Origin of the sequence: Pseudomonas sp. FP215 (genome assembly GCF_030687795.1) — a bacterium.
Taxonomy (GTDB): domain Bacteria; phylum Pseudomonadota; class Gammaproteobacteria; order Pseudomonadales; family Pseudomonadaceae; genus Aquipseudomonas; species Aquipseudomonas salmasensis.
In genome coordinates this window covers 3,499,496-3,610,883 of sequence record NZ_CP117447.1, presented here as the reverse complement: position 1 = coordinate 3,610,883, position 111,388 = coordinate 3,499,496, and the positions used below count along the sequence as shown (strand labels likewise).

General features: G+C 60.4%; 114 protein-coding genes, 2 other RNA genes and 1 pseudogene (2 of these 117 cut by a window edge). 30 read left to right on the top strand and 87 right to left on the bottom strand.

What is annotated here, in order from left to right; genetic code table 11:
* Both PSH76_RS16190 and PSH76_RS16185 read right to left on the bottom strand, forming a co-directional pair.
* Positions 1–158 carry the start of a GNAT family N-acetyltransferase gene (locus PSH76_RS16190; protein ID WP_138763205.1) on the bottom strand. The gene continues 298 nt to the left of window position 1, outside the view, so only the first 158 of its 456 coding nucleotides appear in the window; the start codon lies at positions 156–158; the stop codon falls past the left edge of the window.
* A gap of 59 nt (positions 159–217) precedes the next feature.
* Positions 218–910 carry an alpha/beta hydrolase gene (locus PSH76_RS16185; RefSeq protein WP_056784109.1) on the bottom strand — a complete coding sequence of 231 codons (693 nt, stop codon included), beginning with the start codon at positions 908–910 and terminating at the stop codon, positions 218–220.
* Positions 911–1,142: 232 nt separating this feature from the next.
* Here PSH76_RS16185 and PSH76_RS16180 point away from each other — a divergent pair, with 232 nt between their 5' ends.
* Positions 1,143–1,982 (top strand): DNA/RNA non-specific endonuclease, encoded by an 840-nt coding sequence (locus PSH76_RS16180; RefSeq protein ID WP_305492583.1) that lies wholly within the window; start codon positions 1,143–1,145, stop codon positions 1,980–1,982.
* A gap of 3 nt (positions 1,983–1,985) precedes the next feature.
* Here the strand turns inward: PSH76_RS16180 and PSH76_RS16175 are convergent, their stop codons facing one another.
* Positions 1,986–2,198: a hypothetical protein gene (locus tag PSH76_RS16175; protein ID WP_278916520.1), complete on the bottom strand. Its 213-nt coding sequence runs from the start codon at positions 2,196–2,198 to the stop codon at positions 1,986–1,988.
* Positions 2,199–2,433: 235 nt separating this feature from the next.
* Between PSH76_RS16175 and PSH76_RS16170 the strand changes: the two genes are divergently transcribed.
* Both PSH76_RS16170 and PSH76_RS16165 read left to right on the top strand, forming a co-directional pair.
* On the top strand, positions 2,434–2,877 hold the full coding sequence (locus tag PSH76_RS16170; RefSeq protein WP_305492582.1) for a DUF421 domain-containing protein: 444 nt from the start codon (positions 2,434–2,436) through the stop codon (positions 2,875–2,877).
* 136 nt (positions 2,878–3,013) lie between these two features.
* Positions 3,014–3,163, top strand: a complete 150-nt coding sequence (locus PSH76_RS16165; protein WP_003190489.1) for a hypothetical protein — start codon at positions 3,014–3,016, stop codon at positions 3,161–3,163.
* Positions 3,164–3,438: 275 nt separating this feature from the next.
* Here PSH76_RS16165 and PSH76_RS16160 read toward each other — a convergent pair whose 3' ends face one another.
* The 12 genes from PSH76_RS16160 to PSH76_RS16105 form a co-directional block, all read right to left on the bottom strand.
* Positions 3,439–5,310 carry a D-arabinono-1,4-lactone oxidase gene (locus PSH76_RS16160; RefSeq protein WP_305492581.1) on the bottom strand — a complete coding sequence of 624 codons (1,872 nt, stop codon included), beginning with the start codon at positions 5,308–5,310 and terminating at the stop codon, positions 3,439–3,441.
* A 125-nt stretch (positions 5,311–5,435) separates the two neighbouring features.
* The gene (locus PSH76_RS16155) at positions 5,436–5,762 is read right to left on the bottom strand and encodes a hypothetical protein (RefSeq protein ID WP_044272568.1); all 327 of its coding nucleotides are present in this window, start codon (positions 5,760–5,762) and stop codon (positions 5,436–5,438) included.
* Between the two features lie 467 nt (positions 5,763–6,229).
* Positions 6,230–7,570 carry a cytochrome c gene (locus PSH76_RS16150; protein ID WP_305492580.1) on the bottom strand — a complete coding sequence of 447 codons (1,341 nt, stop codon included), beginning with the start codon at positions 7,568–7,570 and terminating at the stop codon, positions 6,230–6,232.
* 16 nt (positions 7,571–7,586) lie between these two features.
* Positions 7,587–9,824, bottom strand: coding sequence for a molybdopterin cofactor-binding domain-containing protein (locus PSH76_RS16145; RefSeq protein WP_305492579.1), 2,238 nt, complete (start codon positions 9,822–9,824; stop codon positions 7,587–7,589).
* Positions 9,824–10,282: a (2Fe-2S)-binding protein gene (locus tag PSH76_RS16140; RefSeq protein WP_078467760.1), complete on the bottom strand. Its 459-nt coding sequence runs from the start codon at positions 10,280–10,282 to the stop codon at positions 9,824–9,826. The genes PSH76_RS16145 and PSH76_RS16140 overlap by 1 nt, the downstream gene beginning before the upstream one ends.
* 837 nt (positions 10,283–11,119) lie before the next feature.
* The gene (locus PSH76_RS16135) at positions 11,120–11,875 is read right to left on the bottom strand and encodes an ABC transporter ATP-binding protein (protein WP_305492578.1); all 756 of its coding nucleotides are present in this window, start codon (positions 11,873–11,875) and stop codon (positions 11,120–11,122) included.
* On the bottom strand, positions 11,869–12,903 hold the full coding sequence (locus PSH76_RS16130) for an iron ABC transporter permease (RefSeq protein ID WP_305492577.1): 1,035 nt from the start codon (positions 12,901–12,903) through the stop codon (positions 11,869–11,871). Before PSH76_RS16130 ends, PSH76_RS16135 begins: the two co-directional genes overlap by 7 nt.
* Positions 12,900–14,039, bottom strand: a complete 1,140-nt coding sequence (locus PSH76_RS16125; RefSeq protein WP_305492576.1) for an ABC transporter substrate-binding protein — start codon at positions 14,037–14,039, stop codon at positions 12,900–12,902. Before PSH76_RS16125 ends, PSH76_RS16130 begins: the two co-directional genes overlap by 4 nt.
* A 20-nt stretch (positions 14,040–14,059) precedes the next feature.
* The gene (locus PSH76_RS16120) at positions 14,060–16,423 is read right to left on the bottom strand and encodes a TonB-dependent receptor (protein ID WP_032892327.1); all 2,364 of its coding nucleotides are present in this window, start codon (positions 16,421–16,423) and stop codon (positions 14,060–14,062) included.
* Positions 16,424–16,523: 100 nt separating this feature from the next.
* On the bottom strand, positions 16,524–17,492 hold the full coding sequence (locus PSH76_RS16115) for a FecR domain-containing protein (RefSeq protein WP_305492575.1): 969 nt from the start codon (positions 17,490–17,492) through the stop codon (positions 16,524–16,526).
* Positions 17,493–18,008 carry a sigma-70 family RNA polymerase sigma factor gene (locus tag PSH76_RS16110; RefSeq protein WP_032892325.1) on the bottom strand — a complete coding sequence of 172 codons (516 nt, stop codon included), beginning with the start codon at positions 18,006–18,008 and terminating at the stop codon, positions 17,493–17,495.
* 36 nt (positions 18,009–18,044) lie between these two features.
* Positions 18,045–19,217 (bottom strand): MFS transporter, encoded by a 1,173-nt coding sequence (locus PSH76_RS16105; protein ID WP_305492574.1) that lies wholly within the window; start codon positions 19,215–19,217, stop codon positions 18,045–18,047.
* Positions 19,218–19,326: 109 nt separating this feature from the next.
* On the opposite strand from PSH76_RS16105, the gene PSH76_RS16100 reads away from it, so the two are divergent.
* Positions 19,327–21,492: a TonB-dependent siderophore receptor gene (locus tag PSH76_RS16100; RefSeq protein WP_098951963.1), complete on the top strand. Its 2,166-nt coding sequence runs from the start codon at positions 19,327–19,329 to the stop codon at positions 21,490–21,492.
* A 9-nt stretch (positions 21,493–21,501) separates the two neighbouring features.
* Here the strand turns inward: PSH76_RS16100 and PSH76_RS16095 are convergent, their stop codons facing one another.
* Complete coding sequence (locus tag PSH76_RS16095) at positions 21,502–22,431, bottom strand: LysR family transcriptional regulator (protein WP_069558535.1); 930 nt, start codon at positions 22,429–22,431, stop codon at positions 21,502–21,504.
* Positions 22,432–22,539: 108 nt separating this feature from the next.
* Here PSH76_RS16095 and PSH76_RS16090 point away from each other — a divergent pair, with 108 nt between their 5' ends.
* On the top strand, positions 22,540–24,039 hold the full coding sequence (locus tag PSH76_RS16090) for a CoA-acylating methylmalonate-semialdehyde dehydrogenase (RefSeq protein WP_305492573.1): 1,500 nt from the start codon (positions 22,540–22,542) through the stop codon (positions 24,037–24,039).
* A 175-nt stretch (positions 24,040–24,214) separates the two neighbouring features.
* Positions 24,215–24,991, top strand: a complete 777-nt coding sequence (locus PSH76_RS16085) for an ABC transporter substrate-binding protein (protein WP_014718054.1) — start codon at positions 24,215–24,217, stop codon at positions 24,989–24,991.
* 124 nt (positions 24,992–25,115) lie between these two features.
* On the opposite strand, the gene PSH76_RS16080 is transcribed toward PSH76_RS16085, so the two are convergent.
* The 25 genes from PSH76_RS16080 to PSH76_RS15960 all read right to left on the bottom strand — a co-directional run bounded on the left by PSH76_RS16080 (position 25,116) and on the right by PSH76_RS15960 (position 47,087).
* A complete protein-coding gene (locus tag PSH76_RS16080) occupies positions 25,116–25,742 on the bottom strand; it encodes a transcriptional regulator (RefSeq protein WP_305492572.1) in 627 nt (208 codons plus the stop codon).
* Complete coding sequence (locus PSH76_RS16075) at positions 25,742–26,875, bottom strand: FAD-binding oxidoreductase (RefSeq protein ID WP_138763196.1); 1,134 nt, start codon at positions 26,873–26,875, stop codon at positions 25,742–25,744. Before PSH76_RS16075 ends, PSH76_RS16080 begins: the two co-directional genes overlap by 1 nt.
* Positions 26,876–26,992: 117 nt before the next feature.
* The gene (locus PSH76_RS16070; protein ID WP_305492571.1) at positions 26,993–27,928 is read right to left on the bottom strand and encodes an ornithine cyclodeaminase family protein; all 936 of its coding nucleotides are present in this window, start codon (positions 27,926–27,928) and stop codon (positions 26,993–26,995) included.
* A gap of 204 nt (positions 27,929–28,132) precedes the next feature.
* Positions 28,133–28,441, bottom strand: a complete 309-nt coding sequence (locus PSH76_RS16065; RefSeq protein ID WP_032892317.1) for a hypothetical protein — start codon at positions 28,439–28,441, stop codon at positions 28,133–28,135.
* A gap of 522 nt (positions 28,442–28,963) precedes the next feature.
* On the bottom strand, positions 28,964–29,407 hold the full coding sequence (locus PSH76_RS16060; RefSeq protein WP_305492570.1) for a tail fiber assembly protein: 444 nt from the start codon (positions 29,405–29,407) through the stop codon (positions 28,964–28,966).
* Positions 29,407–30,855, bottom strand: a complete 1,449-nt coding sequence (locus tag PSH76_RS16055; RefSeq protein WP_305492569.1) for a hypothetical protein — start codon at positions 30,853–30,855, stop codon at positions 29,407–29,409. Before PSH76_RS16055 ends, PSH76_RS16060 begins: the two co-directional genes overlap by 1 nt.
* Positions 30,855–31,430 carry a YmfQ family protein gene (locus tag PSH76_RS16050; protein WP_305492568.1) on the bottom strand — a complete coding sequence of 192 codons (576 nt, stop codon included), beginning with the start codon at positions 31,428–31,430 and terminating at the stop codon, positions 30,855–30,857. The genes PSH76_RS16055 and PSH76_RS16050 overlap by 1 nt, the downstream gene beginning before the upstream one ends.
* Entirely contained in the window at positions 31,427–32,497 is a 1,071-nt protein-coding gene (locus tag PSH76_RS16045; RefSeq protein WP_305492567.1) for a baseplate J/gp47 family protein, read from the bottom strand. The genes PSH76_RS16050 and PSH76_RS16045 overlap by 4 nt, the downstream gene beginning before the upstream one ends.
* 1 nt (position 32,498) lies before the next feature.
* Positions 32,499–32,849 carry a phage GP46 family protein gene (locus tag PSH76_RS16040; RefSeq protein ID WP_305492566.1) on the bottom strand — a complete coding sequence of 117 codons (351 nt, stop codon included), beginning with the start codon at positions 32,847–32,849 and terminating at the stop codon, positions 32,499–32,501.
* Positions 32,850–32,925: 76 nt separating this feature from the next.
* Positions 32,926–33,468 (bottom strand): phage baseplate assembly protein, encoded by a 543-nt coding sequence (locus PSH76_RS16035; protein WP_305492565.1) that lies wholly within the window; start codon positions 33,466–33,468, stop codon positions 32,926–32,928.
* Positions 33,469–34,608 (bottom strand): phage baseplate assembly protein, encoded by a 1,140-nt coding sequence (locus PSH76_RS16030; protein WP_305492564.1) that lies wholly within the window; start codon positions 34,606–34,608, stop codon positions 33,469–33,471. It abuts the gene before it with no gap.
* On the bottom strand, positions 34,592–35,962 hold the full coding sequence (locus PSH76_RS16025; RefSeq protein ID WP_124406575.1) for a DNA circularization protein: 1,371 nt from the start codon (positions 35,960–35,962) through the stop codon (positions 34,592–34,594). Before PSH76_RS16025 ends, PSH76_RS16030 begins: the two co-directional genes overlap by 17 nt.
* On the bottom strand, positions 35,959–38,373 hold the full coding sequence (locus PSH76_RS16020) for a phage tail tape measure protein (RefSeq protein ID WP_305492563.1): 2,415 nt from the start codon (positions 38,371–38,373) through the stop codon (positions 35,959–35,961). Before PSH76_RS16020 ends, PSH76_RS16025 begins: the two co-directional genes overlap by 4 nt.
* A gap of 176 nt (positions 38,374–38,549) precedes the next feature.
* Positions 38,550–38,939, bottom strand: coding sequence for a hypothetical protein (locus PSH76_RS16015; protein ID WP_305492562.1), 390 nt, complete (start codon positions 38,937–38,939; stop codon positions 38,550–38,552).
* 1 nt (position 38,940) lies between these two features.
* The gene (locus tag PSH76_RS16010) at positions 38,941–39,312 is read right to left on the bottom strand and encodes a phage tail protein (RefSeq protein WP_124406572.1); all 372 of its coding nucleotides are present in this window, start codon (positions 39,310–39,312) and stop codon (positions 38,941–38,943) included.
* Between the two features lie 13 nt (positions 39,313–39,325).
* On the bottom strand, positions 39,326–40,426 hold the full coding sequence (locus tag PSH76_RS16005; protein ID WP_305492561.1) for a phage tail sheath C-terminal domain-containing protein: 1,101 nt from the start codon (positions 40,424–40,426) through the stop codon (positions 39,326–39,328).
* Positions 40,423–40,614 (bottom strand): hypothetical protein, encoded by a 192-nt coding sequence (locus PSH76_RS16000; RefSeq protein ID WP_169912306.1) that lies wholly within the window; start codon positions 40,612–40,614, stop codon positions 40,423–40,425. The genes PSH76_RS16005 and PSH76_RS16000 overlap by 4 nt, the downstream gene beginning before the upstream one ends.
* The gene (locus tag PSH76_RS15995) at positions 40,614–41,180 is read right to left on the bottom strand and encodes a phage protein Gp37 (RefSeq protein WP_305492560.1); all 567 of its coding nucleotides are present in this window, start codon (positions 41,178–41,180) and stop codon (positions 40,614–40,616) included. The genes PSH76_RS16000 and PSH76_RS15995 overlap by 1 nt, the downstream gene beginning before the upstream one ends.
* The gene (locus PSH76_RS15990; protein ID WP_305492559.1) at positions 41,180–41,671 is read right to left on the bottom strand and encodes a phage protein Gp36 family protein; all 492 of its coding nucleotides are present in this window, start codon (positions 41,669–41,671) and stop codon (positions 41,180–41,182) included. The genes PSH76_RS15995 and PSH76_RS15990 overlap by 1 nt, the downstream gene beginning before the upstream one ends.
* A complete protein-coding gene (locus tag PSH76_RS15985) occupies positions 41,668–42,153 on the bottom strand; it encodes an HI1506-related protein (protein WP_305492558.1) in 486 nt (161 codons plus the stop codon). The genes PSH76_RS15990 and PSH76_RS15985 overlap by 4 nt, the downstream gene beginning before the upstream one ends.
* Positions 42,154–42,162: 9 nt before the next feature.
* Entirely contained in the window at positions 42,163–43,056 is an 894-nt protein-coding gene (locus tag PSH76_RS15980) for a Mu-like prophage major head subunit gpT family protein (protein ID WP_124406566.1), read from the bottom strand.
* Positions 43,057–43,082: 26 nt separating this feature from the next.
* Complete coding sequence (locus PSH76_RS15975) at positions 43,083–44,051, bottom strand: phage protease (protein ID WP_305492557.1); 969 nt, start codon at positions 44,049–44,051, stop codon at positions 43,083–43,085.
* Between the two features lie 78 nt (positions 44,052–44,129).
* The gene (locus PSH76_RS15970) at positions 44,130–45,164 is read right to left on the bottom strand and encodes a DUF4062 domain-containing protein (RefSeq protein WP_124406565.1); all 1,035 of its coding nucleotides are present in this window, start codon (positions 45,162–45,164) and stop codon (positions 44,130–44,132) included.
* 153 nt (positions 45,165–45,317) lie between these two features.
* Positions 45,318–45,800 carry a phage virion morphogenesis protein gene (locus PSH76_RS15965; RefSeq protein ID WP_305492556.1) on the bottom strand — a complete coding sequence of 161 codons (483 nt, stop codon included), beginning with the start codon at positions 45,798–45,800 and terminating at the stop codon, positions 45,318–45,320.
* A gap of 9 nt (positions 45,801–45,809) precedes the next feature.
* Complete coding sequence (locus tag PSH76_RS15960) at positions 45,810–47,087, bottom strand: PBECR2 nuclease fold domain-containing protein (protein WP_370874582.1); 1,278 nt, start codon at positions 47,085–47,087, stop codon at positions 45,810–45,812.
* A gap of 57 nt (positions 47,088–47,144) precedes the next feature.
* On the opposite strand from PSH76_RS15960, the gene PSH76_RS15955 reads away from it, so the two are divergent.
* Positions 47,145–47,426, top strand: coding sequence for a hypothetical protein (locus PSH76_RS15955; RefSeq protein ID WP_305492554.1), 282 nt, complete (start codon positions 47,145–47,147; stop codon positions 47,424–47,426).
* On the opposite strand, the gene PSH76_RS15950 is transcribed toward PSH76_RS15955, so the two are convergent.
* The 26 genes from PSH76_RS15950 to PSH76_RS15825 all read right to left on the bottom strand — a co-directional run bounded on the left by PSH76_RS15950 (position 47,427) and on the right by PSH76_RS15825 (position 62,831).
* A complete protein-coding gene (locus PSH76_RS15950; RefSeq protein WP_305492553.1) occupies positions 47,427–48,983 on the bottom strand; it encodes a DUF935 domain-containing protein in 1,557 nt (518 codons plus the stop codon). It abuts the gene before it with no gap.
* Positions 48,983–50,536, bottom strand: a complete 1,554-nt coding sequence (locus tag PSH76_RS15945; protein WP_305492552.1) for a hypothetical protein — start codon at positions 50,534–50,536, stop codon at positions 48,983–48,985. The genes PSH76_RS15950 and PSH76_RS15945 overlap by 1 nt, the downstream gene beginning before the upstream one ends.
* Positions 50,533–51,045, bottom strand: coding sequence for a DUF3486 family protein (locus PSH76_RS15940; protein ID WP_305492551.1), 513 nt, complete (start codon positions 51,043–51,045; stop codon positions 50,533–50,535). The genes PSH76_RS15945 and PSH76_RS15940 overlap by 4 nt, the downstream gene beginning before the upstream one ends.
* A 4-nt stretch (positions 51,046–51,049) precedes the next feature.
* A complete protein-coding gene (locus tag PSH76_RS15935; protein WP_305492550.1) occupies positions 51,050–51,361 on the bottom strand; it encodes a hypothetical protein in 312 nt (103 codons plus the stop codon).
* Entirely contained in the window at positions 51,358–51,669 is a 312-nt protein-coding gene (locus tag PSH76_RS15930) for a hypothetical protein (protein ID WP_124406557.1), read from the bottom strand. The genes PSH76_RS15935 and PSH76_RS15930 overlap by 4 nt, the downstream gene beginning before the upstream one ends.
* Before the next feature lie 204 nt (positions 51,670–51,873).
* Positions 51,874–52,494 (bottom strand): DNA-packaging protein, encoded by a 621-nt coding sequence (locus PSH76_RS15925; RefSeq protein WP_305492549.1) that lies wholly within the window; start codon positions 52,492–52,494, stop codon positions 51,874–51,876.
* Entirely contained in the window at positions 52,491–53,087 is a 597-nt protein-coding gene (locus PSH76_RS15920) for a transglycosylase SLT domain-containing protein (RefSeq protein ID WP_305492548.1), read from the bottom strand. Before PSH76_RS15920 ends, PSH76_RS15925 begins: the two co-directional genes overlap by 4 nt.
* Positions 53,088–53,130: 43 nt before the next feature.
* Positions 53,131–53,424 carry a putative holin gene (locus PSH76_RS15915; protein WP_305492547.1) on the bottom strand — a complete coding sequence of 98 codons (294 nt, stop codon included), beginning with the start codon at positions 53,422–53,424 and terminating at the stop codon, positions 53,131–53,133.
* 461 nt (positions 53,425–53,885) lie between these two features.
* Positions 53,886–54,356 carry a hypothetical protein gene (locus PSH76_RS15910; protein ID WP_096144732.1) on the bottom strand — a complete coding sequence of 157 codons (471 nt, stop codon included), beginning with the start codon at positions 54,354–54,356 and terminating at the stop codon, positions 53,886–53,888.
* Entirely contained in the window at positions 54,356–54,793 is a 438-nt protein-coding gene (locus tag PSH76_RS15905) for a Mor transcription activator family protein (protein WP_305492546.1), read from the bottom strand. The genes PSH76_RS15910 and PSH76_RS15905 overlap by 1 nt, the downstream gene beginning before the upstream one ends.
* The gene (locus PSH76_RS15900) at positions 54,790–55,206 is read right to left on the bottom strand and encodes a gp16 family protein (protein WP_305492545.1); all 417 of its coding nucleotides are present in this window, start codon (positions 55,204–55,206) and stop codon (positions 54,790–54,792) included. Before PSH76_RS15900 ends, PSH76_RS15905 begins: the two co-directional genes overlap by 4 nt.
* Positions 55,203–55,481 (bottom strand): hypothetical protein, encoded by a 279-nt coding sequence (locus PSH76_RS15895; protein ID WP_305492544.1) that lies wholly within the window; start codon positions 55,479–55,481, stop codon positions 55,203–55,205. The genes PSH76_RS15900 and PSH76_RS15895 overlap by 4 nt, the downstream gene beginning before the upstream one ends.
* An RNA gene (locus PSH76_RS15890) (hammerhead ribozyme type II) lies at positions 55,482–55,552 on the bottom strand.
* Positions 55,551–56,222 (bottom strand): DUF2786 domain-containing protein, encoded by a 672-nt coding sequence (locus PSH76_RS15885; RefSeq protein ID WP_305492543.1) that lies wholly within the window; start codon positions 56,220–56,222, stop codon positions 55,551–55,553. Before PSH76_RS15885 ends, PSH76_RS15890 begins: the two co-directional genes overlap by 2 nt.
* A gap of 4 nt (positions 56,223–56,226) precedes the next feature.
* Positions 56,227–56,643 carry a hypothetical protein gene (locus tag PSH76_RS15880; RefSeq protein WP_305492542.1) on the bottom strand — a complete coding sequence of 139 codons (417 nt, stop codon included), beginning with the start codon at positions 56,641–56,643 and terminating at the stop codon, positions 56,227–56,229.
* 5 nt (positions 56,644–56,648) lie between these two features.
* Positions 56,649–56,719, bottom strand: an RNA gene (locus tag PSH76_RS15875) — hammerhead ribozyme type II.
* On the bottom strand, positions 56,718–56,939 hold the full coding sequence (locus PSH76_RS15870; protein WP_124406550.1) for a hypothetical protein: 222 nt from the start codon (positions 56,937–56,939) through the stop codon (positions 56,718–56,720). Before PSH76_RS15870 ends, PSH76_RS15875 begins: the two co-directional genes overlap by 2 nt.
* Before the next feature lie 8 nt (positions 56,940–56,947).
* Entirely contained in the window at positions 56,948–57,307 is a 360-nt protein-coding gene (locus PSH76_RS15865; protein WP_305492541.1) for a hypothetical protein, read from the bottom strand.
* 41 nt (positions 57,308–57,348) lie between these two features.
* Positions 57,349–57,969 carry a DUF3164 family protein gene (locus PSH76_RS15860; RefSeq protein WP_124406548.1) on the bottom strand — a complete coding sequence of 207 codons (621 nt, stop codon included), beginning with the start codon at positions 57,967–57,969 and terminating at the stop codon, positions 57,349–57,351.
* Between the two features lie 11 nt (positions 57,970–57,980).
* Positions 57,981–58,304, bottom strand: coding sequence for a hypothetical protein (locus PSH76_RS15855; RefSeq protein WP_153475646.1), 324 nt, complete (start codon positions 58,302–58,304; stop codon positions 57,981–57,983).
* Entirely contained in the window at positions 58,288–58,668 is a 381-nt protein-coding gene (locus PSH76_RS15850) for a hypothetical protein (RefSeq protein ID WP_069557251.1), read from the bottom strand. The genes PSH76_RS15855 and PSH76_RS15850 overlap by 17 nt, the downstream gene beginning before the upstream one ends.
* Complete coding sequence (locus tag PSH76_RS15845; RefSeq protein ID WP_305492540.1) at positions 58,665–59,276, bottom strand: hypothetical protein; 612 nt, start codon at positions 59,274–59,276, stop codon at positions 58,665–58,667. Before PSH76_RS15845 ends, PSH76_RS15850 begins: the two co-directional genes overlap by 4 nt.
* Before the next feature lie 3 nt (positions 59,277–59,279).
* Positions 59,280–59,999: an AAA family ATPase gene (locus PSH76_RS15840; protein ID WP_305492539.1), complete on the bottom strand. Its 720-nt coding sequence runs from the start codon at positions 59,997–59,999 to the stop codon at positions 59,280–59,282.
* Positions 60,000–60,023: 24 nt separating this feature from the next.
* Positions 60,024–62,057: a DNA-binding protein gene (locus PSH76_RS15835; RefSeq protein ID WP_305492538.1), complete on the bottom strand. Its 2,034-nt coding sequence runs from the start codon at positions 62,055–62,057 to the stop codon at positions 60,024–60,026.
* Positions 62,050–62,490 (bottom strand): hypothetical protein, encoded by a 441-nt coding sequence (locus PSH76_RS15830; RefSeq protein WP_096144719.1) that lies wholly within the window; start codon positions 62,488–62,490, stop codon positions 62,050–62,052. The genes PSH76_RS15835 and PSH76_RS15830 overlap by 8 nt, the downstream gene beginning before the upstream one ends.
* Positions 62,491–62,492: 2 nt before the next feature.
* Positions 62,493–62,831: a helix-turn-helix domain-containing protein gene (locus tag PSH76_RS15825; protein WP_104911949.1), complete on the bottom strand. Its 339-nt coding sequence runs from the start codon at positions 62,829–62,831 to the stop codon at positions 62,493–62,495.
* Between the two features lie 241 nt (positions 62,832–63,072).
* Between PSH76_RS15825 and PSH76_RS15820 the strand changes: the two genes are divergently transcribed.
* Positions 63,073–63,729, top strand: coding sequence for a helix-turn-helix transcriptional regulator (locus tag PSH76_RS15820; RefSeq protein WP_104911950.1), 657 nt, complete (start codon positions 63,073–63,075; stop codon positions 63,727–63,729).
* Positions 63,730–64,619: 890 nt separating this feature from the next.
* Here the strand turns inward: PSH76_RS15820 and PSH76_RS15815 are convergent.
* Complete coding sequence (locus PSH76_RS15815) at positions 64,620–64,919, bottom strand: helix-turn-helix transcriptional regulator (protein WP_050516211.1); 300 nt, start codon at positions 64,917–64,919, stop codon at positions 64,620–64,622.
* A gap of 90 nt (positions 64,920–65,009) precedes the next feature.
* Here PSH76_RS15815 and PSH76_RS15810 point away from each other — a divergent pair, with 90 nt between their 5' ends.
* Both PSH76_RS15810 and PSH76_RS15805 read left to right on the top strand, forming a co-directional pair.
* Positions 65,010–66,101, top strand: coding sequence for an NADH:flavin oxidoreductase/NADH oxidase (locus PSH76_RS15810; protein ID WP_138763184.1), 1,092 nt, complete (start codon positions 65,010–65,012; stop codon positions 66,099–66,101).
* 189 nt (positions 66,102–66,290) lie between these two features.
* Positions 66,291–68,420 (top strand): TonB-dependent siderophore receptor, encoded by a 2,130-nt coding sequence (locus tag PSH76_RS15805; protein ID WP_305492537.1) that lies wholly within the window; start codon positions 66,291–66,293, stop codon positions 68,418–68,420.
* Between the two features lie 733 nt (positions 68,421–69,153).
* On the opposite strand, the gene PSH76_RS15800 is transcribed toward PSH76_RS15805, so the two are convergent.
* Positions 69,154–70,706 (bottom strand): IS3 family transposase gene (locus PSH76_RS15800; protein WP_193791350.1). Its coding sequence is split into 2 segments (ribosomal slippage): positions 69,154–70,244 and positions 70,244–70,706, totalling 1,554 coding nucleotides; the frame shifts between segments, so codons are not numbered across the junction.
* A gap of 143 nt (positions 70,707–70,849) precedes the next feature.
* Between PSH76_RS15800 and PSH76_RS15795 the strand changes: the two genes are divergently transcribed.
* Entirely contained in the window at positions 70,850–71,347 is a 498-nt protein-coding gene (locus PSH76_RS15795; RefSeq protein ID WP_305492536.1) for a hypothetical protein, read from the top strand.
* A gap of 7 nt (positions 71,348–71,354) precedes the next feature.
* On the opposite strand, the gene PSH76_RS15790 is transcribed toward PSH76_RS15795, so the two are convergent.
* Complete coding sequence (locus PSH76_RS15790) at positions 71,355–72,077, bottom strand: FadR/GntR family transcriptional regulator (protein WP_003190551.1); 723 nt, start codon at positions 72,075–72,077, stop codon at positions 71,355–71,357.
* A gap of 48 nt (positions 72,078–72,125) precedes the next feature.
* Positions 72,126–73,862, bottom strand: a complete 1,737-nt coding sequence (locus PSH76_RS15785) for an IlvD/Edd family dehydratase (protein ID WP_019817288.1) — start codon at positions 73,860–73,862, stop codon at positions 72,126–72,128.
* Positions 73,863–74,054: 192 nt separating this feature from the next.
* On the opposite strand from PSH76_RS15785, the gene PSH76_RS15780 reads away from it, so the two are divergent.
* The 7 genes from PSH76_RS15780 (at position 74,055) to araH (ending at position 82,477) form a co-directional block, all read left to right on the top strand.
* On the top strand, positions 74,055–75,377 hold the full coding sequence (locus tag PSH76_RS15780; RefSeq protein ID WP_098951935.1) for an MFS transporter: 1,323 nt from the start codon (positions 74,055–74,057) through the stop codon (positions 75,375–75,377).
* 16 nt (positions 75,378–75,393) lie between these two features.
* Positions 75,394–76,386, top strand: coding sequence for an AraD1 family protein (gene araD1, locus PSH76_RS15775; protein WP_098951934.1), 993 nt, complete (start codon positions 75,394–75,396; stop codon positions 76,384–76,386).
* Between the two features lie 10 nt (positions 76,387–76,396).
* Positions 76,397–77,977 carry an aldehyde dehydrogenase (NADP(+)) gene (locus PSH76_RS15770; RefSeq protein WP_305492535.1) on the top strand — a complete coding sequence of 527 codons (1,581 nt, stop codon included), beginning with the start codon at positions 76,397–76,399 and terminating at the stop codon, positions 77,975–77,977.
* A gap of 16 nt (positions 77,978–77,993) precedes the next feature.
* Positions 77,994–78,857, top strand: a complete 864-nt coding sequence (locus tag PSH76_RS15765; RefSeq protein ID WP_305492534.1) for an SMP-30/gluconolactonase/LRE family protein — start codon at positions 77,994–77,996, stop codon at positions 78,855–78,857.
* A 138-nt stretch (positions 78,858–78,995) separates the two neighbouring features.
* The gene (locus PSH76_RS15760; protein ID WP_161906974.1) at positions 78,996–80,000 is read left to right on the top strand and encodes a substrate-binding domain-containing protein; all 1,005 of its coding nucleotides are present in this window, start codon (positions 78,996–78,998) and stop codon (positions 79,998–80,000) included.
* Positions 79,997–81,499, top strand: coding sequence for an L-arabinose ABC transporter ATP-binding protein AraG (araG, locus tag PSH76_RS15755; RefSeq protein ID WP_305492533.1), 1,503 nt, complete (start codon positions 79,997–79,999; stop codon positions 81,497–81,499). Before PSH76_RS15760 ends, araG begins: the two co-directional genes overlap by 4 nt.
* A 9-nt stretch (positions 81,500–81,508) precedes the next feature.
* Positions 81,509–82,477 carry an L-arabinose ABC transporter permease AraH gene (araH, locus tag PSH76_RS15750; protein ID WP_032892292.1) on the top strand — a complete coding sequence of 323 codons (969 nt, stop codon included), beginning with the start codon at positions 81,509–81,511 and terminating at the stop codon, positions 82,475–82,477.
* Positions 82,478–82,592: 115 nt separating this feature from the next.
* Here araH and PSH76_RS15745 read toward each other — a convergent pair whose 3' ends face one another.
* Positions 82,593–83,741, bottom strand: a complete 1,149-nt coding sequence (locus PSH76_RS15745; RefSeq protein ID WP_056784203.1) for an aldose epimerase family protein — start codon at positions 83,739–83,741, stop codon at positions 82,593–82,595.
* Between the two features lie 138 nt (positions 83,742–83,879).
* Here PSH76_RS15745 and PSH76_RS15740 point away from each other — a divergent pair, with 138 nt between their 5' ends.
* Positions 83,880–84,647, top strand: coding sequence for an SDR family NAD(P)-dependent oxidoreductase (locus PSH76_RS15740; protein ID WP_044272356.1), 768 nt, complete (start codon positions 83,880–83,882; stop codon positions 84,645–84,647).
* 132 nt (positions 84,648–84,779) lie between these two features.
* Here the strand turns inward: PSH76_RS15740 and PSH76_RS15735 are convergent.
* Together PSH76_RS15735 and mug are read right to left on the bottom strand one after the other, a co-directional pair.
* Positions 84,780–85,001, bottom strand: a pseudogene (locus tag PSH76_RS15735) (glutathione S-transferase); the annotation flags it as partial.
* A 52-nt stretch (positions 85,002–85,053) separates the two neighbouring features.
* Positions 85,054–85,587: a G/U mismatch-specific DNA glycosylase gene (gene mug, locus PSH76_RS15730; RefSeq protein ID WP_305492532.1), complete on the bottom strand. Its 534-nt coding sequence runs from the start codon at positions 85,585–85,587 to the stop codon at positions 85,054–85,056.
* Between the two features lie 95 nt (positions 85,588–85,682).
* Between mug and yghU the strand changes: the two genes are divergently transcribed.
* Positions 85,683–86,510 (top strand): glutathione-dependent disulfide-bond oxidoreductase, encoded by an 828-nt coding sequence (yghU, locus tag PSH76_RS15725; RefSeq protein WP_305492531.1) that lies wholly within the window; start codon positions 85,683–85,685, stop codon positions 86,508–86,510.
* Positions 86,511–86,629: 119 nt separating this feature from the next.
* On the opposite strand, the gene PSH76_RS15720 is transcribed toward yghU, so the two are convergent.
* Genes PSH76_RS15720 through PSH76_RS15710 form a run of 3 tightly spaced genes read right to left on the bottom strand, consistent with a single transcriptional unit; the run spans position 86,630 to position 89,371 of the window.
* A complete protein-coding gene (locus PSH76_RS15720) occupies positions 86,630–87,556 on the bottom strand; it encodes a sugar ABC transporter substrate-binding protein (RefSeq protein WP_305492530.1) in 927 nt (308 codons plus the stop codon).
* 19 nt (positions 87,557–87,575) lie between these two features.
* Positions 87,576–88,355: a TIM barrel protein gene (locus PSH76_RS15715; protein WP_032892286.1), complete on the bottom strand. Its 780-nt coding sequence runs from the start codon at positions 88,353–88,355 to the stop codon at positions 87,576–87,578.
* Positions 88,352–89,371 carry a Gfo/Idh/MocA family oxidoreductase gene (locus PSH76_RS15710; RefSeq protein WP_305492529.1) on the bottom strand — a complete coding sequence of 340 codons (1,020 nt, stop codon included), beginning with the start codon at positions 89,369–89,371 and terminating at the stop codon, positions 88,352–88,354. Before PSH76_RS15710 ends, PSH76_RS15715 begins: the two co-directional genes overlap by 4 nt.
* 187 nt (positions 89,372–89,558) lie before the next feature.
* On the opposite strand from PSH76_RS15710, the gene PSH76_RS15705 reads away from it, so the two are divergent.
* The gene (locus tag PSH76_RS15705) at positions 89,559–91,520 is read left to right on the top strand and encodes a sigma-54-dependent Fis family transcriptional regulator (RefSeq protein ID WP_305492528.1); all 1,962 of its coding nucleotides are present in this window, start codon (positions 89,559–89,561) and stop codon (positions 91,518–91,520) included.
* 18 nt (positions 91,521–91,538) lie between these two features.
* Here PSH76_RS15705 and PSH76_RS15700 read toward each other — a convergent pair whose 3' ends face one another.
* Positions 91,539–92,588 carry a LacI family DNA-binding transcriptional regulator gene (locus tag PSH76_RS15700; protein ID WP_305492527.1) on the bottom strand — a complete coding sequence of 350 codons (1,050 nt, stop codon included), beginning with the start codon at positions 92,586–92,588 and terminating at the stop codon, positions 91,539–91,541.
* 161 nt (positions 92,589–92,749) lie between these two features.
* Between PSH76_RS15700 and PSH76_RS15695 the strand changes: the two genes are divergently transcribed.
* From PSH76_RS15695 to PSH76_RS15680, 4 genes are read left to right on the top strand one after another with little or no spacing between them, the layout of a single operon-like run.
* Positions 92,750–93,844 carry a fatty acid desaturase family protein gene (locus PSH76_RS15695; RefSeq protein WP_305492526.1) on the top strand — a complete coding sequence of 365 codons (1,095 nt, stop codon included), beginning with the start codon at positions 92,750–92,752 and terminating at the stop codon, positions 93,842–93,844.
* On the top strand, positions 93,841–94,167 hold the full coding sequence (locus PSH76_RS15690) for a MocE family 2Fe-2S type ferredoxin (RefSeq protein ID WP_305492525.1): 327 nt from the start codon (positions 93,841–93,843) through the stop codon (positions 94,165–94,167). Before PSH76_RS15695 ends, PSH76_RS15690 begins: the two co-directional genes overlap by 4 nt.
* Positions 94,164–95,363 (top strand): NAD(P)/FAD-dependent oxidoreductase, encoded by a 1,200-nt coding sequence (locus PSH76_RS15685; RefSeq protein WP_305492524.1) that lies wholly within the window; start codon positions 94,164–94,166, stop codon positions 95,361–95,363. The genes PSH76_RS15690 and PSH76_RS15685 overlap by 4 nt, the downstream gene beginning before the upstream one ends.
* Positions 95,364–95,365: 2 nt before the next feature.
* Positions 95,366–96,181: a sugar phosphate isomerase/epimerase gene (locus PSH76_RS15680; RefSeq protein ID WP_278918751.1), complete on the top strand. Its 816-nt coding sequence runs from the start codon at positions 95,366–95,368 to the stop codon at positions 96,179–96,181.
* Between the two features lie 120 nt (positions 96,182–96,301).
* Here PSH76_RS15680 and PSH76_RS15675 read toward each other — a convergent pair whose 3' ends face one another.
* Positions 96,302–97,174, bottom strand: coding sequence for an undecaprenyl-diphosphate phosphatase (locus tag PSH76_RS15675; RefSeq protein ID WP_032892275.1), 873 nt, complete (start codon positions 97,172–97,174; stop codon positions 96,302–96,304).
* A gap of 48 nt (positions 97,175–97,222) precedes the next feature.
* On the opposite strand from PSH76_RS15675, the gene PSH76_RS15670 reads away from it, so the two are divergent.
* Entirely contained in the window at positions 97,223–97,861 is a 639-nt protein-coding gene (locus PSH76_RS15670) for a GNAT family N-acetyltransferase (RefSeq protein ID WP_305492523.1), read from the top strand.
* 344 nt (positions 97,862–98,205) lie between these two features.
* On the opposite strand, the gene PSH76_RS15665 is transcribed toward PSH76_RS15670, so the two are convergent.
* Together PSH76_RS15665 and PSH76_RS15660 are read right to left on the bottom strand one after the other, a co-directional pair.
* Entirely contained in the window at positions 98,206–99,507 is a 1,302-nt protein-coding gene (locus tag PSH76_RS15665) for an IS4 family transposase (protein WP_305494468.1), read from the bottom strand.
* Positions 99,508–99,920: 413 nt separating this feature from the next.
* Positions 99,921–100,859 carry a GlxA family transcriptional regulator gene (locus tag PSH76_RS15660; protein WP_305492522.1) on the bottom strand — a complete coding sequence of 313 codons (939 nt, stop codon included), beginning with the start codon at positions 100,857–100,859 and terminating at the stop codon, positions 99,921–99,923.
* A 173-nt stretch (positions 100,860–101,032) separates the two neighbouring features.
* Between PSH76_RS15660 and PSH76_RS15655 the strand changes: the two genes are divergently transcribed.
* The 3 genes from PSH76_RS15655 (at position 101,033) to PSH76_RS15645 (ending at position 103,542) form a co-directional block, all read left to right on the top strand.
* On the top strand, positions 101,033–101,662 hold the full coding sequence (locus tag PSH76_RS15655) for a TetR/AcrR family transcriptional regulator (RefSeq protein ID WP_305492521.1): 630 nt from the start codon (positions 101,033–101,035) through the stop codon (positions 101,660–101,662).
* Positions 101,659–102,336, top strand: a complete 678-nt coding sequence (locus PSH76_RS15650) for a type 1 glutamine amidotransferase domain-containing protein (protein WP_098951893.1) — start codon at positions 101,659–101,661, stop codon at positions 102,334–102,336. Before PSH76_RS15655 ends, PSH76_RS15650 begins: the two co-directional genes overlap by 4 nt.
* 78 nt (positions 102,337–102,414) lie before the next feature.
* A complete protein-coding gene (locus PSH76_RS15645) occupies positions 102,415–103,542 on the top strand; it encodes an alkene reductase (RefSeq protein WP_138763162.1) in 1,128 nt (375 codons plus the stop codon).
* Between the two features lie 42 nt (positions 103,543–103,584).
* Here PSH76_RS15645 and PSH76_RS15640 read toward each other — a convergent pair whose 3' ends face one another.
* Entirely contained in the window at positions 103,585–104,583 is a 999-nt protein-coding gene (locus tag PSH76_RS15640) for an NAD(P)H-quinone oxidoreductase (protein WP_305492520.1), read from the bottom strand.
* A gap of 183 nt (positions 104,584–104,766) precedes the next feature.
* Here PSH76_RS15640 and PSH76_RS15635 point away from each other — a divergent pair, with 183 nt between their 5' ends.
* Positions 104,767–105,153 (top strand): DoxX family protein, encoded by a 387-nt coding sequence (locus PSH76_RS15635; protein ID WP_056784285.1) that lies wholly within the window; start codon positions 104,767–104,769, stop codon positions 105,151–105,153.
* 147 nt (positions 105,154–105,300) lie between these two features.
* Here the strand turns inward: PSH76_RS15635 and PSH76_RS15630 are convergent, their stop codons facing one another.
* The 5 genes from PSH76_RS15630 to PSH76_RS15610 all read right to left on the bottom strand — a co-directional run.
* Positions 105,301–106,119, bottom strand: a complete 819-nt coding sequence (locus PSH76_RS15630; protein ID WP_305492519.1) for an alpha/beta fold hydrolase — start codon at positions 106,117–106,119, stop codon at positions 105,301–105,303.
* A 93-nt stretch (positions 106,120–106,212) separates the two neighbouring features.
* Complete coding sequence (locus PSH76_RS15625) at positions 106,213–107,604, bottom strand: alginate export family protein (RefSeq protein ID WP_305492518.1); 1,392 nt, start codon at positions 107,602–107,604, stop codon at positions 106,213–106,215.
* Entirely contained in the window at positions 107,601–108,497 is an 897-nt protein-coding gene (locus tag PSH76_RS15620) for a VOC family protein (protein WP_305492517.1), read from the bottom strand. Before PSH76_RS15620 ends, PSH76_RS15625 begins: the two co-directional genes overlap by 4 nt.
* Before the next feature lie 563 nt (positions 108,498–109,060).
* Positions 109,061–110,613 (bottom strand): IS3 family transposase gene (locus PSH76_RS15615; protein WP_305492516.1). Its coding sequence is split into 2 segments (ribosomal slippage): positions 109,061–110,151 and positions 110,151–110,613, totalling 1,554 coding nucleotides; the frame shifts between segments, so codons are not numbered across the junction.
* A 360-nt stretch (positions 110,614–110,973) separates the two neighbouring features.
* Positions 110,974–111,388, bottom strand: the 3' portion of a protein-coding gene (locus PSH76_RS15610; RefSeq protein WP_003190613.1) for a LuxR C-terminal-related transcriptional regulator. It continues 158 nt past the right edge of the window; the window shows 415 of its 573 coding nt (coding positions 159–573); its start codon lies off the right edge, out of view; the stop codon is at positions 110,974–110,976.

Below are 111,388 nucleotides of genomic sequence, written 5' to 3'. Positions count from 1 at the left end.
AGGCATTGCTGGCGAACCACGGCGTCATAGATAAACACGCGACGGCTGGCATGCTCGGTTGCGTAGGCATCCAGTGCGACTAAGGCATGCACATCGTCGGGGGTGGCTTGGCGGATCAGCCAGTGTGGGGCCGCAGGGGGCAGAAGGTATTCAGTCATGGTCGTTGAGCATCCTCTGTTTAAACACTTCATTACCCCCCCCGAGCTTGATTACATCATCACGACAGCGAACACGCCGCCTTATCGATAAACGCAGCGACTTCTGCCGGTCTGGACGCCAGGGAGGCGTGGCTGGCATCCAGTGTGAGGGTTTCCCGAGTGCCCAGGCGTTTGGCCATGCGTGCCTGGTTGTCGGGATGGATCATGCGGTCCTGGCTCGAAATCTGGTACCAGGACGGTTTGTTCTTCCACGCCGGGTTGCTGACCACATCGCCAAAGGTGCTGGCCAGCGGGGCCTTTTGGGTAACCCCCATGACTTGGCCTTCTTGCCGGGGCAGGTCCTGGCAGAAGCTGTCGTGGAACCGTTCAGGCTTGACCCACAGATAACCGTCGCTATCAGGCGCCAGGTTAGGGGCGGCTTCGGGCAGATGTTCCTGGGTGATGCCGCCAGGGCTTTCGCCGTCATCCGGGGCGAATGCCGCGATGTACACCAGGCCTGCGACATTTGGTTCGTTGCCCGCTTGAGTGATGACGGCGCCGCCATAGGAATGCCCCACCAACAACACCGGGCCCTTGATTTGCGCAACCATCTTGCGGGTACGTTCTGCATCGTCGGCCAGCGAGGTCAGCGGCATCTCCACCGCATGCAAATCGGTATAGCCCTTGTTGTGCAGTTCGATAATCACCCGATTCCAGTGCGCCGCACCGCCCCAAAAACCATGGACCAAGACAATTGCCGGTTTCTCACTCATGTGTAAGTTCCTTGTGCATTGATAAGGTGGTGCTATCGCTCGCCTAAGGGCGGCGTTATGGATAGCACAGTTATGGCTGCGATGGCGCGCGCGGGAGTTACGTTCGTCGGCCTGGTTGCTGTCGTTGTTTAGAAATGTTTATGTGATTCAATGGTCATCTCGGCTTGCGCAGGAAGCGCATCGGCCGAGGCCATTTTGATCTTTCAAGAGATTCATCCCAAGGAGTAACACCATGCAAGGAAGCACATCGTTCAAGTACCTGGCGTTTTCGTTGATCCCGTTGATGGCCGCCTGTACCACACCCACACGCCAGTCCGTCGTCGTCCCGGCGCCACCCTTGTCGTTCGATAACTGCGCGGTTGGTTGCCCCACAGGCGGCAGCCCAGTGACGTTGAACCGCCTGGCCTACACCTTGAACAACAACGGCTCGACCAAGTTTGCCAATTGGGTCTCCTACAAAATCACCAAAGCCACGGCGGCCAGCGGGCGTTCCCGTGACTGGCGCACCGACCCGGATATTCCAGCCGGGGAAACCCTGGACCCGGTGGATTACAACGGCGCCAACGTCGCGCTCAAAATCGACCGTGGGCATCAGGCCAACCTTGCGTCAATGGCCGGGGTGGCCGACTGGCAAACGCTCAACTACCTGTCGAACATCACCCCGCAAAAGGCCGAACTCAACCAGGGGCCGTGGGCACGCCTGGAAGACCAGGAGCGCAACCTCAGCAAGGAGCCAGGCGTCGATCAGGTGTATGTGGCTACCGGCCCGTTGTATGAGCATTTTGTCGGCTCGTTGCCGGGCACGAATAAAGTGCACACCATCCCCAGCGGCTACTGGAAAATCATCGTGGTCGGCAGCTCGCCGGAAACGGGCCTGTACGCCTCGTTTGTGATGAACCAGGAAACCCCCAAAGGCGCAGACTTCTGCGATTACCAGGTCACCGTGGATCACATCGAAGAGCGCTCCGGGCTGACGTTCTGGAGCACCTTGCCGCAAGCGATGCAAGCCGCGCTGAAGGCCAGGCAGGGCCAGTTGCCGAGTCGGATCGGCTGTAACCGCACCCAAGCCTGACGCCTAGTCGGCACACACCAATGAGGGCCTTCGGCTGCTGTTCTTGCCCAGGCGCTCATGTGTGGCTGTGGCCTGTTCACGCAGTGCTTCTTCCAACGCCTGCAAATGCTTGGACAGGATCTTCACCGACCCGCTCGGGTTGGCGGGGTCAAAGGGGATCCGGCCATTGGCAATCAGCACCATGGCCAATTCCCAGGCGCGTTGTGAGTCGTTCATGACAGGGGTTTCCTTCTTCAGCGTGATCGATATAGAGGTGTGACCCGCTTCAAACACCTCTATATCAACTGGGTTGCTGTCGAAATTTCGATCACTTCAACGCTTCAGTTGCGCCGAAACCATCATCTTTTTAGATGGTGGCCGGGGCGCGTCGAAAGAATGAACCTGAGCGGTGGGGTGGTCACCTAATCCGTATGAATCGGTCGTTTCCCATTCACTGTTGCGAGGGTCAACCATGGACTCTGTACTGCGGGCTGTGGCGATTTACCTGGTGCTGCTGGTGCTGTTCAAGGTCGCCGGCAGGCGCACACTGGCCGAGCTCACCACCTTTGACCTGGTGCTGTTGATGGTCATCGGCGAAGCCACCCAACAGGCGTTGCTGGGCGAGGATTTCTCGATGACCAACGCCGTGCTGGTCATCGCCACCCTGATTGCCATCGACATCGGCTTCTCGCTGGCCAAGCAGCGTTCAGCCTGGTTCGCACGGGTGCTTGATGGGGGGCCGACCGTGCTGGTCGAGCAAGGCCAGGTGCTGCATAAACGCCTCAAGCAGGCGCGGCTGGATGAGGGCGATATCCTCGAGGCGGCCCGGTCCACCCAAGGGCTTGTCGAGCTCAAGCAGATCCGCTTCGCGATTCTTGAGCGCAACGGCAAGATTTCGGTGATCCCGTTTGAATAACTCCTGGCCCTCCATTCGTCAGTCAAGGGCCTGTTTTTTGAACGCACGGGCCTCTGTTCCAGACAGATAGATCATGGGCGGACGAATCGTGCTTTCGTCACGCGTGTATCACTCACTCGCCAATAGGTGAACGATCATGAAGAAGCTCTATATGTGCCTGGGCCTGTGCAGCGCGTTCATGCTGCACGGCTGTTTTGACAACGCAGACAACGCCACCAAAGACAACAACAGTGGCACCCAGTCGTCAGTGCAGATGCAGGAGGGCAAGGCGGACGAGAGCAAATAGAGCGGCCTGCCAGCCGCCGCCTATATCATTGATGCTCATTGCTGAATGTGGGAGCTGGCTTGCCTGCGATAGCGGTGGTTCAGTTAACGATGCAGTGACTGACACACCGCCTTCGCGGGCAAGCCCGCTCCCACAGGGGCCCTGTGCCAGGCGTTGATCCTGTGGGCACCACATAACCAATGTGGGGGCTTGCCTGCGATGCAAACACCTCGGTACATCAGACAAACCGAGTCGATGCGTTCACAGGCAAGCGCGGGGCATCTTATAGATCCCTGCTACGGAGCGTCTCCCAGCAGCGTCGCGACAAAGTGGTTGTGGAACACTCCCTCTGGGTCGCAGGCCTTGCGAAAGGCGTTGAAGGCCGCAGTTCTCTCGCTGCGGCGCTGTGCGAGGTCCTTCAGGAAGTCCGGGTTGAACGGCTCAGAGTAAGTTCCCGAGGGTTGAGCCGGGTTGTAAAAACCGAACATTTTGCCGGTGTGCGGCATGCCACCCAGGGCAACCCAGTCTCGTTCGATATCCGCAAAAAAGTGCAGGAGGCGATCCGGGTAGTCAGACGCCGCCACAGCGGGTACGTAACCGATAAGATCCAGGTTCACGAAGGTAGCGTCTGGGGTCTGCGTGTACGTCCCGGCCAATGCTGTGTCCCCGCCACGCACGAAGCGAAACTCCAGCGGGGCAACCACCAGGAAGTCGCTGGTACTCTTGATCCGTGCCTTTACGGCGTCGAGCCCTTGCCAGGCTTTACTGAGGCCTTCGTCATCCAGAGCCGGCAGCTCGATAAAGTACGACATGAAAATAACGCGTGAGGCCTTGGTCAGCCACAAGTCTGAATAAACCGCCGCGGCTTGATCAAAGAGCGTTTCGATCGTCAGGAACCCTGCGTCAATGATCGCACTCGTCGTTGTTGTGTTATTGCCATACTGGGCGGCGATGAGGGGCGGCTCGATGATGGGCTCAAACGGTATCAGGTAGGGCGCCCCGAATACATTCTCTCCCGCCAGGGCACAGGCATTCGGTACGCTTGTCTTCAGGTTGGGAACCTGGGTGGCAGGGGAAGCAACCACGTCCCACCACAAGATCAGGAAATTGTCGGTGTAGGGATTGAGGAAGGATTCGACGCGGTCATGGTCCGTAAGCAGCGCCTTGAACCGGGCGATGAAGGTTGACTCGTCAGCGCAGACAACGTTGGTGTCTTTACCTGGGTTCAAGGTGGTGGCCCATGGGCGGGGCAATACATCCAGGGTCACTGACGTGACGATGCCCAACGCACCGAGGGAGACGCGTGCAAATTGCAAAGGCGACCATCCGTCGACTGCAGGCGTCTGTGCGTCAATGGTCCGCACCTGGCCGTCCGGCCCCATGAGGGTGAACGCCGAAGCGGTTTCGGCAAAAATCGGTGCGCGGATGGTTGCGCCATGGACATCGACAGCGGTCATGCCCCCCAGGCTGAAGAAGCCACCGGCGGTCGCGGTCTTGAGCATCAAGTCATGGGCGGTCAGGAAGGCATCCAACTCATCCTCGCGCACACCCGTGTTTACGGTGATCGTATTCGGGGTGCTGCCCAGCACAATAGAGTCATCCCCGTTCGGGCCCAAGTCTGCGTAACAGGCGAGGTCGATGAGCCAGCGGTGGGGGTTTGGGGCGATGCGATTGTCTTCGGCAACCAAGGCCGGTTGCGCGTGCCGTTGGCCCGACACACGTACGGTGGCACCCGCCGCGCCGGCCTGGCGAACGATGTCTTGAAGCTCTGCGAGATGGGTTGGGGAGAAGTAGTATTGACCGTCGATTTCCAGGGTGTCGACGATGTTCTGAGCCCAGTTTTTCCATGGGAGTGGCTGGACCTTGAAATTCAAGGTTGTTCCCGTGACTTCATAGGCGGCCAGCCTGCCGTTATTGGCCGACTGAACTAAAGGTTCTCCTTGATTCTGGATGCCTGCGACGGCGGACACATAAGGCGCGACGCCAATTGCATCCGCGGGAATACCGAGCAATGCAAGTGAAGGGCTGACCTTGTACAAACCATTTTCGAAGTTGCCGCTGTTCCAATCGGAGGTATGCCATTGGCCGGCCGAATCAAGCCATTGGATCGAAAAGTTCATGACAAAAATGCCGTTGTTAAGGCAACCAATGCGTTCGACTTTTTTCATGTTGGTTTCCTGTTACGTGGTTTTTAACGTCAGGTGAGTTGAGAGTAAAAAAGAAAGCCGGCGCCAACTTCCAACGGCAAGTAACGAAAAGTGGGGGCCGGATACCCCGTGGTAAAGAACTTGATTTATTCGATCAAGTTAATCGCAAAGCCGATGAGGGTTGTTCCTACCGCATCGTAGGTCGCGATCTGGCCGTTTGCGGCAAACCCCACAAACGGCGTGCCTTGGCCTGATGACCCAGCCAGTGCATGCCCATACACCGTGACGGCCAGCGCGTCTGAAGGCACGCCGATGGTTTCCAGATTCGGCGTGGTCCGAGATTGCGCCACCGGATAGTCACCGCTACTCCATTGGGACGTGTACCACTTGCCGTCACTATTGAGCCATTGAACCTTGAAGTTAAACACGTAACCGCCTTTGTTATTGACGGTGATTTTTTGAACTTGTCTCATGGTTATCTCCTGCTGAAGCAATAATTTTATATGAGCACGCCTGCGCCTTTTTGCGTGGCGATAAGACGTGTTTATTAAGGGCGCGAATTGCACTGCTTAGAGGCAATGGGAGACGCAGAAATCAAATAGGTCGCCTCGCGCCCTATTTACTGATTACTGTCAAGTGAGTGAGCCTGTTTTCGCGCACTGACCTACAACAACGAGTAGATTGGATAATCCATTTATAACGTTCGATAACGTGGGCAGTTGGATCATATTTAGCGGGGGTTAGCCTCCGTGGCTGCTGGGTGATTCCTTTCTGATACTGAGGGGGAGGTTAGTCGCGGTACCGATTGCTCGCCAGTGGGGCAGAAAACTATTTGGCTATATGCTCCATTTCGGAAATACCAGTCGTTTCGCTGCCTGTGCTCAGAGGCAGTGCAACCCTTGGGCCTATCAACGGCCACAAGCGCTGCACTGCCTGGTCCTCAACGCATATGCAAAATAATCGGGCTGCTGCTCGCCGGGTCCGTATGCCCGCGCAACTTGCTTACGGCCTTCGCATCGACCGCGCCGCCGTGGTTACCCCAGGTACCGCGCACGTAGCTCAACACGTCGGCGATTTCCTGGTCGGACAATTGCTCACGAAATGCTGGCATGCGGTAGGCGTCCGGCATCCCGGCGGTGACCACACGTTGCGAGCCGTTGAGGGTGATGTTGATCGCGGACGCATTTTCCTTGGCCAGGGCCGAGGTGGCGCCGGCCAGGGGCGGCATCCAGTCGGGCTGGCCTTTGCCGTCGAGGCCATGGCAGGAGGCACAGCGGGTGGCGTAGGTGTGGGCGCCAGGGACATCCGAGCGCGCCGTGGCTGCCTGATACTGCCAGGGGCTGCCGTCACGCTGTGGGTCGCCGGGCAGTGACTTGAGATAGCGAGCGATCGCGGCCAGGTCATCGTCCTGCATGAACTGCGTGGAGTTGTTGAAGGCTTCGGTCATGGAGCCATAGACCACGGCATGCTGGTTGCGACCGGTCTTGAGGAACTGCACGATCTGTTCCTCACTCCAGCGGCCCAGGCCGGTGTTGTGGTCCTGGCGCAGGCTTGGGGCGTACCAGCCGTCGAGCAGGGCACCGGCCAGGAATGGCGCGCCGGATTCGTCCAGGGCTTTCTCGTTGAACGCTAGCCCGCGTGGCGTGTGGCAACTGCCGCAGTGGCCAGGGCCTTGCACGATATACGCGCCGCGGTTCCACAGCGCATCCTGGCCTGGCTTGGCAGCATAGGTCGCGGTAGGCGCAAACACGCCGTTCCACAGGGCGATGGGCCAACGCAGGTTAAGTGGCCAGGGAATGCTGCTGGGCAGGTTGGGCTCATTGGCCGGTTGCACGCCTTTCATGAAAAATGCGTACAGCGCCTGGATGTCGTCATCGCTGAGTTTGACGTAAGACGGGTAGGGCATGGCCGGGTAGAGCCGTCGCCCACCCGGTGCCACGCCGTGGCGTACCGCGCGGTCAAAATCGGCCAGGCTATAGGTGCCGATGCCATGCTCGCGGTCGGGGGTGATGTTGGTGGCGTGGATCGCCCCCAGCGGTGTGGCCATTTCCAGGCCGCCGGCGAAGGGCGTCTTGCCTGGCAGGCTGTGGCAGGCCACGCAGTCACTTACGCGGGCGACGTATTCGCCGCGGCTGACCAAGGCGGGGTCGAAACTTGTGGTTTGCTGTTGTTCAAAAGGCGAGGCGGGCTGGCGCGTGACGTACCAGGCCAGCACGCCTGCGGCGACCACACAGGGCAGCACCAGCCACCCTGCGGTTCTTGCGAATCGGCGGTTATTCATGGGCATTCCCTGTCGGTTAGCTGAAGGTGTAACGGCTCAAAGGCAGACTGCGGATGCGTTGGCCGGTCAATTGCGCCACCGCATTCGCCACGGCAGGGGCCACGGCCGGCAACGGCGGTTCGCCGATACCGCCCATTTTTTCTCCGCTTTCGACGATCTTCACGTGGACCTGCGCCATACGCGAAGGCGGCAGCACCGGATAAAGGTCGTAGTTGCGTGCCCGTGGCTTGCCATCCACGTACACCGCTTCCTCCAACAGGGTTTGCGACAGGCCCAAGGCCACGGCACCGTTGACCTGCGCCTCTACAATCGCCGGGTTGACGATGCTGCCCGGGTCAATCGCTTGCCAGATGTGATGAACCTTGACCTGGCCGTTCTCGATCGACACCTCGGCCACCACTGCCGCATGGGAGCCAAACGGCGAGGCCATGGCTACGCCGCGTGCACGGCGGGTGCCGTCTTCGGCGGTGTAAGGCCCACGCTTCCAACCGCCAGACAGCTCGGCGGCCGCTTGCAGCAGAGTGGTCAGGCGCGGGTTGTCGCGCAGCAGGTGCAGGCGCAGCTCATAGGGGTCATGGCCGCCTTTGTCGGCCAGTTCGTCCAGGAACGCTTCGTAGAAAAAGTCATTGAGCGAGTTGCCCACCGAACGCCAGTAACCGAGCATGGCCGGGCCTTTGACGTAGATCTGCGCGATGCGTTTGTTGGGTATCGCGTAGCTCTTGCCCGACAAGCCTTCCAAGGCGGTAGGGTCGATGGCGTCGCCCTGTTTGCCGGCGATGGCTTCGGTGGGGCCTTCGGTGGCGCTTACCGCTTCGATGGCCACAGGCAGGCCTTTGTCATCCAGCGCGGCGCGGAACTTGACCACGGCGACCGGGCGCAATACATCGCGCACGAACTCTTCTTCACGGCTCCAGATCAGTTTGATCGGCCTGCCCACTGCCTTGGCCAGCGCAATGGCCTGCGGGTACGGATTGGCGGAGTCATACAGGAAATGCCGGCCAAAGAAGCCGCCCAGCAGTGGTGAGTGCAGGGTGATTTGCTCAGTGCTCAGGCCGGTGCGTTTGGCGATGTCGGCGCGGAACATATCCGGTGCCTGGTTAGGCAGCCACACCTCCAGCGTGCCGTCCGGGTTAAAGCGCGCCAGGGCTGAAGGCGGCTCCAACTGGGCATGGTTGAGGTACTGGTTGTGGTAGGTGGCTTCGACGCGGGTCTTGGCGCTGGCCAGTGCGCCGGCCACATCGCCTTCGTTTTCGTCATCGCGGGCCGGGCCTTGCTGGGCGGCAAGGAAGTCGCGGTACTTGTCGCTGGAAAAGTCCGCCGGCATCGCCCGCACGGTGGAGTCGGCGGCGGCTTCAAGCCATTCCACCTGGATGGCTTCGACGGCCCGCTTGGCGTGCCACCAACGTTCGGCTACCACCGCTACGGCGCCGGGCAGGGTGTGAACCGAGTGCACGCCTTGCATGGCTTGCACCTGCGCCTGGTTGCGCAGGCTGCCCACGGTCATGCCCAGGCGCGGCGCATGCTGGACGGCCGCGTGGAGCATGCCGTCGATTTTCAGGTCGATGGTGTACAGCGCCTTGCCGGTGGATTTGTCATAGGCATCCAGGCGCTTGACCGGCTTGCCGATCCAGCGGAACTGGCTCGGGTCGCGCAGGGTAATGCTGGCCGGGTCGGGCACCGGCATATCCAGGGCGCGTCCGGCCAATTCGCCGTAGCCCAGGGAGCGGCCAGAAGCGGCGTGCACCACGCGACCGGGCTGGGTGGTCAGTTGGGCCACCGGCACACCCAGCTGCTCGGCGGCAGCTTGCATCAGCATCGCACGGGCGAGGGCGCCGAGGCGGCGCATGGTCGGGTAGCTCATGCGCACCGACATACTGCCGCCGGTGATGCGCATGCCATTTTCCATCACCACGTAGGCTTCGCCGGGCGGGGCCGCTTCGACGATGAACGTGGCCGGGTCGGCATCCAGCTCTTCACCGACGATCTGCGCCATGGCGGTGTGGGTGCCTTGGCCGCCTTCCATGAACGGGCTGAGCAAGCGCACGCTGCCGTCGGCACGAATCTCCAGGAAGGCGGGCACTTGAGTGCCGCGTTCAGCGGCGGCAGCGGTCGCGGCTTGCACACGGGAGGTGCCCAGCGGCAAGCCGAAACCGATCACCAGCGCGCCCACGGCGGTGCTGGCCAGGAAGCGGCGACGGGACAGGTTGATCGGTTCGCCCAGGGTAACGCCCGGCATGATCTCGTTAGTATTCATCAGGCGGTTTCCTTCCCAGCGGCCAAGGCGTCCATGGCGGCATGGATGGCGTTGTAGGTGCCGCAACGGCAGAGGTTGACCATCGCCGCGTCGATCTGCGCCTTGGTCGGCGCGGGGGTGTGCTTGAGCAGCGCGGTGGCCGCCATCACCTGCCCGGACTGGCAGTAACCGCATTGCGCCACTTGGTGTTCGACCCAGGCTGCAACGACACGCTTGCCCACTTCATCGGCCTCCACGGCCTCGATGGTGGTGATCTCGCGACCGACCACGCCGGCCACGGGCGTCACGCAGGCGCGCACCACATTGCCGTCCACCAGCACCGAACAGGCGCCGCACTGGGCCAGGCCGCAGCCGTATTTGGTGCCGGTCATGCCCAGGTTATCGCGGATCACCCACAACAACGGGGTGTCGGCTTCGGCATCGACCTGATAGGCCTTTTGGTTGATACGTAATTCCATGCGGGCTCACCTGCTGATCATCGGTTGGTGGTGCTTTTTCTTATCAGGGACGTGCGCGGTGGCATGCCCTGGTGTCGCTCATGGGCGACGGGTTATGGCGGCGGGGTTGAGAACCGGTTTCATCTTGGCCACGCGCGCATGGTTGGACTCTAGACCACGGCGCAAGGGGTATCTATCCCGGTAGGCGATAAGTCGGAGGATCAGGCAAGTATTCGCGAGGATTGAGCGATAGAAGCGGTGGCTGATCCGAGATTTTGGCTGATGTCCCGGCATCCCTGTGGGAGCTGGCTTGCCTGCGATGGCGGCCTGCCAGCCGACACCAATCTACCTGACACCCCGCGATCCCTCTGTGGGAGCTGGCTTGCCTGCGATGACGCCCTGACAGTCGACACCTATCTACCTGACACCCCACGATCCAACTGTGGGAGCGGGCTTGCTCGCGAAGGCGGCCTGACAGGCGACACTGTTATACCGAGTACATATCCATTCCTGCGGTAACGGCCACTTAGGGTTCCGCCTGACGGCGGGTCACTTTGGAAAAGAGCCGGAATGCCGGCCCAGCCCAAAGTAACCAAAGGGCTCTTGCCCCACCACTCGGCACCTCGCTTAGGCTCGGTGTGCCCGAACGCAGGCTTGAATCCGTGGGCCGCCGCCACGCGCCATCCATGGCGCGGGGCGGCTAACCCGGCGTCCTGCCGGGTTACCCACGAATTCAAGCCTGCGTTCGGCCAGCGTGGTTTAACGGGGCGCTTGAGATCAAGATCAAAAGCAGGTCAAGAGCAAGATCAACAGCGGCTCGCTTCGCATCGTGGATACCCATGCTTTCGCATGGCCTATTCACACCACCCCATCAATCAAAATATGCGCCTGCCCGCGGCTGCAGCGCTCGATGCGTGCCTGTACCTGGTAAACCTCGCGCAGCATCGCTTCGTTGATCACCGCATGGCTCGGCCCGCTGCCCTGGGCTGTGCCGTCGGCGATGACCAGCACCTGGTCGGCAAAGCGCAGTGCCTGGTTCAGGTCATGCAGTGCGATAAACACAATCACCTCGCGTTTGCGCGCCAGGGTGCGCATGAAATCCAGTACTTGTACTTGGCGATGCATATCGAGGGCGCTGGTGGGTTCGTCCATCAGCAGTACGTCGGGTTCGCGTACCAGCGTCTGGGCGATGGACACCAACTGTTGTTGGCCGCCGCTGAGTTCGCCCAGGTTGCGAAAGGCCAGGCCGGTGATGCCCAGGGCACTGAGCATTTCGTCGACCAAGTTCAACTCGTTGTCTTGTACCACCCACCCCGGCGTCAGTTGTTTACGCGCCAGCAGTACTGATTCGTACACCGTCAACCGGGCGCTGGCGTTCAGTCCTTGGGGCATGTAGCTGATGGCTTGTGCACCTTTTTGCGAGCCTTGCAGCAGCACCTCGCCTGGCCCGTCAATCAGCCCGGCCATGCGCTTGAACAGGGTGGATTTACCGGCAGCGTTGGGCCCGACCACCGCCACCACCTGGCCGCCGACGAAGGCTGCGGTGTTCACGTCGCGGATGATGGTGCGCTGGCCGTAGCGGGCGCCGAGGTCTTTCAACTGGAGACTTACCATGAGTTTTTCTTGCCGCCCAGGATCAGGGATATAAAGAACGGCACGCCGATCAGTGACGTAACCACGCCTATGGGGAAAATCGCCCCCGGAATCAGGGTTTTGCTGACCACCGAGCTGACCGACAGAATCAGCGCACCGGTCAGCAGCGAGGCGGGCAGGAAGAAGCGCTGGTCCTCGCCGATCAACATGCGCGCGATGTGCGGGCCCACCAGGCCGATAAAGCCGATGGTGCCGACAAAGGCGACCGGGAACGAGGCGAGCAGGCTGACCATGATCAGCGTTTGAAAGCGCAGGCTGCGCACGTTGATGCCGAAGCTGGCGGCCTTGTCGTCACCCAGGCGCAGGGCGGTGAGGGCCCAGGCGCGCTTGGCGAAAATCGGCAGGGTGATCAGGATGATCAGGCAGATCACCCCAAGCTTGGGCCAGGTGGCTTTGGTCAGGCTGCCCATGGTCCAGAACACCACGGCTGCCACGGCTTGTTCGGTGGCGAAAAACTGCACCAGCGCCAGCAGCGCGTTGAAGGTAAAGACCAGGGCTATGCCCAGCAGCACAATGGTTTCGGCCGTCACCCCACGGCGCAGGCTCAGGAAGTGGATCAGCAGCGCCGAGAGCATCGCCATGATGAACGCGTTGACCGGCACCATGTACTGCGCCGCCAGCGGAAACAACGCCACTCCAAACGCCAGGCCCATGGCCGCGCCAAAACTGGCGGCGGCAGAAATGCCCAGGGTAAAGGGGCTGGCCAGCGGGTTATTGAGGATGGTCTGCATCTGAGCGCCGGCCAGGGACAACGCCGCGCCGACAGCGACGGCCATCAGTGCGACGGGCAGGCGGATATCCCACATCACCACACGCACTTGCGGCGCGGCGTTGTTTGGCGAGAGCAGCGCGCCGAGCACTTCGCTCAGGCTATAGCGCGCCGGGCCCAGCGCCAGGTCGAGCAGCACGCTGCACAGCAACAGCAACGCCAGGGCAACCAGAATCAGGCGTTTGCGCATGACAAGGCTGCGGTAGGTCGTGGCGCTCATGGCTTGAGGCTCACGAAATAACCTGGTTCGTAAGGCACCGGCAGGAAGCGTTCGTGTAATTCACGAAACGCGGCGTCCGGGTCCAGGTCGGCAAACAGGTCGGGATGAAACCACTTGGCCAGTTGCTGGATCGCCACGAACTGATACGGGCTGTTGTAGAACTGATGCCAGATGGCGTGGAAGGCTTGCGGGCCCTGGGCCTTGATGCCGGCATAGGCGGGGCGTCGGGTGTACCACGCCAGCTTGGCTCGGGCCTGGGCCATGTCGGCACCCGGCCCCACGCCGACCCAGGGCCCACCCGGGGCAAACGCCTCCCAGTTGGCGCTGGTGACAACGACCTGGTCGGGGTTGGCCACGATCACCTGTTCGGGGTTCAACTGGCCAAAGGTGGTGGGAATAATGCCTTTGGCGATGTTGTCGCCGCCGGCCATCTGCACGAACAGGCCGAAGTTTTCATTGCCAAAACTCAGGCAGCAGTCATCGGTGTAGCCACCGATCCGCTCGATAAACACGGACGGGCGCGCCGGTTGCTGCGCGGCAATCACGTCGGTCACGCGGCGGATCTGCTGGTTGCGAAACGCAATGAAATCCTCGGCCCGCTGTTCTTTGCCGAACAACCGGCCGAACAGGCGCATGGTCGGCTCGGTGTTGGTCATCGGCTGGTTGCGAAAGTCCACGTACACCACCGGGATGCCCAAGGCATCGAGCTTCTCGATATAGCGCGCATCCTCGGTGGCATGTTGCGCCTCGATATTGAGGATGATCACGTCGGGGCGTTGCGAGATGGCCTGCTCGATATCGAAGGTGCCGTCTTCAAAACCGCCGAAGGTGGGGATCTTGGCGATGGCGGGAAACTTGCGCAGGTAAGCGTTATAGGTGTCTGGGTCGGACTGGATCAGGTCCTTGCGCCAGCCAACGATCCGTTCAATCGGGTTTTGCGTGTCCAGCGCCGCCACCAGGTACAGCTGGCGGCCCTCGCCAAGAATCACCCGCTGCACCGGCAGCTTGACCTTGACCTGGCGCCCAAGCAGATCGGTGACGGTGGTCAGCGCCGCCATGCTCGGCAGGCTAGCCCCCAACAACCCGGTGAACAGCAGCGCCGCTAGAAGGTGGCAACGTCGAACAATGCAGATCATGAATCAAGCCCTTGCAGATGTCAGAAATCGACCGTGGCCGAGAGGAGGAGGGTGCGCGGCGAGCCTTGGGAAAACGCGCCGTAGGAGGCGACGCCTGACCAGTACTCGCGGTCGAACAGGTTCTGCACCGTGGCGCGCAGGGTGGTCGGGTGCTCGCCGATACGCGTGCTGTAGCGTGCGCCGATGTCGAAGCGGGTCCACGCATCGAGCTGTTGGGTGTTGGCCTGGTTGACGTACTGGCTGCCGGTATAGATCGCGCCTGTGGTGAGTGTCAGGCCCTCGACCCATGAGGTGTCCCATTCGGCCCACAGGTTGGCTTGCACGTCGGGCACGCCCACCGGTGTGTTGCCGCTGTTGGTGGCAATCGCGGTTTTGGTCAGTTGGGCATCCAGCAGGGTCACGCCACCGAGCAGGCGCGTGCCGTGGGCGACTTCGCCCAACACATTGAACTCCAGGCCACGGTTGCGCTGTTCGCCCTGTACCGAGAAGCGCCCGGCGGCCAGTTCGCCGCTGGGCTTGTGGATCTGGAACAGCGCCAGGGTCGCCATGAAGGTGCCGTAGTCGACCTTGACCCCGAGTTCATGCTGTTTGGACACGTAAGGTGCAAACACCTCACCGGCGTTCGCCGCGTTGGAAGGCGCCACGTCACCCTTGCTCAGGCCTTCGAGGTAGTTGTAATAGAACGCCACATGCTCCCAGGGCTTGAGCACCGCGCCGAACAGCGGCGTGACCTTGGCGTCGTCGTAGGTGCTGGTGGCCACGCCGGCGCTGTTGTAGTTGCTGGACTGGATACGCTGTTGGCGCAGGCCGACGGTGACTTGCACGCGCTGGTCGAGCACCGACAACGTATCGGCGATGGCCACGCCGGACAGTTCACTGGTCGATACTGTCGGCGTGGCGGGCTTGGCAATCACAGGCTTTGGCCGGTCGACCGGGTGGTAGAGATTGGACAGCACCGGGACCCCGGAAATAATCCCCCGCGACAGCTCATCGCGATAACGGCTGACCTGCACGGTGCTGCTGTGGCTGATGGGCCCGGTCTCAAAGCGCAACCGCGCACCGGCGTCGACCGTGTAGCGCTGCACCTTGAAACGGTAATAACCGGGGATTGACGAGGTGTCACCGGCGGCGTTGATGAGGGTCGGCGTCTGGTCGGACATGCGCGCCACTGCCGACCTGCCGCCCCCGGCATGGGCGAACAGTGTGACGGCGTCGGTGAGGTCGTATTCGCCGCTGAGCAGCGCGGACTTATCTCGCGTGCGCGACCAGCCCCAGTCCTGGCTGACGTTGGTGCGGCCGTTGGCGGCGGAGGGGACGTCGACGCCGGCAGCAATCAGGAAGGGGCGCGAGGCGGCGTCGAGTTTCTCCTGTTGGGAGATCAGGTCGAGGCTGGTGCGCAGGCGTTCGCCCTGGTAGTCCAGGGACAGCGCGCCAATGCCGACATCGCGCGACTGCTGGTCGACCACCGTGTCACCGTTCTGCAGGCTAGCGTTGAGGCGTACGCCGAAGCGGCGCTCGTCGCCAAAGCGCCGGCTGATATCGAGGTGGTTGCCGACCTGCGCGTCCTGGGTGTAGCTGGCGGTGTAGCGGGTCAGGTCTTCATCCAGCGAGCGCTTGGGCACCACGTTGATCACGCCGCCTACCGCGCTGTTGGGTGACATGCCGTACAGCAGCGCACCGGGGCCTTTGACCACTTCGATACGCTCGGCGTAGTCGGTAAACACCCGGTAGTTGGAGGCCACGCCGTACACGCCATCGAACGCCAGTTCTCCCAGGTTGCCTTCACCCACCGGGAAACCGCGGATGAAGAACGAGTCGACAATCCCGCCCGTCTGCCCGGTGGAGCGCACCGAGGAATCACGCTCCAGCACATTGCCCACGGTGGCTGCCTGTTGGTCCTGGATCAGCGCGGCGGTGTAGGCGCTGACACTGAACGGGGCATCCATCACGTCGGTATTGCCCAGCATGCCCAGGCGCGCGCCGGTGGCTGCCTGGCCGCCGGCATACAGCGGGGGCAGGTCGCTGGCGCGTGGCTCGGGGGCGCTGACGGTGATGTCCGAAAGCGTGACTTGGCCCGGCACCAGGGTGTAACTGCCGTCGCTGCGTTGCACCATGTCCAGGCCGCTGCCGGCCAACAGGTGCGTGACCGCTTCCTGGGGCGAGTAACGGCCGGATAAGCCTGGGCTGGTCAGGCCCTCGGTGAGTGCCGGGAGAAATGACAGCGCAATACCGGCGTCCACGGCAAAGCTCGACAACGTGGCGCCGAGCGGGCCGGGGTCGATGTGGTAGGCGCGCACCGTCACCCTGTCCCATTGCGCCGGCACGTCCGCCAGGGCGGCACCGGCCAGGGCCAGGCTGAGCAGCGCGCTGCGAATCACAAGCATGGAGGGCAGCCCTATGGACGAAAGGGAAAAGGGGTTTGAGTGTTTGCCAGCCGAGCGCGAAAAAAGTATCAGCCGCACCGCGTTTTATTTTTGCGCCGCCTCAAGCTGGCGACAGGCTGACCCAATAGCCATTCAAATGGCCGCTGGCGCGCACCGGGTAGGTTTGCACCAGCATGTTCAAGGTGCGCTGGGTATCGGCGATGGGGAAGGCCCCGGAAATACGCAGGTTGGCAATGGCCGGGTCGTAGCGCACGAAGCCACGCCGATAGCGGGTCAGTTCCGCGACGAAGTCTGCCAGGCGCATGTTGTCGGCCATCAGCATGCCTTGGGTCCAGGCACTCACATTGCGGTCGGCGGGGGTGAGCGCGCCGAACTGTTGCGCGGAAAAGTCCGTACGTTGCCCGGCGTTGACGATCAATGGCGCGCTCTGGCTATTGTCGGCCAGCATCACTTTGACCGCGCCCTCAAGCACCGCCAGATGCGTGCGCGGGCCCAGTTCGCGCACGGTAAAGCGCGTGCCCAGCGCCTGCAGATGGCCTTGGCGGGTGCTGACCAGAAACGGGCGGGATGCGTCTTGTGCGGTCTGCACCAGGAGTTCGCCTTCGCGCAGGCTCACCAGGCGCTGCTGGGTGTCGAACCGCACGTCGATGGCGGTCTCGGTGTTGAGGGTCAGATGCGAGCCGTCGGCCAGGGTCAGTTCGCGACGCTCGCCGATGCGGGTGCTGTAGTCGGCGCTCCATTGCTGGGACTGCGCCAGCTTCCAACTGCCCCAGCCCACCGGCATTACCGCCAGCAACAAGGCCAGTTTGCCAAGGGCTTCGCGGCGCTGCGGGTTGCTGGGGTGGTCCAGCGCCGACATCGCCAGGGACGGCGGCAGGCCACCGAGCTTGCTTTGCAGCAATTGCGCGCGCGCCCAGGCACGGCCACGCTCGGGGTTGCTGACCTTCCAGCGCTCCCACTCGGCGCGTTCGCTGGCGCTCAATTCGTTCTCGCTCAGGCGCATCAGCCACTCGGCGGCTTCTTCCAGGGCGTCGGTGGGCAGCGGCGGTTCCTTGCCCAGGCTGAGCACTTATTCCACCCGCATCAGGCACTGAACGAGTGCCTGTTTCATGTAGCGCTTGATGGTGATCAGCGACACGCCCAACTGCTCGGCGATGTCCTGGTATTTGAGGCCGTTGAGCTGCGACAGCAGGAACGCACGCTTGACCAGCGGCGGCAGCGCGTCGAGCATCGCGTCGATTTCGTGCAGGGTCTCCAGCACCAGGAAGTGCGCTTCCGGCGACGGCACCTCGTGGGCCGGCACGCTGGCAAGCGCTTCCAGGTAGGCACGTTCCAGGGCCTTGCGCTGGTACCAGTTGACCAGAATGCCCTTGGCTACGCAGCTCAAGTAGGCGCGTGGCTGGTCGATCACGGTAACCTGTGAGGCCAGGATACGGGTGAAGGTGTCCTGGGCCAGGTCCGCCGCATCCATGGCATTGCCGAGTTTGCGTTTGAGCGTGGCGTACAGCCAGCTGTGATGGCCGCTGTATAGCGCCTCGATTGCGCGCAGGTGAGGGGTGTTATCGGCGGGAAGGCTTTCGCTCATGGCGCGCAACCGTGCAATTGAGAAGTATTCCCAATGCTAAGTGCAAACCCGTCGGTTGCGCAACGCGAGAATCGCAATCAGCGCCACGGCATAGGCCACACACACAAACAGGTAGGTGTACGCCAAGCCGTAGGCCTGGCTGAGCAGGCCGCCGGCGCAGATGCCCACAATCGAGGCAAATTGCGCGGTGCCTTGGGCGATCCCCAGCACATGGCCTTGCTGCGCGCTGTCGGCGGTTTTTGAAACCAGCGCCATCAGTACCGGTGTGGTCGCGCCCAGCAATACGCCCCAGACAAAATAGGCGACCACAAACACCAGCGGGTTGCGGGTGAGGCCGGCGAGGGCGGTGAGCGCGATGCAGCCGGCCACCACCCAGGTGAGGCGGCGCAAGCTGTCTGCCTGGCTGCGACCTTCGAAGTGGCGCGCCCAGGCGGTGGCCGACAGGATAAAACCCAGGGCCAGCAAGCCGTAGCACAGGCCGACCAGGGCGTTGCTGACGGTGAACGTTGTACTCACATACAGCGCGAACGAGGTCTGCGGCAGCATCCGCGCCAGCAGCAGAATGCCCATCACCGTCAGCAGCGGCAGCAAGGCCGAGGCCTGCCAGGTGCCGCCCGTTGACGGGGCTGTGGTTTTCTTCACCGGTGGCACATCCGGCAAGGTCAGCGCTGCAATCACCGTGCACACCGCACAGAGCGCCGCGGCGCTGAGGTTGATCCAGAAGAACGTCGCATGGTCGAGGATCAAGCCGCCAACCACGGCGCCGAGCAACGAGCCGACGTTGGTGGAAATCTGCAGCAGTGCGAACAGCCGTGCACGCCGTGACGGCACCTCGATACTCACGCCATACGCCTGGGCCGGGGCGATGTAGCCGGCACAGGCGCCTTGCAGAAAACGCAGCACCAGGATCGCCCAGAGGTCGCTGAACAGGGCCAGCCCCAGTTGCGTCAGGGTCAGGCCCGCCAGGGCGCGAATCATCATCAGCTTGTGGCCGTAGCGATCGCCGATACGGCCCCAGAACGCACTGGTCAACAGGATGCCGAGCATCGGCCCCACGTACACGGCGATGCTGGCGAAGCTGAACAGCGTGTCGGAGTCGGTCAGTTGGCGCAAATGCACCGGCCAGAACGGCCCGCTCATTTCCATGGCGCCCATGGACACAAGCTGGATCGTGAACAGCAGGGCAATCAGGACGCGGGTGGGTGGCATGGAGCAGTCTCGCTATACAAAAAAAGTCGCGGCAAGGGTGATACTTTTTCACGCGTCGACTGGCATCAAGCGTAATTCTCACTTCACTTGATCAAAGGGCCCTGACGTCATGCCTGTTGCCAGCCGGTTAACCCTCGCTATTCGTACCGCCCTGTTGCTGGCTGCTGCCAGCGGCAACGCCTGGGCCGCCACCGCCGAGTCAGCCGACGACAGCGCGCAGAGCCTGACCCTTGACGCGACGAACGTCAACGCCCGCTATCTGGGCCCCACCGACCTGCCCGAGGTGCTCGCTGGCGGCCAGGTGGCCCGTGGCGCGCGCCTGGGCATGCTGGGCAACAAGGACGTGATGGACACGCCGTTCAGCGTGACCAGCTACACCGCCAAGACCCTCGCCGACCTGCAGACGGTGACGGTGGCCGATGCGCTGGAGCGCGACCCTTCAGTGCGTTCTACCGGGCAGACCGGCGGTATTGTCGACTCGTTTTTCGTGCGGGGCTTTGCGATTGGCGAGGGCAACCTGGGTGAGTTGGCCTATGACGGCGTGTATGGCGTGGCGCCCAACTACCGCGCCTTCACCGAGTACGCCGAGCGTGTTGAAGTGCTCAAGGGGCCGGGGGCGCTGATGTACGGCATCTCGCCCAACAGCGGTGTGGGCGGGGTGATCAACATCGTGCCCAAGCGCCCGCTGGACCAGGACCTCACCCGCTTTACCGGCAGTTACGCCTCCGACACCCAGGTCGGCGGCCACCTGGATATCAGCCGCCGTTTCGGTGAGGAGAACCAGTTTGGCGTGCGCTTCAACGGCAGCCTGCAAGGGGGCGACACCGCCGTGGACGATCAGCATCGCGACGTGGGGGTGGGCGCCATTGCCCTGGATTATCGCGGCGAGCGCCTGCGCCTGAACCTGGACTACATCAGCCAGAAAGAAAGTTTCGAAGGCGCCTCGCGCCCGTTCACCCTGGCGCCGGGCGTGCAGGTGCCTTCGGCCCCCAATGGCCGCACCAGCCTGCCGCAGAAGTGGGGCTGGTCGGACACCAAGGAGCAATCGGCCTTGCTCGGCGGTGAATATGACCTCAGCGATTCGCTCACCGTGTTCGCCCATGCCGGCGGCGGGCGGTCGGATGTCAAGCGCCTGTCGGACCAGGTGCCGCGTATCCTCAATGATGCTGGCGACACCAGTAACATTCCGGGCTACTACAAGTTCAACGTCGACCGTTCCACCGCCGATGTGGGCCTGCGGGCGCAGTTCGCCACCGGCCCGATCACCCACACCACCACGCTGATGGCGACCCGTTACCAGGACGAGCTGTCTCGCGGCATCAACAACGGCACCGAGATCCGCTCCAACATCTATCACCCGGTAGACACGCCCAAGCAAAACCTGCGGGCGCCGAAAGTGCTGCGCATCTCCGAATCGGAGCTGTCCGGCGTGGCGCTCACCGACACCCTGGGCTTTCTGGATGAGCGCATCCAGTTGACCCTGGGCGTGCGTCGCCAGGACATCGAGTCGCGTAACTACAGCGCCGCGGGTGTGGTGAGTTCCCGCTACAAGGACGCTGCGACCACACCGTTGGTGGGCGTGGTGGTCAAGCCCTGGGATGACGTGTCGCTCTACTACAACTATGTCGAGGGGCTGAGCAAAGGCGACATCGCGCCGGGCACGGCCAGCAATGCCGGTGAAACCTTCGCGCCTTATGAATCCAAGCAGCACGAACTGGGCGTGAAGTATGAACACGGCACCTTCATGACCACCCTGGCGTTGTTCCAGATCGAAAAGCCCAGCGGCGAACTGGGTGCCGACGGTGTGTATTCAGTGCAGGCCGAGCAGCGCAACCGTGGTGTCGAGCTGAGCGTATACGGCGAAGTGGCGCCTGGCACGCGCTTGATGGGCGGCGTGACCTTGCTCGATGGCGAGCTGACCCAGTCGGCGACCGCCGCCAACCGAGGCAACAAGCCGGTCGGCGTGCCCGACATCCAGGCCAACCTGTGGGCCGAGTACGACACCCCGTGGCTGGAAGGTTTTACCCTCACCGGCGGGGCGATCTATACCGACAGCCAATACATCAACCAGGCCAACACTCAGGAGCTGGATGCCTGGACGCGCATTGATGCCGGCGTACGCTACGCGACCAAGATTGAAGGGCGGCCCACCACCTTGCGCGCCACCGTGCAGAACGTATTTGACCGCGAGTACTGGTCGGGCGTCGCGTCTTACGGCGCCTTCTCGCCGGGCTATCCACGTACTTTGCAGCTGTCGGCGACGGTGGACTTTTAACCCTGCCGCCTAGCGGAACCCACCCGAGAGCTTGTCTTTCAGGTAGCTGACCAACGCACTCACCGACTTGGGCACATGGGGCGAGTAGGGCCGTATCAGATAGATCTCATCGGCAAACGCGCCTTTGAGTGTCCAGTCCTTCAAGACCTGCACCACTTTGCCCGCGTCCAGCGCCGCCTGGGCGCTGAAGTCCGGGAGCAGGGCGATGCCCAGGTGGTTGAGTGCGGCGTCGCGCAAGGCTTCGCTGTTGTTGGTAGCAAAGCTGCCGGCGATGGGCACGGTGAGGCGCTCGAGGGGTTGGCTGCCGCGTTCGAAGGTCCAGGCGGGTTGGTCGGTGCCGCGTGGGTAAAACAGGCAGTTGTGGGCCGACAGATCGCCCGGCTCGCGAGGTTCGCCGTGGCGTTGCAGGTAATCATGGGTGGCGACCAGCACCGAGGTGGTGTCGCACAGCTTCCAGGCCACATGGGTTTCTGGCACTTGGAAGCCGTGACGCACCGCCAGGTCGTAACCCTCGGCGGCCAGTGAGCTCAAGGCATCGGAGACGTCCAGTTGGATACGCACCTGGGGGTACTGCTGCAAAAAGCCAGACAGGTGCGGCACCAGTTGTTGCCGGGCGAAGGCCACGGGAGCGGTCAGGCGCACCAGCCCGCGTATTTCCCCGACCGAGTCGCGCACCGAGGAAAAACTGCGGGCGATCTGCGCGTAGGCGCTGCGCACTTCCCGAGTCAGTGACAGCCCCGCATCGGTCAGCCGCACGCTGCGGGTGGTGCGCGTCACCAGGCGCGTGCCGGTGGCCTTTTCCAGGTCGGAAATGCGCTGGCTCACCGCCGATTTACTCACCCCCAGGCGCGCGGCGGCGGCGGTGTAGGTGCCTTGTTCCTCCAGCACCGACAGCCAGTGAATGTGGGTCCACAGCCCTTCGATCTCAGCCTTTTCCATGGGTGCATTGTTCGCCTATAAGGACAATAAGTTCTGGATTCTGCTCTGGTTCGGAACAAAGCGAAAGCCTATCGTGTGGACCAACGCTACCCACCTGGATCGACTGCCATGACTGCAACCATCGAGCACTACATCAACGACCAGCGCGTCAGCCGCGATGACCGTTATCAGGACGTCTACAACCCGGCCACCGGTGAAGTCACCGCGCGCGTGGCCCTGGCCAGCCGCCAGACGGTGGCCGAAGCCGTCGCCGCTGCCCAGGCCGCGTTTGCCGGCTGGGCCGACACCCCGCCGATCCGTCGCGCCCGCGTGTTGTTCCAATACCTGCACCTGTTGCGCGAACGCAAGGACGACCTGGCGCGCATCATCGTCGCCGAGCACGGCAAGGTGTTCACCGATGCCCAGGGCGAAGTCGACCGTGGCATCGACATTCTCGAATTCGCCTGTGGCATTCCCAACCTGCTCAAGGGCGAACACTCCGACCAGGTCTCCCGTGGCATGGACAACTGGACGATGCGCCAGCCGCTGGGCGTGGTCGCCGGCGTGACCCCGTTCAACTTCCCGGTGATGGTCCCGATGTGGATGTACCCCATTGCCATTGCGGCGGGTAACACCTTTATTCTCAAGCCCAGCCCCACTGACCCGAGCGCTTCGCTGTTCATGGCCGAGTTGCTGCGTGAAGCCGGCCTGCCCAAGGGCGTGTTCAACGTGGTGCAGGGTGATAAAGAGTCGGTGGACGCGCTGATCGAACACCCGGACGTCAAGGCCCTGAGCTTCGTGGGTTCCACGCCAATTGCCCAATACATCTACGAGAGCGGCGCCCGCAACGGCAAGCGCGTGCAAGGCCTGGGCGGGGCGAAAAACCATATGGTGGTGATGCCCGACGCCGATATCGAACGCACCGTGGACGCGCTGATGGGCGCCGCCTACGGCAGTGCCGGCGAGCGCTGTATGGCGATCTCGGTGGCGGTGCTGGTGGGTGATGTGGGTGACAAAGTCATCGCTGCCTTGACCGAGCGTGCCAAGACGTTGCGCATCACCGATGGCCGCGACTTGAAAGCCGAGATGGGCCCGATCGTGTCGCGGGCTGCGCTGGAACGCATCAGTGGCTATATCGAACAGGGTGTACACGCCGGCGCGCAGTTGCTGCTCGATGGCCGTGACTACGTGCCTACCGAGCCGGGCTTAGAAAATGGCTTCTGGTTGGGCGCGACCTTGTTCGACCACGTGACCCAGGACATGAGCATCTACCGCGAAGAAATCTTCGGCCCGGTGCTGGCCTGTGTACGGGTGAACGATTTTGCCGAGGCGGTGAAGCTGGTCAACGACCACGAGTTCGGCAACGGCGTCAGTTGCTTCACCCGCGATGGCAACATTGCCCGTGAGTTTGCGCGGCGCATCGAAGTGGGCATGGTCGGTATCAACGTGCCGATTCCGGTGCCCATGGCCTGGCACGGTTTTGGTGGCTGGAAGAAGAGCCTGTTCGGCGACATGCATGCCTATGGCACCGAGGGCGTGCGCTTCTACACCAAGCAGAAGTCGATCATGCAGCGCTGGTCGGAGAGTATCGAGCAGGGCGCGGAGTTTGCGATGCCGGTGTCCAAGTAAGGTTTAAGCTGTGCTGCAGGATCTGATGTGGGAAGGACTCAAGCCCTCCCACATTTTTTTTGCCTGTTGACGGCCAAACACATAAAAGTCCAGTATGGAATTATAAGTACAAAAAAGCCGCTGCACGTTTTTCTTCACTCTTGCCAAACCAACAACAACTTGCGAGAACCCGCTCATGAAGAAACGCCACCTCCTTCCCGCCCTGGCCCTGAGCCTGTTCGCCTCCAGCCACTTGCTGGCCGCCGAGAAAACCCTGCGTATTGGTATCGAGGCGGCTTACCCACCGTTCGCCTCCAAGACCGGCGACGGCAAGATCGTCGGTTTCGACTACGACATCGGCAACGCCCTGTGCGCGCAAATGAAGGTCAAGTGCGTGTGGATCGAAGGTGAGTTCGACGGGCTGATTCCGTCCCTCAAGGTCAAGAAGATCGACATGGCGTTGTCGTCCATGACCATCAACGAAGACCGCAAGAAGTCGGTGGATTTCACCCACAAGTACTACTTCACCTCGTCGCGCCTGGTGATGAAGGACGGCGCCGTAGTGGATGACCAGTACGCCAGCCTCAAGGGCAAGAACGTCGGGGTGCAGCGCGCCACCACCACCGACCGGTATGCCACCGAGGTGTTCGAGCCCAAGGGCATCAACGTCAAGCGCTACAGCAATAACGAAGAAATCTACATGGACCTGGCAGCGGGGCGTCTGGATGCGATCTTTGCCGACACCATCCCCCTGAGCGACTTCCTGTCGATGCCGCGCGGGCAGGGTTATGCCTTTGTCGGCCCGGAGCTCAAGGACCCGAAATACGTGGGCGAGGGCGCCGGTATTGCGGTGCGCAAGGGCAATGGCGAGTTGGTCAGCGAACTGAACGCGGCCATCGACGGCATTCGCGCCAGCGGCGAATACCAGAAGATTTCACAGCAGTACTTCAAGGCCGATATCTACGGCGACTGATCCCATCGGATGGAACTCTTGTAGGAGCGAGCTTGCTCGCGAAGAACTCTCAGGCACCGCGTTTACCCAGAATGCACGCGTTATCGTTAAAGTTCTTCGCGAGCAAGCTCGCTCCTACAACGGATCATGCCTTCAATTCTTTCAAATGCTTGTAGACCGTCGCCCGCCCCATGCCCAGCACATTGGCCACATAGTTGGAGGCGCTCTTGCCCTTGAACGCCCCCTCGGCATGCAGTGCCAGCACCAGTTCGCGTTTGTGGTCGCGGGTCAACAGGTTCAGGCTCAACTGACGCTCGCGCAGCCAGGCATGCAGGAAGGTGTTGATACGCTCCTGCCAGTCATCGCGAAACAGCGCGTCTGGCTGTGCAATCAGCTTGCTTGGCGACAGGAATAAATCCAGCGCCGCCTTGGCCGTTTCGAACAGTGAGATATTCAGGTTGATGCACAGCACAGCCAGCCGGCGGCCTTTGTGGTCGTGCAGCACGGTGCTCAGGCTGCGGATTTTTTGGCTGTCCCAGTTGAGCTTTTCATAAGGGCCTATATTCACCTCGCTGACGTCACCGTCGAGCATGTCCTCCAGCGCCGAGTCGTCACCCAGGCTGCGCTTGGACAGGTTATTGGCGATGTAATCCACGGTTTGCGTGCGCAGGTCGTGCAGCACCACTTCTGCATGGGGAAAGAACAGCGTGGCGATTGCATCGGCAATCGCGCGGAAGTTCTGCATGACCTTGTCTTGTTCAGCGGTGTTCATCAATGGGGCTCCAGGCGGACCGGGGAGAGCATACCAGCGTCCAGGCCGAACCGCGTCAGTGCCTCGGGCAGCGGTTCGCCGCGCACCAGGGCCGCGCTTGCCTGGCCCATGGCGGGTGAGGTCTGGATGCCGTAGCCACCTTGCGCCGCCACCCAGAACAGCCCCGGCACCTGCGGGTCAAAGCCCGACAGCAAATCACCGTCCTGCACAAAACTGCGCAAGCCCGCCCAGGTGCGCGTCGGGCGGCGGATGGTCAGGGTGGTGGCTTCCTCGATCTGGTAGATGCCCATGGCAATATCCAGCTCTTCGGGTTGTACATCCTGGGGTTCTACCGGGTCGGCGTTGGCCGGTGAGCCGAGGAACATGCCGGCATCGGGTTTCATGTAGAACGCTTCGTCGAGGGCTACCAGCATTGGCCAGTCGTGGCTGTCCATGCCCTCGGGGCCGGCGAAAACAAAGGCCGAGCGGCGCTTGGGCTGCAAGCCGATGGACGCCGCGCCCGCCAGCCCGCCGATATGGTCGGCCCAGGCGCCGGCGGCGTTGATGATGACCGGCGCAGTGAAGCTCGCATCCTGGGTGCGCACCTGCCACAGGCCGTCGGCGTCGCGGCTCAAGCTCAGCACATGGCTGTCGGTGCGCACGTCGCCCTGGTTGCGGCGGATACCGCGCAGGTAGCCCTGGTGCAGGGCGTCGGTGTCGATGTCGCAAGCGGTGGGGTCGTAGATAGCCCCGTGGACTTTTTCACGGCGCAGGATCGGCAAGCGTGCACAGGCTTCGTCGGCCGTCAGGCGCTGCACCTGCTCTACGGTGGCCTTGGCACTCAGGTACTGGCTGTCGAGTTCGGCCGGGTCGCCGTTGAAATCCACGGTCATTTCGCCCCGTGGTGTCAGCAATGGGTGTTCGCAGAAACCTGCGGGTGGCTGGTCGAAGAAGGCCCGGCTGGCCAAGGTCAACGCGCGTACCTGCGGGGTGCCGTACGCGGCGGTATAAAGCGCCGCCGAACGCCCGGTGGAGTGGTAGGCCGGGTGGTTTTCACGCTCCAGCACCAACACCTTGCCGTGCTGCGACAACCAGAACCCCGTGGACGCGCCGGCAATGCCGCCGCCGATAATGATGAAGTCTGCGTGGCTCATGAAGAACTCCTGAAATAAGCATTGTAGGAGCGAGCTTGCTCGCGAAAAACGTTAACGATAACGTGCCTATCCTGTGTGACCGCAGTGCCTGTGAGGTCTTCGCGAGCAAGCTCGCTCCTACAGTTTGTAGAGGGCATTGGCCAGGGCGATGTCTTCCAGGCCCAGGCCGATGGAGCGGAAAAAGACGTGGCGATCGTAGGCCGGGCGTTGGGCCATGTCGCTGAACAACTCGGGCAGGTCGCCGACAATCGTGCGTTTATCCCAGCCGTGCTGTTCGCTGGCGATCAGCATCTCACCGGCCGAATCCGGGGTGGTCTGGCGGTAGTCGCAGAACACGTGCATCTGATTGAGGCAATGTGGCGGCACTTCATGGGCACGCGGTGCGTTGGTGCTGATGGAGGTGATCAACGCGGGTTTGCTCAAGCGTGACGGGTCGATGACCGGGCCGGCGGACGAGGTGCACAGCAGGATCACATCCGCGTCTTCCAAGGCAGCCTCGCAAGTGGCGGCCAGGGTCAGGCGCGGGTCCAGGCAGGCCCACTGCGCTCGCGTTTCGGCGCTGCTCAGGTTGGGCGAATACAGGCGGATCTGCTGCCAGTCGCGCAGGTTCTGCACATAACGCAGGTGCGCCTGGGCGACCTTGCCGCTGCCGATGATCGCCAAGCGTTGCGCCGCCGCCGGGGCCAGCGCATCCACCGCCAAGGCTGTGGTGGCGGCGGTGCGGGCAGTGGTCAATTCAGCGGCATCGCACAACAGCAACGGCTGGCCGCTGTGCATCGACATCAACAGTGTCCACGCCGTCACCAACGGGCCTTGCTCGCGCACGATGTAGGGCGAAGTCTTGACCCCGTACACCCCGTCTTCGGCCAATACGCCCAAGTAGTTGATGAAATCCCCGGCGCCATGGGGAAACTCCACCAATTGTTGCGCCGGCTGCACCGCTTGCCCGGCGGCGAGGTCGCAAAACAATTTGCGCAGGATCAACGGCACGTCGACTTGAGCCAGCAAGGTACGGGCCTGGGCCTGGTCGATAACGAGGGGCGTCGTGGGCATGGGGTTCTCCGGGTAAACTAATTTGTCCATTATGGACTTTTAGTTTTTATCCGCAATAACCCGAGGGAAAAATGAGGCTTACGGGGGCTGTTCCCCCACCCATTGTAGGAGCGAGCTTGCTCGCGAAAAACCTCAACGATAACGCGTGCTTCCTGAATAAACGCAGCGCCTGTGAGTTTTTCGCGAGCAAGCTCGCTCCTACAGTCAGGCAGTGGCTTTGGTGCCGGTCAGGCACTCGATGGAGCGATCTACGGTGGTTTTTGCAATTTCCAGCAAATGCCACACCGCCAGGATCTTCGCCCGTTCAGGGCTTTGAAGCAGCTCACCGCAATCCAGCGCCGTGGCTGAAGCGCTGTCGAGCAGGCTGGCGGTGTAGAGCAGGGCGTCTTCGAAACTCAGGTCTTCGTTGACGCAGTGGAAGCCCTGGGTAGGCAGGTAGTGGTCGATGGCGCGGTTGAAAGCGGCGCGGTCTTTTGCGGGATCGATGGGTGGGTCGGGTAGGACTTTACTCATTGTTTAGCTTCCTTTTGGATTCAGGGAGCCGAACCTTTCGCGACTAAACGTAGGGTGGCGGCTGTACGCAGGTTAGTCGACCGGCCAAAAGGCAAAATCCGGCGCACCCAAGGGCGCCCTGCGCACAGCCACCATTAAAACTCATGGAGGATCATGCGCCTTTTGGAATGCCGGGCGACTAAACCCGATCACTGATTTGGCAGTGACGGACCGCAGACTAGCCACCGATTCCAGCAGGCACAAGGTGGCAAGGATTGTCTAGGAAACGTCCTGCAATTTAAAGGGACACGCCTTGCTGGCCTTTTACAAACCATGACCAAATGCCACTAACCCAAGCGCGCAATACGACCAATGTGGCTTGCCTGCGATCGCCGCTAACCACGATGCGAAGCGAGTGTAAGCGCGCGCCGGATTTGGCACCGCCTAACGCGAGATTTGGCACAGCACGTCATGCCGCCCACATAGAGAACTTCGCGGGACAATTGGCACCGCGCTGAGCCAAACCAAGCCTTACCAAAATATCTATGCGGGAACCTTGGGCCAGACCACGTCGGGGTAGCTTTGCTGGTCAAAAATACGGCTCAGGGCTACTCGGTAACTCTTCCAAGCCTTAAGCCTTTCAATGTCTCCAGGCGTGGCCTGGTCGACATCAACTGCGTCTTGGAGCGGTGCAATTGTGAAGTCGGCAAAGGACCGCAGTCGGTTGTACTCAGTTGTCGTAGCTTCAGCGAGGGTCGGCTTTATTATTTCGCGCTCGACATAGTCCGAAACCTTTGCGCCACCTTTAATCTCTGCCAAGACCTGTTCGAAGACCTCAGCCGTATCCGCCTGAGTGACATGGAAGGGGTATCCGTTGCGTGTGACGACAAAGCTACCATCTACTCTTTTCTGAATATTAGTTACCGGTACGTCTTGCTGATGCACCAGTTCCACCTCGCCGGCATGGTCCACTATCGCTTCACTCATTACTGAATTCTCCATGCAAAACCAACAGAGTTGGTATTAATTCCAACAGCAGTCCCGCCCGCTGCAACGCCTGCGTTCCCGCCCACCGCAGCACCACCACCATTGTATCCAGTGACCGAAAACGCCCAGGTGCCACCCGCAGGTAAAACTGCCGAGCCCCCCAGCGAGACAAATTGCCCTGCTACAGGTTTCATGAAGCTTGCTTCTGTATGGCACGCTGAACCATTAGCTAAAAATGCAGACGCAGCTACCGGTGCGGGAACATTGCCTACGACGGAGGCGACACTAATGCCGGACCCACCGTTCGTATGCAAAATCTGAACCCCCGATAGAGTAGATGCCATGCTGAAAGAGCAAACCCCTCCCGCATTAGCATTCACCAGGGATAGCCCGGCAGATCCTGGCCCTTGCGCCTGAGTGGAAATAACAACTGGGGATGTTAGGCCCCCACCAGAGATACCGTATCCTTGAAAATTGTCTGGTTTGTTGGTGATAGAGGAAAACGCGTGAGTATGACTCTCTAGCGCAAGTGGAATAACTGCATTGTTTGCTGAGGCTCGCATGTAAGGCAGGGCCGCGTTTCCATTTTGCAGGCCAACAGTAGATATAGAGTCACTGCCAGGTACAGCCCTCAACAAGCCATCTACTTGAGCTGCTGTGTAAACGCCTTGAATTCCATAGCCACCAAGCGTAGTCGGCTTGTCGGTTAAGCTTGCGAATGAGTGCGCGTGAGACGCCAATGCCAGCTCGACAACAGCGCCTTCGCTGCCATCTGGATTCGCAGCCCGAAAATATGGGCGGCCAGTGATCCCAGCAATAAATCCGGCTGCCAGAATCCTGTCCGCGTCGACCTTCCGGGCAAGGAAGCTATCCGTCTGACTGCTGGTATAAGCATTTGTAATTCCATAAGCCGAAAGCGTGTTGCCTTTATCAGCCTTGGTACGAGGATCAAAATTTGCGTTATGCCACAATTCACGCCAAACCCCTGCACCATTCAGATCGAGCTTTCGAACATGATATGACTCGCTGGTAATGCCAGCGAGCAGGTCAAACCCATACTTACCATCTGGAAATTTAATATGCACGCCACAGCCATAGGCCAAACCAGCAGGTTTGTCGGTCGTGTCATCTGCGGCCACGCAAAACTTAGTGACTGGAATGTCTGCCATTTTTCCGTGCACAACTTGAGGCGTAACCAGCAATCCACCGTCCTGCATACTTAAGTCAACCGCTGATTTCGCGATTAGGTTAACCGCCTCAAGCACCTGCTTATCGTTGTCACGGTTAAGAGCAATGTTCGCGCCAAGGACAAGTCCGACCAACTCCCGTTGAATGGCGTTCAACCACTGAGCCTTGAGTAATGTAGCTTCGGCGCCTGCGGCGGGGTTGCCTTCTGTGAACTCGCCAGCCGCATTCGCTGTGGTGGTGCTATCGCTAATTTTTTGCATTAGTTGTCTCCGTAACCAAATAGCAAAATGGACTCTGCGGGCTTCATCTGGCCCAGCCGACACTCAAGGGCTCTGTTCCCCCACGTGGTTAATGGGTCGCCTGCCCCAGTAGCACCAGCGCGGGCATGACTGGCTGTCACTGAGGGCGCGTTGATGCGCCAAGTGAAGTTCCAATCACCGCCATTAATGGGGTCGCCAGCCCGAGCAATTCCTGCGCGTGCTGGTCGAAATGTGGTGATGGTGATGTCGTAGCCCATGGACTTTGCCAGGGCGATGAAGAAGGGCCTGCTTTGGCCTGCACGTCCTTGCGACTTGCTGACAACAGCCTGTACGCGCTGGCCGACAGTTTGTGCCTGGCCGACTAAGCAGGGATCAGGCAGCGCAAGTACGCGCTCCCAATCTGTCAGGCCCTCACCTGAGTCAGGGAATATCGCGCTGTGGACCATGCTTGCCTGGGCGTCTGCCAGGCCGATGGCAGTAGCTTCGGCTTCGATGGTGGCCGATAGGTACGGCGCCGAGCCGTCATAGGACACGGGCGGCAGCAGCAACCGGAGTTGATCAGCGAGCGTCGTCATTCCATCAGCCCCAACGTGATGGTCCCTGGTCGAATCCAGCCAATAATTTTGGGATCATCAGACGCTCTGACGTTGCCGGTTGGCGTAGTAACAGACCGATCCAGTACGCCTGCCAGGTTGTTGATCATTGCCTCAATTTGGGATCGCTTGAGGGTATCGCCAGGCTTTAAAGCGCCCAAGAGTATGTTGTAAGCCTTCTGCGCAGCAGTCTGCACATCGGCCATGGTGAAGTCGGGGGCGAGTTCGATTTTGGCGGTGGAATCGACAGTGCGAATTGTCGGTGCGTAGACCCACACATCGACGATGACCGAACACAGGTTTTGGATATGTGCCAGGCAGGCAGCAATTACCTCGGCGGAAGGTGTGCCAGTGCTGGCTGTGATGACGACATCGACTGTTCCGCCACCACGGCGCTTAGGGATAACCTTGGCATCGGCAACACCCTCGACCTCCAGCGCCCAACGTCGGTAGTCATAATCGGCCCCGCCAGCCGGGGGCGACCGGAGAATGTCGAGGTAGCGCGCCAAGAGGGATTCGATTTTTTCCTCATCTTCGCCGCCCGTGGTCTTGCCTACGAATGTTGCCGCCGAGTCCATCCCAAGAGGCGGACTGGTGAGGACCAGAGCGCCGGTCAGGCCGTTGAGAGCTACACCGACGGTCTGAGCTTCGCTTAGTACCATTGCGGTGCCGTCGGTGCCAATCTTCGCGCTAGATTTGGCGGTGAATAGTTCGCCCGTGACAACGTGCTTCAAGGTGGCCCCGAGCAACAGCTCGACACCAGGTGCACCTTTCAACGCTGCGGTGCCGGTGGCTGCTACTGGAGCTTTGCGCAAGACACCACGAAGCCCGGCCGAGCGCACGAGTTCCTCTTCATCAGCGGTGTCCGGGAATATCTGTCGATAGAGCCAGGCCAGTTTCTGATACAGGCCCTCGATAGCCGACGCCACAGCGGCTGAGCGGACGTAGTTGTCGCTGTCCGGACCGATATCGGCCTCGGCTTGAAGGTTGCGAATATCACGCAGGATGTCCCGCAGAATCGCGTCCAAGGATCGACCGGTATAGGCCATGTCAATTCACCCTTACAGGTTGGCGAAACACCTGCGGATTGCCGGTGGCGTCGGTGATGTCGATTTGCAGGTTGAGCCAGCCGTTGTGGGACTGTTCGACGGTGATGGTGATGTCTTGGGCGCGGCCGTCATCGAGCAGCGGCTGGAGCGCCTGCTCGGCGTATTGCTTGGCGAGTTTGCCGACCCGTGGCAGGTCTTTGGAGCGTTTCAGTTCATGCAGGCGGGAGCCCACGGTGGTGTCTTTCCACCAGGTGCCGAGGGGTGTCATGAGGCGGATGTAAACGGCGTTGCCCAGCGTATTTATACGCTGGCCCGTCAAGTCGCCAGTGGTTGGGTTTATGCCTGCGTCCATAGGTTGGCATAGTGACGCGCACGCAAACGCCGTCGAGTATCAGCGGGGTTTAAGAATTCTTCAGGGCGATTTCGGTTTACTGCTGTTGACCTGGCACTGGGCCGCCACCATGGTTATGTCCGTTATAGATAAGCCGATCCGCCTGCATAGTCCGGGTATGGTCCGCGATCTCTCCCTCCGCCTTAACGTCCTTGCTCATTTCAACCAGGGGCGTTTCAAAGCGAACCTTGGTCTTGGCCTTGACCACCAGGGTGTCGGTTTCGATTTCGATCAACCGGCCGCGCTTCATATGGATGTAGTCACCTTCATCGGTATACAACGCCACCTCGCCATCTTTGACCACGACCCGATAACGCCCATCCTCGCTGGCTACGACGACCGTATGCTTGCTGTTACCGCCCACAGGGATCGCGAGAAATTCAGCGCCAGGCAACGGCCCCGAACTGAACCCATAGTGCTGCATCAGCTCACCGGAAACCGACTCGCCTGCAAGCCCTTCCATTTCAACGCCGATCAAGGTGCCATGGGTATTACGTGCCGCCGTACCGCGAAAAGCTTGGCGAACGTTGCTCATCACCCGACTGACCTGATCGCGCACCAGGCGCGCCATATTGCTCATTTAGAGCCCCTTGATCATTTCGATAAACGCCGCGTCGGGGTTGGCTTTTTTGCCCTTGCCCTTGCGTTTTTTGACGGGATTGCTGTCCAGCACCCACATTTTGTCTTCACGCAACCGCAGCTCTGTAATAGCCCCTTCACCGCGAGTCAGGCGTAAGGTGCGGGACATCAGGAAGTAAGTCGCATCCAGTCCATGGGGCTCGCTCCGCACAATGACCCGCTGACCGGGGCTCCATACCTGGCCGTTATCTGCCCGATGCCCCATGACCACGGCGCGGATCTCGAAACCCTCCAGGCGACTATCGGCCAGCAGCTTGCGCGCACGGGTGGTAGCCATGTCCTGGTTCTCGCTGGAGCTGTCGATAATCACCTTCGGCCGGAAGATCCCGCGACGGGCCAGGGTTTCGTCCTGGATGACCGAGCGCAGGTGGGCTCGCTTGCTGTCCAGGCCGTCATTATCGTACTGGCCGTGCTGGCCCAAGACAGTGATCTGGCTGTAACGGTTAGCGATAGAGCGCCGCACACTGAGGCGCTGCACGTTATTGCCGACGCCGTCCTCACGCATGATCAGCGTCCCGACTGGTGCAGCGTTGTAGTCCGGCCCGCCAATGATCAGTCGTCCATCTGGCTCGACCCACGGCCACAAGCCGTTGGCCTCGGCGACCTGGAGCAATGCCTCCCACGCGCTTTGACCAGGTTCGATTTGCACGCGGCGCCTGGTCTTGGCCTGGGCAGCGCGAATCTCTATTTGAGTGATGCCCAGCGGCTTTACGACCTGGTCCAGGATCTGCGCCAACGTGGCTTCGCGCATCGAAACGAAAGGCGCCGAACAGTCGACCAGGGGCGCAGCACGGTCCCGGCCGGTGATGCGCATAGAGATACCCTGACGGGAGATATCGTGCTCGAACTCGTCGACCTGGCCGGTTAATACGCGGTCCTTGCCCAATGTAAGCGAGCAAGGCGCGCCCTCGGCCAACACACTGGGCAAGCGGGTGGCGTCCTTGGTGTACAGCTCCAGCTCGAAACCGTCAGCGGCGGTCAGCAGGTCCGACTCAACCGACCAGCCGTCCCATTCTTCATGCGCCAGGCCACCAATGGACAGGCGTATGGACTCGTCCAGGACGTTATTTGGCGTAGGCACGCAGCACCTCTCCGGCTTGAATGTTATGCGGGGTTTTCAGGTCGGGATTCAGGCGGATCAGCTCGACAGCGCGGGTATGGTCGCCATACCAGCGGTGAGCCAAAAGGCGCAGGCTTGCCGGGGTTTCAACCACGCGCTCCAGCATCGGCGGGCTTTGCAAAATCACCTGACGGGCGCGGGCCTGAATCAATGCGGCGACATTGCGCAATGCTTCAATGATTGGTCGGGCGGTTTCCACGTCGTAGAGGTGACGTTGCAGAAGGATGGACGACTGCACCAGGGATCGCACCAGGTTAACCAGGCCCTCCAATTCCAGCGGGCTCAAGGTCGGCGTGTCGGCTTCGTCCTCGATGACGGTAGCCACCGCCTGGGCGTGGGCCAGCGCCAGTTCGGTGATGACCAGGACAACCAGAGCGAAGCCGTTAGCGATCACCGGATCGTCTGGCATTCCATCGGGCAGTAGCACCAGGACGTTCCCTGGAATAGTCGGCCCGCCCTCGATCAGTGGGCCGACAGTAGGTGCCACGCCTTGGCGCGCACCGATCAGAAAGCCCGCGCCTGCACGTGCCGCATCCGCCGTCAGGCTGGCGTTGCCTGGCAAAGTGGCGGGCACACCAGTACGAGCGAGCAGCGCCGTGGACGAACTGGGCGTGCTGCCCTGGATGGCACTTCGGATTTCAGAGGGTGTGCGCATCAGGTCGACCAGAGGATCAAACGCCCCTGACGGCCGTTTAGCCATTGACCCAACACCGGACACCACACCCAGGATTTGCGAGCGCAGTTGTTGCAGCCGCAGGCCAATGCCAGGTAAACCTAGTGCCTTTTCGATCAGGCCGACCCAGCCTCCGCCGATCCACGATTGAATCTCGCCGACCAGAGAGTCAATGCGGCCAAACAGGTCAAAGATGCCGTCCTGCCAGGTGTATTCATCCTCCAGCCCCAATACGCCGATATCGACGAATTCAAACTGGCGCTCAAAGAAAGGCGCGTCGGGCGTGTCCTCAACGAACACAATGCTGATTTCGGCATAGTCCGGCCGCTCGGCGTTGTGCTTGACCTCGCCGGTACTGCTGACGACGTTCATGCTGCCGTAGATCGGGTGGATCAGTTCGCCTGTACCTGGCGTGTTCAGGGTACGCAGGATGTTCTGGAGTTCTATTTCATAGTTGACGCCGAACACCACCACTTGCATCGGAATGCGCCGGGCACCACGGCCCAGGTCTTTGACCCGGTCACCATCCTTGAATGGCGTTCCATGTTCAGACAAGGCGCGCTGCCATTGCAGGCTTTCGCTTTCGACCAGGAGCGGGACACCACGGAAAGAGGCGTCCAGTAAGTTCTCTGCCCAGCTCATCCGCCGCGCCTCATTTGAATGTCAGTTCGCCGCTCAACCTCGGCCTGGATCATTCGCGAATCAGTACGCACTTCGATAACCAGGGGTTGGGCGAGCAATGAACGGAGGCGATCCTCGGCGGCTTGCGCGGCAGGATTGGCACCGGCCGCACCAGGTGCGGGGACGTTGCCGGCAATTCCAGGAAAGCCTGGCGTGGTTGCCGCCGATAGTGGATTAGCCAGGCGCTGCGCCTGGGAAGCTAACCAGGTCGACGGCTGGCTGGTGCCAGATTGAGACATCATGTCCCGCAGGCGTTGCTGTGCGGTGAAAGTGTCGGCACCCGCAGCCAGGGCGCGATTGGCGATACCCTGCGCCCAGGTGTTCGCATCGTTGACGGGCAGGCCCGCAGCGGTCAGGCCGGTTTCATGGTGCGCCAGGCGCTGGGCTTCGGAGGACAGCCAGTCCGATGACTGGTCGGGATTTTTGTCAGCCAGGGCCATACGGTTGCGGTAGAACGATGTTTGATAAGAGCGCTGGTCATCGTTTAGCAACTTGCTGCGCTGGGCTGCATCCAAGCGACCTTCGTCCGTGGCTGTCGCACTTGCCCCGCCGATTTGGGTGGCAGTTACACCCAAGGCCATTGGGGCCAGCCATGGGGTGATAAACCCACCGGGCTTGCCCTTGCTGGAGCTTGAGCCATTCGGCAGGTCTGGCCCACCAGCAGCGCCGAGAGCAGCACCAGCAGGCCAGTTGGTGACAAACACTGATGTAACGCCTGTGGCTTCCTCCAGGACCTTGCCTACGGCAATGCCTTTGAGGGTTTCAGGTCCGCCCATGAACCTGTTAAGCAAGGCCCCCGCGCCAGCTTTGGCACCACGCCCGGCGTAATAGCCGCCAACACCGAGAGCAGCACCGCCAGCAAGCATTTGCTCGCCGGATAAGTTCAGGTCATCCAGCAGATAGCTACCAAGGTCCGCAAAGCCCTTGTTGAGAGGTCGTGCCATTCGATCAATGGCTTGGCCGAGAGTCGCTTTCATTCGAGAGCCAACGGCAGTTGAGCTACTGAGGTTGTCAGCCAGGTCTTTTTCAATAACACCTTTTGCGTTGTTGATATCGCCGGTACTTGATGCGAATTGCTCCAGCCGATTACCTGTCATGAAAGCGTTAACACCTTTTTGGGTGTCCTGATCCATCTTTCCGAAAACCACCCCCATAAACTTTGCACGATCCCGGTCCGTTTTAAGGGCGTCGTATTTCCTTTTAAGATCCAAGAAGACATCTTGCGTATTACGGGTTTCCCCTTGCTTTCCGAAGAAGTCTACGCCCGTTGTTTTGGTGACGTTTTCCCGGTAAGTGTTGTTGGTGAATGCTCGCAAAGTAGACTGAGCAAGTGTCCCCAATCGGTCGGGTTCCAACTCAATTAAGGAAAGCGTTTCAACAAACGAAAGTGATTGGGCCAAGCTCATCCCAGCTTTCTTTGAGTCTGCCCCAACTTTAGGGAAGATGCTTGAAAGGTTTTCCAGTTCAGCATTACCGAGGCGCCCGGCAACAACCATTTTTTGCAGCAGGTCTAACGCCGCTTCTGGTTTTGCCAGGTCGATGTCAAACGCGCTGGCACCGGTAACCAGGGCTTTTGCCAATATCCCGGAGTCGGCACCTGTGACGGCTGTTGACTGAGCAATAGCCTCGGTACTGATCTTCGCTTTGTCATAGGAAAGGCCACTTGCGACCAAGGTGTCAAAACCGCTCTGAACTTGTTCGCGTTCGATGCCATAGGTTTTGGCAAGGCGCCATTGATCATCGCGCCATTCTTCACGCTGCTCACCGCTCATACCTGCGGTTTGTTGAGTTCGGATTAATTGCCGATCCAGTCGCGCACTACCAGTCACACCCGAAACCACACCGATGCCGACTCCAAGCCCCGCCAGTTGGCCCTGCATACTGCCGCCCAACCCTTTGATGCGATCAAACTCCTGACGTACACCCATGGCGATGGTTTTTAAAGTCCGCAAACTACGACCGCTGTTCTGCGCCATTCGCCGAAAGGATGTATCAGTCTTATCCACGCTCTGACGCAGTGGCTGCACACCTTGTCTATCGGCACTGATAAGCTCGGTTTTGGCATCACGCGCAGCCTTGCGAGCGGCGATGGCCATCTCTTTGAGTTCGGCAGAAGTCTTGGTGACTTCAATGCGCGTGCCGGAGCCTGCCTTCGCGGTTTCACGCATGGCGCTACGGATGGTTTTATAGCTGTTGGCGCCGACCTGGCCGACCTTGGTGATGGCCGAGGACGCCTTCCAACTCTCATCGGCCAGGGACTTGGCGCCTTCCTGACCGGCCTTGCGGAGGTCGCGGTTGATTTGCTCAATCTCCCGGCGACTGTTGCCCGCATGGGCCTGGAAACGGAGCGCAACGCGCAGATCGGAACTCATGGGTACTCCCGGAAAGGGGCTTACACGAACAGGATAGGCCCGGTGTCGAGCCTGTTACCTAGGTTTGGGCAGTGCCTTGCGTTGGCGCTGACTGACGTAGCGGGTGCCTTTCACTTTGCCGATGACCAGGTCTATACGAGCGTCTATTTCCGCTCTGGTCATCTGCCGCAGCTCATCTAGCCGGTAGCCTCGCTGGACGAAGGCATGTTCGATTCGTCGCCAGTCGGCGTTGCCGCGCTCGGCGGCGCGAGCTTTTTTTCAAGCTCCGCGTCGGCGTTGGCAATGATCGCCAAATCGCTTTCAGTCAGTTCGTTCAGGAGCAGCTCAGTTGTCAGCGCTTCATTGGGAATTTCGCCCAATGACAACAACTGGCGGCGATAGACCTCCAAGGTGACGAGCTGGAATGGTGCGCCAGGATGCAGTTCCTGAGCCGCGACCAGGTCGCCAGCAACAGGAACGCGCAAGGTGAAGGTCTTGTGGCGCAAACCGGAGTAATAGACGCCCATTCTGAGTTCGCTGGTAATGCTCAATCCTTCCCAGCGTTTGCTTGATTGTTCGGTCATCATGTTATTCCGTGTAGTAGTTGAGAGCAGCGATGGTCAGGTCTCGCGTGGCTTCGCCTTCAAGTTGGTACTTGCTGCCCAGTTCGATCAGGGAGCAGCCTGTCCAGGTTTCGCGCTTACCACCGCCGTCCTGGGCATAGATCGTCAACTTGGCATCCATCAAAGCGCGCCACTCCGGCTCGCCATTTTTGGGAATGACCACCGAGATTTTCAGCTCATGTTCTTCAATGCCCTTTGCCGTGCCGGTAGGTCGGCCGCTGCGGTTCATCGTCTTGACCACCTTGCGCCCGGTCTTGAGGCTCGGCTCAACGCTGGTCACCTCATAGTCGGTGCCGTTGATTTCCAGAACGATCTGCCCTACGTAGTTATCAGCCATCTAAAATCACCTCTTACAAAAGCAGGTCAATGCGACCGGCGAACACGTGCAGGCCGTTGACGACATCGACAGGAATGGTTGCATTGAGACGGTTTACGTCCTGGGCCGAACGCTCGACCACAAGCCCGGCCGCGTTGGCCTCGACCTCTTCGACGATCTCCAGCTCCTGAGCCTTCAGCAGCACGTCCAGCAGTTCACCGCGTACCGCTTCCGGGGTTTTCTTTGAAAGCTTGGAGCGCGGGAAGCGCAGGCGAATACGGTCACGGCAAGCCATGCGGATGTAATACAGCGTGCGGATGGTTGTCAGATCCAGGAGAGACACGTCCGTGGCGCCCGCCGCAGACTTGGTGTACGTGGTCACGGCGCGCACGATTTGGATAACATCACCGGCCGCAACCTCTAGTGGCGTGACACCGTTCGCCAGAGCGGTTTCCTGCTCGGTGCGTCCAAGGCGCTGGGTGACGGGCGGAACTTTAATCCCCGCCAGAACCAGTGTGTTCAGCGGCCGCGCCGGATCTTCTTCTGAGGCGATCATCGCGGCATAAGCAGCGGCCACCTGGTGCGCTTTCGATGCTGTGCCTGGCAACACCGCCAGACTGATCGCGCCGGAGTTCAGCGACGTAGCCAAAGTGGTGGCAGCGGACAGCGTGCTGGTCAAAGCCGCAACGCCGATAATGCCTTGCTGCTCCATCGAATTGGTGTAGACCTTGATGTGTTCGCGCAACGCGGTCAGTGCCGTTGTGCTGTTCCAGGCCGGGACCAGGATGGTAAAACCGCCCAGCGCAGTCGCGTCCAGTGCGGCCTTGATGTCCGGCTCTGCATCACCCTCAACGACCACGCCCACTGCCGAGACGGCGGCGTAGCGATAAGCCGTGATAAAGGCGTCGGCCATTTCTCCAGCGATGGTGCCGCCGAACAAGGCTTTAGCCTCCGGCGCGCTGTAGAACGGTGTCGGCACGTTAGCCTCCACGGTTGCCCCTTCGCCCAGGGGAACGATGAAGCACACGCTTTGCTTGTTGGTCGGCAGGTTCCGTTGTGCCAGGCTGGTGTTGAACTCCATGTAAACGCCAGGCTTACGGATAGACGCCGGGATCGTGTCAAATTCGATGCTCATTCAGTGGATTCCTGTGCGGGTTGTTTGGCACTGGCACGCGGTTTCTTCACGGTCAGCAGCTCCTGCGCCGCCACACGGCGCCGGTAGTAAGAGGTGTCCGGCACGTCGACTGCCTCGGCCCCTTCGATGTACGTATACGGATCGTTTTCCGTGGGCACCCGATGGCCAGGTGCAGCTTTAACGTGCATTACACGTCCCTCAATTCGATGTTGTCGGTTGCCACCGGGTCGGGGTTATCCGATGGGGTGTGGTAATCCATGGTGATGCCCAGGAAGTCGGGCAATGCCTCTATAGGTTTTTCCCAATCCAGTTCGATGTTGAATGACTGCCCCAGGACAGAAAGGTGGTCATTGGAGAACTTGCCGTTGACCAGGTTGGAAAGCTCCGTTGGTTTGATCGGCGCACGTTCCGCCCAGGGTTGCCAATCGACAAGCTGGTGCATGCAGGCTTCCCACAGCGCGTAGCTGCCAATGTCCTTATCCGAAGTCCCACGGCGGGTAGCCTTTTCACTCCGTGGGTGACGGGCTGCGATGATCAGGCGGAAGGTGATCGACACCACGTAACGGCTGTTGGATCTACGGTTGAATACGGCCTTTGGCACCATCACCAAAATTGCCGGGCAGCGCTTGAGCAAGTCCGGCAACAGATCCGGGTCGCTCAATTCGCCGCCGTAGCTTTCCACCACCAGACGCGGCAGGCGGGTTTTCAACTCGTTGAGCCGCGCCTCGATCAGATCTTCCAGCTCGCCCACCATTACAAGTCCCTCAACGTGCTACGGGTCATCAGACGAGGCTGGTGGCTGATCTGAAAACCAGACTGCCCGCCGTCTGATGCACCACGCTCCTTATCTTCCTTGGCAAGCGTCTCCAGGCGCTTGATCACGTCCTTGTAAAGCACCCGCACGGTCGAATCCTCCTTGCCCGCGTCGTCGTACAGGTGATAACGGGCGATCTCGGCCAGGTCATCCGTAACCCATGCAGGCGCATCCTCGCCTGCCGCCCGAAACCGCAGGTAAAACGAAACCTCACTACGCGCCCGTTTGACGGCATCGGCGATCCTGACCAGCGTCGCAACAGCAATGGCGATGTCCTCGGGCGGCCACTCGTCCAGGGGCGAACCATCGGCAGCCGCCAAGACCAGTGCAGGATCGATAACACGCTCGGTGTCCGGGACGGCTACTGCGGTAATATCGCGGGCGCCGAATCGGATCAGGAGCTGGCTGGCGGACGGTAGTGAGAGGTTCATTTACTGGCGTCCTTTGCCTTGCTGGTGCGGGTTTTCGCAGGCTTTTCTACGGGATCTGGAGTCGGCGTTGCAGGCGGCACAGTGTTGTCCTGGTCGTTCACGGGGCCGATAGCGCTCTCGGAAAGATCCAGGGCTGGTCCCACGAAGTCAGGTCCAGGCCCGCTGTTGTTTTGGTCGGTGAAACCGACGTCGACCACAGGAGCAACCACCGGCGTAATGACTGTTTCAGGCGCTTGCGGCTGGGCGCCTGGAATGGCATCGGGCGTTTCCGGTGGCGCGGTTTGCGAGTGGGTGTCATCGAGCACGTCCTTTACCTGGTCGAATGCTTCCCCCGCATAGGCGAGGATCAATTGAGGCTCTTTCTCAAGCGCCTCAAGTTGTTCATCCGTAAAGAAGTCGTCCGGGTAAAAAGTCGGCTTGCCTGAGTGGGCAATCCCACATCGGCGGAAGCCGTCGCGCTTTGAGGTGATAACGATGGTCATAACGCCCCCTTATCCCAGCCAGCTCGGCGCCAAAATTTCGGCGGTGCCTGCCCATTCGTTGCCGCTATTGGCATCCTTGACCAGGAGCTTGCGCGCAGCACCTTCCAGCGGGGATGGCACCACCAACAGGCCAGGATTTACGCCGAGTGGGCGACCGCCATCAGCATGGAAACCCTTCATGGCTGCACGCGCTGCGGCATAGTTTTCGGCGTTAAGAGGTGCTTTCGAGCAGAACGCGAACTGCCAGAAACCGAAACCGACGTTCGCACGGGCATCGACGCCATAGCGGTATTCGTCGCGCATGAAGACGTTTTCGTCGTCCATGCTGGTCATCGCTTTGAGGTCGTACTTGCGGCGCAGTTGGAAGATGATCGGTTTGATCGCCCGGCTGACATCGAGCAGATACCAGGCTGGGCCTTCACCGTCCTGATAGTTGCTGACGGAGATCGCCGTGCCAGTGCCGTCGGTGTTCGGGTAGACCGGGTGGTCGGTGTCGAAAAAGTTCTGGCCGTCATAGCACAGCGTGGTCAAGCCAGCTTTCAACAGACTGAACACCAACTCGTCCGGGTGCGCAGTGGAAGCCCGGCCCATCTCGGCAAACAACGGCTTATAGACGCCGATCTGGTCATCTTCGATGGCGTCACGCGGCACACCCACGGACGACTCGTACTTCTTGTTGGTGATTGAGTAGCTGTGCGCCGCCATGTTCTTGAGAACACGGTCGCCAATCCACTCGCGGAAGTTCGGGAACTGCCCCAGCCAGCCATAGGTGTTGCTGGCCGACGTCGACGGTACGGTCGTGGCAATACGCGCCCAATCGGTCGGCGTAGCTGCCTGGGCATTTTGGAACTCGGCCCGGTACGCGGTGAACAACGCGGTCAAGGTGCCAGAAGTAATGATCATGAATCGCTTCCTATATATAGAGGGAGTTACGCCTTGCCCTTGATGAAGTCCGCTTCGCTCATGTCCAACAGCTTGGCGACGTGTTGCTCTTCGGCATTGAGCGCGGTGGCGGTTTTGTCGGCCTTTCGCTCGTCCAGGTTGGAGGGCGGAGCAACGACCGGCGCCGCATCGACGAATGCCTTGAAGCGCGCCAAGCCGGTTTCGTCCTGGCAAGCTGCGCGGTGATAGTCGACTGTTGCCGGGGTGATCTTCCCGGCCTGGGTGGCTGAGGTGATCAGCGCGTCGACTTGCTTGGTGTGTTCGGTTTTCTTCTGCTCGGCCAGGGCTTGCTCGGCATTGGTGGCACGTTGCAAAACGCTGTCGTAGTCCGCCCGTGGCATGAACTGCTCAAGGTTGGGCTTTTCGGTGTTTGTCGCTTGCGCGGTTGCTTTGAGTTGAGCAGTGGCCGCAAGGGCCTGTTCTTCGGTTGCCGTTGCAGGCAAACCGAGTGCAGTCAGAAGCGCAGGTGAAAGCGTCACAGGCGTGACCTCCGTGTTTTCTTGATTGAGGGCGGTCAGCAGGAAGTTGGGTTTGTTCGTCAGGCCCGCGCTGACCAGGCGAGCAATACGGGTGGTATCTGGGTCGAAGTCGAAGACAGGGGAAAGGAAACGGTATTCGCGGTTGATGACCTGCGCAGAGGCCCGAGGGGTCCAGTCAACCAGGCCCCACAGCGCGCCGTTGCGCAGTTCCAATTGCTTGATCCAGCCCGCAGCCGGGGCGGACTCGCCTTTGCTGGCGCGGTGCTGGGTGGCGTGTTCCCAGTCAATGGGCAGGTCGATGGCTCGGCCGAGGAAGCTGGACTGGACCAGCGTCCCGGCTTGTTCGTCGAACAGCCATTGCCGACCATCGCGGCCGGTGACGTTGGGACCAGGGGGAATTAGTTCGACCCACTCCGGTGCCTTACCGTCAGAGACGGTGGCGGAAAGGTCGGTGTTGAGTGCGAGTTGAGTTTTCATGCCGCCAGTGTGGGAGGACTGGCGGAATCAGTGAGTATCAGCGGGGTTTAAGGTTTAGTAAATAGTAATGAACCCGTTTTAGACTAGGTCGTCGTATTTTCGAATAGCACGTAGCTTGGTCATCACCGTATCGCCGTAAGGAGTTAGCGTCCAATAAGTTGCAGTGTCTTTGACGCTCCGACTCTTGGTGCTCTTGGCAATATACCCGAGCGCACGCAGCTGTATTTTAATAGTCTGATAGTCCGCATCTGACACCTCGAAGTTCATAATCCTTTGCGGGCGCTCATTCGGCTCCATGCTTGTTATCATATTGCTCTCAATAGCTTCGCTTAGCGTAAATTTTAGAGACGTATCCGACGCCTCATCAATCATGAGTGGAGACAAAACTGCAAATATATAACTCCAACGAAACTCAACTTCGCCATACTCATTTTTCGACGTCCCATTACGAGCCACGGAATAATAAGTATATCTGATTCGGTATTTATCACTTCCTTGGGCTAAGTCATTAGCGCCTTCTGGCTCAGAGCTTTTAATCGTTTGATTCTCAAGCTCCAACTCATCTACACGACGACGCAAGCTTAAAATCTCTTCCGTGGCACTCTCGTCGGGCACTAAATTGCCGCGAACCCAGCCAATAGCTGGATGGCTTTTTGTAAGCTTGATCAGGCTTCGACTTACATGTCCGCCAAGTTCTGCTGGGGTCTCCCAGAGCTTACACAGCTTCTGTTTTACCAACTCATAGAAATTTGCGAGTTTTTCTTGATTCTCAGTACTGGTTTCGCTGAACTTGGCAGGCAGATCACCAATATTACGATGAATAAAGCCTAAAATGGGTTTGCCTGTTTCTAAAGCATAACGATATTCCATCTCCGTGTAGCTCTGGCCTGAAGGTCCTACGGAACCATACCTGCCTGCCAGCACTACAATGTAATAGTCGCTGTCATCAATCACCTTTTTGATAAGGCTCCATTGATCGTCATTCGTTGCAGGGAACAGCTCCATACCTGACGGCATGCAATCTTGCTCGAGCAGCGCCTGCATTACCTCTTGCCTTGCATCCTCCAGGTCCCAGAACGTAGAGCTGACAAATACCTGATAACGTTTTTCCATTTCTTGAGGCTCCTTATTTTTCTGCTCGCTCGACAAGTCGTGATAATGCGAGCGACTGGAGCCAATCTAACGCAGGTCTAACGCATCTTCGTAACAATATTTGCGCCGATGTACCGCCCAAGCAAATCGGCTCCTACAGCGCGCTTGCAGCCATCAACCTATCAGTGGCTCGTTAAGATAGTCGTGGATGATGAACAGCACCTCTGTGTCATCCTCGGCAGAGAGCCCCAGGTACTCCCTCGCTGGGATATCACCCCACGGAATAGAACTACCCTTGCCCGTTTTGCCGGACGCGCCTTTCTTCTGCCCAAACTGGTGGACAGCGCCATAGGGCCGATCTGTACCGAACGCCAGTTCTCTACTGGTGACTTGCTTGCGTAGGGTGTCTTGGAGCGTACCTTTCTCCCGCAGGATACCTGCACCTTTCTTTCTGGCTAGGGTTACAGGCGAGAGCGGCGCCCAAGGCGAGCCGTCAGGCGCGACCTTACGGCGGAAGCGCTCGTCGGTGGACTGGCGAAGGTATTCACCGATGTCATTAAGCGGTGTGGTGAAGTCGTCCAGGCGGCGGCCCAACTCTTCCAGGGCTTTGCCAACCTGGCTGCTGTCGATGACGACATCAAGCATTGCACCGGCCATGGGGTTCTCCTATTCAGGGCGGCTATATAGCAGCACGCCAAGGCGAAGTTGCTCCAGGTACTTTGCGCTGTCTGCCTCTGGCACAAAGGAACTGACTCCGGCCCAGCCGTCGTCGCCGACTTCAAACACTGCCAGGGCTGGTATCGGCTGACCCTCGACCTTGAAGCGGCGAAGGTAGCGACGACGCACTACGGCCTTGCTCTGGCCTTTCAGCCACTCCAGGCGCACCCACACTTCATCGGGGGCTTTTAAGGTGTCGGCCAGGAGAGGCAACTCACGCGCAATGCCGGAACGCTTGATAAGCAACGGCCCCGTGGGCGTGTTGCTGAACATCCCCCGGCCGACCACCACTGCATCGCCAACCACGTCCTTGAACACTGCGGGGGCTGACTCTGTCGCGCCGAACTCGCCGAGGAATTCATCCAGGTACTGCTGATCTGTTAGCCCTGCGGGTAGCACGCGGTTTGCCGGGACTGTGCGTGGCGTCGGCAGGACGTCTGGTAGGCGGCGGTTTGGGAAGCCTGCTGTCGTGGCACTGTATTTGGCACCTGGTACGGGCTGGGGCAATGGGTCGTAGGCCCGCAACGGTGGTACGGCTGGAGCCAGACGTGACTGACCTGGTGCGTATTCAAAGCCGGGATCAATGCCCTTGGGCAGCCGCACTGTGCGTGGACCATTGAGACTGTTCTTGCCGATGACCCGGTCTTCCCACTCAATAGCAGGCGCGGGACCAATCGCCAGGCCCTGGCGCTCGATGTCCCTGGCCGAAGCCATGAACTTCTTGCACTTGCAGCCCCAGCCATTTTGCGGGGTGTGGGTCGACCACCATGGATCATCTAAAGGCAGAGTGGTGCCGTTCCAGGCCAAGTGCATTGGGCGCGGGTGTGCGCTGTCGCCGTGGCGGTAGATACCATAGGGACGGCGCTTGCGTAGTTCCGGATCCGCCATCTGGGCTTCACGACCGGCGTTATAGGACTGGCGCAGGTTGGTTTCCCAAATGACATTGGTGCGCCAACCACGCTCGCCCTGGTACTGCCAGCCATGTTTGCCGACGACCTGGTCGAAGTCTTTGCGGAACTGTTCCAAGGTTGTACCGTTAGCAATGGATTTCTCTACTGCTCCCCGCAGGTCGGTTAGCAGATCCCGTTTAACTGCACCGGCCACTACGAAAGCATGGTCATGTTCAGTTGTGTAAATGTCTGTCCAAGAACGTGTCGACAGATCGACCTTGCCCCGGAAGTAGTCAATCTGCTCTTTGAACGCTAATGACCCGTGAGAGACGGCCATGTTTCAAACCTCTGACGTTAGGCTATGATGGCAATTCAGCCAAGTAAGGATGTTCATGTGACAACCAGAGAAGAAGTAAAAACCGCCAAGGAACAATGGGAACAAGCCAAGTTGAGCTATGCGCTGTCTTTAGCTGGCTGGGGGATATTGCGAGACAATAAAGGCGCAATCATCCAGAGCCTTATAGAAAAAGGTTTTACACAGGGTGCTTCTTTTGCGGCGTTCGATGCATACGATGACGACAAGCGAAAGACCTCCGAAGAGTTAAACGCATTCATGAATCAGGCAGAAAAGCATTTTTCAGATTTGGACGCTAAGTTCAGATCGCAAGATGCCTAACTAGAGTCCTCGTAAAATGTCATCGCGCCCAGCCAGGCTGGCTGCTGCCAGACCGTCTGCAATAGCATCCGCTAGTTGGCTGGTTGTCATCGCCGGATAGGTTTCAATCAACCGATCCCGAAACTCTTCCAGGCTATGAACACTGTCGAGCAGTTCCTTGATCTGCTCGACCATGTCATCCAGGTATACCCCCACAGTTCGCTCCATCGTCTGCACCTGGTTATCCACGATATCCGGCACCACTACAGGTTTCGCGGGCGTCTGCTCTCTGTTGGCCGCTTGTGCCAACACCGGAGTAACAACGGGCGCAGCAATGCCCAGCAGCCTGGCGCCAGCGGCCGGAGCTGGAATATTGAGCTTGTCGCGGATAACCGACTGTTCGACCTCCAACCCAAGCGGCACCAGCTTCTCCAGGGCCTCAATCAGGATCTTGGCATTTTCCGGCTTGGGCACGTCGAGGATCAGCCGCGGATATGGACGACCAGGTGCAAAGTTCAGATCGCACCAGGGGCGCACAAAATAACGGTTCAGCGTGTTGGATTCGGCCTTGGCATCGGCTTGCAGCAGATCCAGGCGCACCTCGTTATGGATCGTCGCTTGGGCTTGGCTAGAGCCGTCGTCAGTAGACATGGTCTGACCCACCACAGCCTTACTGACTTGTTTGTCCCACCACTCGGCCAAGCCCTTGAAGAAGTCCCCAGCGCCGGTCACGTTTGCCGCCTGGGTGAAGTCGATGCGCATACTGTCCGGGATAACCGCCGCCGCGTCACTGCCGAGGTTGGCAACTGCTGACATGAGCGTGGCGATATCGTCCTTACTGGCTCCAGGTCCGTAACGACCTACACGCATAGGCATACCGAAGATATCGGCGAAGCCCATCCAGTCCTTCCAGGTCCAGGCTTTGCACATGTAACCCACGGCAGCCAGACGCGCCAGGCCACCCCGGATAGGCAGACCTGAACGAATGCGCGGCAAATGAACGATGAACTTGTACGGTGCCAAAGGAACGCCATCGACCATGTCGGCTTCATCCAGGAGCCGCAGCTCCCGGCCGGTGTCGCGGTCGAACTGGAAGAAACGCTGGTCCCGTGGCTCAAAGCGCGAAGGGTTCCAGGTCTTGCCACTGCGGTCCCACATGATTTCGGAGACGGCATAGCCCTTGCCCATGGCGTCGGTCAGATCGGCTTGCAGCTCGCCGAATTCGGGAGAGTCGACTATTTCCTTGAGCTGGTCGGCCCGCCGCACGTCTTCGGCATCGTCGCTAGCGGCCTCGATACGAATGGCTAAGCCGGACACTGCCAGCTTGCGAGTACCTAACACCGAGGCGTAATGCAGGTCCCGTTCTTCCATTTCCTCGGCAAGGGTCAGATAGTCATGGGCGTTGCCCTCGGCAGCCGCCTGCAGGATGGCGGCAAGTCGACCAGGCGTCAGGCCGCTCGCGACCGACTGGTGCCAAACCTGGCGTATGCCGGTGGTGCGCGCTGCGGCCAACTCTTCGGTGAGTTTGTCGTACTGGATCGGACGACCGTACTGGTCGACGATTTTGGATTCAGCCATTACCAAATGCCTTTTGTGGAGCGCCAACCGGCGCCGATCTGGATCTCGCGATCATGCTGGGACGCGGGCTGGACTCGGTGATATTCGATGATCTCGACCTCCTGGCGGGACGCGTAGTCGGCCAGCACGGCGGCGATACCGGCGTCGCCGTGGCGCTTGGGGCCGGACTTTTCGCCTTTCTCGTTGGTGCGCTTTTCCGGGATGCGGGCCACGCCCTTGACCATCCGAAAGGCGCGCACGTCGCTAACAACGTCCTTGTCGGCCGGGATGTCGTAGAACGTGTCGTCTTCCAGGGATGCTTTGAACGGCGGCATGTTGTCGCGATACCAGCCCTCGGTAAGCATCACCCGCTCAATGCGGTTGAAACCGAACTCGATGGCGGTGTCTTCCGACAATTGCGAGCCGTTGCCCCTGGCGTCATCGGCGCCTTTGAGGAAGTTGGGTAAGCGACGAATGATGTAAAACTTAATCTGGAGTTGTTGCTTGAACGGAACGTTACGCAGCTCGACCACAAAGGGAGTGCGTTTGCGCAGGTTCTGCTCCTTGAGCAACGGCCAGATGACCGAGAGGTCGCCGGAGCGGGCGAAGTCCATGCCATAGAAGCTCTGAACGTCCAATGGGATGGCCGACAGCAAAGGGAGCAAATGCTCTTCGCACCACTCTAGGGACTCCGCCAGGCGCAGGTGTTCAGCGATGGTTTCGTAACCCTGCGGGTACGCCAGACGCAGCACCGGCACATCGCGGTTACTGCGTTTCTCGACCAGGGCCATGCTGAGAAAGGCGCCGCCACCCTGGGACGGCACACAATCAAGCTCTTCGTCGGCGGCGTCACCATAGAAACCGTATACGTCCTGCACCCAAGCGAGTTCTTCCTCTAGCTTGTACTCAATGCCTTTACGTAAGCAGACACGCTTGTACAGACCATCGGCCACGGCTTCGCCAAAGGAACAGCGGAACACTTCGCCATTGCGCTTACCAGCCCGGATCTCGTTGACCAGGTCGTTAAAAGGATTCTCCGTGCCGTCGTGGGTGCTGATCACATGGACCTCACCGCCCCAGATCAACAGCGCCATAGCTGCTTTCAGCAGTTCAGCCAGGTCGGCATGGAATGCAGCTTCGTCGATCACGACAACGCCCTGACGCCCCCGGAGGTTGGATGGGCGGCTAGTCAACGCGACGATGCGGTGGCCGCTGGGGAACGCAATGGTGTAAGTCTTTATGTGCTTATCGGGGTCGCTGTCGGGCCAGATGCCTTCTTCGATTTGTTCGGCGGCGTAGTTGTAAGCCCGTGCCCACATGGCGCAAGCCTGGATATATTCCACGGTCATGTCCTGGTTGTAGCCCAGGTAGTAGACGGTTTGACCACCCGCTGACTTTTCGCTGGCCGCCACGAGGACGTTGTCTGCCGCTTCGGCCCAGGTAAGACCAATACGCCGGGACTTCTCGCCGACCTTGAGTGGGGCACGGATACCAATCCACTCTTTCTGATAGTCGAGCAATACCGCTGGAGCAACCAGGGTGGCGGTGCTGTCCAGGACGAGGGGAAGGCTCACGATGCCATCCCCAGTATCTCGCGCCGAATTTCATCGGCTGTCGACTGGGACATACCACCTTTCTTAGCGATTTTCTCAACGCGGGCCGCTGCGGTCTCGACCTTTTCCCGCCACTCGGCCTGCCACTTTTTCTGCACCACCGATGCCTTGCCAAGCTCCGCCACAGCCTTTGCTACCTTGGGCAAGTCCATCTGGTCACCGTCGGTCATCAGCAGCTTGAACAAGTGTTCCTGCACCAGGCGCATCAACGCTTCGTTGACCGCGCCTTCCTCATCCGGTGCAGCCGCTACTACGGCACGCGCCTGCTCGCTCGCCATCTTCAACGCCGATAGCTTGGACTCAAAGTCTTGACCATAGCGATGCAACGCGGACTTGCTGATCGAAAAACCACGGCTCGCCAGTTCTTCGGCCAGGGCTTCATAGTCACTAAAATTGTTTTCGACCAGGGCCTTGTCGAACCAGGTTTTCACCGACTTAGGCAGACTGGAGACTTTGCTACGCGGGGGCATAGGGTCAGCTCCAGTATTTTTCTGGGCGGGCAATACCGGGATTACAGTCGATGGTGTACTCGGCCACGTCGACGCCGCAGTGGGTCAAGCCGCAGATCCATACGCCGCTAGACTGTTTCTTCAAGGTCGCCAAGCTACGGTCAGCCAGGTAATCCAGTTCGCGTCGTAGTTCCAGGGTGGTGACGTCTGGAATGATTCCCTGGATGGCCGACAGCACCAGGGCTTCGTGGGGATCAACCGGGCGCGCTGTGTTGAGAGTTAGGATGATGTACCAACGCAGCGATTCGCGGCGCACCTTGGCTGGATCAATGTTCATGGGCGTAGTCCTTTGAGTTGAGCGTTTTCTAACCTGAGCGCCAGGCCATCTAGCTTGGATTCGATAATGGATTGGTTGCGTACCCAGTCCTCGCGGCGGACATAGTGCAAAGGCATATCGCCGCGTAAGCGCTCCATGCCGATCTCGACCTGGCGCAAGCGCTCACTGTCCTTGTCCACGATGGCAAAGCGTTGGTCCAGGCGCCGTTCCATTTGCACCAGGAGCATTTTCATTACACCGACGAAAGCTCCGAGGATGGTTACGGCAATACTGATCATCTGCCACACCGGCATTTCGAATGTCGCCATCAATGCGTTCTCCTTTCGCGATGGTTTTGGCACTGCGCGCAACGTTGCACGCAGGGAATGGCCTGGCGTCGATCTTCCGGGATCGGCAGGTCACAGTCAGGCACCTGACAGAACTCAGCCGAAGGGCCGGTCAACAGTTCCACTTGTGCCAAATGAGTCGCTAAAGCACTTTCGTTGTGCAGGGCTTCCAGCACGCTGGCGTAATCACTTGCTTTCATTGCGGGTCCAATTGATCAGGTCTCTGAGCTGTGCCCGGCAGATTCCATACAGCTCGCCATTGCGTACCTGGTTGGTCAGGAGTTGTTCCTGGGTGACGCCTGAGTCGAGGTCGTCAAGGGTTCCGGGTCCGCTGGCAGGCGCAGGAGTTCGGCCGGAGCCGTTCGTGGTTGGCATTGCGGGATTGGGGGCGATACCGTTGGCGGTGTTCCACACGCGGACAAAACCATTAGTGAACACAGCAACAGGCAACGGCTCTGGCTTCGCATCCAGGGCGCGGCGATAGAGAGTGGTAACACGGGCGATTTCTCCGGAGAGTCGGTCGGTGGTTTGGCGTAGGGTTTCCTTGGCGTCGGCAAGTTGGGTCGCCAGTTCGTTGCCCTTGTCTTGCTCGGTTCGCAACTGCGCCAGTGCTGTGTCAGAGGTGCGTTTCTTTTCCAGGGCGTACTCTTGGCGAAGGACGGCAACTGCGGTTTCTCCCTCAGACTTTCCCAGTCTGTAGCCTTCGTCTTTGCCGTCCTCACGGTTCAAGTGGATGCCGTACACCACGGCGCCGATAACGGCCACGTACCAAAGCAGCGGTTTGACCAGGTCAAAAAGGCTCTTCATTGGCAGACTCCCTGGCCCCAGCCATCAGCGACGTACAGAGCTTCCCAGCGCAAAAGAATCAGGCGTGGGTATTGGCGGTTTTCCTTGAAGGCGGCGGCGGAGCGGCCGTTGTTGAACCGCTCGACAGAGTTGAACCAGGTCAGCGGGTCGGCCCCTTTAGCCGAGGCCAACTTGCGGTCTTTGATCACCCAGCCCAGGCCGCCGTTGTAGGCAGAAAGGATCAGCGCCGCCTGTTCGCAGGAACTACGCGCCCGGATGCGGCTCGCCAGCCAGCGGTCATAGGTGACAAGAGCCTGCATGGACCAAATCGGGTTATACGGTTCGACCTTGCCGAGGGCTTTGGGGAACAGCTCGGCAAGCCAAGTGGCGGTCGAGGGCATCACCTGGCCCAAGCCTTGCGCACCGACGGGCGACTTCGCGTCGAACTTCCAGCGGCTTTCCTGGTGGATCTGTGCGGCGAAGGTGGATACCGGGGCATCAAGGCCCCACTCAGCCTGGGCGATGCGAGTCAGGTCGCGGCGGTAGCGGTCGGCTTGGTCCGGAATCTCGGCCTTGGCTGGTGGGCAGGCAGCCAGCGCCACGAGCAAGCCCATGCAAGCCGCCGCTATATATAGAAGGGAGCGAGAGCGCCGCATGTCAGAGCCCTAACGTCAGGCCGAGGACGCAGCCCAGCACGACCAGGGCGCGGCGTATGCCTGCCATGGAACGCTCGCAACTGGGCACCATGTCCGGCCGGGCATAAGGGAACAGCGCCCGATCCAGCCAGTAACCCAGCACACAGCCCAGCGTCACCAGGCCACATTTATAGAGGACAACAGGCAGTTTGGTTGGGGCGACGATAGCCAGGCTGAACAGCAAGGCAAAGGTGATCAACGCCCAAAAGGTCATACGAGGCGTGCGCGGACGCCGCTTCTGTGCGGTAGAAGTCATGGGAATACTCGCGGTGATTGAAGAGTGGCACGCAGAGCGGCCAGATGATTTGCGGCCACCACGGCGTCACCGGGAATATGGACGGGCGCCCGGTATTCGGCGAAGGTTGGTGTGATGGCTCTTACAGCGGGGCGTAACTTCTCCTGTTCACGAACGTGCTGTTCTGTGCGAGCTTCGGCTTGCGAGATATGCGACTGCACCAACTCCCGCCAGTCGGCCGGAACCTTGGCCCATAACACCGCACGCGCAGCGTCATCCCCGGCAGCTTGAATGAGCTGGGCGAACTGGCGCGGCCGCTGGGGCCGAGAGACTTTTGGGGAAGCGGGAGCGGAATGCATGATGCGAACCTGCCGTTAGGGGAACGGTGCCAGCTTCGCGTATAGGGGGGAGGGGTTGAGTATCAGCGGGGTTTAAGAAAAAGCCCCGCTCGGTGGCGGGGCTAGATGTTTGCTGAACCGGATTTAAGTCGGGCCCAATAAGCCGTTGTCACGACCGGCCTGAATGGTCTTGTACGCACCGATATGGGTAAGCCCACTCTCGCTTTTGGTTGGAACTCTCAACGTCATATACATTGCAAGCACACTCCCGCAATTCCAATCAGACTTACCATCTCCAAGCGCACTATAAACAACGTCAAGTAACTCATAATGGGTGATCGGGATCTGTGCAGCGTCCAGCTTTTGGCGAGTCACGATAATCATGTTACCGATGTTTTCTGCTTCCTGACCTTTGGCAAGGTTGTTGTGGCATTGCTGAGCTGCGCGCTGAGTCATTTCAAGCAACTGCTCTTTTCTTTCTACGGTTGCTGTTACTCCGCGCTCCTGGTCTTTTTCCGCAAAGATGGTAGCGATAGAGGAAGTGGTATACGTCTGTGCGAACGCATTTGAACCAAGTGCCAGCAGGACGGCTAATGCCACTACGTTCCTTTTCATCAGTGCAAAGTCCCTTCGTCAAACCCAAAAAGATCAGGCTCGCTCTTGCGATGCAGCGCCCGTTGTCGGCGAATGATGTCATAAATGGTCTGGTTCGCAAGGTCGTACTTGCTGACCAGTTCCGGGATCTTAATGACGTTATCCTTCCAGTCCCGATAAATCATGGCATCGCGTAGCGCTCGTTTGAGTGCATCTCCGCGTGGCAAGTACACCACTCGACCACCCATCACAGAACAAATCGCAAAGACAACATGCCGGGCCAGTTCGGCGGCTTCCACACCCGGCTTGATTTCGACCAGGAGCTTGGCCTCGGCGATTTCTACCATTTCTCGTAATGAGCCCTCCCAGCGGGATATAACCGTAGGGTCTTGCATGTTTGCCAACACCTTCTTGGCGTCCAGTTGATCGATGTCATCCGGGAACAGTTCTTCGTTCATCGCTCCGGTCTCCCATGTCGGCGGGCATCGTAAGTCAATGCCGCAACCATTTTTTGCAGTTGCCCAGGGTCGAGCCATTCCACGCGTTCGACCTTGAACATTCGCAAGGCCATTCCATCGGCATACGCCCAGGAGCGTTTGGCCTCGGCGAGAAATGCCTCTATCTTGCCCACCAGCTTTTCCCGGTCTGGCGCCGCTATCGGTGCTTTTCGGCCCTGCTTTTTAACCTGTGTAGGCTCCCATCCCAACCGGGCGAACTCGGCCAGAACAGCGCCGGTCTGGCGTGGGTTGAGGTCTTTGGCCGAACGCACACCTGCCACGCGAACTAGCAAGGCGCGGTAGGTTTCGTCATCGAGACCGAGGTCTTTCTTGGCGATATGGATTTTGCTCAATTGCAGGTTTCGTGTGCTCATTGTCTCCCTCCTTTGATCAATACCTGGAACGCTGCCGGGTCGCTGCGGGACAGTGCCGCGACACCATGAATTGTCATGGTGAGCGCATGTTCTGCTTCGTCGAACTGCCCCGCAGTGCGGATCTGTTCCAGCTCGTTTTGGGTACCGCTGTAGATTTCCATCTTGAGCTTGCTGGCCCCCATAGCCAGGCGTTTGTCACTCTCACGCTTACGCTGGGCACGTTTACGCTCGCGTGCGAGGCGGGTTTTACGCTGCTGGGGTGTTTCGTCTGTCATGGGTGGCTGCTCATCAGTACCGGACAACCACGTCCGGCAGACCGCCCCAGCACGCCGGGGCGGTTTCACTTAATGCAGGGCGAGTTGTTCCTGACCGTTGACGCCGTGGTTCAGACGCACATCGCCAGCCGCAAGAACGCCGTGCATAGCGTCAGTCATGGCGCGCATACCATTGCTCTTGTTGGCATTGCGGTCGCGGCAATCAAGCTTTTCCGTTTCGGAGTGGTGCTTGAGCATGTACGCCGTTGTTGCCGGTGACGGTTCATCATTGCCAGCAAACGCCATGACCTGTCGGCGTACCGCCGACACCCAAGCGCTACAGAACACGTCGGCGCGCTTGGTCTTGGTCGCTGGCTTACAGCGCTTCAACTGGGTGCTGATGAAGTCACGGCGGGACTGGCGGACCTGGCGGAGCAGTAACGCCATGGTGTAGCTCGCCAGCTCTGCCAGCTCGCCAATGAAGCGCCATTCGCCAATGCCTGCCATGAACAAAACTTTGCAGGCGTAGGCTTGAGTGACAGCACCAACCAGGTTGGCTTCCCATTGAGGCGGCGTCATTTTCGAACCACTGCGAGCAGCGCATTCGAATACCTCAGATAGCTGGATGTCCGATTCTTCTAGGCGGTACTTTTCCATCAAGGCGCGGGCCTGGCGCATGGCTGCGGCGGCTTCGTGGGGGTTATCGCTGGCTGCCAGGCGCAGTAGCTTCTTGATTTTTTCTAGGGCTCTGTTGTGATCCATAGCGTTAGCTCTCAAGGATTCGGGTGATGCTAGTGTTGTTCGCCAGCAGGTGTTTTTTCAGGGAGTTGAAGCTTTTCCAGGACCAGTCATAAGTGATGAACTTGACCGTCTCAGCCTCGGCGGCTTTGCGCTTGCCCCATGTTTTTCGGTAGAACTCGATATCCTTTTTGGTATGAAGAGCACGAGTTACCTTGCGATAAAAACGGCGAGCTTCTTCATGCTTCGGCTCGCCGGATCTGTTGTCGCAATCCAACCAGGCCCCCTTCAAATAGCCGTTCACGTAGACCAGCGTTGACCAGCTTTTTTTGGTGCTGTCAGTTTGCTGTGATAGGTAGATCTCGAACCCATCACACTTGAGCGTCATGCCGCCCCACGGGCTTGCCATCTGCTCTTTCAATGCATCCCAGTCGGCTTGTTCCATCTTTTCCTCGGCTGCTCATCAGTACCAGGCAACCACGCCTGGCAGACCGCCCCGGTTGGCCGGGGTGGTTTCGCTCAGTGAAGGGTTGTAGTGGTGGGTTGCCAACGGCACGCAGGGACAGTGCCCAGCATCTTTTCGCTGGCGACCAGGTCAAACACCTTGTTGAAAATGCGTACGGCTTCTGACTGTTTGGGTGCACCCAGCGGGTTGGTAGGAACCCCCGTCATATCAATGGCTACTGAGGGCCTGCCGTTGTCTTCGCGGCGGTCTTCAAGGGTGAGAGTTATCTTGGCCATGTGGGCTCCTAGCGTTGCTTGTGGAAGGTGATGTGGTAGTCACGGGCGACCTGGCGAACGTACTTTTCGGTCATGTGGTGTTTACGAGCGATCCATTTGGGGGCGTTGCCCATGGCGGCGTCCGCCATGATCAATGCCGCGTGCTTGCCGACATCCAACGGACAGACGTTGGTCTCGGGGACTTCCATCGGGGCCACGGGCGCAAAAAGATGGGCATAAACCGGCGACCGCTCCGGGTTAATGGTGAACGTCGCCGGGGCGTTGCTCATCTGGTGACCGACTTGCTGGACTGCGCCGCCGTGCTTGAGAAATTCCGCGGTCAATCGGTCGAGGTTGGCGCGCTCGATGTCGTGTTGCGGTGAATGCATCGGAAGGGGATCGCGGCGGGTATCGTGATAGCGCTCCACAATTACACCCCCGCAATATCAAGGCTGATGGGCTCGTATTGGTCGGTATCCCCGACACGTTGGTAGACGCGGATGTAGGACTTGGAGCCAACTACCTGGCAGGCGTCGCCAATGGCTTGCATGGCGCGCTGCCAGCGCTCATCGGTAATTTCCATCCGGCGCAATGCCAAGACACGGGCCGTGCGGATGTCGCCTTTTTGGTCAGTCCGAAAGGCGTCATTGACCAGCGTGACCACTTCGGGCCGTGCTCCGGTGGTCCAGTCGCGTAGGCACTCGTCAATCAATGCCCGTGCAGCCTGGAGGCGCTCGTCGAAGGCGATGCTTTCCTGGACGGCGCGCATGATCTTGTAACGACCATCAAAGCTAATCAGGCTGACGTTGCCTTTCTTGCCGCCGATCTGAGCGCCGTATTGCTCGGCGCTGAGTTCTACGAATGCTTCGATGTCGCCAAATGCAGCGGCCTTGAACTTCGCCAGCACGGTGCTTGCCTCGCGTGCCTGCTTGACCAGGTCAAGCACCAGGGCATCGCGTGCCAGATCTATAGGCTTGATCAGAACCTCTGGAATCAGGCGTTTCTGCGCGTCGACCCGGTAACCTTCGGGAATGATTTGTTGTTGTGTCATTGCAAATGTCCTCAGTGGAGAGTCGGACGCGACCAGTCGGCAGGACGGGTAGCGCTGATGGGTTCGCGCCATTCCAGGGTTACGCCCTGGAACTGCACGTTGTAACGGGTGCTACCTGCCGAAACGTGGCGCATGTAGCCTTCGCGGTCGGCTTGGCCGAGAAGGCGGTTGCCGTCTTCTGGACCAATTACTAAGAGGTTGTGGGCCGGGCAAAACCCCAATATGCGGATGCCATGCGCCTGCAACTTGCGCGCAGCGGCGTTGAACACGCGCAGACGGTCGGCCAGGGTCGGGGTCAGGACTTTCAACGAGGTGCGGTTAGTGGAGGCGAGCATGGGCGTTCTCCTGGTTGCAGCAGTCGGGATTGATTGGGCAGTGTTGGCAGGCGCGCCAGTGCTGCATCGCCTGCGGGTTATGAGTAGGCGCCGGTTTTTCGCGGTAGCTTTGGCACTGATCGCTAGTGACGGTCTCGTCCAGGGCGACACATTCAATACGGCCTAGGGTTTCCATCACCCGCCGCTCGACACCAGCTGTACTGGGCGATGCATAGCGGTTGGAAAGGATCAGGCTGACGGCCGTGCGGCTCATGCCAATGCGCTGGCTGGCCTTGGTTTTATTGCTGGCGGCAACTTCGGCAGCGAGCAGGCGCACGAACAACGGCACCTCATTGCCCCAGGCGGAAAGGTTGACCTGGTTCATCGGGTCACCTCCTGGTCAGCCTTACGCCACACCACCTGATCCAAGTTCGGGTCGTAGACCTGGTCGAAGTCACGCTGGTAGATGGGGTGTTTAGGCCCGGTATAACGCGACGGCACCAGGCGAAAGCGGGTCTTAAAACCTGCTGTTCCGCCTCTGCGGGTCACGTAGCCAGCCTTTGCCAGGCCCGACAAGTAAACCTGAGCGCCGACCTCACTTATGGACACGCCGTTAACGCTGGCGGTGGCTGCGGCCTCGGCGGCGGTGAATTCACCGAGGATGCGCAATGCCCGCCAGATATTTTCCACACCGCCAGCATGGGTCGTTCGCTTACCGTGATGGTTAACCCGTGGGGCTTCGACACCCTCGTCCTTGAGTAACGTCCATTCGGAATCGCGGCGGTCGATGTTGCGGACTTTGCTCACAATCCCGGCCTTTTCCATATCTCGGAAATAGGCACGTACCGCTTGATCGTCCTGGTTCGATTTGCGTGCAACAGCGTAGGTTGTCAGTGCTTTAGGCCCGGCGTTGACAGCGCGGATAGCTTCCCAAATGTATTGGCGTGGGGACTTGCCGCCCACCATCACCAAATCGGCTCTGATTCTTGGCATCCCTCAAGCCCTCCGCGACGGCGCTTCGCCGGTGAACCAGCTATCAGAACCCCAGCCAGCAAGGTCGATACTGTCAAGGCAGCGGGCGCGGGCCTCGCCGTAGACCTTGTACAGGTTGACCGCTACACGACGCAGGCAGCCATCCACCTTCTTGCGCAAGTCCTCCAGCAAGTCATCGGCGAAGTGCAATTCGGGGTAGCTGGATTCGGCCAATGCCCGCAGATCGTCGAGCGTGGCACGTTGCGCAGGCACCCACTCAAGCACTCGGTTATGCAGGCGCTCAAGCTTTGCCAGGCTACTGGGCACACGTTCTTCGCCGATCAGAACGATGGTCCCTTCGCTGGCGTTGTAAATATCGGTCAGGACGTTGGCTACGGCCTTTTCGAGTAGGTATTGCACGTCGTCAATCAACAACGGGCGACCGCTCTTGGAAAGCTGTTCGGCGACTTGGTCGACCATTACCGACATGGTGGAGGCTGGTTGGATGCTCATCTCGCGGAGGATGGCGTGCAGAAAAGCTTTTTTGCTCCAGGTGTCGCGACACTCCACGTAGTAGGCACGGTGCTGGTTTGCGGCGAAGGCAGCACCGACGCTTTTACCCAGGCCACTTGCTCCGTACATCACCACCACGCCAGGCAATCCCTGTGGGCGGTTGTTAGTTCGTGCGATAGCGGCAGACAAGAGGCCGACATTGGTCAGGGGGACAATCTTGGGAACACTCATAATTCGACTCCTAAAGGTCTTGGGTTAAGCGCGGGCCTGCTCGGCGAACGCGAACATTTGCTGTATCGAGGTGAAGTCCGGGTGCTGCGGGTAGCGGGAATGCCATTGGGTTTCTTCTGGTGACAGCGACTCGCCGCTGGTGAGACGGGCGTCGAGCTGGTTCCAGAGTCGATAGCGGGCGGTTGGATCGGTGGGTAAGTCGAAAGCTTTAGGTTTCGGCGCTGACAGTTCGGCGAACTGGCGAGCTTCGGCCATCTGCTCAAGACTGAGCTGCGCCGATGGCGCGGTGGACGGCGCGATCATTTCCACGCGCTTGCCGGTCAAGGTTTCAAGCTTGTCTAAGGCACGCTTCATCTGGCCGCTTTCGCGCTTGTCGTAAGCCTTTTCGATCATCGCCTTCGGCATGTAATCGCTGGCATTGCCATCCACCAAAGCCTCACCGATCAGTTCGCCTTCCAGGGTCCGAACCCACACACGGGAAGCGTCACGGACGTCGTAAGCCAGGCGGATGTCATCGCCATGAAAGCTGCGCAACGCATCAAGGAAGTAGGTTTCGCCTGCCCAGGTGACTTCGCCACGACGTGTCGGCCGGACGACTTGTGGGCGCGACAGGTCGTTGAGCAGTTCGGCCGGAGCGATAATTGGCTCCCAGCCTTCGGCGCGTGCTGCTTCCCACGCTTCGTTCGGGCTCATGTGGCGCAGCTTGCCGGTCAGCGGGTCGCGGAACTTGGCGAGCCCCCTGTGCGGACTGTTGTTGTAGGTTTCAATCTCGTATTCGACACCGGCCATGAACTCGGCGAAGGTCGGAATCAAGCGGGTACGGCCAGTTTCGCGCAGCTCTTTGCGACCAATCCGATGCACTTTCGTGCCTGCATGTTTGTCCATGTCGGCGCCGATATAGCTGGTCAACTTCTTGGCTGCGTTTACCCAAATAGTCTGGTGGGAGCGCTCGATAAGACCCCGCGCCTGGCTGTTGTAAGGCAGTGCATGAGTCATGGTGCCGCCAAGCCGGTCAACTACTTCGCGGACGGTGTCGTTGGCAAAGCCTGAACCGTTATCGACGTAGAACATTGCGAACATGCCGTGTTGCATGGCGTCACGTAGGGCGTCCATCACTCCGATGGTGGACTCTGCCTCACCAATCGAAATGCCAATGGCCTTCCGTGTTGCGACATCAAGAACGGTGGTTGCTTCCGGGCGGTACGGCTTGCCGGTACGAGGGTTCAGCACCTCGGCGTCAAACTTGTGACCGTCCGCGGTGAATACGTCGCAGGGGTACATGCTCTTGGTGGAGCGGCGCTTGAACGGTTGCAGGGCTTTGAGTTCCTGCGGTGTACGACGGCCACGCTCGCGGGCTTCGGCACTCAGCTTATTAAGGAAGCGACGCACGACGTGGATGCTGGGCCGTTCGGCCGGGTTCTTGAGGGCAAACTCGGCATAGGCCGATTCGACGCTTGGCTTGGTTGGGCGCTGGTAACAGGCAAGGAATGACGCTGCCCATGCAGGCAAACTCATGTCCTTTTGACGGCGAGCAGGTGCGAGACCGGTTTCACCCTCTTTGCGGTAGTCGGCCAGCCAGCGCTTGAGCGTACGCTCGCTCAAAGAGCGGTCGCCGGTCTTGCGGTCGTTGGCGCGCTGCACCAATCCATTTAAATAGGGGGTGAGCTGTTCTGCTTTTGCCAGGGAAACCAAGGTGTCGATGGCGCGTTGCTGGCTGATGGTCTGGCTCATGCGTTCGATTTCACGCACGAAGGCCAGTCGAGCGGTCATCACAGAGCGTTGATCTTCGCTTAGGCGTGACGCAGAAACGGTGTCACGCTGAACAGATATTGAATCTGTAAGCGGTGTGCATTCAGGTTCAGCCTCGGACACGGAGGCGGCGATTAGCGCGGCCTGAGTTTCTGGCGGCAGAGCTGCAAAGCGATACTCGACAGCCTTACTGCCAAGACGGCCCTGGCCTTCCCATCGTTCGCGTTTAGCACGTATCTGAATTGCCCGCTCTGTTCCAGGCATCCCAGGCAGACCAGCCAGCTCACGGGCGGAGTACCAATTATGCATGGCCGTCACCCAGCATCTTTTTAAGCTCGCGTGCTTGCCTGGTCGCGTCAGCGGCGACACGCGCTAGACGGCCCAGCTCAGCATTGAGAGCATCACGACCGTAAGCCACGCGGCCACCACGCTGCTCAACGAGCCAGTCCGTTAAAACGTGACTGCTACATACCTCTTCAAGCAGCGGTGCCCTATAGAACGGCAGGTTATGGTCTGTTCGGGCTGGGCTCGACCACGCATCAAGCATGTGCTTGCTGACGTCATCGCCGGAAAGGCGGGACATGCGTGCGCCAATTTCATAACGGTCCAGATCGGAACCTTTCAGAATCTCGCTGATCAGTTCACTGACCTGCGCTGCATTGTTGCCATTCCCTGGGATAGCCAGAACTGGCTGGGGAACAGAGAAGATGTCTAACGTACGATCGTCCTTTACACGGCGCATGTTTATCCCTCCGTACCGGTTTTACGGTGTCGAAGGGCATAACCTGGGTTATGCTCTTGGCTAGAAGTTGCGTTGTGTTCAGCACGCTGTACCCGAATACGGTGTGGAGTGCCGTTTGCGTTCCAACGTTCGGGCCACAGGTCGATTGGCTTGAGGCCGAGCGCACGCGCAATGGCTCGCTCCATTCGTGGATATGCGGTGCGCTTGGCGTTTTTGACGGCAGCGTCTGTAACGTCAAGCTCACGCGCCAATGTGGCGAGTGACGTACCTCTGGTACGAAGTTGGTATTTGATCCATTCCCATCGCTGGGCTGGGTCAAGCGGGATTTCGGTTTTGTTCATGCCTAGCGTCCATTCATAAACACCGGCAAGGGTGTTTTTTTGGGATGTCTAACGTTACCTAGGGCATAAACATAGCCAAATATAACTACGTGGTAAAGCGAAAAATGGCTTTTCGCTTTCCATCTTTGGCTAGATGGTGGTTAATTTTGTCTATCTCTTTGATCTGTAAGGCTTTATCGAGAAAGCGAAATTTCGCTTTGTGCAGGGATGCCGTTTCGGATAGCTCAAGGGAGAAAGCGAAATGAGTGAAGGGCTTGCGGAGCGTATTCGGCAATGCGCCGAGATAGCAGGAAGTGGCGATGAGCTGGCGCGACTTACCGCTATCCCCAGACGCACTCTTGAGTATTACCTCACCGGCCAGAGTGAGCCCAAGGTGGCGCGGTGTGTAGACATCGCTAAGGCGGTCGGTGTCGACATTGGCTGGCTGGCTTCTGGTGAGGGGGAGAAGTTGAAAGGAGCCGCGTCCCAGTCTGTTGCGGAGGACAAGTACGCCTACGTGCCGCTGTACGATGCGCACTGTAGTGCGGGGCACGGCGCTTGGAGCGAAGGGGCCACTGTCCTAACCCAGCTTGCGTTCACGGCGTACTCGCTTCGCAAGCAAGGCCTGGACGCAGCGCGACTGTCCGCAATCCGAGTGGACGGGGATTCGATGGAGGGCCTGCTAAGCGATGGCGATACTGTGATGATTGACCACAGCCGCAGTACGCTTGAGGGAGAGGCTGTCTATGTTATCCGGCTGGATGACCATCTCTATGCGAAGAGGCTCCAGCGGCAGTTCGACGGGTCCATTCACATCATCAGTGAGAACAAGGCCTACCGCGATATGGTTGTCCCCAGGGAGCAGTTGAACGATCTGGAGATAATTGGGCGCGTGGTATGGGCTGGCGGCTGGATTTGACTCGCAAGGTATAATATCAACCTACAGAGGCGGCGTTGACGCCCGGTGCCAAAGGTTCCGCCAAACTGGCACCAGGCCAACGCCTCAACTCAATTTTATCTGTCTATTGCTTCGCGACGCTTTGGCATTGGTTTGAGTAACAGCGCATTCCTCAACCCCTTGCCCCGCCTGGCCTGTCGCACTATCTCCCGCCATATCCCGGTTCATCCCACTGACTTCCTACCAGTGCCATATCTAGAACCTCCCCACACGTCTAGAGGTATCTACACAACTTCGAGGCGACGCTGGATCTGTGGCGAGGGAGCTTGCTCCCGTGACGGCCTGACAGCCGATGCCAATCTACCCTGACACCCCGCGATCAACCTGTGGGAGCGGGCTTGCTCGCGAAGGCGGGCTGGCAGTCAACACAGTTGTATTGTGTACATATCCATTCCTGCGGTAACGGCCACTTAGGGTTCCGCCCTGACGGCGGCTCACTTTTGAAAAGCGCAAAAGTAAGCAAAACGCTCTTGCCCCACCACTCGGCACCTCGCCTAGGCTCGGTGTGCCCGTAATCCGCCAGTGATTTGGGGGGCCGCCGCCACGCGCCATCCATGGCGCGGGGCGGCTAAACCGGCATCCCTGCCGGTTTACCCCCCAAATCCCTGTCGAATTCCGGCCAGCGTGGTTTAACGGGGCGCCTAAGATCAAAAGCAGATCAAGAGCGACTCGCTTCGCATCGTGGTTACCGTCTGCTGTTACAACCCACAAAGTTGTGTAGATACCTATGGTCATCGCAGGCAAGCCAGCTCCCACAGTTTGGACCGCGGGGTCTCAGGTAGATCAGCGCCGGCTGGCAGGCCGTCACGGGAGCAAGCTCCCTCGCCACAGGCCAGCGTCGGGTTATGCGTCTAGCGCTGTGACAACACACTGGCCAGCAACCCCGGGAAGCGGCTCTCCAGCTCGTCACGGCGCAACGAGTTCATATGGGTGGTGCCCACATTGCGCGTGTGCACCAAGCCCGCATCGCGCAATACCCGGAAATGATGGGACATGCTGGACTTGGGCCGCCCCCCGTCCAGTTCGCCACAGGTCGCCTCTGGCACGTTGGCCAGGTAGCGCACGATGTCCAGGCGGACGGGGTCGCTCAAGGCGTACAGCACACGCTCAAGCGTCAATTCCAGCGGGGTAGGGTGTTTGAAGGCTCGCATGGGGCGGATCATAACAGGGGGGTAGCGTTCAATACCATAGTTCGATTACCATCGAACTATCGAATCAATCACCCCTTCCTGGAGCTCCCAATGTCGGCCTTGTTCGAACCGTTCAAACTTAAAGACGTGACCTTGCGCAATCGCATTGCTATTCCACCGATGTGCCAATACATGGCCGACGACGGCATGGTCAACGACTGGCACCACGTGCACCTGGCCGGCATGGCCCGTGGCGGTGCCGGCCTGCTGGTGGTCGAAGCTACTGCGGTCGCCCCAGAAGGGCGCATTACCCCAGGCTGCGCCGGCATCTGGAGCGACGCCCACGCCCAGGCATTCGTGCCCATGGTCAAGGCCATCAAGGCCGCAGGTTCGGTGCCGGGCATTCAGATCGCCCACGCCGGCCGCAAAGCCAGCGCCAATCGCCCCTGGGAAGGTGATGACCACATCCCGGCCTCTGATGCCCGTGGCTGGGAAACCATCGCTCCGTCTGCTATCGCGTTCGGTGCCAACCTGCCCAACGTACCCCGTGCCATGACCCTGGAAGACATCGCCCGCGTGCAGCAGGACTTCGTCGATGCGGCCCGCCGTGCTCGCGATGCCGGCTTTGAATGGATCGAGCTGCACTTCGCCCACGGCTACCTGGGCCAGAGCTTTTTCTCCGAACACTCCAACCAGCGTACCGATGCCTACGGTGGCAGCTTCGACAACCGCAGCCGCTTCCTCCTCGAAACCCTGGCTGCGGTGCGTGAAGTCTGGCCAGAAAACCTGCCGCTCACCGCTCGGTTCGGTGTGATCGAATACGACGGCCGTGATGAGCAGACCCTCACCGAGTCGATCGAACTGGCCCGCCGTTTCAAGGACGGTGGCCTGGACCTGCTGAGCGTCAGCGTCGGCTTTACCATTCCTGACACCAACATTCCGTGGGGCCCAGCTTTCATGGGCCCAATCGCCGAGCGTGTACGTCGTGAAGCCGGTATCCCGGTGACGTCAGCCTGGGGCTTCGGCACACCGCAACTGGCGCAAGGCGCGTTGCAGGCCGGGCACCTGGACTTGGTTTCGGTGGGGCGCGCACATTTGGCCGACCCGCATTGGGCCTACTTTGCCGCCAAGGAGCTGGGCGTGGACAAGTCCTCCTGGACTTTGCCGGCACCTTACGCGCATTGGTTGGAACGCTATCGCTGAGGTAAGCCTGCGCGTTGCATGAGCCACTCGATTGAGTGGCTTTTTTTCGCCTGTTGTTTTTCGCGACCTGCGCGGCGAAAAATAACAAATGAGAACCGATATCAAACGAGAATGCCCTGATATATGATGCGCGGCGAATTCTTGGCAGGTTTGCCGCCCCATCTGGCTCATTCACTAGGTTCTACACCCATGCGTCGTACCCTGATTTCCATCTGTGTGCTCCAGGCGTTTTCCCCCTTCGCGTGGGCAGAGCAGGTGCCTGCCGAGAACGCCAGCATCGAACTGCAAGCCACCAATGTCACCGCCACCGCGGACCTTGAGTCGGCCCAAGGCCCCGTGCAGGGCTACCACGCCACACGCTCAGCCAGTGCGACGCGCACCGACACCTCTATTCATGAAACCCCGCAGTCCATCAGCGTGGTGTCCAAGGACGTGGTCGAAGACCTCGGTGCAACGCGCCTGCAGGATGCCCTCGATTACGCCGGCGGCGTGGGCCGTGCCAACAATTTCGGCGGGCAGGGCCTGACCACCTTTACCGTGCGCGGCTTCACCACCGGTGAGTTCTACCGCAATGGGTTCCCGATCAACCGCGGTTACCCGAACATGCCGGACGCCAACACCATCGAGCGTCTTGAAGTGCTGCGCGGCCCCGCGACCATGCTCTACGGCCGTGGCGACCCGGGCGGTACCTTCAACGTGGTGTCCAAGCAGCCGCTGGCCGAACGCACCGTCACCCTGGGCAGCCAGCTCAATGACCAGGGCATGAAGCGCGGCACCCTGGATGCCTCCGGCCCACTGGACGAGGAAGGCCGCCTGGCCTATCGCCTGAACATGGTGGGCGAGGGCGGCGACACCTTCCGCGATCACGTCGAGACGGAACGCTACGGCGTGACGCCGGTAATCACCTGGCAGGCCACCGATGACACCAAGGTGACCTTCGAAGGCGATTTCCTGCGCAACAACCACCCGCTGGACCGTGGCCTCACGCGCTTCCCCAACCAGCGCGGTACGCCCTCGCATGATACGTTCTGGGGCGACAAGGACGCGGGCAAGCTGCATAACGACAACAACATGGCGCAACTGCGTTTTGAGCATGCGCTGAGCGACAACTGGACCCTGGGCGGCGGTTTCCAGTGGTTGGACGGCAGTTTGAAAGGCAATGCCATCGAAGCCAACGGGCGGGATAGCCTGGGCGCTGACGGCCGCACGCTGCAACGCAACTTCAACTACCGCAAGCTGGAATGGACCGACAAGGACTATCAGCTCAACCTGACCGGGCACTTCTCCACTGGCGGCTTCGATCACACTTTGCTCACCGGTATCGAGTACGAGGATTACGACTACAAATCGATCATCCAGCGTTCAAGCGCCGTTGCGGGTACTTACCCCATCGATATTTTTGATCCGGTGTACGGTCAAACCCGTCCGGCGCTGACCCGTACGCCGACCCATGATAAAGAGAACCTCAAGACCTACGCCGCTTTCGTGCAGGACCAGGTCGCACTCACCGAACGTCTGAAAGTACTGGCCGGTGCGCGCTTTGAGCGTTTCGAGCATGATTACCAGAACTATGTAGGTAAAAGCTGGCAGGCCGCCGACAACGCCGTCACCCCACGCGTGGGTGTGATCTACGACCTCACCGACACCGTCGCGGTCTATGCCGATGCTGCGCGTTCGTTCAAGCCCAACACTGGCGCCAGCCGCGAAGGCGGTGGTTTTGCGCCGGAGAAAGGCAAGTCCTACGAGATGGGCATCAAGTGGGAGGCGCTGGACCGGCAGTTGAGCGTGGATGCGGCGATCTATCAGATCGAGAAGAAGAACGTGCTGACCACCGACCCCGTGGACAATACCTTCAGTGTCGCGGCCGGCCAGGTGCGCAGTCGCGGGTTCGACCTCAATGTGGCAGGCAACCTCACGCCCGAATGGCGCGTGATCGGCGGCTATGCCTACGTAGATGCGGAAGTTACCCGTGATAACACGTTGCGCTCCGGCACACGCTTGATGAACATCCCGCGCAACAGCTTCAGCCTGCTTAACGTCTACGAGTTCCAGGACGGCGCGCTCAAAGGCCTGGGCCTGGGCGTCGGCGGCAAGTACGTCGACCAGCGCGCCGGCCAGACTGCTAACACGGCATTCTCCATGGACGCTTATACCGTGGTCGACTTGCTCGGCTACTACAAGGTCAATGAGCATGTGCGCTTGAACCTGGATGTGAAAAACCTGTTCAACCGCGAGTATGAAGAAGGCGCGTTCGGCAATATCTACGCCTACCCCGGAGCACCGCGCACTGTGCAGGTGGGCATCGCCTACACCCTGTGATGAACAGCGTCGATATGTGGAAGCTGGCTTGCCTGCGATGACCATAGGTATCTACACAACTTAGTGGACTGTAGCAGCGGACGGTAACCACGATGCGAAGCGAGTCGCTCTTGATCTGCTCTTGATCTGCTTTTGATCTTGATCTTAAGCGCCCCGTCAAACCACGCTGGCCGGAATTCGACAGTGATTTGGGGGGTAAACCGGCAGGGATGCCGGTTTAGCCGCCCCGCGCCATGGATGGCGCGTGGCGGCGGCCCCCCAAATCACTGGCGGATTACGGGCACACCGAGCCCAAGCGAGGTGCCGAGTGGTGGGGCAAGAGCGTTTTGCTTACTTTTGCGCTTTTCAAAAGTGAGCCGCCGTCAGGGCGGAACCCTAGGTGGCCGTTACCTAAATAACGGATATATACCCGGTCCAACTGTGTCGCCTGTCAGGCCGCCTTCGCAGGCAAGCCAGCTCCCACATTTGGATCTTGGGAGCGCCAGGTAGATAGGCGCTGACCGTAGGCCGTCACGGGAGCAAGGGGCCCTGCCTCCTATTCACCTGTGAGGTTTGACAGTAGACACTGGCCCTTGATCGAGGGATGTTTGCCCCTAACGTGCCAGTGCAGCAGTCGGCGCTCATTGCTTTTCGAAGCCACGTTTAATAGGGATATTAAAAATGGAACGGGAACTGATCGACGAAGTTGAAGAGCTCGGCGTTTTTCAAGGTAGTTGTCGCGTCCACCGTCGCGCTACGCGATTTTTATTACCACGGTCAGCTCCCTTTCGGGGTTCAGATACACCGTCCCGATAGGGTTCCAGTTGCGTGTCTCTCCTGACCATCGTTCCGGTCTTTTCTCTCTGGCCTGCCGGTATATCGCATCTCGACGAGCCAAGATTTCTCGGTCTTTTCCTTCATGACGTTGAGCCGGTGTTACGAAGCGGATCCGGCTATGACGGTGCACGGTGTTGTACCAGGTCATAAAATTCCTCACCCAGATACGCGCATCATCCAGGCTGGTAAACCCTGCCTGTGGCCACTGCGGGCAGTATTTCAGTGTCCTGAACAGTGATTCCGAGTACGGGTTGTCGTTGCTAACCCGTGGTCGACCGCGAGACGGCGTGATGCCCAGGTCATACATCTTGGTCAGTAACGTCACCGATTTCATTGGTGCACCATTGTCCGAGTGAAGCACCAGCGGCTGGCGCCAACACTTCTCCTGAGTCACGCTTCGTTGCAGCAACGCTGCCGCCTTTTCCCCGCTCTCGGCTTCATAAACTTCCCAGCCCACGGCTTTTCGGCTGTAGATGTCTTCGATCAGATAGAGATAGTAAAATTTCCCGCGAACCGGGGACGGCAGGTAGGTGATGTCCCATGACCACACCTGATTAGCTGAAGTCGCTGCGTAAGTGGTCGGTGCCTCATGGCGATGCGGTCGCTTGGCTCTGGATCGGTGATGCTGCTGACCTGCCGCATGCAGCACACGATAAAAAGTCGCCTCCGAGGCTACATATCTTCCTTCATCGGCCAATTGCGGCACGATCTGGCTTGGCGGGAGGTGCGCGTAAGCTTTGCTGTTGCACAGCGTCACGATGCCTTGTCGCTCAAGCTCACTGAGCGCGTTGTTCGGTATCGGCCTGAGCGTCGTCGTGCGTCCATCTGCCAAGAGTTCTTGCGGCAAGCTCCAGCGTTGCAGCGTCCTCAGTGAAATGCCTACCTCCTGACAAGCAGGCGCCCTGCGGGCGCCCGCCAGAATGGCTTCATTAAGCCAATCAACGAGTAAATACCGTTCTGGCAACAAGGTCAGGTGGCCTCGTCGTCGCTCCCCCAGTAGGCATTGAGCTTTTTTCGTAGTACCAGTAAAGCCGCTGTTTCAGCCAGGGCTGCATCTTTGCGGCGCAACTCACGTTCAAGTTCACGGATACGATTTTTATCATCTCGTGACTGTCCGGAGCTTGCAGTTTTCGCGGTTGACTGTTTCGTGCTGCCGGCAATAAAAGCGTTGCGCCAATCGGTTATTTGCTCGGGAAAAATACCTTTTCGTCGGCAGTACTCACCGATTTCCAGTTCCGATAGCGAACCTGTTTCTATGATGATCGCCAGCTTGGATTCGGCTGACCAATTTTCGGCCGGTTGCTTGGCATCGGACAATTGCGTTCCTCTGGCGGCAGCTTGTTTGCGCCAATAATGGAGAGACATATCGCTACAACCTTCGCGCCGAGCGACCTCCGCCGCCGAGAGGCTCAGGGGCGGAAGCATCATTTTCAGCAGCGCAGCTTTACGTTCTTCTGAATAGAAAGGCATGACCATACTCTTGCCGCCCCCGGAATGCTTTTCAAAAAGCGGGGGACACGACAACTACCCTGACACCGGGGGAGCTGATCAAAAAGACTAACGATGCCGAGCGTCTGTTCACCCGATACGCCACCAAGTGCTACACATCAGCCTTGCAAAAATATGCCAAGGACATCAGCGAAACCTCCTATACCTACCTGCTGGCCGAGCTGGCCGAGGGTTCGTTGAGTTCGGAAATTCTCGGCCGTCCAGGCGCCAATATCAGCCTGGTCAGGATCGAGATAGAGGAGATCATGCTTGAAGCCGATGTGATCAAGAAACTCAAGCGGGCCGAAACCCATTACCTGGAAACCCTGGAATCGGTGCGCAAGTTCGAAGACCTAAAACGCTTCGAAAAAATGCAGGACACGTCCGATATCGTCCGCTCGATAAAACTCGGCGTGTCACGTTTCAATATCCTGTTTGTCATCCTGCTGATCGGCGGGTTGACCTGGGCGGCGATCAATCTGCCTAAAGAGGCGTTGGCGTTGATTTCTGCGGCGATCGGCGGCGCCATCACCCACTTGCTGTCCGAGCGCCAGGCCGTCCTGGCGCTGAAAAAAGAGGGCGATAACACCTGCCCCAGGGCCAACAATAACAATCAGGAATGACGCGGGTTTACAGCGGCGTCAACACATTCATCACCGTGTCCAGCGCCACCCGCGTGTCATCCAGTTGCACCAGCGACGCATGCCGCGCGCCCAGGGCATCGCGGTTCTGGATCGCCGTGAGGATCGCCTTGTGCCGCGGCAGACTCAGGCCCTGGATGTCCGGGCGGCGGTTGGTGATGTTGATCGACTCGCGCAACGGCAGCGAGAGCATGTTGCACATATAGGCCAGCAGGTCGTTGCGGGTGGCGTCGGCAATCGCGCGGTGAAAGTCCAAGTCGGCCTGCAACAGCTCCTCGTGGGTCTTGGCGGTTTCCATGCCCTGGTAGGCATGCTCGATGGTGGCGATGTCTTCATCGGTGGCGGTGGTCGCGGCCATTGCGGCGATTTCCGGTTCGAGGATGCGGCGCACCCCGGCCAGGGTGTTGAAGAACTCGCTGTGGGGCGTGGACTGCATCAACCAGGACAGCACGTCCGGGTCGAGCAGGTGCCATTTCAAGCGTGGCCGTACCACCGCGCCCACCCGTGGTTTGGAATACACCAGGCCCTTGGCGCTGAGCACCCGCGTGGCTTCGCGCAATACCGAGCGGCTGACCTGGTATTCCTCGCACAGCGTGGCTTCCATGGGCAACCGTTCCTCGGGCTTGAAGCGACCGGAAACGATGTGCATGCCCAAGTCCTGAACGATCTGGGCATGCTGGCTCTTGCGCGGCTTGGGCGGCTGGTGATCCATAACGACGGGGAGGCTCTGGCTTAGATTCGCCGCATCATAGCATCCCAATTAGTGGGAATGCCGTGGGACTTCTGCCCCGCGACAGCCCACCAGGAAGTCGAAGTCACAGCCTTGGTCGGCCTGCAGCACATGGTCGATGTACAGCTGGCGATAGCCGCCGACGATGAGGTTCTGCGCGGGCGGCAGGTCGGCCATGCGTGCTGCCAGCTCTGCGTCGGGAATGTCCAGGTGCAGGCGGCCATTGGCGCAATCGAGTTCGATCCAGTCACCTTCCTTCACAGTCGCCAACGGCCCGCCAGCAGCGGCTTCCGGTGCCACGTGCAGCACCACGGTGCCGTAGGCAGTGCCGCTCATGCGCGCATCGGAAATACGCACCATGTCCGTCACGCCCTGGGCCAGCAGCTTGGCGGGCAGGCCCATGTTGCCGACTTCGGCCATGCCGGGGTAGCCCTTGGGGCCGCAGTTTTTCATGACCAGGATCGAGTTGGCATCCACGTCCAGCTCCGGGTCGTTGATGCGTGCCTTGTACATGTCGAAGTTCTCGAACACCACGGCGCGGCCACGGTGCTGCATCAGTTCGGGGCTCGCTGCCGAAGGCTTGAGCACCGCGCCCAGGGGCGCGAGGTTGCCACGCAGCACGCAGATGCCGCCGTCGGCGCGGATCGGGTTGTCCAGGGTGCGGATCACTTCGTCCTGGCCGTAGATCGGTGAATCCTGGGTGTTCTCGCCCAGAGACTTGCCGTTGACGGTCAAGGCGTTGGGGTGCGGGATCAGGTTGGCTTCACCCAGGCGGCGCAGCACAGCGGGCAGGCCACCGGCGTAGTAAAACTCCTCCATCAGAAAGCGCCCGGAGGGTTGCAGGTCGACGATGGTCGGCATGCCGCGGCCGATGCGGGTCCAGTCATCCAGGTCGAGTTCGACGCCGATGCGCCCGGCGATGGCTTTCAAGTGAATCACCGCGTTGGTCGAGCCGCCGATGGCCGCGTTCACGCGGATAGCGTTTTCAAACGCTTCCTTGGTGAGGATTTTCGACAGCTTCAAGTCTTCACGTACCATCTCCACGGCGCGCATGCCCGACATGTGCGCCAGTACATAGCGACGCGCATCCACGGCCGGAATCGCCGCGTTGTGGGGCAGGGAAGTACCCAGTGCTTCGGCCATGCACGCCATGGTAGAAGCCGTGCCCATGGTGTTGCAGGTGCCCGCCGAACGCGACATGCCGCCCTCGGCTGCGAGGAAGTCATCCAGGGTGATGGTGCCGGCCTTCACCTGTTCGCTGAGCTGCCACACCACCGTTCCTGAGCCGATGTCCTGGCCCTTGTGCTTGCCGTTGAGCATCGGCCCGCCGGTGACCACGATGGCCGGCACATCACAACTGGCCGCGCCCATCAGCAGCGCCGGGGTGGTCTTGTCGCAGCCGGTGAGCAGTACCACGCCATCAATCGGATTACCGCGAATGGCTTCTTCCACATCCATGCTCGCCAGGTTGCGGGTGAGCATCGCAGTAGGGCGCAGGTTGGATTCGCCGTTGGAAAACACCGGGAACTCCACCGGGAAGCCACCGGCCTCGATCACGCCACGCTTGACGTGCTCGGCGATCTGGCGGAAGTGCGCGTTGCACGGCGTCAGCTCCGACCAGGTGTTGCAGATGCCGATGATCGGCTTGCCATGGAACTGATGGTCGGCAATGCCTTGGTTCTTCATCCAGCTGCGGTACATGAAACCGTTCTTGTCGGCGGTACCGAACCACTGGGCAGAGCGTAGGCCGGGCTTTTTGTCAGGCATGATCGATTCTCTTATTGTAAGACTATATGTTCTATGCGTGCTTAAACATAAGCTCAAAATCGCTGCTTTGGAAGTGTTGTTTTGTAAATAGTCCTACTATATAGTCTTTCTCAACTGAGGTATGACCCTGGCGGATTTTCGCGAGAGGCGTCCCCCGAGCTTCTATAAAAACAACAATCGGAGATCGACCCCATGAGCCAGGAACTGCGGCTTATTCGGCGCATCACGCTGAAACTGATTCCCTTCCTGATCCTGCTGTACCTGATCGCCTACGTGGACCGTTCCGCCGTGGGCTTCGCCAAGCTGCACATGGGCGCTGACGTGGGCATCGGCGACGCCGCCTATGGCCTCGGTGCCGGGTTGTTCTTCATTGGCTATTTCCTGTTCGAGATTCCCAGCAATCTGATGCTCGACCGCTTCGGCGCACGGCGCTGGTTTGCGCGCATCATGATCACCTGGGGCGCCATCACCATCGGCATGGCGTTCGTGCAGGGGCCACACAGCTTCTATGTGATGCGTTTTCTGTTGGGCGCGGCGGAGGCGGGGTTCTTTCCCGGCGTGCTGTACTACATTACCCAATGGTTTCCCGTGCGCCATCGCGGCAAGATCCTCGGGCTGTTCATCCTCTCCCAACCGATTGCAATGATGATCACCGGCCCTGTGTCCGGCGGTTTGCTCGGCATGGACGGCATCCTCGGCCTGCATGGCTGGCAGTGGCTGTTCATCGTGATCGGCACCCCGGCGATCCTGCTGACCTGGCCGGTGCTGCGCTACCTGCCGGACGGCCCCCAACAGGTCAACTGGATGAGCGAGGAAGAAAAAGCCTGGCTCACCGGCGAGCTGCACAAAGACCTGCAAGCCTACGGCCAGACGCGCCACGGCAACCCCTTGCATGCGCTCAAGGACAAGCGCGTGTTGCTGCTGGCGCTGTTCTACCTGCCGGTGACCCTGAGCATCTACGGCCTGGGCCTGTGGCTGCCCACCCTGATCAAGCAGTTTGGCGGCAGCGACCTCACCACCGGCTTCATCTCCGCGGTGCCCTATATCTTCGGCATCATCGGCCTGTTGATCATCCCGCGCAGTTCCGACCGCTTGAACGACCGTTACGGCCATCTCGCCGTGCTCTATGTGCTGGGCGCCATCGGCCTGTTCTGCAGCGCCTGGCTCACCGTGCCGGTGCTGCAAATGGCCGCGCTGTGCCTGGCGGCATTTGCAATGTTTTCCTGCACCGCCGTGTTCTGGACCCTACCGGGGCGCTTCTTTGCCGGCGCCAGTGCGGCGGCCGGTATTGCCTTGATCAACTCGGTGGGCAACCTCGGCGGCTATATCGGCCCGTTCGTGATCGGTGCGCTCAAGGAGTACACCGGCAACCTGGCCTCAGGCTTGTATTTCTTATCCGGTGTGATGGTGTTCGGCTTGCTGCTGACCCTTGTGGTCTACCGCGTGTTGGAGCGCAAGCACGTGCTGCCCGTCGACCAATTCGCCGCCAGCGCCCGTGGCGCCACACGCACTTAAATCCAGGAGAACCTGCATGCGTTTAGTTCAGTTCGAGTTGAGCAACGGTGAGCGCCGCGTCGGCGTGGTAGAAGGCAACCAAGTACGCGAAGTGCGCGGCGCCCACAGCGTGCGTGAACTGGCGCTGGCCGCCATCGAAGCCGGCGGCAAGTTGCAGCAACAGGTGGAGGCCCTCGGCCTGGGCGCCAGCCATGACTACGCCGCCTTGTTGGCGGACCATAAAATTTTGCCGCCGCTGGACCACCCGGACCCGGCCCACATGCTGATCAGCGGCACCGGCCTTACCCACCTGGGCAGTGCCTCGGCCCGCGACAAGATGCACCAGCAGGCCGGCGACGACAGCGCGATGACCGACACCATGCGCATCTTCAAGTGGGGTGTGGAGGGCGGCAAACCCGCTGCTGGCCAGGCCGGTGTGCAACCGGAGTGGTTCTACAAAGGCGATGGCAGCATCGTCGTGCGCCCGGGCCAGGCCTTCCCGGTGCCGCCGTTCGCCGAAGACGCCGGCGAAGAACCGGAAATCGGCGGCCTCTATGTGATCGGGCATGACCGTAAACCCTATCGCCTGGGTTTTGCGGTGGGCAACGAGTTCTCCGACCATGTGATGGAGCGCAAGAACTACCTGTACCTGGCCCATTCCAAGCTGCGCAGTTGCAGCTATGGCCCTGAGCTGCGCGTGGGCGAACTGCCCCAGCATCTGGCAGGCACCAGCCGCATCCTGCGCAACGGCGAAGTCATCTGGCAGAACGAATTTCTCAGCGGCGAGGCCAATATGTGCCACAGCCTGGAAAACCTCGAATACCACCACTTCAAATACAGCCAGTTCCTCAAGCCGGGCGACGTGCACATTCACTTCTTTGGCACCGCCACCTTGTCATTCGCCGACGGTATACGTACCCAGCCGGGCGACGTGTTCGAGATCAGCCAGGCTGAATTCGGCGCGCCGTTGATCAACGGTATCGGCAGCAGCGATGCGGCATTCGAACCCGGCCAAGTCACCCCCCTTTAAGGAGATCAACATGACCCAGTTCCTCGGCCACAACTACATCGGCGGCCAACGCAGCGCCAACGGCAGCATCAAGCTGCAAAGCATCGACGCCGCCACCGGCGAAGCCTTGCCCCAGGATTTCTACCAGGCCACCGCCCAGGAAGTGGACGCCGCCGCCCAGGCCGCGGCTCAGGCTTACCCGGCCTATCGCGCCTTGAGCGCGGCACGGCGTGCGCAGTTCCTGGATGCAGTGGCCGATGAGCTGGACGCCTTGGGCGATGATTTCGTCGAACTGGTCTGCCGCGAAACCGCCTTGCCGGCCGCACGCATCAAAGGCGAGCGTGGGCGCACCAGCGGTCAGATGCGCCTGTTCGCCACCGTGCTGCGCCGCGGTGACTTCTACGGCGCGCGTATCGACAAGGCCCTGCCTGAGCGCCAGCCGCTGCCGCGCCCAGACCTGCGCCAATACCGCATCGGCCTCGGCCCGGTGGCAGTGTTCGGCGCCAGCAACTTCCCCCTGGCATTTTCCACCGCTGGCGGCGACACCGCTGCCGCGCTGGCCGCCGGTTGCCCGGTGGTGTTCAAGGCCCACAGCGGGCACATGGCGACCGCCGAGCGCGTGGCCGATGCGATCATCCGCGCCGCCGAGGCCACCGAGATGCCGGCCGGCGTGTTCAATATGATTTTTGGCGGCGGCGTCGGTGAGGCGCTGGTCAAGCACCCGGCGATCCAGGCGGTGGGTTTTACCGGTTCGCTCAAAGGCGGCCGCGCCCTGTGCGACATGGCCGCGGCGCGCCCGCAACCGATCCCGGTGTTTGCCGAAATGTCGAGCATCAACCCGGTGATCGTGCTGCCCCAGGCGCTGCACGCCCGCGCCGAAAGCATCGCCCGCGACCTCACCGCCTCGGTGGTACAAGGCTGCGGCCAGTTCTGCACCAACCCAGGCCTGGTGATCGGTATCGCCTCGCCTGGGTTCACCGCGTTCACCCAACAGGTCGCGCAATTGATCGGCGAGCAACCGCCACAAACCATGCTTAATGCCGGCACCCTGGGCAGCTACGGCAAGGGCCTGGAAAAACTCCTCTCTCACCCGGGCATCCAGCATCTGGCGGGCAGCGCGCAATCGGGCAACCAGGCACAACCGCAACTGTTCAAGGCGGATGTACGTCTGTTGATTGACGGTGACGAAGTGCTGCAGGAAGAAGTCTTCGGTCCCACCACGGTGTTCGTTGAAGTGGCGGACCAGGCCCAACTCAGCGCCGCCCTGCAGGGGCTGCACGGGCAGTTGACCGCCACGCTCATCGGCGAACCGGGCGACCTGCAACAGTTCGCCGAACTCACGCCCCTGCTGGAACAGAAAGTCGGGCGCATCCTGCTCAACGGTTACCCCACTGGCGTGGAGGTGTGCGATTCCATGGTTCACGGCGGGCCGTACCCGGCAACTTCGGATGCGCGTGGCACCTCGGTCGGCACCTTGGCCATCGACCGTTTCCTGCGCCCGGTGTGCTTCCAGAACTACCCTGATAGCCTGCTGCCCGACGCGTTGAAAAACGCCAACCCCTTGCGTATTCAGCGCCTGGTAAATGGCACGCCATCGCGCGAATCGCTGTAACTGATCAGGAGGCTTCATGTCGTTGAGCGCAGTCACCCCGCACCGTGCCCGGTTGGGCGAAGGGCCGTTCTGGGATGTACCGACCCAGGCCTTGTATTGGGTGGATATCGCCGCCTGCCAGGCACTGCGCCTGATGGGTGGGCAGTTGCAGGTGTGGCAATTGCCCGAGCACGTCTCGGCTTTCATCCCCTGTGAACGCGGCGATGCGCTGGTGACCTTGAGCAGCGGCGTGTATCGCCTGGACCTGGCCACCGAAGCCTTGACCCTGCTGTGCGTAGCCGACCCGCAAGCGGGCAACCGTGGCAATGAAGCACGCTGCGATGCCCAGGGCCGGCTGTGGTTGGGCACCATGCAGAACAACATTGGCGAGCAGGGTGAAGACCTGCCGATTACCCGGCGTTCCGGTGGCTTGTTTCGCATTGATGCTGATGCAACGGTCACGCGGTTGCTCAACGGCTTGGGCATTCCCAACACCTTGCTCTGGAACGAGGAGGGCAGCCAGGTGCACTTTGGCGACAGTATGGACGGCACGCTCTATCAGCATTCGATCCAGGCTGACGGCCAACTCGGCGCCGCCCAGGCCTGGTTCGGGCCGCACACACGCGGCGGGCCGGATGGTTCGGCCATGGACGCCGAGGGCTTTATCTGGAATGCGCGCTGGGACGGCAGTTGCCTGCTGCGGCTAACGCCCTCAGGTGCGGTGGATCGCATTATCGAACTGCCGGTCAGCCGCCCCACCAGTTGCGTGTTTGGTGGGCCCGAGCTCACCACGTTGTATATCACCAGTGCTGCGAGTCCCTTGAATCATCCCCTTGACGGTGCGGTATTGGCCATTGAGGTGGACGTGCCAGGCAAGCCCTGTCACCGCTTCGCCGGATAACCTGTAGGAGCGGGCTTGCCCGCGAAAAACGTCAACGATAACGCGTTCATGCTGGATGAACGCGTCGCCCTCGGGGTTTTCGCGAGCAAGCTCGCTCCTACAAAGTTCTACTTAAAACAACAACAAGGAGTCACCCGTATGAATCGTCGTCGTGGTTTGCGTTCCCTGTGCTGCGCCGCTGTGGCGGTCTCGGCCATGAGCTTGAGCGGCCTGTTGCTGGCCGCTGAAGAAGTGAAGATCGGTTTTTTGGTCAAGCAGGCCGAAGAGCCCTGGTTCCAGACTGAATGGGCGTTTGCGGAAAAAGCCGCCCAGGACAAAGGCTTCAAACTCATCAAGATCGCGGTGCCCGACGGCGAGAAAACCCTCTCGGCCATTGACAGCCTGGCCGCCAACGGCGCCAAAGGCTTCGTGATCTGCCCGCCGGACGTGTCCCTGGGCCCGGCCATTGTCGCCAAGGCCAAGGCCAACGGCTTGAAAGTGATGGCCGTGGATGATCGCTTTGTCGATGCCAAGGGCAACTTCATGGAAGACGTGCCGTACCTGGGCATGGCCGCATTTGAAGTGGGCCAGAAGCAGGGCGCCGCCATGGCCGCCGAAGCGAAAAAACGCGGTTGGGACTGGAAGGACACCTATGTGGTGATCAACACTTTCAACGAACTCGACACCGGCAAGAAACGCACCGATGGCTCGATCAAGTCGCTGGAAGAGGCTGGCATTCCTAAAGATCACATCCTCACCGCCCCACTGAAAACCCTCGACGTGCCCGGCAGCATGGACGCCACCAACTCGGCGCTGGTCAAACTGCCAGGTAGCGCGAAAAACCTGATCATCGGCGGCATGAACGACAACACCGTGCTCGGCGGCGTGCGCGCCACCGAAAGTGCCGGTTTCGCCGCAGCCAACGTGATCGGTATCGGCATCAATGGCACCGACGCCATCGGCGAATTGAAGAAAGCCAACAGCGGCTTCTTCGGCTCGATGCTGCCCAGCCCGCACATTGAAGGCTACAAAACCGCCGAGATGATGTACGAGTGGGTCACCAAGGGCACCGAGCCGCCGAAATACACGGCCATGGACGAAGTGACGCTGATCACACGCGAAAACTTCCAGGCGGAACTGACCAAGATCGGGCTGTGGAAATGACCGCTGCGGCCCTGCGGTTTGACGGCATCGGCAAGACCTTTCCCGGGGTCAAGGCGTTGGATGGCATCTGCTTCACCGCCCACCCGGGGCAGGTGCACGCGCTGATGGGCGAGAACGGCGCGGGCAAATCGACCCTGCTGAAGATCCTCGGCGGCGCCTACATTCCGTCCAGCGGTACGGTACAGATCGGCGCGCAAACCATGGCCTTCAAATGCGCCGCCGACAGCATCGCCAGCGGTGTGGCGGTGATTCACCAAGAGCTGCACCTGGTGCCGGAAATGAGCGTGGCCGAGAACCTGTTCCTCGGGCATTTGCCCACGCGCTTTGGCGTGGTCAACCGGGGCCTGCTGCGCAAGCAGGCCCTGGCCTGCCTCAAGGGCCTGGCCGATGAAATCGACCCCGACGAGAAACTGGGGCGCCTGTCCCTGGGCCAGCGTCAGCTGGTGGAAATCGCCAAGGCGCTGTCTCGTGGCGCCAACGTGATTGCCTTTGATGAACCCACCAGCAGTTTATCGGCGCGGGAAATCGACCGCTTGATGGCGATCATCGCGCGCCTGCGCGACGAGGGCAAAGTGGTGCTCTATGTGTCGCACCGTATGGAAGAGGTGTTCCGTATTTGCGATGCGGTGACGGTGTTCAAGGACGGCCGCTATGTGCGCACGTTCGAGGACATGAGCACGCTGACCCACGATCAACTGGTGACCTGCATGGTCGGTCGCGATATCCAGGATATCTACGATTACCGAGCGCGTGAGCAGGGCGAGGTGGCGCTCAAGGTGGACGGCTTGCTCGGCCCGGGCCTGCGTGAGCCGATCAGTTTCCAGGTGCGCAAGGGCGAGATCCTCGGTCTGTTCGGGCTGGTGGGGGCGGGGCGTACCGAGCTGTTTCGCCTGCTCAGCGGGTTAGAGCGCGCCAGTGCCGGCAGCCTGGAACTCTGTGGTGAGCCGTTGCAGTTGCGCTCACCCCGCGACGCCATCGCCGCCGGCGTATTGCTGTGTCCGGAGGACCGCAAGAAAGAGGGCATCATCCCGCTGGGCAGCGTCGCCGAAAACATCAACATCAGCGCCCGTGGCGCTCATTCCACCTTCGGCTGGCTGTTGCGCGAAGGCTGGGAGAAAGGTAACGCCGACCGACAGATCCAGGCGATGCGGGTCAAAACGCCGAACGCGGCGCAGAAGATCATGTACCTGTCCGGCGGCAACCAACAGAAAGCCATCCTTGGCCGCTGGCTGTCGATGCCGATGAAGGTGTTGCTGCTCGACGAACCCACTCGCGGTATCGACATCGGCGCCAAGTCAGAGATCTACCAGATCATCCATAACCTGGCGGCCAGTGGCATTGCAGTAATCGTGGTGTCCAGCGATCTGATGGAGGTGATGGGCATCTCTGACCGCATCCTGGTGCTGTGCGAAGGCGCCCTGCGCGGCGAACAACGGCGCGAGCACGCGACTGAATCCAACCTGCTGCAACTGGCCTTGCCACGCGGCCTGGCGAACTGAGAGACGACCATGACCATTCAAAACAACGCGCTGCCCTCGGCACGCAAACCCCTCGATATACGCGCATTGCTCGATAACTGGGCGATGCTCTTGGCGGCGGTGGGCATCTTCGTACTGTGCGCGCTGCTGATCGATAACTTCCTCTCACCGCTCAACATGCGCGGCCTGGGCCTGGCTATTTCCACTGTGGGCATCGCCGCGTGCACCATGTTGTTCTGCCTGGCTTCAGGGCACTTCGACCTGTCGGTAGGCTCGGTGATCGCCTGCGCCGGGGTGGTTGCGGCGATTGTGATGCGCGATACCGACAGCGTGATGCTGGGCATTGGCGCAGCGCTGCTGATGGGCCTGATGGTGGGGCTGATCAACGGCATCGTGATCGCCAAGCTGCGGGTGAATGCCTTGATCACCACGTTGGCGACCATGCAGATCGTGCGCGGCCTGGCTTATATCTTTGCCGACGGCAAAGCGGTGGGTGTGTCCCAGGAGCAATTCTTTGTGTTCGGCAACGGGCAACTGTTCGGCGTGCCGGTGCCGATCCTGATCACCATCGTGTGCTTCCTGTTCTTCGGCTGGCTGCTCAACTACACCACCTATGGGCGCAACACCATGGCCATCGGCGGTAACCCGGAAGCGGCGCTGCTGGCGGGGGTGAACGTAGATCGCACCAAGATCCTGATTTTCGCCGTACACGGTTTGATCGGCGCATTGGCCGGGGTGATCCTCGCGTCACGCATGACCTCTGGCCAGCCGATGATCGGCCAGGGTTTCGAGCTGACGGTGATCTCGGCGTGTGTGCTGGGTGGGGTGTCGCTGAGCGGCGGCATCGGCATGATCCGTCATGTGATTGCCGGGGTGTTGATTCTGGCGATCATCGAGAATGCGATGAACCTGAAGAACATCGATACCTTCTACCAGTATGTGATCCGCGGTTCGATCCTGCTGTTGGCCGTGGTCATCGACCGCATGAAACAACGCTGAACCCAGGCCCTGTGAAAAACCAATGTGGGAGCTGGCTTGCCTGCGATAGCGGTGGCACAGGCTACGCAAGTGTTGCCTGAACCACCGCTATCGCAGGCAAGCCAGCTCCCACAATTTAATCAGCGGTGAACTTGAAAATAGTGTGTTGGCTGTAAGTCTGCCCTGGATTCAAACGCGTTGAGGCAAAGCTCGGCTGGTTAGGCGCATCCGGAAAGTGCTGGGTCTCCAAGGTAAACCCACTCCAATGCTGATACGTCTTGCCGCCTTTGCCCTTCACCGAACCGTCCAGGAAGTTGCTGGTATAGAACTGTACGCCAGGCTCTGTGGTGTAGAGCTGCAAACGCCGCCCTGATTCAGGATCATGCACCTCGGCGGCCAGTTGCTTGACGTCCCCTTTGGTATCCAGCGCCCAGTTGAAGTCGAAGCCACCTTGCTTGGGCTCGGCGAATTTGAGCTGCGGATGGTCGTCTTTGATGTGCTGGCCGATAGGTGTGGGCTTCAGGAAGTCCATCGGCGTGCCCTTGACCGGCGCCAATTCACCGGTGGGAATCAAGGTGGCATTCACTGGTGTGTAGTGGCTGGCGTGCAAGGTGGCGACCTGCTTGAGAATGTCGCCGTTGCCCGCGCCGGCCAGGTTGAAATAGCTGTGGTTGGTGAGGTTGAGTACCGTCGGTTTGTCGGTGGTGGCTGTGTAGTCGATGTGCAGTTCGTTGTTGTCGTTGAGGCGGTAGGTGACCTCGGTTTTCAAGTTGCCCGGAAAGCCCATTTCCCCGTCCTTGGACAGGTAGGTGAGGGTGACGCCCACCGAGTCTTTGTCCTTGACCGATTTGGCTTGCCACACCTGCTTGTCGAAGCCCTGGGCGCCGCCATGCAGCGAATTGGGGCCATCGTTGAGCGGCACCTGGTAGCGTTTGCCGTCGAGTTCGAAGGCGCCGCCGGCCAGGCGGTTGCCGAAGCGGCCAATGGTCGCGCCGAAAAACGCGGTACCGCCTTGATAGCCTTGCACGTCGTCGAAGCCCAGCACCACGTCGTCGAGCTTGCCGTGTTTGTCTGGCACTTTTAGCGACTGCAGCACGCCGCCGTAGGTGATCACCGTGGCTTGCATGCCATGGCTGTTGCGCAACACGTACTGTTCGACGGCGGTGCCATCGTTGGTTTTGCCGAAGGGTTTGTGTTCGCTGCTAAGGCCGGCAGCGTGCGCGCCGCCGCTGGCGATAAGCATGGACAGCGCGAGGCCGGACAGCAGGTATCGAGGGTGCTTCATGGTCGAACTTCCTTTTGTTGTTTTGCTGGAATAGTTCTACTAATTTGAGATATTTTGTCGATATGACAGCAGATTTATAGCCTTTAACGCCGTTCTTGCAAAATAAAATAAGACTAATTAAGCGGAGCACTGATTGTTATGACTACCCAGCAAGCGATTTATCCCGACCTCAAGGACAAAACCGTGCTGGTTTCCGGCGGGGCTTCGGGGATTGGCGAGTTCATGGTGCGGGCCTTCGCCGCGCAGGGCGCCAAGGTGGCGTTTGTGGACCGTGCACAGAGCCAGGGTGAACGCCTGGCGGCGCTGCTGAACTCCAAAGGGCAGCGTGTCGAGTTCGAGTGCTGCGATATCACCGACGAGATCGGTTACCGCGCCGCGATCGGGCGCTTCGAGCATTCCCTGGGGCCGATTACGGTACTGGTCAACAATGCAGCGAACGATGTGCGCCACAGCCTGGAAGAAATCGACTCGCACATGTTCGACCAGCTGATTGCGGTCAACCTCAAGCACGCCTTCTTTGCCGCCAAGGCGGTGGTGCCCATGATGAAACAGGCCGGTGGTGGCTCGATCATCAACCTGGGCTCGGTGGGCTGGATGATGGCCTCTGCCGGCTACCCCGTGTACGCCGCCAGCAAAGCTGCCGCCCACGGCATGACCCGAGCCCTGGCGCGGGAACTGGGGCCCAACCATATCCGCGTTAACACCTTGGTGCCGGGTTGGGTGATGACCGAAAAACAACTGGCCATGTGGGTCGACGACGCCGCCAAGGACCTCATCGCCCGCAGCCAGTGCCTGCCCGGCAGCGTGATGCCGGAACACATCGCCAACATGGCGCTGTTTTTGGCCTCGGATGCCTCGGCGATGTGCTCGGCGCAGAACTTTATCGTTGACGGCGGCTGGGTATAGCGACGCGAAAGGAGCCCTTGGTAGGAGCGAGCTTGCTCGCGAAAAACGTCAACGATAACGCGGGCCTTCTGAATGAACGCGGCGCCTGTGAGTTTCTCGCGAGCAAGCTCGCTCCTACACATTAGGGCGAGTTCATTCGATGGGGTAACGCTTGAACGCCGGGTGCTGCTCCAGGCGTTCAGCATGGCGCTTGAGGTGGGGGAACGCATCGGCCTTCACCACCGAGGCCACGATGAGCTGGCTGAACGACCACGCGACCGCTGCGGTAATCGACGCCTGGGTCAGCGCCTGACTGTCTGCCAGTTGCTTGTCCAGCAGATGATAAGCCGCCAGCAATTGCCCGGTAACGCGCTTCCAGCATTCCGACCAGTTTCATGCAGCCTCCATTGCTTACAGGGTGTTGGGCTCAAGAGATTACGGGCGCGGGCCGGGCGTGCGCAACGGCGTTGTGCAGCAGCCGATACGCTTGCACCAATTGATCGAGGCTGAACGCCAGGTTGCGCCCGCTGGGGTTGGGCAGCACCCAGACCGAGGCGTCGCCCAGTGGCTGCGCTTGCAAACCCCAGGCGACCTCGCGCTGGCCGGTCAGTGCGCTATAGCCGGGCTTGCCGAGGAACGCGACGAAGCGCGGGGCATGGCGGCGGATCTTGTGTTCGAACGCCGCCGCCGCGTCCTGGAATTCATGCCGCGCCAACTCGCCTGCACTGGCCGTGGGGCGCTCCACCAAGGTGGTCAATCCGCAACCGTAGTGCAGCAAGGTGGGGCCGTCTTGCGGGCGAATCTCATGGGGCGTGAAACCGGCCAGATGCACCGTACGCCAGAAGCGATTGCTGCGATTGGCAAAATGCAGGCCGAGGGCTGCCGAGCCCTTGCCAGGGTTGATGCCGCAGAACAGTACGTGCAAGTGGTCGGCGAGGAGGTCGTCGAGTCGCTCGTTCATGCCGGATCTTCCATGCTGATAGGTGTGACGAGTCATCAACCTTTGGTTTAGTCTGGAACGCTTAGTGGATCACAAGCGCCTCTGGAGCATTGATTATGACCGAGTACGTACCTGCCAAAGTCTGGACCTGGGACACCGAAAGCGGCGGCACCTTCGCCAGTATCAACCGGCCCATCGCCGGCGCCACCCACGAAAAGCCACTGCCGGTGGGCAAGCACCCGCTGCAGTTATACTCCCTGGCCACGCCCAATGGGCAGAAGGTCACGATCCTGCTGGAAGAACTGCTGGCCCTGGGGCACAGCGGCGCCGAATACGATGCCTGGCTGATCAAGATCGGCGACGGCGACCAGTTCGGCAGTGGCTTTGTGGCGGTGAACCCGAACTCGAAGATTCCGGCGCTGATGGACCACAGCGGCGCCACGCCGATTCGCGTGTTCGAATCAGGCACGATTTTGCAGTACCTGGCCGAGAAGTTCGGTGCGTTCCTGCCCACGGAGCCCGCCGCACGGGCTGAATGCCTGTCGTGGTTGTTCTGGCAGATGGGCAGCGCGCCTTACCTGGGCGGCGGCTTCGGGCATTTCTATGCCTATGCGCCGAGCAAGATGGAATACCCGATCAACCGCTTTGCCATGGAGACCAAGCGCCAACTGGATGTGCTGGATAAGCGCCTGGCGGTCAGCCAATACATTGCCGGGGATGACTACACCATTGCCGATATCGCGATATGGCCTTGGTACGGTGGGTTGGTCAAAGGCCGTTTGTATGGTGCGGCGGAGTTTTTGTCGGTGCATGAATACAAGCATGTGATGCGCTGGGCGGATGCGATTGATGCGCGGCCGGCGGTGCAGCGTGGGCGGCGGGTGAACCGGGTGTCGGGGGATGATCAGTTGCCCGAGCGGCATGATGCAAGTGACCTGGATTGATACGATAACCCGGTAGGAGCGAGCTTGCTCGCGAAAAACGTCAACGATAACGCGTGCTTCCTGAATGAGCGCGGCGTCTGGGCGTTCTTCGCGAGCAAGCTCGCTCCTACAAAGCTGCGTTATTTGTAGCGCTGCTCAAACACCGCCACCTGTTCAGGTGTGATCAGTTCAAATGGCACCCACACCTGTGCGTCAACTTGCTCGCCCTTGATCATCCGCACCGCCGCTTGCACGGCCTGGGCAGCCTGGGCCTTGGGGTCTTGGAACACTGAGCCCGCCAACAACCCGCGCTTGATCGCCGCCAGTCCATCGGGCAAACCGTCGATGCCGACAATCGCAATCTCGCCCTTGGCCTTGCCTGCTTGCTGCAAGGCCATGGCCGCGCCAATCGCCATTTCATCGTTGTTGGCGACAATGGTATTGAACGCGGTGCCGGCCAGCAACCAGTTGCTGGTCAGGTCCATGCCTTTGCTGCGCTGCCATTCGGCGCTTTGCTGCTCGACGATCTTGATTCCGGGGAAGTCCTTGAGCACTTGTTTGACCCCCTCGGTGCGGGCATGGGTGGCGTTCTGTGCAAGGTCGCCCATGATGATCGCCACATTGCCCTTGCCGCCCAGTTTTTGGGCGAGGTAGCGCATCTGCAATTGCCCCGCTTCGATGTCGTTGGAGGCCACCGTGACCACGCCCTCAGGCAGCGTAGGCTCATCCGGATGGCGATTGACGTACACCAGCGGCGTCTTCGCCGCCACGGCGGCGCGGGTGATGTTGGCGGTGGCGGCGGTGTCGACCGGCAGTACGATCACCGCATCGACTTTCTGGTTGAGAAAGCCTTCGACCTGATTGAGCTGGCGCACCACATCGCCCTGGGCGTCTTCGAATTGGATCTGCACGTCCTGGTGTTTGGCTGCCGCCTCCAGGCCGGTGCGCACATAGGTCATGAAATTATCGTCCACCCGGGCAATGCTCACGCCGATGCGATAGGCGGCGAAGGACCACTGGCTGAACATCAACAACAGCGCGGCCACTAGTAATGAATAACGGTGCATGAGGCTGTTCCTTTTATTGTTATAGGGTGAATGCCTGGCGGAAACGCTCCAGGGCCGTCTCGCTGTCGCCGCTGGCCCAGCCCTCCAGGCCGACCACACCGGTGTAACCCATGGCGTGCAGGGCCCGGGCAATGGCTGGGTAGTGGATTTCGCCCGTGCCGGGCTCCTTGCGCCCAGGCACATCAGCCACCTGGATTTCGCCGATGGCGCTGCCAGCGCGCTGGATCAATTCGATCAGGTTACCTTCGCCAATCTGCGCGTGGTACAGGTCCAGGTTCATCTTCAGATGCGGGCTGCCGACGGCTTCGATCAGGGCCAGGGTGTCGTCGGCACGCGCAAACGGCGTACCCGGGTGGTCGACGGCGGTGTTGAGGTTTTCCAGCAGGAACACGCGGCCGGCGTCTTCCCCCAGGCGCGCGATTTTCTCCAGGCTTTTGCATGCGCTCAGCCACATGCGCCCGGTGGTGTGGCTGACGGGCTGCACGGGCAGGCCGCCTTCACCCAGGCCGGTGCCATGCAGGTTGAGGCTGGGGCAATTGAGGCGCTCGGCAATGCCCAGGGACTCACGGGCGCTGTCGAGCAATTGGCGGATGCCGTCGGGGTCGGTGAGGGTGCCGCTGAGGTAGCCGGTCATCGAGGTGAAGTCCGCACCGGTCGCCGCCAAGGCCTGAATGTCCTTATCGGCCCAACCCCAGATTTCGGCGCTGAAGCCCAGGGCATGAATACGTTTGACCCGCTCGATGAAGGGCAGGTCGAGGAACACCATTTCGGCGCTGACGGCCAATTTGAACGGCATCATTGGCGGGCTCCTTGAACGGCCACGGCCATGCCGGTTTGATACGACTCAATGCAGGCACGGGCAATTGCCAGGGCTGCACGCGCATCTTCACCGCTGGCCAGGGGCTTGGCGCCGCTGCGCAGGCAGTCGACAAAGTGGTTGAGCTCGGCGATGTAGGCGTCGCGCAGCAGGTCGGTGTCCATCCGCTGGGTGTCTGCCTGGATGCCGTCGGCCAGGTAGCGCACCAGGTCGCAGTCGTTAAGGCTGCCCATGCTCAGCATGCCCTTGCTGCCGAACACTTCGCCGCGCACGTCGTAGCCATACACGGCCTGGAAGCTGGCTTCGGCGGTGGCAATGGCGCCGTTGTCAAAGCGCAGGGTGACCACGGCGGTGTCGAGCAAGCCTTGGCTTTTGAATTGCGGGGCAATCAGCGCGTCGGCCATCACCTGCACCTGGACCACTTCGGCCCCAGGGTTGAGGTAGCGCAGGGTGTCGAAGTCGTGGATCAGGGTTTCGAGGAAGATCACCCATTGCGGTGAGTTGGCCGGGTTGTTCAGCGCCGGGTCGCGGGTCAGCGAGCGCAGCAGCTGCGGCGTACCAACACGTCCGGCGACCACGTCGAGGTGCGCCGTGCGAAAGCTCTTGGCGAAGCGCCGATTGAAGCCGACTTGCAAGGGCACCCGTGCATCGGCAGCGGCGGCGATGGCGCGGTCGGCTTCATCCAGGGTAATCGCCATGGGTTTTTCGCAGAAAATACCCTTGCCGGCGCGTGCGGCCTTGATCACCAGCTCGGCATGGCTACGGGCAGGGGCGGCGATGAGCACGCCGTCGATGTCCGGGTCGTCCAGCAGCTGTTGCGGGTCGGTGTAGGCCTTGTCTACCCCCAGTTCTGCTGCCAGGCGAGCGGCCTGGCCCGGCACGGGATCGGCGATGGCGGCGAGGCAGGCACCGGGAATATGGCGTGCAGCGGTAAGGCCATGGAAGCTGCCCATGCGGCCGGCACCGATCAAGCCCAGGCGGATGTTCTGTGTACTCATGAAACGACCCCTTTTGTTGTTATGGGCCCCCAGGACCGTCCTGGGTGACACAGGGGCAAAAGCAAGGCCTGTGCCAGTTTATAACTAGCTGATTTATAAGTATTTAATATTTTAATTAAACAAAAAGTGTTCATATTCATGACATGTCTATACTGACATGTCGAAAATATGAACATGGATAACCGCAATGACCCAGGGGTTCAGTGTGCAAGACCTCGAATACCTCACGAACCTGGGGCCTGCTGCGCTGAACGACGGGCCCATCGCCGCCTTGGAGCAGGCGTGGCGAGAGTGCCTGGCTGGCCAAGTCGTGCGTCCGGACGGGGTGCGCCAGGTTATCTGGGATTCCTGGCGACGCAGTGTCGAGGCGGGTATCGAGCCCGGTCACAGCGACTATCGCTTTGTCGCGCCGCAAGCGTTGGCGGCGACCCTGGCCCACCATCGCGCCCTGATCGCCGCTGCCGCGCAAGTCATGCATGGATTGCTGGCTTACAACCCGCGCGGGCATATCAACCTCACGGATGCCGAGGGCACGACGCTGTATTTTTGCGGGCTGGACATCACCCCGGTGGGCAGTCGCTTGCTCGAAGCGGTGCAAGGCACCAACTGCACCGGCCTGGCCCTGGCCGAAGATCGCCTGGTGTATGTGCTGGCTGAAGAAAATTTCGCCAGCGGCCTGCGCCAGCGCCACATGCACTGCGCCGCCGCGCCGATCAAGGATGCCCAAGGCCAGACCTTGGCCATGCTCACCCTGACCGCCGAGCCTGGCTGGTTTCATTTCCATACCCTGGGCACCGTTCAAGCGGCGGCCGAAGCGGTGTCGCGGCAGATGGCGCTGCAGGTGTTGCTGGAAGAACAACAGGCCCTGCTCGAAGTACTCAACGAAGGCTTGGTGGTGCTCGATGAGCGTGGCTGCATCAAGGCACTCAACCGTTATGCGCGGCAATTGTTCGGGGTAGGGCGCGAGTTGATCGGCAGTCCTTTCCAGCGCCTGGGCCGCAGTGAACTGAGCGACGCGCTGGGTGAGCCGGTGCGCGATCGCGATTGCACCTTCCACTTGCACGACGGCAGCCAACTCGCCTGCCTGGTTTCGGTATGCCCACTGGAGCAGGGTGGGGTGATTGTGTCGGTGCGCGAAAACCGCCGTATCCGCGAGATTACCCGGCGCATTATCGGCACCCAGGCCCGCTATACCTTCGAGACCATCCTGGGCACCTCGCGGGCCATACAAGATGCACTGCACCTGGGGCGCATTGCCAGTCGCAGCGAGTCCACCACCTTGATCCTCGGCGAAAGCGGCACCGGCAAGGAGCTGTTTGCCCAGGCCATTCATAACGGCAGCGAGCGTTGCAACGGCCCGTTTGTGGCGGTCAACTGCGGCGCGATCCCACGGGACCTGGTGCAGAGCGAACTGTTCGGCCACGTCGAAGGTGCGTTCACCGGCTCGGCGCGGGGTGGGGCGGCAGGCAAGTTCGAACTGGCGGATGGCGGCACCATCTTCCTGGATGAAATTGGCGACATGTCCTTCGATGCCCAGGTCAGTCTGCTACGGGTTTTGCAGGAGGGTGAGATCACCCGCGTCGGGGCCAAGCAATCGCGGCAAGTCGACGTGCGCATCATCGCCGCCACCCATCGCAACCTGAGCCAGGCGGTGGCCGAGGGCGCGTTTCGTGAAGACCTTTACTACCGACTCAACGTGCTGAATCTGAGCGTGCCGCCACTGCGTATGCGCCGTGACGATATCCCATTGCTGGCGCGGCATTTCCTGCAGCGCTGCGCCCGCTCGCTACGTAAAACGGTGCAAGGTTTCGCGCCGGATGCGTTGGCGTTGCTGTCAGCCCATGGCTGGCCGGGCAACGTGCGGGAGCTGGAAAACGTCATTGAGCGGGCGACCAACCTGGCGATGGGCGAGCTGATTCAATCGGCCGACTTGCCGTTAGAAACCCAGCAACGCCCGACTTTGCGCGCCTACCAGCCCCAGCCCGCACAGGATTTGAGCAGCCATGAAATGCACGCCATCGTTGCCGCGCTCACCAGCACCCGCGGCAACATTCGCCTGGCCGCACAGCAACTGGATGTGTCGCGGGGCGGGCTGTACAACAAGATGAGTCGGTTTGGCTTGAGCGCCGCCGATTTCCGTGAGCGCTGAAACCGCAAGCCAACCCGATCAGTTGCACAGGTTTTCCGGGGTCACTATCTGCGGCGGTATATACACGCGGTGCCTCAAGGGGTCAAACCCCTCATCACTCTGCAAGCGCACCAGCAACTCCACCAATGCCATGGCCGTCTGCCATGGCTGCGAGTCCATCACCACATCAATCAAGCCGTTGCTCAATGCCTGGCGCGACAACGGCGTGGACTCTTGCAGGATGCAGCACAGCGCCGGGCGCTTGGGCAGTTGTGCCAGGGCGTTGATCACACCGTCGCCACCACCGCCGACCACGCATAACCCGCGCAAATCGGTATGGCGGCTGAGCAGGTCGAGGGTGGCTTCTTCGGTGATGTCGCAGTTGTCCAGGTTGATCAGCGGCTCCAACGGCTTGAGCCCCGGCGCGTGTTCGGCCAGGTAGCTGTGCAAGCCCTCGACCCGTGCCTGATGGCCGAGAAAACGGTGGCCACCCAACAGGATGCCCACGCTGCCTTTGCGTGCGCCGCAAGTGCGCGCCAGCAGCCAGCCCATGGTGCGCCCGACCACGTGGTTGTCCTGGCCCACATAGGGTTCGGCGGCGTGTTCATGGATGTCCGAGAGCAGGGCAACCACCGGCACGCCCGCTGTGCGGATCTGCGCCAGGCAGGCGTTGATCAATGGATGGGCGAAGCTGACCACCGCAAGGGCGTCGCACTGCACGGCCAGTTGTTCGATTTGCGCGACGATGGCGCCGGGCGTGCGGTCGTTGATGTAGTCGAACTGGCAGCTCAGGTTGGCGGTGGCGTGATGCTGCGCGGCCTCGCTGATGGACTGGGCCAACTGCGCATAGAACGCTTGGGCGGTCCCCAGCAACAGCACGCCGAAACGGTAGGTGGGCCGGCGTTCGCGAATGCGTTGGCCGATCAGCCGTGCGGCGAAATAGCCCACCGCTTCGGCGGCCTGGAACACCTGTTCGGCGGTGCCGGGGTTGACCGGCGCGCGGGCGTTCAACACGCGGTCGACGGTGGCTACGCTGAGCCCCGCATGGGCGGCAACGGTGGCGACGGTTGGGCGTTTGTTGGTGTGCATGGCAGGCCCCTTGAGCGTCTTGATAGAAAACTATCAAGCTCCGCTGGGCCTGGATGATAGCTTGATAGGGAATGGATTCAAGGCCTTGAGGGTGATTTAGCCGCGCTCTATGGTTGGTTTCGCAAAGCCCCTGAAACCCACGCTTGCGGAGAACAATAACAATGCCTGAACACACCGCTCACCGCGCTCGGCGCGACTACAGCCTCACCGGCCCCGAAGCGGCCCGCGCCGCCGACAAGGGCCTGGTCTCGGCCCGTTGGTACCAGTCGCCCATCCCGCGCAATCGCATGAAAGCTCTGATGCAACGCCGCGACGCTCCGGCGTTGCTCGACACCGCCCTGTGGTTCTCGGCGTTGTTGGTCACCGGCGTCGGCGGCTACTGGTTCTGGGGCAGTTGGGCCTGCGTGCCATTCTTCATCGCCTACGGTGTGCTCTATGGCACGGCCTCCAACCCGCGCTGGCACGAAACCGGCCACGGCACGGCGTTCAAGACCCGCTGGATGAACGATGCGCTGTACCAGGTGGCGAGCTTCATGTGCCTCTTCGAACCCCACGTGTGGCGCTGGAGCCATGCCCGCCATCACACCGACACCATCGTCGTCGGCCGCGACCCGGAGATCGTCGAACCGCGCCCGCCCAGCTTATGGATGATGGCCCTCAGCCTGTTCAACCTGCCCCTGGCCTGGAAGACCTTCAGCGGCGTGGCCCGCCATGCGCTCGGGCGGATGAGTGCCCAGGAGCGCGACTTCATCCCCGAATCCGAGTGGCCCAAGGTGTACCGAGATGCGCGTATCTGGGTCGGTCTTTACGCTGTGATCATTGGCACTGCGCTGTACCTGCACAGCTGGTTGCCGCTGATGCTGGTGGGCCTGCCCAGCCTCTATGGCGCGTGGCTCGGCTACCTGTTTGGCCTCAGCCAGCACGTGGGCTTGGCCGAAGATGTGCTCGACCACCGCAGCAATTGCCGCACCATCTACATGAACCGCGTGCTGCGCTTTATCTACATGAACATGAACTACCACCTCGAGCATCACATGTACCCGATGGTGCCGTACCACGCGCTCAGCCAACTGCACGAAGAGATCCGCAGCGACTGCCCACCGCCGTATGCCAACCTGTGGCAGGCCTACCAGGAAATCATTCCGACGATCTGGCGCCAGCGCAGCGACCCCAGCTATTTCGTCCAGCGCCCCACCCGTGGGGAGCAAGCTCGCTCGCCACAGAGTGAAAGCCAGTCATTGGAGATAAATGCATGAACGATCAATGGATCGACGTCTGCGCCGTGGGCGAAATAGAAGCAGAAGACGTGCTGCGCTTCGATCATGGCGCGCAGACCTACGCGGTATTCCGTTCTGCCGATAACGAATTCTTCGCCACCGCCGGCCTGTGCACCCACGAGAAAATCCACCTGGCCGACGGCCTGGTGATGGAGCATGTGATCGAGTGCCCCAAGCACAACGGGCGCTTTGATTACCGCTCTGGCAAGGCCTTGGGCGCGCCGGTGTGCGTTAATCTGAAGACCTACCCGGTGCGGGTGGATGCGGGGCGAGTACTGCTCGCCGTCACGGCCGAAGGATGAACGCCCCCCTGATCATCGTTGGCGCCGGCCATGCCGGTGGCCGTGCGGCACTGACCCTGCGTGAAGAAGGCTACAGCGGGCGCTTGATCCTGATCGGCGATGAAGCGCATCTGCCCTACGAACGTCCACCGTTGTCCAAGGGCTTGCTGCAAGGCTCGACCGACCTGGCGCAATGCAGCCTGTGCGACAGCCAGCAGTTGGCGGCGCTCGAGGTCGAGCATATCGCCGCCAACCCGGTCAGCCGCCTGGAGCCACAGCACCACCGGTTGCAATTGGCCGACGGCCAATGGTTGAGCTATGCCGGCCTGCTGCTGGCCACCGGAGGCCGGGCGCGACGTTTGCCCCAGGCGCAGGCGAATGTATTTTACCTGCGCACCCACGACGAAGCCTTGGCCCTGCGCGATCGCCTGCGCTCTGGCGCTCGGCTGGTGGTAGTCGGCGGTGGATTTATCGGCTTGGAAGTGGCGGCGACCGCACGGGGCCTGGGCTGCGAGGTGACGCTGCTGGAAGCCGGGCCACGGCTGGCAGGGCTGGTGTTGCCGTCGGTGATCAGTGACGCGCTACTGGCATTGCACCGTGAGCAGGGTGTGGACGTGCGTTTGAACGTTGCCCTGGAATGCATCCATGCCGACGCCGTGCAACTGGTCGACGGGCAACGGCTGCCCTGCGACCTGGTGGTAGTCGGCATTGGCATGCAGCCCAACATCGAGTTGGCCGCAGCGGCGGGCTTGGACGTCGGGCAGGGCATTCGCGTCGACGCGCACCTGCGCACCAGTGCGGCGGATATCTACGCGGCGGGGGATGTGTGCGAGTTTCGCCTGGCGGGCCTTTATCAACGGCAAGAAACCTGGCGCAACGCCGAAGCCCAGGGCCGTCTCGCGGCGTTGAACCTGCTGGGGCGCAAGCTGGCGTTCGAGACGATCCCGGGTTTCTGGTCCGATCAATACGCGTGGGGCTTGCACACCGTCGGGGTGATGACTGCACTGATAGTTCGCCGGCAATTGCCCGAAGGCGGCCTGCTGCTGTTCTACCTTGACGACCATCACCGTTTGCAAGGTGCCTGCGGTTGGGCCATAGGTAACCGCGCAGCCAAGGACATCAAACTGTGCGAGCGCTTGATCACTGCCCGCATCCCGCTCGACCCGGCCAGCCTGGCCGACCCTGAATTATCCCTGAAGCTGTTATTGCGAGGCTGACCATGCGCCAGTTCTTAGTATTCCAATCGATGTGGGCCATGCAAACCGAGCCCGGCAGTCTCGAAGCGCAACTGGATCGAATCGCTGCCGCCGGTTTTGACGGCATCACCGACCATTACTGGGCGCCAGCATCGGTGCAACGCCTGCACGCGGCGGCCACGGCCAGGGGCTTGCAGATTGAAGGGCAGCTGTTCCCGCAATCGGTGGATGATTTGGCCGCAGCCCTAGAGGTGATCAGCCGCTACGGCTGTCATCACCTCACCTTGCAAGCCGATGTGCGCCCACGTACCCAGGCCGAGGCGGCCAGTTTGATCGAAGGCTGGCAACGGCTGGCCGAACAGGTGGACTTCCAGATTTTGCTGGAAACCCATCGCTATCGGCTCACTAACGACCTGCTGTTCACCCTCGACCTGCTGGCACAGATGCCCGATCTGAAACTGCTCGCTGACCTGTCCCACTACGTGGTTGGCCGCGAGTTGCCCGAGCCCGGCAGTGTGGAAGACGACGAACATATACGCACCATCCTGCGCCACAGCTGGGGCTTTCATGGCCGCATCGCCAGCAGCGAACAGGTACAGGTGGGCCTGGATTTTCCCCAGCATCAGCCGTGGGTGGAGCGCTTTACCGGTTGGTGGCGCTACGGGATCGAAGACTGGCTGGCCCGCGCCGAGACACCCCAGAGCCTGTCCTTCACCTGCGAACTGGGCCCGCCACCTTATGCGATCACCGACGCGGATGGCCGCGAGCTCACCGATCGCTGGGCCGAGGCGCTGAAGCTCCAAGCGCTGATTCGCCAAGTGTGGGCCAGTTGTCACTGAGGGGCGGCTAATACCCTGTAGGAGCGAGCTTGCTCGCGAAAAACGTCACCGATAACGCGGTCTTTCTGGATGAGCGCGGCGCCTGGGCGTTTTTCGCAAGCGAGCTCGCTCCTACAAGGGTCAGGTAAGCAGGCCGGTGCTGACGGCCACGATCAAAAACACTCCCAGCAGCGCGCGGTAGATCACGAACGGCCAGGTGGAGAAACGCTCCAGGAACTTCATCAGGCCCCAGATGGCAAAGAACGCCGAGACGCTGGCCACCACCAGCCCGAACATCAAATGCGGCCAGGCGTGGGCGGGCAGGTCGGCGCGCAGCAGCACCCACAGCTCTTTCAAACCGGCCAGCGCGATGGCCGGCAAACCCAGCAGGAAGGAAAACCGCGCCGCTTCTTCGCGTTTGAAATTCAGGAACAGCGCCGCGGTCAACGTGGAGCCCGAACGCGATACGCCGGGTATCAACGCGCCAATCTGTGCAACCCCCACGATCAGCGCATCGCGCAAACGCATCTGGCTTACGTCGCGGGTATGGCGGGCGCGTACTTCAGCCAGCGCCAGCAATACCGCCATCACCAGGCAGGAAATGCCGATCACCATCAGCCCGCGCAAAGGTGAGTTGCAGGCATTCAAGGTCGACGACAACGCCAGCCCCGCAATGCCAATCGGGACGGTTGCCAGCACAATCGCCACGGCCAGCTTGAACCAGCGGTCGTTGTAGTCGCCCCGGCGCACGGCACTGATACTGCCCGTGGTCACCTGGCGCACATCGCGCCAGAAATAACTGACCACCGCCGCCAACGCCGCCAATTGCATGGCCGCAGAAAACGCCGACCCGGGGTCTTGCCAGCCGAGCAGGGCGGGCACCACGCGCATATGGGCGGTGGACGACACCGGCAGCAGTTCGGTGATGCCCTGGATCACGCCCAGGATAAAAATCTGCAGGTAATCCAGGGAGGCAAAGCCCACATCCAGGCCGGCGGTACAGACGTTGGTCAAAATACGTGTCCTTGAGCAATAGGGAGAAACCGGCGAAGTTTATTCTAAATGTTTCAGGATTTCGGCCAGGGCAACCGCTATTTGCAATCGGTTCAGCCAATAGAAAGGATTCGCCAGGCCATTGGCGTGGGCGGCACTTTTGTGAACAATGGCGCCCTGCGTTTTTCCACCGAGAGCCCCATGCCTGAAACCACCGTCGAATTGATCCAGACCGGCCCCGAAGAAGCCGAACTGATCCGCAATCTTTACCAGTACTACGCCTACGAGTCTTCGGACTGGGAACAGGAAGATGTCGAAGCCGATGGGCGTTTCTACATCCACGACGAACACCTGACCCGCTACTGGAGCGACCCGCAATGGAGCGCCAACCTGCTGCTGGTAGACGGCTACATCGCCGGTTTCCTGTTGATCGAAGGCAGCGAACTACCGGGCATCGACGCCCTGGAACTGGCCGACCTGTTCATCCTCAAGCGCTACCGCCGCAAAGGCATCGGCCGCGCCATCGCCAGCCAGGTGCTGTGCAGCGGCGAGCACAATTGGCTGGTGCGTTTCTATGATCAGGACGAAGTGTCCCAGGCATTCTGGCGCACCGTGCTGGACAACCTGCCGCGCCCGGTGCAGAGCATTGAACTGGACGATGAACCACAGTTGGTGAACTACCTGATTACCCGGGCTTCGTTGCATTGACGGGCGGGGGCTTTCTCTCGATGAGCATAGATATCTAAACAACGCTGTAGCGACCAACCGTAACCACGATGCGAAGCGAGCCGCTCTTGATCTGCTCTTGATCTTGATCTCAAGCGCCCCGTTAAACCACGCTGGCCGAACGCAGGCTTGAATTCGTGGGTAACCCGGCAGGACGCCGGGTTAGCCGCCCCGCGCCATGGATGGCGCGTGGCGGCGGCCCACGGATTCAAGCCTGTGTTCGGGCACACCGAGCCTAGGCGAGGTGCCGAGTGGTGGGGCAAGAGCCCTTTTGGTTACTTTTGGGGCTCTTTTCCAAAAGTGACCCGCTGTCAGAGCCAGCCCTTTCAAGGTCTTTTCGTTTTGGCAGCCTTGATTACCCTGTCCGTTGAAACATGCGCATTCACCGCCTTGCCTTGCACCCATGTCTTGGGTTTAGGCACCTTGGGGCCGCGGGGACTTTTCGCAACTTGTTTGGGGTGGATGTTTCTGGCCAGCTCCAACAAACGCTGGGCCAACTTTTCCACAGGGATGGCGGGAAGATATTCCGAGGGCAGTGCAATCTGCATTCCCTCATAACCACTCCTGACCTGGACCGCCAAGTGATAGATCGAGGCTTCCCAGCCATCAGGCTGGGTCTCCCGATGGGCTTGCTCCACGCTTCGCTTGAGTACGGCCAGGACGTTGTAGGCCAACACTGCCGTAGTGAACCCGAGCAAGGCGGCCTTTGGGCTGCCGAGAGTTTCGATTTCACTTTCCAGGATCGCTTCCAGTCGCTGGAACATACCTTCAATGCTCCAGCGGCGGCGATAGAGTTGCGCGATCTGCTCAGCGCTGACGCTTTCAGGCAGGTTGCTCCAGAACATCAAGCTGCTGTCACCCGAGTCTGTTGGCGAATGAAGCGTCAGTTCGACGCGCCGACATTGGTAACCGCCTCTGACCTGGATGATCTGCTCACGCACAGAGCCTGTTTCCACAGGCACGGATTCTTGCCACTCACCCTCTTGAATCAGGCGTGGATGTTTGGCTTGCTGGCGAATGACAAAGGACGTCTGGACCTGCTCACAAGCTTCCATTACCGGAAGCGTGCAGTAGAGTCGGTCAGCCAGCCACACCTGGCCCGGTTCAGCATTAGCCAACAGAGGCAACACGCAAACGCGCTCGCTGGCGTAGGCATCCTCACATGCCTGAAGGTCGATGACCTGATCGAGATCAGGATCGTAGACCACTACCGAAAAACCGGGACGAGCCGCACCTCGCTCCTGGCGTAAAGCCCCCAGACGCTTCTCAGTGGATGCCAGGTGATTGCCGTCTACCACGCGAACCTGCCAGTCCGGCAGCATCGTCGTGCAGCCCAGTTCTTTGATGGTTGGAGTCAGTCGTTGCGCACTACCGGTGACCAGAGCGCGCAATAGCGCGGGTTCAGTACGACTGATTTTGTCGTAGAGCGCCGCCAAGCTGACAGGGAGATCTTCCAGTTGCCGCGCAGCGGCGTGCAGGGATGGCTTCAAGCCCAATGAAACAAGGGACATCAGCTTGATTATGGTCGAGAACAGTAGTTCACGAGAATACTGCCGTTGCCGATGTTCTTCGAAGACCTGATCGACCCACTCAGGGGCAATAGCTTGTTCCAGCGCCAATTTGGCCATAACGCTGGCAGGTGCTTTTTTCTCGAAACGCGCTAGAACATCGGCCCACATCGTTTGGGATCCCTGAATGAAATTTCAGGGGATTTTACCGAAGACCTTGAAAGGGATGGCTGTCAGAGCGGAACCCTAAGTGGCCGTTACCGCAGCAATGGATATGTACCCAATTCAACTGCGTCGCCTGCCAGGCCGCCTTCGCGAGCAAGCCCGCTCCCACAATTGGATTGCGGGGTGTCAGGTAGATAGGCGTTGGCTGGTAGGCCGCCTTCGCGAGCAAGCCCGCTCCCACATTTGGATTGCGGGGTGTCAGGTAGATAGGCGTTGGCTGGTAGGCCGCCATCGCAGGCAAGCCAGCTCCCACAGTTGGATCATGGCACTTCAGGTAGATAGGCACCGGCTGTCAGGCCGTCACGGGCCTAGCCCGGGTTGAACAGCACCTGCTGCATCGCCTGAGGCGGCTGCCCGAACGCCCTGAGAAACGCCTGGCGCATGCGCTCGCGATCACCAAACCCGGTTTCGCGCGCCACCACCTCCACCGGGTGCCGGCTGATTTCCATCATCGCCCGCGCAGCTTCCACCCGCAGAGCTTCGATAGCTTTGGCCGGGGTCTGCCCGGTTTCTTCGCGAAACACCTGGCTGAACTGGCGCGGGCTTAACCGGGCAACGTCGGCCAGGGCCTCCACGGATAAATCCTGAGTGAGATTCTCGCGAGCGTAAGCCAGGGCCAGCTGCACGCGGTCGGACTTGGGGTCCAGTTCCAGCAAGGCCGACAATTGCGACTGCTCGCTGCCACGGCGCTGGGCAATCACCAGCTTGCGCGCAATACGCCGGGCCAGGTCGCTGCCCAGATCGTCCTCCACCATCGCCAGCGCCAGGTCGACCCCGGCGCTCATGCCCGCACCGGTCCACACCTGGCCGTCGACAATGAACAACTTGTCTTCTTCCAGGCGGATATCCGGGTAGCGCTTGCGAAATGCCGGCGCATGGATCCAGTGGGTGGTGGTGCGCTTGCCAGCCAGCAGCCCAGCCTCGGCCAGCACAAAAATGCCCATGCATAACGACGCCACCCGCCGCGACTGCGCGGACGCGGCCTTGACCATCTCCAGCAGGTTGGCCTCCGGCAGGCGAAACTCCAGGTAGCCACTGACAATCAACGTGTCATAGCCCTCTGGCCGCAGCGCACTGGTGTTCACCGAAAAGCCCTGGGAGGTCATCACCGCGCCGCCGCTTTCCGACACCAGGTGAAACTCATAGGCCGGCTCGCCGCGCAGCAGGTTGGCGCACTCGAACACCGAGCCCAGGCTGAGGCTCAACGACTGGAAATTCGGGTAAACCATCAGCGCAACGCTGTGCATTGCATCTCTCCAAGGGGCGGGGGAGAGGCGATTGTCGGCGTGTGCCGGGCAAACGGCAACCGGCTTTCGTGCATGTCCGAAATCCTTGCGGATATGACATTGTGAGCCAATGCCGCGCTGCCTAACATGAGCCCAACGCACTAGACGACTGGTCTAATCGCAGAGGGGCAAGCATGAGCAACGCAAGCAGCAGTGCGCGGCAAGCGATTCTGGAACGGGCGCAATCCATTGTCGGCGCCAAGGGGTTTTCGGCGGTGGGCTTGAACGAAATCCTGCAAGCCGCGCAAGTGCCCAAGGGCTCGTTTTATCACTACTTCAACTCCAAAGATGCCTTTGGCGTGGTGTTACTCGATACCTATTTCGACCACTACGTCGAGGGCATGCAGCAGTTGTTCGATCAGCCGGGCTCCACCCACCACGCCAAGCTGATGCGCTATTGGCAAGGCTGGATCGACAATCACACCGGCTGCACCGACACCGGCAAATGCCTGGCCGTGAAGCTTGGGGCGGAAGTCTCCGACCTGTCAGAACCCATGCGGCTGGCGCTGCAGCGCGGCACTTCGCGCACCATCGACTTGCTTGCCGTGGCCTTGCAACGCGGCGTCGAAGACGGCTCGCTCAGGTTCGAGCAGGCCCCCGAAAGCCTGGCCAGGCGCTTGTATGCGCTATGGTTGGGAACCAGCGTCATGGGCAAGATCACCCGTACCACCGCGCCGTTCGCTGAGGCGCTGCTGCTGACTCAACAGCTGTTGGGCGGCCCTGAAAACCCTGTTATTCACACCGATCGAGGCACTGGAAAATGAAAGTATTAATGGTACTGACCTCTCACGACCAGCTTGGCGATACCGGGCGCAAGACCGGCTTCTGGCTCGAAGAATTCGCCGCACCTTATTACGCGTTCAAGGACGCTGGCGCCGAGGTGGTGTTGGCTTCCCCGGCCGGCGGCCAGCCGCCGCTGGACCCTAAAAGCGATGAACCGGATGCGCAAACCGAGCAGACCGAACGCTTCGCCAAAGACCCGGCCGCGCAGCAAGCCTTGGCGACCACCGTGAAGCTGGACTCGGTCAACGCCGCCGACTTCGACACCGTGTTCTACCCAGGCGGCCACGGCCCGTTGTGGGACCTGGCGGAGTCGCCGGTGTCCATCGCGCTGATCGAAGCCTTCGAGCGGGCCGGCAAGCCCATCGGCTTTGTGTGCCATGCACCGGGTGCCTTGCGTCACGTCAAGGCGGTCAACGGTGAGCCGTTGATCAAAGGCCGCCGCGTCACCGGGTTCTCCAACTCGGAAGAGGCCGCCGTGCAGTTGACTGAGGTCGTGCCGTTCCTGATTGAAGACGAATTCAAAAAATTGGGCGGCCGGTATGAGAAGGGCGCTGACTGGCAATCCTTCGTCCTCGTCGATGGCTTGCTGGTGACTGGGCAAAACCCAGGCAGCTCCAGCGAAGTGGCCAAGGCCCTGCTGACACTCTGCGCTTAAGTTAATCAACCAATCTACACGGTGGCGACTCCCTGGAGTCGCCACGGTTTTCGTTCGTCCTGAATGTGGAATATCGCCGTGCCTGACTGCATCCTGAACACCCCGATCAAGCTGGGGCATCACCGCTTGAACAACCGTGTCGTACTGCCGCCGCTGACCCGCCAGCGCAGCGCCCAGCCGGGTAATATCGCCACCGACCTGATGGCCGAGTATTACCGTCAGCGGGCCAGTGCCGGGTTCATGGTCAGCGAGGGTACGCAGATCGAACCCCGTGGCCAGGGCTATGCGTGGACGCCGGGCATTCATACACCGGCGCAAATCCAGGGTTGGCGCAAAGTCACCGCAGCGGTGCATGCCGAGGGTGGGGTGATCTTTGCCCAGCTATGGCACGTGGGGCGGGTGTCCCACAACGCGCTGCAACCTGACGGTGGTGCGCCGGTGGGCCCGTCTGCGCTGGCGGCGGTGCAAGCCAAGGCCTTCATTGAAACCGGGCCGGGTGTGGGTGAACTGGTAGAGCCACCGGTACCCCGTGCCTTGACCACGCTGGAAATCGAAGAACTGGTAGGGCACTACGCCCAGGCTGCACGCAATGCCCTGGACGCCGGGTTCGACGGTGTGGAAATCCACGCGGCCAACGGCTACCTGGTCAACCAGTTCATCTCAGCCCATTCCAACACTCGTGAAGATGAGTACGGCGGCTCGCTGGACAATCGCCTGCGCTTGCTGCGCGAGATCGTCGAAGCGGTGTGCAAGGTGGTGGGGCCGGAGCGCCTGGGCGTGCGCTTTTCGCCGCTGTTCAGTGGCACCGACCAGGACCGGGTCTACATCGGCCTGGTGGAGGAAGACCCGCACCATACCTATATCGAAGCGATCAAAGTGCTGGAAGCGTCGGGCATCGCCTATGTGTCCATCGCCGAAGCCGATTGGGACAATGCGCCCGACCTGCCCGAAACATTCCGCCAGGCCGTACGCCGCACCTTCAGCGGCAGGATCATCTATGCCGGCCGCTACACCGCCGAGCGCGGTGCACGCTTGGTAGAGGCCGGGTTGGCAGACTTGATTGCCTTCGGGCGGCCCTTCATCGCCAACCCGGACTTGCCCCAGCGGCTGTTCAATGGCTGGCCGTTGAATGCGTTGAAGGCCGAAGGCTTGTATGGCGGGACAGAGGCGGGGTATGTGGATTATCCGGTGTATGCCCAACACTAGTGTGGGAGGGGGCTTGCAACCCCTCTGCACATCAAAAATGCCTCAGTCCACCCGCAACACAATCTTGCCGATATGGTCCCCACCTTCCATCCGCGCATGGGCCTGGGCGGCGTCGGTGTAGGCGTAGACCTGGTCGATCATCGGCAGGCAACGCCCGGCACTGAGTACCGGCCACACGTGTTCGCGCAGTTGCTCGGCAATCTCTGCCTTTTCTTCGCGGGTGCGGGCGCGCAGCAGTGAGCCGGTGATCACCGCGCGTTTGCCGAGGATGGTCAGCAGGTCGACGTCGTTGGCCTTGGCGCCACCGAGGAAACCGAGGATCACCAGGTGGCCGTCCATGCCCAGGGCCTTGAGGTTATTGTTCAGGTACGAGGCACCCATGATGTCGAGGATCACGTTGACGCCTTTGCCATCGGTCTGTTTGGCGATGACCTCGGCAAAGTCCTGTTCGCGGTAGTTGATCGGCTCGGCGCCGAGCTTGGCAATCGCTGCGCATTTGTCAGCACTGCCGGCCGTGGCGAACGCCTGGATGCCGAACTCCTGGCAGAGCATCAACGCGGTGGTGCCGATACCGCTGGTGCCGCCGTGGATCAAGACGCGCTGGCCTTTATGGGCACCGCCGAGGCCGAACAGGTTGGCCCACACCGTAAAAAACGTTTCCGGCACGGCAGCGGCCTGAATCCAGTCCATGCCCGCCGGGATCGGCAGCGCCTGGCTGGCCGGCACCGCGCAATACTGCGCATAGCCGCCGCCATTGGTCAGGGCACAGACCTTGTCGCCCAGGCTGTACTCGGTGACGCCATCACCCAGCGCCACCACTTCACCGGCCACTTCCAACCCCGGAATCGGGCTCATGCCGGGCTTCATCGGGTATTTGCCCGCGCGTTGCAAGGCGTCTGGGCGGTTGACCCCGGCGGCGTGTACGCGAATCAGAATCTCGCCCGGCCCGGCCACCGGTACGTCGGCGCTGCGTGGCTGCAAGACCTCGGGCCCGCCAGGGGTGGTGATTTCGATCAGGGTCATTTCTTGGGGGAGCGTCATGGAAAAGTTCCTGTAGCGATGAGCGTATGGGTTGGGACCGTAGCGCGGGGTCGGCAGTTCAGCAAGATCATGCCGGGTTCTTTGGGCAATGCAAACGCAGGATTTCAGCACAAGCCTGCAAGTGCAGAGCCGCGGCGTTGGACACACTGGCTGCCGGTCATTTTCGACGCAAATAGGTGGCATATGAACCAAGCAAGAAATCAGGATATCGGGCTGTTGTTTCTGCGGGTCAGCGGGGCATTGTTCTTGCTGTGGGTGCATGGGTTGCCCAAGTTGCTGCACTACAGCGAACAACTGAAGCTGATCGAAGACCCGTTTCACCTGGGCGCGTCTATCACCTTGCTGCTGGCGATTTTCGCCGAGGTGCTGTGTCCATTGCTGATCATCGCGGGCGTGCTGGTGCGCCTGGCGTGTCTGCCGATCCTGGCGGTGCTGGTGATTGCGTTGCTGGTGGTGCACCCGGAGTGGACGCTGTTCGAAGGGCAGTTCGGTTGGCTGCTGCTGATCATCTTCACCAGCGTGCTGATCGCAGGGCCGGGGCGGCTGGTGTTGAGCCAGCGCTTTGCCTGAAAAAAGGCCGGGTGAACCCGGCCTTTTGCCTTCTGTAGGAGCGAGCTTGCTCGCGAAAAACTCACAGGCGCCGCGTGCATACAGAATGCCCGCGTTATCGTTGAGGTTCTTCGCGAGCAAGCTCGCTCCTACAAGTGCATCGAGGTATCAGCGGTTCAGGAACCCCAGCAGGTCTTCGTTGAGCTGTTGAGCGTGGGTCACGGCAAACCCGTGCGGCGCATCCTTGTACACCTTCAATTGCGCGCCCTCGATCATCTGCGCCGCGACTTTGCCGGTGGTGTCGAACGGCACGATCTGGTCGCCGTCGCCATGGATCACCAGGGTCGGCACGTCGATCTTGGCCATGTCCGGGCGGAAGTCGGTTTGCGAGAACGCGGTGACGCAATCCACGGTGGATTTGAGCGACGCGAGCATGGCGATCTGCAGGGTTTGGCTGAGCACACCCTCCGAGACGTGCTGGCCTTTATTCAGACCGAAGAACGGCGTGTTGAAGTCGCTGATGAATTGCGCACGATCCTTCAACAGGCCGGCCTTGATACCATCGAACACCTCGCCAGGCACGCCTTGGGAATAATCGGCTTGCTGGCCGAAGATCGGCGTGACCGCGCCCAGCAACACCAGGCCGGCGACACGGGCACTGCCGTGGCGGGCGATGTAGCGCGCCACGTCACCGCCACCCATGGAGAAGCCCACCAGGGTCACGTCCTGCAGGTCCAGGTGTTCGATCAACTGGGCGATATCGTCAGCGAAGGTGTCGTAGTCGTTACCGGTCCATGGTTGGTCCGAGCGGCCAAAGCCACGACGGTCGAACGCGATGGTGCGAAAGCCACGGCTGCTCAGGTATTCCATCTGGTATTCCCACATGTCCGCATCCAGCGGCCAGCCGTGGCTGAACAGCACGGGCTTACCGCTGCCCCAGTCCTTGAAGTAGATCTGGGTACCGTCTTTGGCAACGAATGTGCTCATCTGAAACTCCTTGCAGGGCTGAAAAAGGGCGGTGAAAAAACCGCCTCACTATTGCCGTAAACCTGGGCCCAGGCTTGTATGGGTGTGCTTGTCTCACCAACTGAACTTGAGCTCCATGCCCAGGTAGTTGCTGTCGTGCCCACCGGCATCACGCAGGGTCTGGCCGACCGCGTAGTGCACCGCCTCGACCGCACCGCTGAGGTTGGGGGTAAAGGCGTAGTCAGTGCGCAGTTGCCCATAGGCGCCGGTCCAGCGCTCACCTTGGCCCGCGGTGCCAGCCACGGCCAGGTTGGGCTGGGTGTAGACGGCGTCTGCGGTGGTTTGCCGCCACAGCAGGCCGACAGCGGTTTGCACGCTGAGCTTGGCAATGGGCTTGACGGTGATCGACGGCTTGACGTGGATCAGGTTGCTGTAGCCGGTATAACCCGCCAGGGAAAAGTAATAGCCATTGGGGAACAGCGGATTGAAGGTGCCGACCCGGCCGTCACCGGCCTTGCGGTCACCGGAGGCGATATCCAGTTGCAGGCCGATACGCGGCTTCCACGCCAGCGTGTCAAAGGTGTAGCCGGTGCGGCTGCCACCGGCCCAGGCGCGAATCGTCTTGCTGCCCACCGAGCCGCGTTGCAGCATGGCTTCGACGTCCCAGTCGAACCCCTGGGCTGCGCCGCCGAGGCGGGCGTCCAGCAACTGGCGGGTTTCGTCGCCGTCGGCGTCCAGGTAATGGGCGGCGCTGCGCTCGTACACGCCGTAATAGGCCGACAGCTCATTGGTACCGCCCACCAGCCGCTCGACCCGTAGCATGTGGAAGCGCGCGTCGCTGTTGGACTTGTCGTCGAAATGCCGACCATCCTGGTACTGCACCGGTTGGCTGGCGATCCCGATAAAGCGCCATTGCGGCGTTTCCCAGTCCGCCCACAACGCATCGAAGGACTGCCGCACATTCGGGCCGTCCCGTGACGAGATGAAACGCTGCAAGTCAAAAGCGAAATCCTGGCGGCCAGCCCGTGCCTTGAAGGTGCCGGCGTTGAAGGTCTTCACGTATTCGGCAAAGGCCAGGCGCAGGTCGACGCGGTTCTGGTCGGCACCGCCAATCGTGGTCTTGTCATAGGCCCGCACATCTTCCAACTGGGTGAACAGCCGCCAGTGTTCGTTCAGGTGCAAGTCGGCGTGCACCTGAAAACGCTGGATCAGGTAGCGGTCACGCGGTACATCGCGCACGCCGAACCCGCTGGCGTCGTTCATCTCGAAGCGTTCACGCAAGGTGGCGCCCAACGACAGGTAGGTGAACGGGTTGGCCGCGGACAACGGGATGTACTTGAGGTTGTCCAGCGGTTGCGTGCGCAAGGCCGGGTCCTTGAGCACGGACCAGTCTTCCTGCCAACGGTTGGCCTTGATCGCCGGACGAACCGGCTGGTCGTTGGCCTGCACGCTGCCAGCAAGCAACGGCCACAGCACAGCCAGGCTCCAGCCTGCGTGACGCATCATTTTGCCGCGCTGAGTTGGTGGATTTCTGCGACATAACCGCCTGGGAACTCCACCAAGGCACTGCGCCGACCTTTGCTGTCGAACGCCGGCACCAGCACTGTGGCGCCAGAGCCAGTGGCCTTGCCCAGGGTGGCGGCCAGGTCGTTGACCTGATAACCGGTGGTGTCGTGGCCGAACGGGTAGGGCAGTTGGCCGTTGGTGATCAGCACCGCCATGCGCCCAAACGGCGATTCAATCTCGACGCGGCGGTAGTGGCCGCCGGCTTGGCCGACATCAACCCCTGGGGCGTGCTTGTCGTCGCTCAACACCTTGCCGTGGGAGAACCCCAGGAACGCCTTGATAAACCGCTCGGCGCTGTCGTTGGACACATACACACGGTTTTCCGGCACGGTCTCGAAGGCGGCGTAATCCGGGGTCTTGGTGTGCCAGTAGAGCTGCATGTTCACACCGCCCGGCCATTGCACCACGGCGTCACGGCCGATGGGGTCGGGGAAATCGCTGACGATCACGTCGGCGCCATTTTCCCGTGCGGCCTTGAGGGCCACGTCCATGTCCTTGACCAGATAGCCGTTGCGTTCCTGGCCGAAGGGGTGAGGCACGGGGGTGGTAAAGCCGAACAACGACACGGTGCCCGCCGGGGTCTGCAGCAGTTGCGAGGTGGTGCTGCTCGGCACTGGCAGCACGTTGACCACGACCTGGGGCGTGCTTTTGCCGCCGAAGGTGGCAAGGAAACTCTGGGCAAAACGGTCCACATCGGCCGGTGCCACATACACATGGCTGGTGTCGTACTGCGGCGCCACGGCCACGCTTGGGGTGGCGGCGAACGCGCTGTTCATCATCGCACTTGCCAGCAGCGTCAATGCCAGCGATACCTTGGTTGTTGTGTTGCCCATGCCCGTTCTCCAGCGCTTATGAGGGTTTGAAAGCGGTGAGGTTAGGGGGGCAGGGCGGTGGGGAATTGTATGGACGTGCTCGGTTGAACGTTTCAGCTACGCGGCCCAGGCAGCCTGCGCCTATCTACCTGACGCCCCTCAACCCAAATGTGAGAGTTCACTTGCCTCTGCCTGACACCCCACGATCCAATTGTGGGAGCTGGCTTGCCTGCGATGACGGCCTGCCAGCCGACGCAGTTGGATTGCGTTCATATCCATTCCTGCGGTAACGGCCACTTAGGGTTCCGCCCTGACGGCGGCTCACTTTTGAACAGCGCAAAAGTAAGCAAAACGCTCTTGCCCCACCACTCGGCACCTCGCTTAGGCTCGGTGTGCCCGAACGCAGGCTTGAATCCGTGGGCCGCCGCCACGCGCCATCCATGGCGCGGGGCGGCTAACCCGGCGTCCTGCCGGGTTACCCACGAATTCAAGCCTGCGTTCGGCCAGCGTGGTTTAACGGGGCGCTTAAGATCAAGATCACAAGCACGGCGTTTTTCAAGGTAGTTGTCGCGTCCACCGTCGCGCTACGCGATTTTTATTACCACGGTCAGCTCCTTTTCGGGGTTCAGATACACCGTCCCGATAGGGTTCCAGTTGCGTGTCTCTCCTGACCATCGTTCCGGTCTTTTCTCTCTGGCCTGCCGGTATATCGCATCTCGACGAGCCAAGATTTCTCGGTCTTTTCCTTCATGACGTTGAGCCGGTGTTACGAAGCGGATCCGGCTATGACGGTGCACGGTGTTGTACCAGGTCATAAAATTCCTCACCCAGATACGCGCATCATCCAGGCTGGTAAACCCTGCCTGTGGCCACTGCGGGCAGTATTTCAGTGTCCTGAACAGTGATTCCGAGTACGGGTTGTCGTTGCTAACCCGTGGTCGACCGCGAGACGGCGTGATGCCCAGGTCATACATCTTGGTCAGTAACGTCACCGATTTCATTGGTGCACCATTGTCCGAGTGAAGCACCAGCGGCTGGCGCCAACACTTCTCCTGAGTCACGCTTCGTTGCAGCAACGCTGCCGCCTTTTCCCCGCTCTCGGCTTCATAAACTTCCCAGCCCACGGCTTTTCGGCTGTATATGTCTTCGATCAGATAGAGGTAGTAAAATTTCCCGCGAACCGGGGACGGCAAGTAGGTGATGTCCCATGACCACACCTGATTAGCTGAAGTCGCTGCGTAAGTGGTCGGTGCCTCATGGCGATGCGGTCGCTTGGCTCTGGATCGGTGATGCTGCTGACCTGCCGCATGCAGCACACGATAAAAAGTCGCCTCCGAGGCTACATATCTTCCTTCATCGGCCAATTGCGGCACGATCTGGCTTGGCGGGAGGTGCGCATAAGCTTTGCTGTTGCACAGCGTCACGATGCCTTGTCGCTCAAGCTCACTGAGCGCGTTGTTCGGTATCGGCCTGAGCGTCGTCGTGCGTCCATCTGCCAAGAGTTCTTGCGGCAAGCTCCAGCGTTGCAGCGTCCTCAGTGAAATGCCTACCTCCTGACAAGCAGGCGCCCTGCGGGCGCCCGCCAGAATGGCTTCATTAAGCCAATCAACGAGTAAATACCGTTCTGGCAACAAGGTCAGGTGGCCTCGTCGTCGCTCCCCCAGTAGGCATTGAGCTTTTTTCGTAGTACCAGTAAGGCCGCTGTTTCAGCCAGGGCTGCATCTTTGCGGCGCAACTCACGTTCAAGTTCACGGATACGATTTTTATCATCCCGTGACTGTCCGGAGCTTGCAGTTTTCGCGGTTGACTGTTTCGTGCTGCCGGCGATAAAAGCGTTGCGCCAATCGGTTATTTGCTCGGGAAAAATACCTTTTCGTCGGCAGTACTCACCGATTTCCAGTTCCGATAGCGAACCTGTTTCTATGATGATCGCCAGCTTGGATTCGGCTGACCAATTTTCGGCCGGTTGCTTGGCATCGGACAATTGCGTTCCTCTGGCGGCAGCTTGTTTGCGCCAATAATGGAGAGACATATCGCTACAACCTTCGCGCCGAGCGACCTCCGCCGCCGAGAGGCTCAGGGGCGGAAGCATCATTTTCAGCAGCGCAGCTTTACGTTCTTCTGAATAGAAAGGCATGACCATACTCTTGCCGCCCCCGGAATGCTTTTCAAAAAGCGGGGGACACGACAACTACCCTGACACCGGGGGAGCAGATCAAGATCAAAAGCGGCTCGCTTCGCATCGTGGTTACTGTGGAGTGTGCAACCTGCAAGTTGTGCATCTACTGCGCTAACGCTTTCGCAGGAAAGCCATAATGCCAGTCAGTTAAGGCTTTTTTGTAGGAGCGAGCTTGCTCGCGAAAAACTTACAGGCGCCGCGTTCATTCAGCAAACACGCGTTATTGTTGACGTTTTTCGCGAGCAAGCTCGCTCCTACAGAAATTGGGGATGCCCACACATTTGGATCGCGGCGCATCAGTTAAACAGCCGTTATCTGTCAGGCCACCATAATGATCTTCGACACCAATTCCACCACCGTCTTGGCCTGCAGTTTCTTCATCAGCCGCGCCCGGTGCACTTCCACGGTGCGGTGGGAGATCGCCAGGCGCAGGGCGATTTCCTTGGATTTGAAGCCGTTGACGATGTGCATGGCGATTTCCCGCTCACGGGGCGTGAGGTCGCCGGTGCCCTGGTGCATGCGGTCCAGGCGTTCGAAGTGCCAGATCATCAATTTGAACGGGTCTTTGGGGGTGAGGGTGTAGCCGTGGGACTTGGCCCAGAACACTTCGCCGTTGTGGTGCTGCATGAAGCGTTCATCGGAATAAAAGCCGTTGTCGCTGTCGAGCAGCCAGTCATGGCTGCGCTTGCCGATGGCGTGGTAGTCGGCCTGGGACGGGTAGATCAGCAGGGTC

Bases quoted from the DNA above. Each gene is read 5' to 3' on its own strand.
- PSH76_RS16185 (WP_056784109.1), bottom strand. From the start codon at position 910: ATGAGTGAGAAACCGGCAATTGTCTTGGTCCATGGTTTTTGGGGCGGT.
- PSH76_RS16180 (WP_305492583.1), top strand. From the start codon at position 1,143: ATGCAAGGAAGCACATCGTTCAAGTACCTGGCGTTTTCGTTGATCCCG.
- PSH76_RS16175 (WP_278916520.1), bottom strand. From the start codon at position 2,198: ATGAACGACTCACAACGCGCCTGGGAATTGGCCATGGTGCTGATTGCC.
- PSH76_RS16170 (WP_305492582.1), top strand. From the start codon at position 2,434: ATGGACTCTGTACTGCGGGCTGTGGCGATTTACCTGGTGCTGCTGGTG.
- PSH76_RS16165 (WP_003190489.1), top strand. From the start codon at position 3,014: ATGAAGAAGCTCTATATGTGCCTGGGCCTGTGCAGCGCGTTCATGCTG.
- PSH76_RS16160 (WP_305492581.1), bottom strand. From the start codon at position 5,310: ATGAAAAAAGTCGAACGCATTGGTTGCCTTAACAACGGCATTTTTGTC.
- PSH76_RS16155 (WP_044272568.1), bottom strand. From the start codon at position 5,762: ATGAGACAAGTTCAAAAAATCACCGTCAATAACAAAGGCGGTTACGTG.
- PSH76_RS16150 (WP_305492580.1), bottom strand. From the start codon at position 7,570: ATGAATAACCGCCGATTCGCAAGAACCGCAGGGTGGCTGGTGCTGCCC.
- PSH76_RS16145 (WP_305492579.1), bottom strand. From the start codon at position 9,824: ATGAATACTAACGAGATCATGCCGGGCGTTACCCTGGGCGAACCGATC.
- PSH76_RS16140 (WP_078467760.1), bottom strand. From the start codon at position 10,282: ATGGAATTACGTATCAACCAAAAGGCCTATCAGGTCGATGCCGAAGCC.
- PSH76_RS16135 (WP_305492578.1), bottom strand. From the start codon at position 11,875: ATGGTAAGTCTCCAGTTGAAAGACCTCGGCGCCCGCTACGGCCAGCGC.
- PSH76_RS16130 (WP_305492577.1), bottom strand. From the start codon at position 12,903: ATGAGCGCCACGACCTACCGCAGCCTTGTCATGCGCAAACGCCTGATT.
- PSH76_RS16125 (WP_305492576.1), bottom strand. From the start codon at position 14,039: ATGATCTGCATTGTTCGACGTTGCCACCTTCTAGCGGCGCTGCTGTTC.
- PSH76_RS16120 (WP_032892327.1), bottom strand. From the start codon at position 16,423: ATGCTTGTGATTCGCAGCGCGCTGCTCAGCCTGGCCCTGGCCGGTGCC.
- PSH76_RS16110 (WP_032892325.1), bottom strand. From the start codon at position 18,008: ATGAGCGAAAGCCTTCCCGCCGATAACACCCCTCACCTGCGCGCAATC.
- PSH76_RS16105 (WP_305492574.1), bottom strand. From the start codon at position 19,217: ATGCCACCCACCCGCGTCCTGATTGCCCTGCTGTTCACGATCCAGCTT.
- PSH76_RS16100 (WP_098951963.1), top strand. From the start codon at position 19,327: ATGCCTGTTGCCAGCCGGTTAACCCTCGCTATTCGTACCGCCCTGTTG.
- PSH76_RS16095 (WP_069558535.1), bottom strand. From the start codon at position 22,431: ATGGAAAAGGCTGAGATCGAAGGGCTGTGGACCCACATTCACTGGCTG.
- PSH76_RS16090 (WP_305492573.1), top strand. From the start codon at position 22,540: ATGACTGCAACCATCGAGCACTACATCAACGACCAGCGCGTCAGCCGC.
- PSH76_RS16085 (WP_014718054.1), top strand. From the start codon at position 24,215: ATGAAGAAACGCCACCTCCTTCCCGCCCTGGCCCTGAGCCTGTTCGCC.
- PSH76_RS16080 (WP_305492572.1), bottom strand. From the start codon at position 25,742: ATGAACACCGCTGAACAAGACAAGGTCATGCAGAACTTCCGCGCGATT.
- PSH76_RS16075 (WP_138763196.1), bottom strand. From the start codon at position 26,875: ATGAGCCACGCAGACTTCATCATTATCGGCGGCGGCATTGCCGGCGCG.
- PSH76_RS16070 (WP_305492571.1), bottom strand. From the start codon at position 27,928: ATGCCCACGACGCCCCTCGTTATCGACCAGGCCCAGGCCCGTACCTTG.
- PSH76_RS16065 (WP_032892317.1), bottom strand. From the start codon at position 28,441: ATGAGTAAAGTCCTACCCGACCCACCCATCGATCCCGCAAAAGACCGC.
- PSH76_RS16060 (WP_305492570.1), bottom strand. From the start codon at position 29,407: ATGAGTGAAGCGATAGTGGACCATGCCGGCGAGGTGGAACTGGTGCAT.
- PSH76_RS16055 (WP_305492569.1), bottom strand. From the start codon at position 30,855: ATGCAAAAAATTAGCGATAGCACCACCACAGCGAATGCGGCTGGCGAG.
- PSH76_RS16050 (WP_305492568.1), bottom strand. From the start codon at position 31,430: ATGACGACGCTCGCTGATCAACTCCGGTTGCTGCTGCCGCCCGTGTCC.
- PSH76_RS16045 (WP_305492567.1), bottom strand. From the start codon at position 32,497: ATGGCCTATACCGGTCGATCCTTGGACGCGATTCTGCGGGACATCCTG.
- PSH76_RS16040 (WP_305492566.1), bottom strand. From the start codon at position 32,849: ATGGACGCAGGCATAAACCCAACCACTGGCGACTTGACGGGCCAGCGT.
- PSH76_RS16035 (WP_305492565.1), bottom strand. From the start codon at position 33,468: ATGAGCAATATGGCGCGCCTGGTGCGCGATCAGGTCAGTCGGGTGATG.
- PSH76_RS16025 (WP_124406575.1), bottom strand. From the start codon at position 35,962: ATGAGCTGGGCAGAGAACTTACTGGACGCCTCTTTCCGTGGTGTCCCG.
- PSH76_RS16020 (WP_305492563.1), bottom strand. From the start codon at position 38,373: ATGAGTTCCGATCTGCGCGTTGCGCTCCGTTTCCAGGCCCATGCGGGC.
- PSH76_RS16015 (WP_305492562.1), bottom strand. From the start codon at position 38,939: ATGATGACCGAACAATCAAGCAAACGCTGGGAAGGATTGAGCATTACC.
- PSH76_RS16010 (WP_124406572.1), bottom strand. From the start codon at position 39,312: ATGGCTGATAACTACGTAGGGCAGATCGTTCTGGAAATCAACGGCACC.
- PSH76_RS16005 (WP_305492561.1), bottom strand. From the start codon at position 40,426: ATGAGCATCGAATTTGACACGATCCCGGCGTCTATCCGTAAGCCTGGC.
- PSH76_RS16000 (WP_169912306.1), bottom strand. From the start codon at position 40,614: ATGCACGTTAAAGCTGCACCTGGCCATCGGGTGCCCACGGAAAACGAT.
- PSH76_RS15995 (WP_305492560.1), bottom strand. From the start codon at position 41,180: ATGGTGGGCGAGCTGGAAGATCTGATCGAGGCGCGGCTCAACGAGTTG.
- PSH76_RS15990 (WP_305492559.1), bottom strand. From the start codon at position 41,671: ATGAACCTCTCACTACCGTCCGCCAGCCAGCTCCTGATCCGATTCGGC.
- PSH76_RS15985 (WP_305492558.1), bottom strand. From the start codon at position 42,153: ATGACCATCGTTATCACCTCAAAGCGCGACGGCTTCCGCCGATGTGGG.
- PSH76_RS15980 (WP_124406566.1), bottom strand. From the start codon at position 43,056: ATGATCATTACTTCTGGCACCTTGACCGCGTTGTTCACCGCGTACCGG.
- PSH76_RS15975 (WP_305492557.1), bottom strand. From the start codon at position 44,051: ATGAAAACTCAACTCGCACTCAACACCGACCTTTCCGCCACCGTCTCT.
- PSH76_RS15970 (WP_124406565.1), bottom strand. From the start codon at position 45,164: ATGGAAAAACGTTATCAGGTATTTGTCAGCTCTACGTTCTGGGACCTG.
- PSH76_RS15965 (WP_305492556.1), bottom strand. From the start codon at position 45,800: ATGGCCGGTGCAATGCTTGATGTCGTCATCGACAGCAGCCAGGTTGGC.
- PSH76_RS15960 (WP_370874582.1), bottom strand. From the start codon at position 47,087: ATGGCCGTCTCTCACGGGTCATTAGCGTTCAAAGAGCAGATTGACTAC.
- PSH76_RS15950 (WP_305492553.1), bottom strand. From the start codon at position 48,983: ATGGCTGAATCCAAAATCGTCGACCAGTACGGTCGTCCGATCCAGTAC.
- PSH76_RS15940 (WP_305492551.1), bottom strand. From the start codon at position 51,045: ATGCCCCCGCGTAGCAAAGTCTCCAGTCTGCCTAAGTCGGTGAAAACC.
- PSH76_RS15935 (WP_305492550.1), bottom strand. From the start codon at position 51,361: ATGAACATTGATCCAGCCAAGGTGCGCCGCGAATCGCTGCGTTGGTAC.
- PSH76_RS15930 (WP_124406557.1), bottom strand. From the start codon at position 51,669: ATGGCGACATTCGAAATGCCGGTGTGGCAGATGATCAGTATTGCCGTA.
- PSH76_RS15925 (WP_305492549.1), bottom strand. From the start codon at position 52,494: ATGAAGAGCCTTTTTGACCTGGTCAAACCGCTGCTTTGGTACGTGGCC.
- PSH76_RS15920 (WP_305492548.1), bottom strand. From the start codon at position 53,087: ATGGGCTTGCTCGTGGCGCTGGCTGCCTGCCCACCAGCCAAGGCCGAG.
- PSH76_RS15915 (WP_305492547.1), bottom strand. From the start codon at position 53,424: ATGACTTCTACCGCACAGAAGCGGCGTCCGCGCACGCCTCGTATGACC.
- PSH76_RS15910 (WP_096144732.1), bottom strand. From the start codon at position 54,356: ATGAAAAGGAACGTAGTGGCATTAGCCGTCCTGCTGGCACTTGGTTCA.
- PSH76_RS15905 (WP_305492546.1), bottom strand. From the start codon at position 54,793: ATGAACGAAGAACTGTTCCCGGATGACATCGATCAACTGGACGCCAAG.
- PSH76_RS15900 (WP_305492545.1), bottom strand. From the start codon at position 55,206: ATGAGCACACGAAACCTGCAATTGAGCAAAATCCATATCGCCAAGAAA.
- PSH76_RS15895 (WP_305492544.1), bottom strand. From the start codon at position 55,481: ATGACAGACGAAACACCCCAGCAGCGTAAAACCCGCCTCGCACGCGAG.
- PSH76_RS15885 (WP_305492543.1), bottom strand. From the start codon at position 56,222: ATGGATCACAACAGAGCCCTAGAAAAAATCAAGAAGCTACTGCGCCTG.
- PSH76_RS15880 (WP_305492542.1), bottom strand. From the start codon at position 56,643: ATGGAACAAGCCGACTGGGATGCATTGAAAGAGCAGATGGCAAGCCCG.
- PSH76_RS15870 (WP_124406550.1), bottom strand. From the start codon at position 56,939: ATGGCCAAGATAACTCTCACCCTTGAAGACCGCCGCGAAGACAACGGC.
- PSH76_RS15865 (WP_305492541.1), bottom strand. From the start codon at position 57,307: ATGCATTCACCGCAACACGACATCGAGCGCGCCAACCTCGACCGATTG.
- PSH76_RS15860 (WP_124406548.1), bottom strand. From the start codon at position 57,969: ATGACACAACAACAAATCATTCCCGAAGGTTACCGGGTCGACGCGCAG.
- PSH76_RS15855 (WP_153475646.1), bottom strand. From the start codon at position 58,304: ATGCTCGCCTCCACTAACCGCACCTCGTTGAAAGTCCTGACCCCGACC.
- PSH76_RS15850 (WP_069557251.1), bottom strand. From the start codon at position 58,668: ATGAACCAGGTCAACCTTTCCGCCTGGGGCAATGAGGTGCCGTTGTTC.
- PSH76_RS15845 (WP_305492540.1), bottom strand. From the start codon at position 59,276: ATGCCAAGAATCAGAGCCGATTTGGTGATGGTGGGCGGCAAGTCCCCA.
- PSH76_RS15840 (WP_305492539.1), bottom strand. From the start codon at position 59,999: ATGAGTGTTCCCAAGATTGTCCCCCTGACCAATGTCGGCCTCTTGTCT.
- PSH76_RS15835 (WP_305492538.1), bottom strand. From the start codon at position 62,057: ATGCATAATTGGTACTCCGCCCGTGAGCTGGCTGGTCTGCCTGGGATG.
- PSH76_RS15830 (WP_096144719.1), bottom strand. From the start codon at position 62,490: ATGCGCCGTGTAAAGGACGATCGTACGTTAGACATCTTCTCTGTTCCC.
- PSH76_RS15825 (WP_104911949.1), bottom strand. From the start codon at position 62,831: ATGAACAAAACCGAAATCCCGCTTGACCCAGCCCAGCGATGGGAATGG.
- PSH76_RS15820 (WP_104911950.1), top strand. From the start codon at position 63,073: ATGAGTGAAGGGCTTGCGGAGCGTATTCGGCAATGCGCCGAGATAGCA.
- PSH76_RS15815 (WP_050516211.1), bottom strand. From the start codon at position 64,919: ATGCGAGCCTTCAAACACCCTACCCCGCTGGAATTGACGCTTGAGCGT.
- PSH76_RS15810 (WP_138763184.1), top strand. From the start codon at position 65,010: ATGTCGGCCTTGTTCGAACCGTTCAAACTTAAAGACGTGACCTTGCGC.
- PSH76_RS15805 (WP_305492537.1), top strand. From the start codon at position 66,291: ATGCGTCGTACCCTGATTTCCATCTGTGTGCTCCAGGCGTTTTCCCCC.
- PSH76_RS15790 (WP_003190551.1), bottom strand. From the start codon at position 72,077: ATGGATCACCAGCCGCCCAAGCCGCGCAAGAGCCAGCATGCCCAGATC.
- PSH76_RS15785 (WP_019817288.1), bottom strand. From the start codon at position 73,862: ATGCCTGACAAAAAGCCCGGCCTACGCTCTGCCCAGTGGTTCGGTACC.
- PSH76_RS15780 (WP_098951935.1), top strand. From the start codon at position 74,055: ATGAGCCAGGAACTGCGGCTTATTCGGCGCATCACGCTGAAACTGATT.
- araD1 (WP_098951934.1), top strand. From the start codon at position 75,394: ATGCGTTTAGTTCAGTTCGAGTTGAGCAACGGTGAGCGCCGCGTCGGC.
- PSH76_RS15770 (WP_305492535.1), top strand. From the start codon at position 76,397: ATGACCCAGTTCCTCGGCCACAACTACATCGGCGGCCAACGCAGCGCC.
- PSH76_RS15765 (WP_305492534.1), top strand. From the start codon at position 77,994: ATGTCGTTGAGCGCAGTCACCCCGCACCGTGCCCGGTTGGGCGAAGGG.
- PSH76_RS15760 (WP_161906974.1), top strand. From the start codon at position 78,996: ATGAATCGTCGTCGTGGTTTGCGTTCCCTGTGCTGCGCCGCTGTGGCG.
- araG (WP_305492533.1), top strand. From the start codon at position 79,997: ATGACCGCTGCGGCCCTGCGGTTTGACGGCATCGGCAAGACCTTTCCC.
- araH (WP_032892292.1), top strand. From the start codon at position 81,509: ATGACCATTCAAAACAACGCGCTGCCCTCGGCACGCAAACCCCTCGAT.
- PSH76_RS15745 (WP_056784203.1), bottom strand. From the start codon at position 83,741: ATGAAGCACCCTCGATACCTGCTGTCCGGCCTCGCGCTGTCCATGCTT.
- PSH76_RS15740 (WP_044272356.1), top strand. From the start codon at position 83,880: ATGACTACCCAGCAAGCGATTTATCCCGACCTCAAGGACAAAACCGTG.
- mug (WP_305492532.1), bottom strand. From the start codon at position 85,587: ATGAACGAGCGACTCGACGACCTCCTCGCCGACCACTTGCACGTACTG.
- yghU (WP_305492531.1), top strand. From the start codon at position 85,683: ATGACCGAGTACGTACCTGCCAAAGTCTGGACCTGGGACACCGAAAGC.
- PSH76_RS15720 (WP_305492530.1), bottom strand. From the start codon at position 87,556: ATGCACCGTTATTCATTACTAGTGGCCGCGCTGTTGTTGATGTTCAGC.
- PSH76_RS15715 (WP_032892286.1), bottom strand. From the start codon at position 88,355: ATGATGCCGTTCAAATTGGCCGTCAGCGCCGAAATGGTGTTCCTCGAC.
- PSH76_RS15710 (WP_305492529.1), bottom strand. From the start codon at position 89,371: ATGAGTACACAGAACATCCGCCTGGGCTTGATCGGTGCCGGCCGCATG.
- PSH76_RS15705 (WP_305492528.1), top strand. From the start codon at position 89,559: ATGACCCAGGGGTTCAGTGTGCAAGACCTCGAATACCTCACGAACCTG.
- PSH76_RS15700 (WP_305492527.1), bottom strand. From the start codon at position 92,588: ATGCACACCAACAAACGCCCAACCGTCGCCACCGTTGCCGCCCATGCG.
- PSH76_RS15695 (WP_305492526.1), top strand. From the start codon at position 92,750: ATGCCTGAACACACCGCTCACCGCGCTCGGCGCGACTACAGCCTCACC.
- PSH76_RS15690 (WP_305492525.1), top strand. From the start codon at position 93,841: ATGAACGATCAATGGATCGACGTCTGCGCCGTGGGCGAAATAGAAGCA.
- PSH76_RS15685 (WP_305492524.1), top strand. From the start codon at position 94,164: ATGAACGCCCCCCTGATCATCGTTGGCGCCGGCCATGCCGGTGGCCGT.
- PSH76_RS15680 (WP_278918751.1), top strand. From the start codon at position 95,366: ATGCGCCAGTTCTTAGTATTCCAATCGATGTGGGCCATGCAAACCGAG.
- PSH76_RS15670 (WP_305492523.1), top strand. From the start codon at position 97,223: ATGTTTCAGGATTTCGGCCAGGGCAACCGCTATTTGCAATCGGTTCAG.
- PSH76_RS15665 (WP_305494468.1), bottom strand. From the start codon at position 99,507: ATGGCCAAATTGGCGCTGGAACAAGCTATTGCCCCTGAGTGGGTCGAT.
- PSH76_RS15660 (WP_305492522.1), bottom strand. From the start codon at position 100,859: ATGCACAGCGTTGCGCTGATGGTTTACCCGAATTTCCAGTCGTTGAGC.
- PSH76_RS15655 (WP_305492521.1), top strand. From the start codon at position 101,033: ATGAGCAACGCAAGCAGCAGTGCGCGGCAAGCGATTCTGGAACGGGCG.
- PSH76_RS15650 (WP_098951893.1), top strand. From the start codon at position 101,659: ATGAAAGTATTAATGGTACTGACCTCTCACGACCAGCTTGGCGATACC.
- PSH76_RS15640 (WP_305492520.1), bottom strand. From the start codon at position 104,583: ATGACGCTCCCCCAAGAAATGACCCTGATCGAAATCACCACCCCTGGC.
- PSH76_RS15635 (WP_056784285.1), top strand. From the start codon at position 104,767: ATGAACCAAGCAAGAAATCAGGATATCGGGCTGTTGTTTCTGCGGGTC.
- PSH76_RS15630 (WP_305492519.1), bottom strand. From the start codon at position 106,119: ATGAGCACATTCGTTGCCAAAGACGGTACCCAGATCTACTTCAAGGAC.
- PSH76_RS15625 (WP_305492518.1), bottom strand. From the start codon at position 107,604: ATGATGCGTCACGCAGGCTGGAGCCTGGCTGTGCTGTGGCCGTTGCTT.
- PSH76_RS15620 (WP_305492517.1), bottom strand. From the start codon at position 108,497: ATGGGCAACACAACAACCAAGGTATCGCTGGCATTGACGCTGCTGGCA.